Annotated in this window: 95 protein-coding genes and 10 pseudogenes (2 of these 105 cut by a window edge); 65 read left to right on the top strand and 40 right to left on the bottom strand. The window is 72.1% G+C overall.

Translation table 11 applies throughout. The features are described 5' to 3' along the window. The 3 genes from IPK37_06145 to IPK37_06135 all read right to left on the bottom strand — a co-directional run. A protein-coding gene (locus IPK37_06145; GenBank protein QQS01957.1) for a glutathione-dependent formaldehyde dehydrogenase crosses the window boundary here: on the bottom strand, positions 1-708 show its 5' portion. It extends 489 nt beyond the left edge of the window; the window shows 708 of its 1,197 coding nt (coding positions 1-708); it begins with the start codon at positions 706-708; its stop codon lies beyond the left edge, outside the window. 105 nt (positions 709-813) lie between these two features. Further along, positions 814-2,550: a KUP/HAK/KT family potassium transporter gene (locus IPK37_06140; GenBank protein QQS01956.1), complete on the bottom strand. Its 1,737-nt coding sequence runs from the start codon at positions 2,548-2,550 to the stop codon at positions 814-816. Between the two features lie 69 nt (positions 2,551-2,619). Further along, complete coding sequence (locus IPK37_06135; GenBank protein ID QQS01955.1) at positions 2,620-4,287, bottom strand: AMP-binding protein; 1,668 nt, start codon at positions 4,285-4,287, stop codon at positions 2,620-2,622. A gap of 96 nt (positions 4,288-4,383) precedes the next feature. On the opposite strand from IPK37_06135, the gene IPK37_06130 reads away from it, so the two are divergent. Further along, positions 4,384-5,019 carry an SGNH/GDSL hydrolase family protein gene (locus IPK37_06130; GenBank protein ID QQS01954.1) on the top strand — a complete coding sequence of 212 codons (636 nt, stop codon included), beginning with the start codon at positions 4,384-4,386 and terminating at the stop codon, positions 5,017-5,019. Positions 5,020-5,254: 235 nt separating this feature from the next. Next, positions 5,255-6,214, top strand: coding sequence for a TerC family protein (locus IPK37_06125; GenBank protein QQS02708.1), 960 nt, complete (start codon positions 5,255-5,257; stop codon positions 6,212-6,214). On the opposite strand, the gene aroQ is transcribed toward IPK37_06125, so the two are convergent. Both aroQ and IPK37_06115 read right to left on the bottom strand, forming a co-directional pair. Continuing rightward, positions 6,186-6,641 (bottom strand): type II 3-dehydroquinate dehydratase, encoded by a 456-nt coding sequence (gene aroQ, locus IPK37_06120; GenBank protein ID QQS01953.1) that lies wholly within the window; start codon positions 6,639-6,641, stop codon positions 6,186-6,188. The genes IPK37_06125 and aroQ overlap by 29 nt on opposite strands. After that, a complete protein-coding gene (locus tag IPK37_06115) occupies positions 6,638-7,459 on the bottom strand; it encodes an IclR family transcriptional regulator (GenBank protein QQS01952.1) in 822 nt (273 codons plus the stop codon). Before IPK37_06115 ends, aroQ begins: the two co-directional genes overlap by 4 nt. Positions 7,460-7,688: 229 nt before the next feature. On the opposite strand from IPK37_06115, the gene IPK37_06110 reads away from it, so the two are divergent. The 4 genes and pseudogenes from IPK37_06110 to gudD all read left to right on the top strand — a co-directional run bounded on the left by IPK37_06110 (position 7,689) and on the right by gudD (position 12,284). After that, the gene (locus tag IPK37_06110) at positions 7,689-8,591 is read left to right on the top strand and encodes a dihydrodipicolinate synthase family protein (protein ID QQS01951.1); all 903 of its coding nucleotides are present in this window, start codon (positions 7,689-7,691) and stop codon (positions 8,589-8,591) included. 102 nt (positions 8,592-8,693) lie between these two features. Beyond that, positions 8,694-10,011 (top strand): annotated as a pseudogene (locus IPK37_06105) (gluconate permease). A 45-nt stretch (positions 10,012-10,056) separates the two neighbouring features. After that, positions 10,057-10,944 (top strand): 2-hydroxy-3-oxopropionate reductase, encoded by an 888-nt coding sequence (gene garR, locus IPK37_06100; protein QQS01950.1) that lies wholly within the window; start codon positions 10,057-10,059, stop codon positions 10,942-10,944. Beyond that, complete coding sequence (gudD, locus tag IPK37_06095; protein QQS01949.1) at positions 10,941-12,284, top strand: glucarate dehydratase; 1,344 nt, start codon at positions 10,941-10,943, stop codon at positions 12,282-12,284. The genes garR and gudD overlap by 4 nt, the downstream gene beginning before the upstream one ends. Here the strand turns inward: gudD and IPK37_06090 are convergent. From IPK37_06090 to IPK37_06075, 4 genes are all read right to left on the bottom strand, one after another. After that, positions 12,281-12,691, bottom strand: a complete 411-nt coding sequence (locus IPK37_06090) for a type II toxin-antitoxin system VapC family toxin (protein ID QQS01948.1) — start codon at positions 12,689-12,691, stop codon at positions 12,281-12,283. The genes gudD and IPK37_06090 overlap by 4 nt on opposite strands. After that, entirely contained in the window at positions 12,684-12,905 is a 222-nt protein-coding gene (locus IPK37_06085) for an AbrB/MazE/SpoVT family DNA-binding domain-containing protein (protein QQS01947.1), read from the bottom strand. Before IPK37_06085 ends, IPK37_06090 begins: the two co-directional genes overlap by 8 nt. Before the next feature lie 38 nt (positions 12,906-12,943). Beyond that, positions 12,944-13,675, bottom strand: a complete 732-nt coding sequence (locus IPK37_06080; GenBank protein ID QQS01946.1) for a FadR family transcriptional regulator — start codon at positions 13,673-13,675, stop codon at positions 12,944-12,946. A gap of 95 nt (positions 13,676-13,770) precedes the next feature. Further along, positions 13,771-14,892, bottom strand: coding sequence for a mandelate racemase/muconate lactonizing enzyme family protein (locus IPK37_06075; protein ID QQS01945.1), 1,122 nt, complete (start codon positions 14,890-14,892; stop codon positions 13,771-13,773). Positions 14,893-15,036: 144 nt separating this feature from the next. Here IPK37_06075 and IPK37_06070 point away from each other — a divergent pair, with 144 nt between their 5' ends. The 8 genes and pseudogenes from IPK37_06070 to IPK37_06035 all read left to right on the top strand — a co-directional run bounded on the left by IPK37_06070 (position 15,037) and on the right by IPK37_06035 (position 23,449). Continuing rightward, a complete protein-coding gene (locus IPK37_06070; protein QQS01944.1) occupies positions 15,037-15,951 on the top strand; it encodes a LysR family transcriptional regulator in 915 nt (304 codons plus the stop codon). 107 nt (positions 15,952-16,058) lie between these two features. Further along, a pseudogene (locus IPK37_06065) lies at positions 16,059-16,879 on the top strand (tartrate dehydrogenase). A 29-nt stretch (positions 16,880-16,908) separates the two neighbouring features. Then, a pseudogene (locus tag IPK37_06060) lies at positions 16,909-18,289 on the top strand (cation:dicarboxylase symporter family transporter). Between the two features lie 137 nt (positions 18,290-18,426). Continuing rightward, the gene (gene speD / locus IPK37_06055; GenBank protein QQS01943.1) at positions 18,427-18,801 is read left to right on the top strand and encodes an adenosylmethionine decarboxylase; all 375 of its coding nucleotides are present in this window, start codon (positions 18,427-18,429) and stop codon (positions 18,799-18,801) included. A 10-nt stretch (positions 18,802-18,811) separates the two neighbouring features. Next, positions 18,812-19,681, top strand: coding sequence for a hypothetical protein (locus tag IPK37_06050; GenBank protein QQS01942.1), 870 nt, complete (start codon positions 18,812-18,814; stop codon positions 19,679-19,681). Continuing rightward, positions 19,678-20,763, top strand: a complete 1,086-nt coding sequence (locus tag IPK37_06045; protein ID QQS01941.1) for a type III PLP-dependent enzyme — start codon at positions 19,678-19,680, stop codon at positions 20,761-20,763. The genes IPK37_06050 and IPK37_06045 overlap by 4 nt, the downstream gene beginning before the upstream one ends. Before the next feature lie 152 nt (positions 20,764-20,915). Next, on the top strand, positions 20,916-22,523 hold the full coding sequence (locus IPK37_06040; GenBank protein ID QQS01940.1) for a Na+/H+ antiporter: 1,608 nt from the start codon (positions 20,916-20,918) through the stop codon (positions 22,521-22,523). A gap of 98 nt (positions 22,524-22,621) precedes the next feature. Next, complete coding sequence (locus tag IPK37_06035) at positions 22,622-23,449, top strand: aldo/keto reductase (GenBank protein ID QQS01939.1); 828 nt, start codon at positions 22,622-22,624, stop codon at positions 23,447-23,449. Positions 23,450-24,192: 743 nt separating this feature from the next. Here IPK37_06035 and IPK37_06030 read toward each other — a convergent pair. After that, a pseudogene (locus tag IPK37_06030) lies at positions 24,193-24,723 on the bottom strand (NYN domain-containing protein). Between the two features lie 163 nt (positions 24,724-24,886). Here IPK37_06030 and IPK37_06025 point away from each other — a divergent pair. Both IPK37_06025 and IPK37_06020 read left to right on the top strand, forming a co-directional pair. After that, entirely contained in the window at positions 24,887-25,285 is a 399-nt protein-coding gene (locus tag IPK37_06025; GenBank protein QQS01938.1) for a hypothetical protein, read from the top strand. 138 nt (positions 25,286-25,423) lie between these two features. Beyond that, positions 25,424-25,828 (top strand): hypothetical protein, encoded by a 405-nt coding sequence (locus tag IPK37_06020; GenBank protein QQS01937.1) that lies wholly within the window; start codon positions 25,424-25,426, stop codon positions 25,826-25,828. Between the two features lie 115 nt (positions 25,829-25,943). On the opposite strand, the gene IPK37_06015 is transcribed toward IPK37_06020, so the two are convergent. Both IPK37_06015 and IPK37_06010 read right to left on the bottom strand, forming a co-directional pair. Beyond that, positions 25,944-27,170, bottom strand: a complete 1,227-nt coding sequence (locus IPK37_06015) for an MFS transporter (GenBank protein QQS01936.1) — start codon at positions 27,168-27,170, stop codon at positions 25,944-25,946. After that, positions 27,167-28,363, bottom strand: coding sequence for an AI-2E family transporter (locus tag IPK37_06010; protein ID QQS01935.1), 1,197 nt, complete (start codon positions 28,361-28,363; stop codon positions 27,167-27,169). Before IPK37_06010 ends, IPK37_06015 begins: the two co-directional genes overlap by 4 nt. Positions 28,364-28,537: 174 nt before the next feature. Between IPK37_06010 and IPK37_06005 the strand changes: the two genes are divergently transcribed. Then, positions 28,538-29,245: an alpha/beta fold hydrolase gene (locus IPK37_06005; protein ID QQS01934.1), complete on the top strand. Its 708-nt coding sequence runs from the start codon at positions 28,538-28,540 to the stop codon at positions 29,243-29,245. A gap of 7 nt (positions 29,246-29,252) precedes the next feature. Here IPK37_06005 and IPK37_06000 read toward each other — a convergent pair whose 3' ends face one another. Beyond that, on the bottom strand, positions 29,253-30,932 hold the full coding sequence (locus tag IPK37_06000) for an alpha/beta-hydrolase family protein (protein ID QQS02707.1): 1,680 nt from the start codon (positions 30,930-30,932) through the stop codon (positions 29,253-29,255). A 152-nt stretch (positions 30,933-31,084) separates the two neighbouring features. Here IPK37_06000 and IPK37_05995 point away from each other — a divergent pair, with 152 nt between their 5' ends. The 5 genes and pseudogenes from IPK37_05995 (at position 31,085) to IPK37_05975 (ending at position 40,706) form a co-directional block, all read left to right on the top strand. Next, entirely contained in the window at positions 31,085-32,749 is a 1,665-nt protein-coding gene (locus tag IPK37_05995; protein QQS02706.1) for an ATP-dependent DNA ligase, read from the top strand. 1,443 nt (positions 32,750-34,192) lie between these two features. Then, positions 34,193-35,110 (top strand): annotated as a pseudogene (locus tag IPK37_05990) (Pr6Pr family membrane protein). Between the two features lie 152 nt (positions 35,111-35,262). After that, positions 35,263-35,907, top strand: coding sequence for a TetR family transcriptional regulator (locus tag IPK37_05985; GenBank protein ID QQS02705.1), 645 nt, complete (start codon positions 35,263-35,265; stop codon positions 35,905-35,907). A 125-nt stretch (positions 35,908-36,032) separates the two neighbouring features. Beyond that, complete coding sequence (locus IPK37_05980) at positions 36,033-39,533, top strand: MMPL family transporter (GenBank protein QQS01933.1); 3,501 nt, start codon at positions 36,033-36,035, stop codon at positions 39,531-39,533. 531 nt (positions 39,534-40,064) lie between these two features. Beyond that, positions 40,065-40,706 carry a hypothetical protein gene (locus IPK37_05975; GenBank protein ID QQS01932.1) on the top strand — a complete coding sequence of 214 codons (642 nt, stop codon included), beginning with the start codon at positions 40,065-40,067 and terminating at the stop codon, positions 40,704-40,706. A gap of 211 nt (positions 40,707-40,917) precedes the next feature. On the opposite strand, the gene IPK37_05970 is transcribed toward IPK37_05975, so the two are convergent. The 3 genes from IPK37_05970 to IPK37_05960 form a co-directional block, all read right to left on the bottom strand. Continuing rightward, positions 40,918-41,859 (bottom strand): phosphoglycerate dehydrogenase, encoded by a 942-nt coding sequence (locus IPK37_05970; GenBank protein ID QQS01931.1) that lies wholly within the window; start codon positions 41,857-41,859, stop codon positions 40,918-40,920. After that, on the bottom strand, positions 41,856-42,629 hold the full coding sequence (locus IPK37_05965) for a TRIC cation channel family protein (protein ID QQS02704.1): 774 nt from the start codon (positions 42,627-42,629) through the stop codon (positions 41,856-41,858). The genes IPK37_05970 and IPK37_05965 overlap by 4 nt, the downstream gene beginning before the upstream one ends. A gap of 128 nt (positions 42,630-42,757) precedes the next feature. After that, a complete protein-coding gene (locus tag IPK37_05960) occupies positions 42,758-42,937 on the bottom strand; it encodes an aldo/keto reductase (GenBank protein QQS02703.1) in 180 nt (59 codons plus the stop codon). Positions 42,938-43,318: 381 nt separating this feature from the next. Here IPK37_05960 and IPK37_05955 point away from each other — a divergent pair, with 381 nt between their 5' ends. Then, complete coding sequence (locus IPK37_05955) at positions 43,319-43,597, top strand: hypothetical protein (GenBank protein QQS01930.1); 279 nt, start codon at positions 43,319-43,321, stop codon at positions 43,595-43,597. Here the strand turns inward: IPK37_05955 and IPK37_05950 are convergent. Next, positions 43,579-44,262 carry a methyltransferase domain-containing protein gene (locus IPK37_05950; protein QQS01929.1) on the bottom strand — a complete coding sequence of 228 codons (684 nt, stop codon included), beginning with the start codon at positions 44,260-44,262 and terminating at the stop codon, positions 43,579-43,581. The genes IPK37_05955 and IPK37_05950 overlap by 19 nt on opposite strands. Before the next feature lie 292 nt (positions 44,263-44,554). Between IPK37_05950 and IPK37_05945 the strand changes: the two genes are divergently transcribed. Then, on the top strand, positions 44,555-45,520 hold the full coding sequence (locus IPK37_05945; protein QQS01928.1) for a pirin family protein: 966 nt from the start codon (positions 44,555-44,557) through the stop codon (positions 45,518-45,520). 54 nt (positions 45,521-45,574) lie between these two features. Here IPK37_05945 and IPK37_05940 read toward each other — a convergent pair whose 3' ends face one another. After that, on the bottom strand, positions 45,575-46,687 hold the full coding sequence (locus IPK37_05940; protein QQS01927.1) for an adenosine deaminase: 1,113 nt from the start codon (positions 46,685-46,687) through the stop codon (positions 45,575-45,577). A gap of 189 nt (positions 46,688-46,876) precedes the next feature. On the opposite strand from IPK37_05940, the gene IPK37_05935 reads away from it, so the two are divergent. The 3 genes from IPK37_05935 (at position 46,877) to IPK37_05925 (ending at position 51,072) form a co-directional block, all read left to right on the top strand. Then, the gene (locus IPK37_05935; protein QQS02702.1) at positions 46,877-48,307 is read left to right on the top strand and encodes a sodium:solute symporter family protein; all 1,431 of its coding nucleotides are present in this window, start codon (positions 46,877-46,879) and stop codon (positions 48,305-48,307) included. Between the two features lie 141 nt (positions 48,308-48,448). Beyond that, positions 48,449-48,940, top strand: a complete 492-nt coding sequence (locus tag IPK37_05930; protein QQS01926.1) for a winged helix-turn-helix transcriptional regulator — start codon at positions 48,449-48,451, stop codon at positions 48,938-48,940. Beyond that, positions 48,937-51,072, top strand: coding sequence for an MFS transporter (locus IPK37_05925; GenBank protein ID QQS01925.1), 2,136 nt, complete (start codon positions 48,937-48,939; stop codon positions 51,070-51,072). Before IPK37_05930 ends, IPK37_05925 begins: the two co-directional genes overlap by 4 nt. Positions 51,073-51,121: 49 nt before the next feature. Here the strand turns inward: IPK37_05925 and IPK37_05920 are convergent, their stop codons facing one another. After that, on the bottom strand, positions 51,122-51,700 hold the full coding sequence (locus tag IPK37_05920) for a dihydrofolate reductase family protein (GenBank protein ID QQS01924.1): 579 nt from the start codon (positions 51,698-51,700) through the stop codon (positions 51,122-51,124). A gap of 105 nt (positions 51,701-51,805) precedes the next feature. On the opposite strand from IPK37_05920, the gene IPK37_05915 reads away from it, so the two are divergent. Further along, complete coding sequence (locus IPK37_05915) at positions 51,806-52,369, top strand: TetR family transcriptional regulator (protein QQS01923.1); 564 nt, start codon at positions 51,806-51,808, stop codon at positions 52,367-52,369. A 142-nt stretch (positions 52,370-52,511) separates the two neighbouring features. Beyond that, positions 52,512-53,768, top strand: a complete 1,257-nt coding sequence (locus IPK37_05910; GenBank protein QQS02701.1) for an ATP-binding protein — start codon at positions 52,512-52,514, stop codon at positions 53,766-53,768. 21 nt (positions 53,769-53,789) lie between these two features. Here the strand turns inward: IPK37_05910 and IPK37_05905 are convergent, their stop codons facing one another. Further along, positions 53,790-55,142 (bottom strand): MFS transporter, encoded by a 1,353-nt coding sequence (locus tag IPK37_05905; GenBank protein QQS01922.1) that lies wholly within the window; start codon positions 55,140-55,142, stop codon positions 53,790-53,792. Positions 55,143-55,204: 62 nt separating this feature from the next. Between IPK37_05905 and IPK37_05900 the strand changes: the two genes are divergently transcribed. The 3 genes from IPK37_05900 (at position 55,205) to IPK37_05890 (ending at position 58,388) form a co-directional block, all read left to right on the top strand. Continuing rightward, on the top strand, positions 55,205-56,743 hold the full coding sequence (locus tag IPK37_05900) for a pyridoxal-5'-phosphate-dependent protein subunit beta (protein ID QQS01921.1): 1,539 nt from the start codon (positions 55,205-55,207) through the stop codon (positions 56,741-56,743). A 258-nt stretch (positions 56,744-57,001) separates the two neighbouring features. Beyond that, positions 57,002-57,526 (top strand): sigma-70 family RNA polymerase sigma factor, encoded by a 525-nt coding sequence (locus tag IPK37_05895; GenBank protein ID QQS01920.1) that lies wholly within the window; start codon positions 57,002-57,004, stop codon positions 57,524-57,526. Continuing rightward, positions 57,516-58,388, top strand: a complete 873-nt coding sequence (locus IPK37_05890; protein QQS01919.1) for a hypothetical protein — start codon at positions 57,516-57,518, stop codon at positions 58,386-58,388. The genes IPK37_05895 and IPK37_05890 overlap by 11 nt, the downstream gene beginning before the upstream one ends. A gap of 142 nt (positions 58,389-58,530) precedes the next feature. On the opposite strand, the gene IPK37_05885 is transcribed toward IPK37_05890, so the two are convergent. Next, a complete protein-coding gene (locus IPK37_05885; GenBank protein QQS01918.1) occupies positions 58,531-58,797 on the bottom strand; it encodes a type II toxin-antitoxin system RelE/ParE family toxin in 267 nt (88 codons plus the stop codon). After that, a complete protein-coding gene (locus tag IPK37_05880; GenBank protein QQS01917.1) occupies positions 58,797-59,024 on the bottom strand; it encodes a ribbon-helix-helix protein, CopG family in 228 nt (75 codons plus the stop codon). The genes IPK37_05885 and IPK37_05880 overlap by 1 nt, the downstream gene beginning before the upstream one ends. Before the next feature lie 141 nt (positions 59,025-59,165). Here IPK37_05880 and IPK37_05875 point away from each other — a divergent pair, with 141 nt between their 5' ends. From IPK37_05875 to IPK37_05835, 9 genes are all read left to right on the top strand, one after another. Continuing rightward, on the top strand, positions 59,166-60,254 hold the full coding sequence (locus IPK37_05875; protein QQS01916.1) for an S-(hydroxymethyl)mycothiol dehydrogenase: 1,089 nt from the start codon (positions 59,166-59,168) through the stop codon (positions 60,252-60,254). A 56-nt stretch (positions 60,255-60,310) separates the two neighbouring features. Further along, the gene (locus tag IPK37_05870) at positions 60,311-60,907 is read left to right on the top strand and encodes an MBL fold metallo-hydrolase (protein QQS02700.1); all 597 of its coding nucleotides are present in this window, start codon (positions 60,311-60,313) and stop codon (positions 60,905-60,907) included. Between the two features lie 195 nt (positions 60,908-61,102). Further along, positions 61,103-62,647 (top strand): glycoside hydrolase family 140 protein, encoded by a 1,545-nt coding sequence (locus tag IPK37_05865; GenBank protein ID QQS01915.1) that lies wholly within the window; start codon positions 61,103-61,105, stop codon positions 62,645-62,647. A gap of 150 nt (positions 62,648-62,797) precedes the next feature. Beyond that, positions 62,798-63,274 (top strand): Rrf2 family transcriptional regulator, encoded by a 477-nt coding sequence (locus IPK37_05860; GenBank protein ID QQS01914.1) that lies wholly within the window; start codon positions 62,798-62,800, stop codon positions 63,272-63,274. Between the two features lie 11 nt (positions 63,275-63,285). Continuing rightward, complete coding sequence (ric, locus tag IPK37_05855) at positions 63,286-63,981, top strand: iron-sulfur cluster repair di-iron protein (GenBank protein ID QQS01913.1); 696 nt, start codon at positions 63,286-63,288, stop codon at positions 63,979-63,981. 231 nt (positions 63,982-64,212) lie between these two features. Further along, on the top strand, positions 64,213-64,941 hold the full coding sequence (locus IPK37_05850; GenBank protein QQS02699.1) for an amino acid ABC transporter ATP-binding protein: 729 nt from the start codon (positions 64,213-64,215) through the stop codon (positions 64,939-64,941). A 116-nt stretch (positions 64,942-65,057) separates the two neighbouring features. Next, complete coding sequence (locus tag IPK37_05845; protein ID QQS01912.1) at positions 65,058-65,906, top strand: glutamate ABC transporter substrate-binding protein; 849 nt, start codon at positions 65,058-65,060, stop codon at positions 65,904-65,906. 95 nt (positions 65,907-66,001) lie between these two features. Then, positions 66,002-66,664: an amino acid ABC transporter permease gene (locus tag IPK37_05840; GenBank protein ID QQS01911.1), complete on the top strand. Its 663-nt coding sequence runs from the start codon at positions 66,002-66,004 to the stop codon at positions 66,662-66,664. Next, positions 66,661-67,629 carry an amino acid ABC transporter permease gene (locus IPK37_05835; GenBank protein ID QQS01910.1) on the top strand — a complete coding sequence of 323 codons (969 nt, stop codon included), beginning with the start codon at positions 66,661-66,663 and terminating at the stop codon, positions 67,627-67,629. Before IPK37_05840 ends, IPK37_05835 begins: the two co-directional genes overlap by 4 nt. A gap of 99 nt (positions 67,630-67,728) precedes the next feature. On the opposite strand, the gene IPK37_05830 is transcribed toward IPK37_05835, so the two are convergent. Further along, positions 67,729-68,457 carry a superoxide dismutase family protein gene (locus tag IPK37_05830; protein QQS01909.1) on the bottom strand — a complete coding sequence of 243 codons (729 nt, stop codon included), beginning with the start codon at positions 68,455-68,457 and terminating at the stop codon, positions 67,729-67,731. 386 nt (positions 68,458-68,843) lie between these two features. Between IPK37_05830 and IPK37_05825 the strand changes: the two genes are divergently transcribed. The 4 genes from IPK37_05825 (at position 68,844) to IPK37_05810 (ending at position 73,167) form a co-directional block, all read left to right on the top strand. Beyond that, positions 68,844-71,216, top strand: a complete 2,373-nt coding sequence (locus IPK37_05825; protein QQS02698.1) for a nitric-oxide reductase large subunit — start codon at positions 68,844-68,846, stop codon at positions 71,214-71,216. 250 nt (positions 71,217-71,466) lie between these two features. After that, complete coding sequence (locus tag IPK37_05820) at positions 71,467-71,700, top strand: CopG family transcriptional regulator (GenBank protein ID QQS01908.1); 234 nt, start codon at positions 71,467-71,469, stop codon at positions 71,698-71,700. 9 nt (positions 71,701-71,709) lie between these two features. Then, the gene (locus tag IPK37_05815) at positions 71,710-72,147 is read left to right on the top strand and encodes a PIN domain-containing protein (GenBank protein QQS01907.1); all 438 of its coding nucleotides are present in this window, start codon (positions 71,710-71,712) and stop codon (positions 72,145-72,147) included. 57 nt (positions 72,148-72,204) lie between these two features. After that, entirely contained in the window at positions 72,205-73,167 is a 963-nt protein-coding gene (locus tag IPK37_05810) for a hypothetical protein (GenBank protein ID QQS01906.1), read from the top strand. A 295-nt stretch (positions 73,168-73,462) separates the two neighbouring features. Here the strand turns inward: IPK37_05810 and IPK37_05805 are convergent, their stop codons facing one another. Together IPK37_05805 and IPK37_05800 are read right to left on the bottom strand one after the other, a co-directional pair. Beyond that, on the bottom strand, positions 73,463-76,741 hold the full coding sequence (locus IPK37_05805; GenBank protein ID QQS01905.1) for an alpha-mannosidase: 3,279 nt from the start codon (positions 76,739-76,741) through the stop codon (positions 73,463-73,465). A gap of 84 nt (positions 76,742-76,825) precedes the next feature. Further along, positions 76,826-77,494 carry a TetR/AcrR family transcriptional regulator gene (locus IPK37_05800; protein ID QQS01904.1) on the bottom strand — a complete coding sequence of 223 codons (669 nt, stop codon included), beginning with the start codon at positions 77,492-77,494 and terminating at the stop codon, positions 76,826-76,828. A gap of 228 nt (positions 77,495-77,722) precedes the next feature. Here IPK37_05800 and IPK37_05795 point away from each other — a divergent pair, with 228 nt between their 5' ends. After that, on the top strand, positions 77,723-79,492 hold the full coding sequence (locus tag IPK37_05795) for an oleate hydratase (GenBank protein QQS01903.1): 1,770 nt from the start codon (positions 77,723-77,725) through the stop codon (positions 79,490-79,492). Between the two features lie 55 nt (positions 79,493-79,547). Here the strand turns inward: IPK37_05795 and IPK37_05790 are convergent, their stop codons facing one another. Further along, entirely contained in the window at positions 79,548-79,979 is a 432-nt protein-coding gene (locus IPK37_05790) for a VOC family protein (protein QQS01902.1), read from the bottom strand. Between the two features lie 123 nt (positions 79,980-80,102). Then, positions 80,103-80,432 (bottom strand): antitoxin, encoded by a 330-nt coding sequence (locus tag IPK37_05785; GenBank protein ID QQS02697.1) that lies wholly within the window; start codon positions 80,430-80,432, stop codon positions 80,103-80,105. Positions 80,433-80,779: 347 nt separating this feature from the next. On the opposite strand from IPK37_05785, the gene IPK37_05780 reads away from it, so the two are divergent. Next, the gene (locus tag IPK37_05780; protein QQS01901.1) at positions 80,780-81,169 is read left to right on the top strand and encodes a WHG domain-containing protein; all 390 of its coding nucleotides are present in this window, start codon (positions 80,780-80,782) and stop codon (positions 81,167-81,169) included. A gap of 87 nt (positions 81,170-81,256) precedes the next feature. Here IPK37_05780 and IPK37_05775 read toward each other — a convergent pair whose 3' ends face one another. Beyond that, on the bottom strand, positions 81,257-81,859 hold the full coding sequence (locus tag IPK37_05775; protein QQS01900.1) for a hypothetical protein: 603 nt from the start codon (positions 81,857-81,859) through the stop codon (positions 81,257-81,259). 144 nt (positions 81,860-82,003) lie between these two features. Here IPK37_05775 and metB point away from each other — a divergent pair, with 144 nt between their 5' ends. Both metB and IPK37_05765 read left to right on the top strand, forming a co-directional pair. Further along, a complete protein-coding gene (gene metB, locus IPK37_05770; protein ID QQS02696.1) occupies positions 82,004-83,143 on the top strand; it encodes a cystathionine gamma-synthase in 1,140 nt (379 codons plus the stop codon). A 91-nt stretch (positions 83,144-83,234) separates the two neighbouring features. Beyond that, positions 83,235-83,972, top strand: a complete 738-nt coding sequence (locus IPK37_05765) for a sulfite exporter TauE/SafE family protein (protein QQS01899.1) — start codon at positions 83,235-83,237, stop codon at positions 83,970-83,972. A gap of 95 nt (positions 83,973-84,067) precedes the next feature. Here the strand turns inward: IPK37_05765 and IPK37_05760 are convergent, their stop codons facing one another. Genes IPK37_05760 through IPK37_05750 form a run of 3 tightly spaced genes read right to left on the bottom strand, consistent with a single transcriptional unit; the run spans position 84,068 to position 88,432 of the window. Next, positions 84,068-86,626 (bottom strand): AMP-binding protein, encoded by a 2,559-nt coding sequence (locus IPK37_05760; GenBank protein ID QQS01898.1) that lies wholly within the window; start codon positions 86,624-86,626, stop codon positions 84,068-84,070. Further along, the gene (locus IPK37_05755; protein QQS01897.1) at positions 86,523-87,317 is read right to left on the bottom strand and encodes an AMP-binding protein; all 795 of its coding nucleotides are present in this window, start codon (positions 87,315-87,317) and stop codon (positions 86,523-86,525) included. Before IPK37_05755 ends, IPK37_05760 begins: the two co-directional genes overlap by 104 nt. Then, positions 87,254-88,432: an AMP-binding protein gene (locus IPK37_05750; GenBank protein QQS01896.1), complete on the bottom strand. Its 1,179-nt coding sequence runs from the start codon at positions 88,430-88,432 to the stop codon at positions 87,254-87,256. The genes IPK37_05755 and IPK37_05750 overlap by 64 nt, the downstream gene beginning before the upstream one ends. Positions 88,433-88,730: 298 nt before the next feature. Here IPK37_05750 and IPK37_05745 point away from each other — a divergent pair, with 298 nt between their 5' ends. The 6 genes and pseudogenes from IPK37_05745 to IPK37_05720 all read left to right on the top strand — a co-directional run bounded on the left by IPK37_05745 (position 88,731) and on the right by IPK37_05720 (position 94,401). Beyond that, positions 88,731-89,534, top strand: a complete 804-nt coding sequence (locus tag IPK37_05745) for a DUF4118 domain-containing protein (GenBank protein ID QQS01895.1) — start codon at positions 88,731-88,733, stop codon at positions 89,532-89,534. A gap of 96 nt (positions 89,535-89,630) precedes the next feature. Continuing rightward, complete coding sequence (gene kdpF / locus IPK37_05740) at positions 89,631-89,717, top strand: K(+)-transporting ATPase subunit F (GenBank protein QQS02695.1); 87 nt, start codon at positions 89,631-89,633, stop codon at positions 89,715-89,717. Continuing rightward, positions 89,717-91,366 (top strand): potassium-transporting ATPase subunit KdpA, encoded by a 1,650-nt coding sequence (gene kdpA / locus IPK37_05735; protein ID QQS01894.1) that lies wholly within the window; start codon positions 89,717-89,719, stop codon positions 91,364-91,366. Before kdpF ends, kdpA begins: the two co-directional genes overlap by 1 nt. Continuing rightward, the gene (gene kdpB, locus IPK37_05730) at positions 91,363-93,513 is read left to right on the top strand and encodes a potassium-transporting ATPase subunit KdpB (GenBank protein QQS01893.1); all 2,151 of its coding nucleotides are present in this window, start codon (positions 91,363-91,365) and stop codon (positions 93,511-93,513) included. The genes kdpA and kdpB overlap by 4 nt, the downstream gene beginning before the upstream one ends. 5 nt (positions 93,514-93,518) lie before the next feature. Then, entirely contained in the window at positions 93,519-94,127 is a 609-nt protein-coding gene (gene kdpC, locus IPK37_05725) for a potassium-transporting ATPase subunit KdpC (GenBank protein QQS01892.1), read from the top strand. 10 nt (positions 94,128-94,137) lie between these two features. Then, positions 94,138-94,401 (top strand): annotated as a pseudogene (locus IPK37_05720) (histidine kinase). Positions 94,402-94,407: 6 nt separating this feature from the next. On the opposite strand, the gene IPK37_05715 reads toward IPK37_05720, so the two are convergent. Further along, positions 94,408-95,481, bottom strand: coding sequence for an IS110 family transposase (locus IPK37_05715; protein QQS02694.1), 1,074 nt, complete (start codon positions 95,479-95,481; stop codon positions 94,408-94,410). 95 nt (positions 95,482-95,576) lie between these two features. On the opposite strand from IPK37_05715, the pseudogene IPK37_05710 reads away from it, so the two are divergent. Both IPK37_05710 and IPK37_05705 read left to right on the top strand, forming a co-directional pair. Continuing rightward, positions 95,577-98,169 (top strand): annotated as a pseudogene (locus IPK37_05710) (sensor histidine kinase KdpD). Next, positions 98,166-98,848, top strand: a pseudogene (locus tag IPK37_05705) (response regulator transcription factor). Before IPK37_05710 ends, IPK37_05705 begins: the two co-directional pseudogenes overlap by 4 nt. Before the next feature lie 31 nt (positions 98,849-98,879). Here IPK37_05705 and IPK37_05700 read toward each other — a convergent pair. Then, positions 98,880-99,281: a GNAT family N-acetyltransferase gene (locus IPK37_05700; GenBank protein QQS02693.1), complete on the bottom strand. Its 402-nt coding sequence runs from the start codon at positions 99,279-99,281 to the stop codon at positions 98,880-98,882. Between the two features lie 346 nt (positions 99,282-99,627). Between IPK37_05700 and IPK37_05695 the strand changes: the two genes are divergently transcribed. Together IPK37_05695 and IPK37_05690 are read left to right on the top strand one after the other, a co-directional pair. Further along, positions 99,628-101,448, top strand: coding sequence for an HNH endonuclease (locus IPK37_05695; protein ID QQS01891.1), 1,821 nt, complete (start codon positions 99,628-99,630; stop codon positions 101,446-101,448). 307 nt (positions 101,449-101,755) lie between these two features. After that, positions 101,756-102,253 carry a MaoC family dehydratase gene (locus tag IPK37_05690; GenBank protein ID QQS01890.1) on the top strand — a complete coding sequence of 166 codons (498 nt, stop codon included), beginning with the start codon at positions 101,756-101,758 and terminating at the stop codon, positions 102,251-102,253. Between the two features lie 30 nt (positions 102,254-102,283). Here IPK37_05690 and IPK37_05685 read toward each other — a convergent pair whose 3' ends face one another. Together IPK37_05685 and IPK37_05680 are read right to left on the bottom strand one after the other, a co-directional pair. Continuing rightward, positions 102,284-102,487 carry a hypothetical protein gene (locus IPK37_05685; protein QQS01889.1) on the bottom strand — a complete coding sequence of 68 codons (204 nt, stop codon included), beginning with the start codon at positions 102,485-102,487 and terminating at the stop codon, positions 102,284-102,286. A 10-nt stretch (positions 102,488-102,497) separates the two neighbouring features. Then, the gene (locus IPK37_05680) at positions 102,498-103,739 is read right to left on the bottom strand and encodes an aminotransferase class I/II-fold pyridoxal phosphate-dependent enzyme (protein QQS01888.1); all 1,242 of its coding nucleotides are present in this window, start codon (positions 103,737-103,739) and stop codon (positions 102,498-102,500) included. Positions 103,740-103,781: 42 nt separating this feature from the next. On the opposite strand from IPK37_05680, the pseudogene IPK37_05675 reads away from it, so the two are divergent. From IPK37_05675 to ligD, 4 genes and pseudogenes are all read left to right on the top strand, one after another. Further along, a pseudogene (locus IPK37_05675) lies at positions 103,782-105,003 on the top strand (MFS transporter). Positions 105,004-105,182: 179 nt separating this feature from the next. Further along, a complete protein-coding gene (locus IPK37_05670) occupies positions 105,183-105,950 on the top strand; it encodes a hypothetical protein (protein ID QQS01887.1) in 768 nt (255 codons plus the stop codon). 91 nt (positions 105,951-106,041) lie between these two features. Beyond that, positions 106,042-106,881: an alpha/beta fold hydrolase gene (locus IPK37_05665; protein ID QQS01886.1), complete on the top strand. Its 840-nt coding sequence runs from the start codon at positions 106,042-106,044 to the stop codon at positions 106,879-106,881. Then, positions 106,878-107,858: a non-homologous end-joining DNA ligase gene (gene ligD / locus IPK37_05660; GenBank protein ID QQS01885.1), complete on the top strand. Its 981-nt coding sequence runs from the start codon at positions 106,878-106,880 to the stop codon at positions 107,856-107,858. Before IPK37_05665 ends, ligD begins: the two co-directional genes overlap by 4 nt. A gap of 349 nt (positions 107,859-108,207) precedes the next feature. Here the strand turns inward: ligD and IPK37_05655 are convergent. The 5 genes and pseudogenes from IPK37_05655 to IPK37_05635 form a co-directional block, all read right to left on the bottom strand. Beyond that, positions 108,208-109,258 (bottom strand): annotated as a pseudogene (locus IPK37_05655) (AEC family transporter). A 49-nt stretch (positions 109,259-109,307) separates the two neighbouring features. Continuing rightward, positions 109,308-111,287 (bottom strand): AarF/ABC1/UbiB kinase family protein, encoded by a 1,980-nt coding sequence (locus IPK37_05650; protein QQS02692.1) that lies wholly within the window; start codon positions 111,285-111,287, stop codon positions 109,308-109,310. 174 nt (positions 111,288-111,461) lie between these two features. After that, on the bottom strand, positions 111,462-111,674 hold the full coding sequence (locus IPK37_05645) for a hypothetical protein (GenBank protein ID QQS01884.1): 213 nt from the start codon (positions 111,672-111,674) through the stop codon (positions 111,462-111,464). A gap of 165 nt (positions 111,675-111,839) precedes the next feature. Then, a complete protein-coding gene (locus IPK37_05640; GenBank protein QQS01883.1) occupies positions 111,840-112,727 on the bottom strand; it encodes a DMT family transporter in 888 nt (295 codons plus the stop codon). Continuing rightward, positions 112,724-114,199 carry an MBL fold metallo-hydrolase gene (locus tag IPK37_05635; protein QQS01882.1) on the bottom strand — a complete coding sequence of 492 codons (1,476 nt, stop codon included), beginning with the start codon at positions 114,197-114,199 and terminating at the stop codon, positions 112,724-112,726. Before IPK37_05635 ends, IPK37_05640 begins: the two co-directional genes overlap by 4 nt. Before the next feature lie 196 nt (positions 114,200-114,395). On the opposite strand from IPK37_05635, the gene IPK37_05630 reads away from it, so the two are divergent. Together IPK37_05630 and IPK37_05625 are read left to right on the top strand one after the other, a co-directional pair. Further along, positions 114,396-115,226 carry an AraC family transcriptional regulator gene (locus IPK37_05630; GenBank protein QQS01881.1) on the top strand — a complete coding sequence of 277 codons (831 nt, stop codon included), beginning with the start codon at positions 114,396-114,398 and terminating at the stop codon, positions 115,224-115,226. Between the two features lie 68 nt (positions 115,227-115,294). Further along, positions 115,295-115,343, top strand: the 5' portion of a protein-coding gene (locus tag IPK37_05625; GenBank protein ID QQS01880.1) for a glyoxalase. It continues 365 nt past the right edge of the window; only the first 49 of its 414 coding nucleotides appear in the window; it begins with the start codon at positions 115,295-115,297; its stop codon lies beyond the right edge, outside the window.

Below are 115,343 nucleotides of genomic sequence, written 5' to 3'. Positions count from 1 at the left end.
CGCGGCGTCATCGACCGTGCGCAGGTCGACGGTCTCGACGCCGTGCGCCGACGCCGTGGCCAGCCGGTCGTCGACCAGGTCGACGCCGATGACGCGGGCGGCACCGAGGTGCCGGGCGCAGCGGGTGGCCAGCTGGCCGACCGGCCCGAGCCCGAACACCGCGACCGTGTCGCCCTCGTGGACGTCGGCGTACTTCACGCCCTGCCAGGCGGTCGGGAGGATGTCGGACAGGTAAAGGTAACGCTCGTCCGCCCCCTCGTGCGGCAGCTTGACCGGCCCGTACTGCGCCTGCGGCACCCGCACGTATTCGGCCTGGCCGCCCGGCACCGACCCGTACATCCGGGTGTAGCCGAACAGCGCCGCGCCCTTCTCCTGCGCGCGGACCTGGGTCGTCTCGCACTGGCTCTGCAGACCGCGGTCGCACATCCAGCAGTGCCCGCAGGAGATGTTGAACGGCACCACGACCCGGTCGCCGACAGCCAGGTCCCCGGTCTGGCCGCCGACCTCCTCGACGATGCCCATGAACTCGTGCCCCAGGATGTCGCCCTTGTCCAGGTACGGCCCAAGGACGTGATAAAGGTGCAGGTCAGAGCCGCAGATCGCGGTCGAGGTGACGCGCACGATCGCGTCGGTGGGCTCCTGGATCACCGGGTCGGGTACGTCGAGAACCGCGACCTTGTCGGTGCCTTGCCACGTCAATGCCTTCATCGGGAAACGCCTTTCGCGCGGGGGATGTGGGCCTCCTACCCGCCCCGCGCCGCTTTATGTCCAGTTTGCGCAATTCCCAACGCAGCAAACCGTCACAGCACCGCGCTAGATGAGCACCCGCGATCCGAGCACCACGGTGCGGGCCTCCGGGAGCCGGAAGTACGCCGTGGGGTCCGCCGCGTTGTGGGTGAGGCCCAGGAAGATCGCCTTGCGCCACCCGGCCATCCGGGAGTCGCCCCCGCGGTGCACGCTGATCCGGGACACGAAATAGAAGGCGTTCTCGGCGTCGATGTCGAGCCCACCCCGCTGCGCCGCGGCCAACGCGGCCGGGATGTCCTCGTCGTCGGAGAAGCCGAAGTGGACCGTGAGGTGGGTGATGTGGCCCTCGTGGTGGTCCATGGTCACCTGGTGCTCGAGCGGCACGTGCGGCACGTCCTCCGGGACGGTCGCGACGATGAAGATCCGCTCGTGCAGGATGTGGTTGACCAGCGCGTTCTCACGTAGCGCCAGGGGGGCGGTCTCGGTCGTGGGGTGCAGGAAGACCGCCGTACCCTCGACGTTCGTCAGGTGCTGTCGCTCGGCCCACTCGACGAACTCCGGCATCGGGCCCTCCAGCGCGAGCCGCTTGCGGGTGACGATGATCCGGCCCGCCTGCCAGGTGAACATGATCGTGCCGACGGCCGCGGCGATGACCAGCGGCAGCCAGCCGCCATGGAACAGCTTGGCCAGGTTCGCCAGGAAGTAGGTGCCCTCCAGCCAGGCCAGCGGGAGCGCCACGAGCAGCAGCTTCGTCCGGCTCCAGCCCCAGGCCGCGTCGGCGTACACGAGGAAGAGCACGGTGGTGAGGATGAACGTGCCGGTCACCGCGAGTCCGTATGCCGTAGCCAGCTTCTCCGAGGCGGGGAAGGCGAGCAGCAGCACCATGACCCCGACGTACAGGATCCAGTTGATCCCCGGCACGTAGATCTGGCCCTCGGTGCGCTCCGAGGTGTGCTTCACGGTCAGCCGCGGGAGATAGCCCAGCCGCTCGGCCTGGCGCGACACCGAGAACGCCCCCGAGATCACCGACTGCGAGGCGATGACCGTCGCCAGCGTGGCGAGGGCGACCAGTGGCAGCCGGAACCACTCGGGAGCAAGCAGGAAGAACGAGTTCTTGGCGGCGTCGGGGTGGTCGAGGATCAGGGCGCCCTGGCCCATGTAGTTGGCGAGCAGGGCCGGCATGACTAGGAAGAACCAGGCGCGCCGGATGGGCATGGCGCCGAAGTGCCCCATGTCGGCGTACAAGGCCTCGGCGCCGGTGATCGAGAGGACCACGGCACCCATGGCGATGAACGCGACGATGGGGTCGGCGACGACGAAGGCGATGGCGTACGTCGGGGAGACCGCCTTGAGGATCGCCGGGTCGTGGCCGACGTTGACGACACCGAGTACGGCGAGCGTGGTGAACCACACGACCATGACCGGGCCGAACAGGATGCCGACCCGCGAGGTGCCGTACCGCTGGCCGAGGAAGAGCACCGTGATGACCAGCATGGCCAGGGGCACCTCGTAGTGCGCCAGCCCCGGCGCGGGCACCGACAGGCCCTCGACGGCGGAGAGCACCGATACGGCCGGGGTGATGACGCTGTCGCCGTAGAACAGGCAGGCGCCGAGCACCCCGAGGATCATCACGAGTTTGAAGCGTCGTCCGCCGGGGCGTGAGTGCCGCCGGGCCAGCGCGGCCAGGGCGAGAATCCCGCCCTCGCCCGGACGCCGACGCCGGCAGTGGCGTTCGTCTCGTGCCGCCTGCCGCCTGCCGGCTGGAGCACGACGCGACGACCCGTGGGGTGACCCTCCCGCCATCCGTTCCGCACCGACTCCGGACCCGCGCCTAAACGATGACGGCGCGGGTCCAGGGGCGGCGGTGTTCTGCTACCTGTTGAGCGCCGGGACGCAGCCGCGCAGGGCGGCCCGGTCCAGCGAGCCGTCCGCGAGCCGGGGCAGGGCCTCGACGAAGGTCACCGAGCGCAGGAACTTGTACTTCGCCACCCGCGCCGTGACGTGCTTGATCATCTCGATCGGCGTGGCCGTGGCGCCGGGGGCGAGCTGGATCACGGCGTACGGCGCTTCGTCCCCCGACCCGTCCCGCAGGTCCACCCCGAAGACGCCCGCGTCGACGACGGCCGGGTGGGTGCGTAGCACCGCCTCCAGCTCGGCGGGCGGCACCTGGAAGCCCTTGGCCTTGATGAGCTCCTTGCACCGGCCCACGGTCCAGGTGACCCCGTCGGCGGTGATCTCGACGAGGTCGCCGGTGCGCAGCCAGCCGTCCGCGTCGATGATCTGCGCCGTCGCCTCGGGGTCGTCGAGATAGCCCCGCATCACGTTCGGCCCGCGGACCAGCATCTCGCCGGGCCCGCTGCGCCCCTGCGCGGGCACGTCGATGTCGACCCGGGTGATCGGGTCGACGACGCGCATCTCCACGTTGGGGATCGGCATGCCGATGGCCGACGGCGGGATGTCGGGGCGGCTGAACGGGGTCACGTGGGTGCACGGCGACAGCTCGGTCATGCCGTAGCCCTGCGCCACCATGCACCCCAGCCGCTGCGCCACCGCGTTGCCGACCTCGTCGGTCAGCGGGGCCGCGCCGGAGATCACGAACTGCAGGCTGGAGGTGTCGAAGCTCTCGATCCCCGGCGCCCCGGCCAGCAGCTTCGCCACCAGCGGCACGATCGTCACCATCGTGGCGCGGTAGGTCGCGATCGCCCGCAGCATGGCCTCCAGGTCGAACTGCGGCATCGTCACCAGCGCGAACCGGTTCGCCAGCGCGCAGTTCATCGTCACGGTGAGCGCGTAGACGTGGCTGAACGGCAGGAACGTCAGGAAGACGTGGTCGACCGGGTTCTGGGTCAGGATCGGCGTGAGCTGCGCGAGGTTGGCGACGAGGTTGCGGTGCGTCAGCGCGACGGGCTTCATGAGGCCGCCGATGCCCGAGGACAGCGGGATGCAGGCGACGTGGGTGGCCGGGTCGATCTGCAGCTGCGGCGGGGCGTCGGGGCAGTCCAGGAGCACGCCGTACGACGTGTGCCCGGCCGCCACGGCCGCGTCGTGGGCGGCGCTGACCTCGGCGGGGTGCCCGACCGTGGCGGCCTCGCTGCCGCCGCCGACGACGATCACGCGATCAGGTGACCAGCCGAGCTGGGCCGCGGCGCCGGCCACCGCCGGCAGCGTCAGGGGGTGGGCGATCGCGTACTTGGCCCGCGCGGCCGTCAGCTGGTGGGCGATCTCGCCGACCGTGTATTGCACGTTCATCGGCGACGCCGCCGCGCCGGACCGCAGGGTCCCGTGGAAGGCGGTCACATAGTCGACGGACGTCGGCAGGCCGAGCGCGACCGAGTCGCCGGGGCCCACGCCGTGCGCAGCAAGCCAGCCGGCGACAGCGTCGACCTGGGCGCGCAGCATGCCGTACGTCGGGCCGGCCCCGGTCGCGGCATCGCGGACCGCCACCCGGTCGAGGTCAGCGGCGTCGAGCCCGCCGAAGATGACGTCGTACAGGCTCGCGTCCGGGATCTCGACGTCAGGCAGGGGGCCGCGGATCGGCATGGCGCGTCCTTCGCTGTGGGGGGTGGCCGCGTCTGCGGGCCGTGTCGAACCTACTCCGATGCGGCCTCGACCCGGCGCGATCGGTACGGTGCGGCCATGACTCCCGCCGAAGAGCTTGGCCAGTTCCTGCTCCAGGGCAGCGTGCGGTGGCTGCTCGCCGGGGACTCGATCACCTCCGGATGGGGGCTGCGCGACCCGGGGCAGGGCTACGCGGGGCTCTTCGCCGCCCACCTCGCGCACGAGGCCGGCCCGGTGCGCGCCGGCGACGCGGTGGACAACAGCGGGGTCGCCGGCGCCACGGTGGGGGAGACGCTCTGGGAGTTCGACGAGCGGCTCCTGACGTACGACGCCCAGATCGTCTCGGTGTTCCTCGGCATGAACGACGCGGGCTGGGGGGCCTCGGGGCTGGAACGCTTCGCCGACGGGATGGCCGAGCTGGTCGACCAGGTCCAGGCGCTGGGGTCTCGGGTGGTGCTGCACACGCCGTACCTCGTCGGCGCCGGCGACGACGGCAGCCACGACGCGCTCCCGGCATATTGCGACGTCATCCGCGAGCTCGCCGCCCGCGAGCGGCTGCCGCTCGTGGACCACGCCGCGCACTGGGCGACGCTGGACCGGACCGCGATCGCCGGCTGGTACCTCGACCCCTGGCACCTGCGCGAACGCGGCCACGCCGAGCTGGCCCGGACGATGATCGACACGCTGTTGCCGGGGGAGCCCGGACCGAACTGATATCACCGATGAGGGGATCCGCCGAGCCCGCGCCCCCGAATTTGCCACCAAATGCTTAGGGCGGCTAACCTTTGACCCGAGGGGAGTACTTCTCAAGCCTCATCCGGTCACTACGGCGCCCCCAGCGGCGCTCCGGGTGAGCGCCGCAGCCCGAGGCGTTAGCCGGACGGGACCGCGCGCGAAGGAGACCTCAGGCACCTGACCTGAGGAGACCCCCATGACCATCGCCACCCCCATGCTGTGGCTACTCACCATCGCCGGCGTGCTGGCGCTCTTCGCTCTCGACTTCGTCATCACGCGCAAGCCGCACGACGTCTCGATGCGGGAGGCGGTGGGCTGGTCGGCGTTCTACGTGGCCCTGCCGCTGGCCTTCGGCGCGTGGATCTGGCGCAGCTACGGCTCGGAGACCGGCCTGGAGTTCTACGCCGGATACCTGGTGGAGAAGTCGCTGTCGGTCGACAACCTCTTCATCTTCATGCTGCTGCTCGGGGCGTTCGCGGTGCCGCGGGCGCTGCAGCAGCGGGTGCTGCTCATCGGCGTGGCCGGCGCCCTGATCCTGCGGGCCATCTTCATCGTGCTGGGCGCCCAGCTCATCGCGCACTTCTCCTGGGCGTTCCTGCTGTTCGGGGCCATCCTGCTGGTCACGGCGGTGAAGGTGCTCCGGGACGCGATGGGCCCGGCCGATCACCAGGTCGACGTCTCCGCGCTACGCAGCGTCCGGCTGCTGCGCCGGTTCTATCCGGTGACCGAGGACTACCACGGGCCGCGGCTGTCCATCGCCCGCGGCGGGCGTCGCGCCCTCACCCCGATGGCCCTGGTCATCATCGCCATCCTGGGCACCGACGTGGTCTTCGCGATCGACTCGATCCCCGCGGTCTACGGCATCACCGGCGACCCCTACCTGGTCTTCGTCACCAACGCGTTCGCGCTGCTCGGCCTGCGAGCCCTGTACTTCGTCCTGGAGGGGGCGCTGAAGCACCTCGCGCACCTGGGCTACGGGCTTGCGGCGATCCTGGCCTTCATCGGGGTCAAGCTGGTCCTGCACTGGGCGGGCGGGGTCTGGGACGGGCTGCCGCACATCCCGACGCTCGCGTCGCTGGGGGTGATCGTCGCGATCCTCGCGGTGACGGTGGCGACCAGCCTGTACGACGGGCGCCGCGAGGCGGTCATGCCAGAAGCGTCTCGGGTCCCGTGAGGGCGGCGATCCGCTCGACGGCGAACGCATAGCCCTGGATCCCGCAGCCGACGATGACGCCGGCGGCGATGGCGGACAGATAGGAGTGCTGGCGGAACTCCTCCCGGGCGTGCACGTTGCTGATGTGCACCTCGATCAGCGGTCCCTCGATCGTGGCGAGCGCGTCCCGCAGCCCGATGGATGTGTGCGTGAGCGCGCCGGCATTGACGACGAAACCTGCTGCGTCCGAACGCATCTCGTGCACCGCGTCGATGAGCACGCCCTCATGGTTGCTCTGCACGCAGCGCACGTCCAGGCCGTGGGCCGCGGCAGTACGCCGGACGAGGTCCTCGACGTCCGCAAGCGTGTCGGAGCCGTAGATCAGCGGCTGGCGCTGCCCGAGCAGGTTGAGGTTGGGCCCGTTGAGCACGGCGACGTACGGGGTCATCTCCACTCCTCGCGCTGATTGCGGATCACGTCCATTGTCGGGTCCAGCGGCGGGGCGATGAGCGGGGCGCTCTGCTCGATGCGCAGCCGCGCCGCGCTCATCGCCGCCAGCACGGTCCGCTCCAGCTCGGGGGTGAGCCGCGACAGGGGCACCGAGCAGGAGATCGCGTCCCGCACCGGCTCGGTGTAGTGCAGCGCCATGCCGTAGCACTGCAGGCCGATCGTGTTCTCCTCGTGGTCCACCGCGTAACCCCGCCCCCGCGCCCCGGCGAGGTCGTCGGCGAGGTCGTCGTGGTTGGTGATGGTGTGCGGGGTCACGGCGCCGAGCCGCGGCGGCAGGACGAGGTCGGCGCGCTCGGCGAGGATCGCCTTGCCCAGGCCGGTGGCCCACGCGGGCATCCGGCGGCCGACGCGGTTGAGCACCCGCACCTCCTGGTGGGACTCCTGCGTCGCGAGGTAGACGACCTGGTCGCCGTCGATGCGGCCCAGGTGGATCGTCTCGTTGAGGGTGGCGGACAGGTCCGCCAGCACCGGACGAACGAGGCGCACGTGCGGGTCGGCGTCGATGTAGGACGTGCCCGCGATCAGGGCCCGGATGCCGAGGCTGTAGAGATTGCCGGCCTCGTCCGATTGCACCCAACCGCAGCCGATGAGCGTCTTGAGCAGGGCGTACGTGCTGCTGCGCGGCGCCCCCACCGCGTCGGCGACCTCCTTGAGCCGCGCCGGGGCGGCCTGCCGCAACGCGAGGTACTCCAGCAGCGCGATCGTCCGGCTCGCGGACTTCACGTCGCGGACGCCCCCGATCTCGGTCTCGGACATGGGGTCTCCTTCGTGGGCCGGGGCGCTGAGCGGGAGGTCAGCGGCACCTTCCGGCGCTGATCGCCCGTCGCCAGCCTAGCGCTCCATCCTGACACTGCGTCCTCCCTAAAGAAACTACGCCACAGCTCTAGACAGCGTTCACATACGTAGACATACTGGTGCGCACATGGACAACAGGTCGGCCAGTCAGCCGACTGGCCGCGTCAACGATGACCGCCCGGAGACCCTCATGACCGACCCCAGCGCCCCCTTCCAGGCCCGCGGCGCCATCCCCGCACTCGTCACCCCCCTGACGGAGGACGGCGAGCTCATGGAGCAGGGCCTGCGCGACGTGCTCGACTACACGATCGCCGGCGGCGTCCACGGCGTCTTCGTCCTCGGCAGCTCCGGGGAGATCTTCGGACTGACCGACGCCCAGAAGCGGCGCGTGGTCGAGATCACCGTCGAGCACGTGGCGGGTCGAGTCCCCGTCTACTGCGGCGCCTCGGAGATCACCACCCGCGACTGCGTCAAGACCGTGCGCATGGTGGCGGAGGTCGGCGGCGTCGCCGCGCTCAGCGTGCTCACGCCGTACTTCCTCGTGCCCACCCAGTCCGAGCTGATCACCCACTTCACGACCATCGCCGGCGAGACCGACCTGCCCGTCCTGCTCTACAACAACCCGGGCAAGACCCTCGTCCCGATCACGCTGCCCGCGGCCGTCCGGCTGGCCGATTTGCCCAACATCGTGGGCATCAAGGACTCCTCGGGGAACCTGTCCGTCACGGCCGACTACCTCCGCGAGACCCCGGACGACTTCTCAGTGCTGGTGGGCAAGGACACCCTCATCTACGCCGGGCTGGCGATGGGCGCGCACGGGGCGATCGCCTCCACCGCGAACGTCGCCCCGGCGCTGGTCGCGGGGATCTACGACGCGTACGTCGCGGGCGAACTGCCCCGCGCGCTTGAGCTGCAGCACCGCCTCACCCCGTTCCGCTATCTCGTCGACCGGGCCACCTTCCCGGTCGTCCTCAAGGAGGGCCTGCGCGCGGCCGGTGTGGACGCGGGCTACTGCCTCGCCCCCGCCCGCGAGATCTCCGACGAGCTGCGCGCCGACCTGGCCCGCGTCGTCGCCGACATCACGTCGCTCTGACCCTTCGTTCCGCCGGCATCGGCCGCCCCGCCGGCCCCGACCGGCCCGCCCGCATCGACACCCACCCGTAGCGCCAACCACCCGAGAAACAGGTATTCCGCCATGTCACTCGTCGTCGTCGCCGTCGCCGTCGCCGTGTTGCTCTTCCTCATGACGAAGCTGAAACTGAACGGCTTCATCGCCCTGCTGCTCGTCTCCCTCGGGGTCGGGCTCGTCATGGGCATTCCCGTCGCCAAGATCCCCGGCATCATCGAGACCGGCCTCGGGGGTCAGCTCAAGTCCACCGCCCTGGTCATCGGCCTGGGCGCCATGATCGGCCGAGTCCTGGGGGACTGCGGCGCCGCCCAGCGGATCGCGATGCGCATCGTGCAGGCGTTCGGGCCCAAGGGCGTCCAGTGGGCCATGATCGTCACCGCGATCCTCGTCGGCATCACGATGTTCTACGAGGTCGCCTTCGTCATCGTCGTCCCGATCGCGTTCACGCTCGTCCGCGCCACGAAGTCCAACCTGCTCTGGGTCGGCCTGCCGATGTCGATCACGATGTCGACGATGCACAGCTTCCTGCCGCCGCACCCCGGCCCGACCGCGGTGGCCGGCACCTACCACGCCTCCGTCGGCCTGACGCTCGCCTACGGGCTCATCATCGCCATCCCGATCGGTGCGTTCATCGCGATGGTCTGGCCCCGCCTGCCGTTCATCCGCCGCATGAACCCGGCCATCCCGGAGGGCCTGGTCAGCGAGAAGCTCTTCGACGAGGACGAGATGCCCGGCTTCGGTCTCCCTGGCCGTCGCGCTCGTGCCGGTCATCCTCATCGCGGGCGCGGCGATCATCGAGCTCGCGCTGCCTAAGGGTCCGTTCGTGGACTGGGTGACGTTCATCGGCAGCCCCACCGTGGCGCTGCTGCTCGGGCTGCTCGTGGCGATGTATGTCTTCGGGCCGCGGATCGGGCGTTCGTTGACCGACGTGGCCGCCTCGTGCGCCGGCGCGGCCAAGTCGATGGCCATGATCCTGCTGGTCATCGGCGCGGGTGGCGCGTTCAAGGAGATCCTCACCGCCGCCGGGATCGCCAAGCAGATCGCGGACACCACCAGCGGCTGGAACGTCTCGCCGATCATCCTCGCCTGGATCATCGCGGTGATCCTGCGGATCGCGCTCGGCTCGGCGACCGTCGCGGTCGTCACGGCCGCTGGCGTCGCCGCCCCGATGGTCGCGTCGTCCGGGGTCTCCCCGGAGGTCATGGTGCTCGCCACCGCCTGTGGCTCGATCGCCTTCAGCCACGTCAACGACCCGGGCTTCTGGATGTTCAAGGAGTACTTCAACCTCTCGGTGATGGACGCCATCAAGTCCCGCACCAGCTACACCACCACGCTGGCCGTCCTCGGCCTCGGCGGCTGCCTCCTGCTCAACACCTTCGTCTGAGCGGTCGCACGCGCCCGCCCCACCCGACGTACGAAAGGAAATCCCGTGAAGATCGGATTCATCGGCCTGGGCATCATGGGCAAGCCCATGGCAGCCAACCTGGCCAAGGCCGGCCACGAGCTGCTCACCCTGGACCGCAACGCGGACGCCGCCGCCGAGATCGGCGCGCAGACCCGCGCCACCGCCGCTGCCATCGCCGCCGAGGCGGACGTGGTGATCGCCATGGTGCCGGACTCTCCGCAGGTCAAGGACGTCGCCCTCGGCGAGGGTGGCCTGCTGGAGGGCGCCCGCGAGGGCCTGGTGTTCATCGACATGAGCTCCATCAACCCGATGGCCAGCCGCGAGATCGAGCAAGCACTCGCCGCCAAGGGGGTGCGGATGCTCGACGCGCCGGTCAGCGGCGGCGAGCCGAAGGCCATCGAGGGCACCCTGGCCGTGATGGTCGGCGGCGAGCGCGAGCTGTACGACGCGATGAAGCCGGTCCTGGAGCCGATGGCGAGCTCGGTGACATACGTCGGGCCGATCGGCGCCGGCAACATCGCCAAGGTCGCCAACCAGGTCGTCGTCGCGCTCAACATCGCCGCCGTCGCCGAGGCCTTCACGCTGGCGGCCAAGGCCGGCGTGGACCCGGCCATGGTGTTCGAGGCGATCCGCGGCGGCCTGGCCGGGTCGACCGTGCTCGACGCCAAGGGCCCGATGATGCTGGCCGGCGACGTCAAGCCCGGCTTCCGCATCGAGCTGCACATGAAGGACCTCAAGAACGCCCTCGAGACGGCGCACGAGGTTGCCGTACCCCTCCCGCTCACCGCCGCCGTGCGGGAGATGATGACCGCCCTCGCGGTCGATGATCTGGCCGCCGCGGACCACTCCGCGCTGGTGCGGTACTACGAGAAGCTGTCCGGCACCACCGTCGCAGGAGGAGAGTCCCGATGAGCGCACCCACCGTCGCCACGCTGGAGGTCTACCCGGTCGCCGGGCGCGACTGCATGGAGCTCAACCTGTCCGGCGCCCACGGTCCCTACTTCACCCGCAACATCGTGGTCCTCACCGACTCCACCGGCGCGGTCGGCGTCGGCGAGGTGCCGGGCGGCGAGAAGATCACGCAGACCATCCGCGACGCCGCGGCGATCGTCGTCGGGGCCAACATCGCGGACTACCGCAACATCCTGCGCCGCGTGGGCGCGGCGTTCGCCGACCGCGACTCCGGCGGCCGCGGCCTGCAGACCTTCGACCTGCGCACTACGGTGCACGCGGTCACCGCGATCGAGGCGGCGCTGCTGGACCTGTTCGGCAAGTACGTCGACCTGCCGGTCGCCGCTTTGCTCGGGGACGGCAAGCAGCGCGACTCGGTGCGGGCGCTCGGCTACCTGTTCTACGTCGGCGATCCGGACAAGACCGACCTGGAGTACGTGCGGGAGCCGGACTCCGACGTCGACTGGTACCGGCTGCGTCACGAGGAGGCGCTCACCCCCGAGGCGATCGTGGCGCTGGCGGAGGCGACGTATGAGCGGTACGGCTTCGAGGACTTCAAGCTCAAGGGCGGCGTGCTGGCCGGCGCGGAGGAGATGGAGGCCATCGTCGCGCTGAAGAACCGCTTCCCCGACGCGCGAATCACCCTGGACCCCAACGGGGCCTGGTCGCTGCGCGAGGCGATCGAGCTGTGCCGGGACAAGGTGGGCGTGCTCGCCTACGCCGAGGACCCGTGCGGCCCCGAGGGCGGCTTCTCCGGCCGCGAGGTGCTCGCCGAGTTCCGGCGCGCGACCGGCCTGCCCACCGCGACGAACATGGTGGCCACCGACTGGCGGCAGATGACGCACTCCCTGGCGCTGCAGTCGGTCTCGATCCCGCTGGCCGACCCGCACTTCTGGACCATGCAGGGCTCGGTCCGCGTCGCCCAGCTGTGCCACGAGATGGGCCAGACCTGGGGTTGCCACTCCAACAACCACTTCGACATCTCGCTGGCGATGGTCGCGCACTGCGGCGCGGCGGCGCCGGGCGAGTACAACGCCCTCGACACCCACTGGATCTGGCAGGAGGGGCTGGAGCAGCTCACCGTCGCCCCGCCGCAGATCGTCGGCGGCGAGATCGCGGTGACCGACGCCCCCGGCCTCGGCATCGAGATCGACATGGATCGGGTGCACGCCGCGCACGAGCTCTACCAGTCGAAGGTCGCCGGGTCCGGCGCGCGCGACGACGCGGTCGGGATGCAGTTCCTCGTGCCGGGCTGGACCTTCGACCCCAAGCGGCCCTGCCTGACCTGCCCCCCGGCTTAGGAGGGCGCGACCAACCGCAGGCGGGGGAAGGCGGTGCGATACCGGCGGGCGTCGCGAGTGAGCAGCGCATAGCCTCGAACGGCGGCGTGGGCACCGATGAAGAAGTCGGGGAGCGTCGCCGTTCGGGTGCCTCCTCGTCGGCGGTAAGCGGCGTGCGCCTTGGCCGCCAGGAACGCCGCCTCCCACGGCAGGCTCTCCCGAGCGAAGACCTCCGCGGGCAGGACCTGCTCGAGTTCCTCGACGCGGGAGAACCGCACGGACACCTCCGCGTAGACCACCTGATTGATGGCCACCGGTCCGCGATCGACGGCGTCGCTGAGTGCCGACCCCGACCAGGCCGCCCACCGCTCGTCGTCCGTCAACACATCCAGCAGGACGTTGGCGTCCACGAGCGTGGTCTCAGGCATCGCGGGTGAGCGCCATGATCTCGTCCGTGCTCATGGCGACGTCGCCCCGGCCGCGCATCGCGGCCACGACCGTCCTGCCGCGGGTTGAGCCGACCTTGCGCAGCATCGCGCCGCCATCGTGCACCTCGAAGCTCACGGTGGAGCCCGGACCGATGCCGAGCTCGTCGCGGACCTGTTTGGGGATGGTGACCTGCCCCTTCTCACCTACCAGCATGGTAGGAATCCTACCTGCACGATTCCTACCTGGCGAGGTCACGCTCGGCGCAGGCGGGCTCGGGACGCGGCGAGGTGCAGGCGCATCGCGGCCGCGGCGGTCGCGGGATCCTGGGCCTCGATCGCGCGCAGCACCGTAGCGTGCTCGCCGAGGACGACGGCGAAGTGCGGGGCGTCGGTGATGTCCGAGCCGTCGTCGAGGTGGGCCCGGTGCAGCAGGATCATGGCCGGGCCGAGGGCGGTGAGCAGCGCCACGACGTACCGGTTGCCGCTCGCCTGCGCGATCGCGAGATGGAAGGCGAAGTCCGCCTCGACGGTGCCGCCGGGGGACTGGGCGGTGCGCGCCAAGGCGTCGTACGCGCGGGTGAGCGCGGCGAGCTGATGGGCCGTACGTCGGGTGGCGGCCAGCGCCGCCGCCTCGGACTCGACGCCGATCCGCAACTCGATGAGGTCCACGACGTCGGCGTGGGTGCGCGGCACCGGGAACGGGGCGGCTCCGGTCGCCGTGGCGGTCGGCACGTCGAGGACGAACGAACCCCGGCCCTGCTGGGAGTCGACCAGCCCGGCGGCGCGCAGCCGGGCGATGGCCTCGCGGACCACGGTGCGCGACACGCCGTAGGTCTCGGTGAGCGCGGCCTCGGTCGGCAGCTGGTCGCCGGGGCGCAGCCGGCCGTCGAGGATCTGCGCCTTGAGCTGCTCGACGAGGGCGTGCGTGAGGCCCCGCGGGTCGTCGCGGTCGAGGGGCGATGCGGCCGCCGGTAGCGAGCTCATTGCCTCATTCTCGACCACGCGGGACCCGCGGGGCCTCCCCCGGATCGCGCGCAGGGCTGGCTCCTCAGGGGTGCGCGCGGCGCCGTATCCGGGGGTCAGGGGGTGCCGAACGTCACGCTCTCGCGCGTCCACGCCCGGCACTGGTCCGTGAGGGTGATGCCGAGGCCCGGCCGGTCGGGGATGAACATCCGACCCTCGCGAACCTCCAACTCCTCGTTGAACAGCGGCGCCAGCCAGTCGAAGTGCTCCACCCAGGGCTCGCGCGGGTAGGTCGCGGCGAGGTGCACGTGGATCTCCATGGCGAAGTGCGGGGCCAGCTGCAGGCCCGCCTGGTCGGCCAGCGTGGCGAGCCGCAGGAACTGGGTGATCCCGCCGACCCGGGGCGCGTCCGGCTGAATGATGTCGCAGGCCCGGCCCTCGATGAGGCGGACGTGTTCGGCGACGCTGGCCAGCATCTCGCCGGTGGCGATCGGGGTGTCCAGCGCGTCGGCCAGCTGGCGATGCCCCTCCACGTCGTACGCGTCCAGCGGCTCCTCGATCCAGACCAGGTCGAACTCCTCCAGCCGCCGGCCCATCCGCATCGCGGTCGGCCGGTCCCACTGCTGGTTGGCGTCGACCATGAACGGCCGGTCGCCGACGATCTCGCGGACCGCACGGACGCGCTCCATGTCCACGCGGGAATCCGGGTGGCCGACCTTGATCTTGATGCCGCCGCCGCCGGCCTCCAGGAAGGCGGCCGCGTTCTCCTTGAGCTGCTGCAGCGGGGTGTTGAGGAAGCCGCCGGAGGTGTTATAGGTGCGCACCGAATCCCGGTGCGCACCAATCAGCTTCGCGAGCGGAAGGCCCGCGCGCTTGGCCTTGAGATCCCACAGGCAGACGTCGATCGCGGCGAGCGCCTGGGTCGCCACGCCGCTGCGGCCGACCGAGGCGCCGGCCCACAGGAGGCGGTCGTAGAGCCGCGGGATGTCGCTGGGGTCCTCCCCGACGAGGAGCTCGGCGACCTCCTTGGCGTGCGCGTACTGGGCCGGGCCGCCGGCCCGCTTGCTGTAGGAGAATCCGACGCCCTGCAGACCGTCGGTCGTGGCGATTTCGGCGAAGAGGAAGACGACCTCGGTCATCGGCTTCTGCCGGCCGGTGAAGACCTTGGCGTCGCTGATCTCGGTCTTCAGGGGGAGCACGACCGAGGAGAGGGTCACGGAGGAGATGGAGTCCGGCATGGGGGCCGCCTTTGGCTAGTCATCGGACAACCCGATGACTTGTATGATAACTAGCGGTGGTCGTCATGACAAGTCCCTTTGTGTCACCGTGGAGAGTCCGCCCGTACGCCGAGCGCGGCGGGCCGCATCGCGGAGGGAGCAAGCATGGACCTGCGCCAGCTGCAGTATTTCCTCGCGATCGTCGACCATGGCGGATACCACCGGGCTGCCGAGGCCCTGCTCGTCTCGCAGCCGTCGCTGTCGCAGTCGATCGCCAACCTCGAGCGCGAACTCGGCGTACCGCTCTTTCACCGCGTCGGCCGCGGCGTCGTCCTGTCCTCGGCGGGGCAGGATCCGGTCGGCCGCGCGCGCACCCTCGTCCGCGATCTGGAGGCGGCCCGCGCGACGGTCCTGGCGCGCCGCGGCCTGCAGGCGGGCCGCGTCGACGTCGTGTCCATGCCCTCGCCGGGCATCGAGCCGCTGACCGGCCTGGTCTCGGCCTTCCTCTCGCGACACCCGGACATGGCGGTGAACGTGCGCGCCGCGTTCAGGCCGGAGGAGACGCTGGCGGCCGTCCGCACCGGGGAGGCCGAGATCGGGCTCGTCGGGTCCCGCGAGGCGGTGCGGGCGGCGGATCTCGTCGTCGTACCCATGGGCCGGCAGCCGCTGGTGCTCATCGTCTCCCCGGCGCACGACGGGTTCGGGACGGAGCGGACCGTACGCCGGGAGGGCCTCGCCGGCCAGCCGTTCGTGGTCTCGCAGCAGGGCTCCCTGATGCGTTGGCTCATCGACGACGTCATCGCCGGCGGGACCGACGCCCGGATCGTCGCGGAGGTGGGCCACCGCACCTCGATCCTGCCCCTGGTGCTCGCCGGTGTGGGGCACGCCGTGCTGCCGTCGGCGTGGACCGAGCTGGCGCGGGCCTCCGGCCTGCGGGTGCTGGGGATCGAACCGCGGGTGCCGTTGCACGTGGCCGTCGTGGCCCGACCGGCGCACCTCACCCCGGGGGCGGCGGCGTTCCTCGACCTGGCCCGGGCCACGCCGCGTCGGCGCCGGGAAGCGGGTGTTGAGCAGGATTGATCGTCTGAGCCGATCGGTCCTATCGAAATTGTGTCTTGGACCTATCAATGGGGGCGCCGCTCTACTGGTGGCCAACGGAACCGCCACCTCAGCACCCGAACGGAGCGCCCCATGAACACCTTCCGCATCGCCGCCATCCCCGCCGACGGCGTCGGCCTAGAGGTCGCCGAGGCCACCTCGACTGGGTCTGCATCCGTGAGAACAGCGAAGGGGAGTACGCAGGGATCGGTGGCCGCAACCTCTCCGGCCGCGGCCCCGGGAACGAGGTTGCCATTCAGTCCTCGCTGTTCACCGAGAAGGGCTGCGAGCGGATCATGCGCTACGCCTTCGACCTGGCCCGCACCCGCGCCGTGCAAAGGTCTCCAGCGTGACGAAGTCCAACGCCCAGCAGTACGGCATGGTGCTCTGGGACGAGGTCTTCGCCCGCGTTGCCGCCGACTACCCGGACGTCGCCACCGAAAAGGTCCTCGTCGACGCGATGAGCGCCAAGTTCGTCCTGCACCCCGAGGACCTCTCGGTCGTCGTCGCGTCCAACCTCAACGCCGACATCCTCTCCGACCTCGGCTCGGCGCTCGCCGGCTCCCTCGGCCTCGCGGCCAGCGCCAACATCAACCCCGAGCGTCGCTTCCCCAGCATGTTCGAGCCGGTCCACGGCTCCGCCCCCGACATCGCGGGCCGGGGTGTCTGCAACCCGGTGGGCGCCATCAGTTCCGCTGCCCTGATGCTGGACCACCTCGGTCGCACCGCAGAGGCGGCCGCCATCGAGCAAGCCGTGGCGATCGTCACCGGCCGCGGCGTCAAGACCGCTGACATCGGGGGGACCGCTCGCACGCTGGAGGTGGCTCGGGCCATCGCCGACCAGGCCGCCGAACTGTTGCCGCCGGCAGCCGAAATCCTGACGCCCACAGCCGAACTCGCGACCGTCTGAGACGCCGCCGACTCACAAGGGAGTGAGCCATGAAGATCATCGGGCAGGACGCCGCCGCGGCGAGCGTCGCTAAGAAGCCCTGGCATAGTCAGCTCTATTTCTGGGTCATCGTCGCGATCGTCGTCGGGATTGTCCTGGGCGCGACGAACCCCTCGCTGGCCCAGTCGATGGAGCCGATCGGCACGACCTTCGTCGCGGCGATGCGGATGCTCATCGGGCCCATCATCCTCCTCACGATCGTGGGCGGCATCGCCAGCGTCGCGGACCTGCGCAAGGTGGGGATGACCGGGCTGAAGGCCCTCTTGTACTTCCAGGGCGGCACCATATTGGCCCTCGCGATCGGCATGCTCCGAGGGGGCTGCCAGGCTCATCGCCTCGGGTCAGGACCAGCAGTGGTGGTCGTTCCTGACCCACATCGTCCCGGACAGCTTCACCGCCCCGTTCGTGACGACCGACATCCTCCAGATCATCTTCATGGCGGTGCTGTTCGCCATCGCGCTCAACCTGACCGGGCCGGTGGGTCGGCCGGTGCTCGACGGCATCGAGCGGCTGACCGCCGTCTTCTTCAAGATGCTCGGGATTCTGATGAAGGCCGCGCCGGTGGGTGCGTTCGGCGCGATGGCGTATGCGGTCGGCAAGTACGGCGTCAGCACCCTCAGCAGCCTCGGGTCGCTGGTGGCCCTGTTCTACGTGACGTCCGCGCTGTTCGTCGTCGTCGTGCTGGGCGGCGTCATGGCCCTGCTGCGGCTCAACATCTTCGCGCTGCTGCGCTACCTGAAGGAGGAGTACCTCCTGATCTTCGCGACGTCGACCGCGGAGCCTGCGTTGCCGGGTCTGATCCGCAAGATGGAGAACGCGGGGGTCAAGGAGGAGACCGTAGGGCTGGTGGTGCCCACCGGCTACAGCTTCAACCTCGACGGGGCGGCGATTTACCTCTCCCTGGCCGCGATCTACATCGCCCAGGCGACGAACACCCCCCTGACGATCGGCCAGCAGCTGGTCATGCTCGCCGTCATGCTGCTCACCTCCAAGGGCGCGGCGGGCGTCGCGGGCGGCGGTTTCATCGCCCTCACCGCCACGCTGTCGACCGTCGGGCACATCCCCGCCGCCGGGATCATGCTGATCTTCGGCATCGACAAGTTCATGTCCGAATGCGGGGCGCTCGTGAACTTCACCGGCAACGCCGTCGCCGCCCTCGTCATCGCCTGGTGGGATGGCACCCTCGACCGCGCCCGGACCCGCGAGGTCCTCGCGGGACGCGCCTCGGTCCGCTCCGAGGCGGCAGCAGACTCGGCCCTCGCGGCGGCGCCGGCCGCTCGGTCCGTCGGCGCGTCGAGTGCGCCGTCAAGTCTTTCCGCGGGAGAGCTACCGACCTCAAGTGAACGTGAGGTTATTCCCGCCCTCGCGTGAATGCGCAGGTGGTGCGGCAGAGGGCGGGTACGTCGTGACGACGTACCCGCCCTTTTCCCGACCCGCCGGCAGCCCTCGCGACCCCGCCACCAGCGAACTTGATCGGCGGACCGGTCACGTGCTGGTAATCTGTCGCGGTGCACGAATCCCCCGCCGGCGGCCTCGGCGTCCAGGTGGCCGCCGATCTCTATGGTTGCGATCCAACGGTCCTCAACGACGTCCCCGCGCTCGAGCGCTTGCTGCAGGCCGCAGCGGACGCGTCGAATGCCACCGTGGTGGACAAGCTGACGCACACGTTCACCCCGGTGGGGGCCACCATCGCGTTGGTCCTGGCCGAGTCGCACCTGATTCTGCACACCTGGCCGGAGCGCGACTTCGTCGCGCTGGACGCGTTCACCTGCAGCGACGCCATGAAGCCGGAGGCTGCGGTTGAGGTCGTCCGCGCCGGGCTCGGCGCCCAGCGGGTGGAGTCGAGTGTCGTCGCGCGCGGTGTCGCGTTCGCCAGGACCTGAGGCTCACTCGATGGCGTGGTTCACGGAGGCGCAACTGCCCGGCGGGCGCGGTGGGATCCGGATCGGGATCGAGGTGAGCGAGCAGCTCGTCGACGAGCCAACCGAGTTCGGGCACATCGAGATCTACGACTCGCCGTTCTTCGGCCGGTTTCTCGCGCTTGACGGGATCGTGCAGGTCAGCGAGTCGGACGAGTTCATTTATCACGAGATGATGGTCACCCTGCCGGGGTTGCTGCACGGCTCCCCCGAGCGGTTCCTCATCCTCGGCGGCGGCGACGGCGGCGCCCTCAAGCACGCTTTACGTTTCCCCTCCTGCGTGGCGGCGACGCAGGTCGAGATCAACGATCGGGTGCGCGAGCTGTGCGCGCTCCACCTGCCCGGCGTCTCCGACGGCGCCTTCGACGACCCGCGGGCGAACCTCGTGTGCGGCGACGCGTTCGAGGCGGTGCGGGACGGCGCCACGGCGTACGACGTCATCACGCTCGACCTCACCGACCCCGACCCCGACGGACCGGCCGCGCGGCTCTATCAGGCCGAATATCTGGCCGCCGTGCGGGACCGGCTCACCGACCGGGGCATCGCGGCGATCCACTGCGGGTCCCTGCTGTTCCAGCCGGACGAGGTGGCGGCCATGAGCGAGCTCATGGCGCAGGTGTTTCCGCACAGTGGGCTGCGGACCGCGGTTGTCCCGACGTACCAGCTGTCCGCGTTCGGATTCCTCTACGGCAGCCGGGCTCCGCTGCCACGCTTGTCCGACGCCGAGTACGCCGCGCGGGCGGCGCAACTCGGCGCCGTGCCCCGATTCCTCAACGCCGGCATGGTCGAGGCCACGGCCGTGCTCCCGACGTACCAGCAGCCGCTCGTCCGGGGCCCCGTGTGACCGCCCCCCGGCTGGTCCTGCGGCCCGCGGCCGCGGCGGAACAGGTCGGGCGCATTCGGGCGGGGCTGCCCGGCTTCGACATCCTCTACGCGGTGAAGTCGCTGGCACACCCCGCGATCCTCACGGCGTTGGCGCCGGTGGCGACGGGTTTCGAGGTGGCCTCGCTCCGGGAGGTCCGCGACGTCTTGGGGCTCGGGATCGCGCCCGAGCGGCTCCTGTTCGGAAACCCGGTGAAGCCCGCGGAGGACATCGCGCGGGTCCACGAGCTGGGCGTGCGGCGGTTCGTCTTCCAGTCGGCGGGCGAGGTGGACAAGCTCGCGCGACACGCCCCCGGTGCGGACGTTCTCGTCCGATTCGCGCCCGCCGCGGCCGTCGGGCCTGCGGACACAGCGCAGTTCGCGCGCAAGTTCGGCTGCGACGCGGAGCAGGTGGTGCCGCTCCTGCGGCGCGCGGCGGAGGCGGGTCTGGGCGCGCGTGGCATCTGCTTCCATGTGGGGACCCAGGTGCCCACGCCTGACCCGTGGTGCGCGGGCCTGGTGGACGCGGGCCGGCTGGTGGCGCAGGCGCGGGCCGCCGGACTGCCCGTCGACCTCGTCGACATCGGGGGCGGCTTCCCGGTCGACGAGCAGACCCACCCCGGGGCGTGCGCCGAGGTGTTTGCGGGCATCGCAGACGCGGCGCGGCGGCACCTCCCGCCCGACGTACGGCTGTCTGCGCAGCCCGGCCGATTCGTCGCCTCCCCGGCCGGGGACCTGTACACGTCGGTGATCTCCCGCGAGGAGCGCGGCGGGTCGTCGTGGTTGTTCCTGGACTGCGGCGTCTTCCACGGCCTGCTCGAGGTGCTCGAGTTCGCCAAACTCCCCTTCCGGGCCGAGTTGACGCGGTCGAGCACCGCGCAGGCGGTGGAGTTCGTGCTCGCCGGGCCGTCCTGCGACGGTTTCGACGTCGTGCCGGGCACGGTGCGGCTGCCCGGCGACGCCGCCGAGGGCGACGTCATCGTGTTGCGGCAGGCCGGCGCGTACGTCGACGGCTACGCCAGCCGGTTCAACGGCATCGACCCGCCGCAGATCGTGCTCGACTGACGCGACCCACCGAGCGCGAGCCGACCAGCAGACGCGACCCTCCGCTCCATCCCGACCTGTCCGACTGCCGCCCTCTTATGCCCACTGGCGCCCTCCATCAAGGCGGGCGCCAGTCGACATAACAGGGCGGCAGTGCGTGGCAGGCTGAGAGGGTGCTCGGGCTTGAACTGATCGTTGCCGTCGGCATCGCGGTCCTGCTGGCCAGCCTGGCGGCACGCCGCCTCGGCATACCGTCCCCATTGCCTCTGGTCGCCACCGGCCTGCTCCTCACGCTGATACCGCCGTTCCGAGGGCTCGGGCTGCCGCCTGAGGCGGTGCTGCTACTGTTCCTTCCGCCGCTGCTCTACTGGGAGTCGCTGACGACCTCGGCGCGGGAGATCCGCCGGTTCCTGCGCGGGATCATCCTTAACGGCACGCTGCTGGTCATCTTCACGGCGGCCGTCGTTGCGCTCGTGGCGCACGCCCTGGGCCTGGCCTGGGGCACGGCGTGGATCATCGGGGCCGCGGTGGCCCCCACGGACGCCACCGTCCTGACGTCGATGGCCGGCCGATTGTCCCGCGGCCAGCAGACGACCCTGCGCGCCGAGAGCCTCATCAACGACGGCACCGCGCTCGTGGTGTACGCCCTCGCCCTCGACCTCGCCCAGCGGGATGCGGTCCCCCAGGCCGGCCACGTGGCCGCCCTCTTCGCCGTCTCGCTGGGCGGCGGGGTGCTGGTCGGGGGATTGGCCGGCGTTCTGGCACGCTGGGTCCGCCGACGTGTGGTCGACCCGTTGCACAACACGGTGGCGGCCGTGCTGACCCCGTTCACGGCCTATCTCCTCGCCGAGGGCATCCACGCCTCGGGCGTGGTGGCCGTGGTGACCTGCGGCCTCTACATGTCCCAGGTCGCGCCGCGCATCATCTCCGCGCAGGCCCGCCAGCAGCAGACTCCGGTGTGGACCGTGGCCAGCTTCCTACTCAACGGCACACTCTTCGTGCTCATCGGCCTGCAGCTGCCCGGCGCTGTGCACGGGCTGACCTCGGTCGCGCTGGGGCGGGCGCTGCTGGTCACCGCCGCGGTCTATGTCACCACCGTCGTGGCGCGGCTGGTCTTTCAGCACGTCCCCATCTTCACGATTCGCGTGCTTGACCGCCGCCCGTACCAGCGGACGCTCCGCACCACCCCAGGCTCCCGGATGGTCAGCACCGCGGCCGGCTTCCGCGGCGCCGTCTCCCTCGCGGTCGCGCTGTCCGTGCCCGAAACCCTCGCCGGCGGAGGCGACTTCCCGGCCCGCGACATGATCGTCTTCGTCACCGCCGGGGTCGTGGTCGCCTCGCTCGTGCTGCAAGGGCTGGCCCTGCCGCGAATCATCCGCTGGGCCAACCTGCCGGAGGATCACTCCGTCGCCGACGAGGTGCGGCTCGCGCAGCGCACCGCGGTGCAGGAGGCCTTCGCGGCGCTGCCGCGCATCGCCGGGGAGCTCGGTATCGACGCCGACATCACGGCGCACGTGCGCAGCGAGTACGAAGACCGCCTCTACGCCCTGCCGGGCGATGCCCACACCGACGGGGACGGGGATCGCGGCGCGGCTGAGGCACGGGGGCGGGACCGGCAACGACAGTACGCCGAGCTACGGCTGGCCCTGATCGCCCACAAGCGGGCCACCGTCGTGCGGATGCGGGACGCGCGGACCATCGATGACACGGCGCTTCGGCAGGTGCAGACTCACCTCGACGACGAGGAGGTGCGCTGGTCGGGCAGGACGTCGACGGAGTGAGGTCGCCCGCCGGCTGGACCGCCGCGGCTCATAGACTCTCCGGACGGCCCGCTACCCGCCGTACGCGCCACCGCCGCCCACGAAAGGGAATCGCCGCCATGACCACCCCCGCCCCCACCACCGCGCTCGCCGGTGGTAGCCAGATGCCGCAGCTCGGCCTCGGGACCTGGCCGCTGGTCGGCGAGGACTGCGCGGCCGCGGTCGCCTCGGCGATCGAGGTCGGCTACCGCCTGATTGACACGGCCGAGAACTACGAGAACGAGGACGGCGTGGGCGAGGGGATCAGCCGCAGCGGTGTGGCGCGGGCTGACCTGTTCGTCACCAGCAAGTTCAACAAGAAGTGGCACAGCGTCGACGGCGTCCGGCAGGCCTGCGAGGCCTCGCTGGAGCGGCTCGGTCTGGACTATCTCGACCTGTTCCTCATCCACTGGCCGAACCCGAAGCAGGGGACGTACGTCGAGGCCTTCGAGGGGCTCCTCGCCGTTCAGGAGGCGGGACTCGTCCGTGCCGTGGGGACGTCGAACTTCAAGGCGCATCACCTGGCCGACCTGTTCGCGCGCGGGTTCACCCCGGAGGTCAACCAGATTCAGTTCGACCCGCACACCCTGCGGGCCGACCTCGTGGCCCTGCACCGCGAGCATGGGATCGTCACGGAGGCGTGGCGGCCGTTCGGCGAGGGCGGGAGTTGCACCGCAGAGGCGGCGGTCCAGGAGCTGGCGGCGAAGTACGGCAAGACCCCGCAGCAGATCGTCCTCCGCTGGATCGTCCAGCAGGGGCACGCCGCCTGCCCGAAGTCGGCGGACCCGACCCGGCAGGCCGCGAACCTCGACGTGTTCGACTTCGCCCTGACGGCCGACGAGATGGCCACCATCGCCGACGACCGGCCCGACCCCAAGAAGCTCGACGCCGACCGCTTCGGGCACTGAGCTGGCCGTACGGCGTACGGCGTACGGCGTGCGGCAGGGCCGGTTCAGGCCATCCGGACGCGGGCGATATGGAACCAGAACCGGTCCCGAACCGCGTGCCGGTGCGCGTCATCCAAGTCCTCCCCGGCGCCGCGGCCCGCGAGGTCCACGAGCAGCGCCCGGTCCAGCTCGGCCGGAATGGCGGGACCCCGCTCGCGCAGCTCGATGAGCGCCTGGGGGGTTGCGCTGCTGCACCAGGCCGCGACCACCCGCTTCGCGACGTCGTCGAAGAGTTCCGGCGTCAGCTCGAGGGGGGCGGGGCCGGCGGGCTCGCTGGGTCGGTCGGCGACGGCCGGGGTGCCCGGCAGCACGAGTTCGGTGGGTTTGCGGCGGGCCAGCAGCGCGGGGCTCGGCGGGCGGGCGGGCTCGAGGGGGCTGGCGGCGGGCCCGGGTGTGGTGTCTGACGGCGCGGGGTGGCCCTTGTCCAGGTGGCCTGCCGCGACGGCGGCTGAGCCGATCCCCGCCGCGACCTGACCCCTGGTGCGCTTACGGGCGCGCGGGGCGGCGCCGGGAACCTGTTCCGCCGCCGAGCCGACACCCTCGGTGCCGCCGGCTGCGTCGGCGGACGACCCCGCAGTCGACGGGATCGCGGAGGGGTCGGTCGCCGCGCCGGCCTCCGCCTCGGCCGCCGGGCCCGCCGCCTCGGCGTCGCCCGCCAGCGAGCTGAGCAGGCCCTCCGGAATCGCCATCGATTTCACGGTGCGGTCGATGGCCGCGGGGTCGATGAGCAGCACCCGATCGGCGGCGCGGATGAGGTGTTTCGACACCGCCAGGGGCCGCTCGTCCTGACCGGCGACGGCCAGCAGCACCACCTGCACACCGCGCCCCTGGGCCTCCTCGACCGCCTCGGTGAGGTCGTCGTCGCCGGAGACGAGGTAGGCCACGTCCGCGACCCGATGCTGCGCCTGGATGGCCAGGTCCAGCCCGATCCGGACGTCGACGCCCTTTTGTTCGCCCGAGTAGGAGAGGCGGCCGAGGCGCAGCTTGACCCGGGGGAGGGCGCCGATCTCATCCTGGGTCGCGTCGGGCATGCCGCCCGGGCGCGAGCCCGCGTCGTACCAGTTGACGCGGAGCAACGGCATACCGCTGTCGGCCTCGATCTGGGCGATGAGGGCGGCGATGAGCTCGGCGTACTCGGTCTGGACGCCGCGGCGCAGGGAACTGCCGGTGACCCGCGTCGCGGCCGCCGCGAGCAGGTAGCCGACGTCGACGTACGCCGCGCAACAGGACCTCATGCCTCCACCATGGCATCCCGCGACCGTGCCGTGCAGGGCCCGTCCGGGAGACCTGGAGCGGTGTTGCGGCTGTTGGGCATTCGCTCAGGTTGCGCGGCGCCGAACCGATGGGGAGGCGCAATCGGGCTGCTGGGCGGCCCGGGGACGCCGATCGGAGCGAGTCATGAGCAAGGGTGCCGGGCCCCACCCTGAGGGTGCGGGGGCCATCGACGTCGAGGCGATGTGCCTCGCCGCGATGGACATGCTGGACGCGCACCTGCCGATGATCGCGGCCACGTTGGCCACCACCGAACGGCTCGTGCAGAGCGCCTCGTCCGCCGCCGCGGCGACCGAAGAGCTGCGCGACCACGTCTTCGGTCTCGTCGAGGCCGGTCGCGACGTGGCACACCGGCTGGGGCGGGGCGCGGACATGGCCCTGCATTTGCTCGCCGAGGGCCCCGGCAACGTTCCCGGCGGCCGGGCGGGCGACCTGCGCCGTGAGCTCCTGGATCGGGTCGCGGAGCTGGGCGGCCTGAGCGCCAAGCTGCGAATCGCGCAGATGCAGCTGGCGCGGATCGCCTAGAGGCACTTTTCGCCTGCGGCGGAACGGTATTCGCAGATTGTGCCGCGCTGGGCCGGGCACCGGAACCGCTCAACCCCCTAGCCGCCGTGTCGATGGGGGAGCCGAACCCTTCCAGGTCGCGACCGGCGACCGTACGACGTGACACCCGGAGTCTCGATAAACCAGGCACCGAAACCCGCTCAGCCGCCGACGCTCGATGCCCAGGTGTTCTGCGCCACCACGATCGACATCGTCCGGGCCCACGTCCCCACGATCGTCGGCAATCTCGCCGCGACGGACAGCCTGATCGCCCAGGCCCCGGGGGATGCCCGCGAGCGGCTCCGCCCGCACGTCGCCGGGCTGGTCGCCACAGGCTCGGCGCTGGCCCGTCGGCTGCTGCGCGCGGTCGACCTGGCGCTGTACACCCTGGCGGGAAGCGCCGAGGAGGTCGACCTGCCCACCGCCGACGACCTGCGGGAACAGCTGTTGGGCCTGGCCGACGACCTCGCGGGGCTGCTGGTCCGCCTGAGCTGCGTGGAGGCCCAGCTCGACCGGGTGGACTGACCCCGACTCAGCGGCTCACTGCAACAACGGCACCGTCGCTGCAACACCACCCTCACTGCCACACCACACCCGCACTGCCGCGCTACCACGGGCGGGCTCGGGTGGACATCACCGATTACCGTGGTTGCGGGAATCGGGGGCCGGACGGGTCGCGTGGTGATGGCGTCCGCGCCACGAACGCGGCCACGAGGACGCCCGCTGCGACCAGCCCGGTCAGCCACGCGACGAGCGCCGGCCAACCCAGCGCGTGAAACACGTGCCCCGACGCGTACCCCAGTAGGGACGAGCCGAGGTAGTAACAGGACAGGTACATCCCACTCGCCTCGCCGCGGTCCCGCGTGGCGGTCGCGCCGACCCAGCCGGAGGCGACCGCGTGGGCGGCGAAGAAGCCGGTCGTGAACAGGGCCGTCGCCCCGAGGAGGACCGGCAGGGCGGGTACGGCGACCAGCGGCAGCGCCAGCGCGGCCAGGCCCGCCCCGCCGAGAAGCACCCGCCCTCGGCCGACGTGAGCGGCCAACCGCCCGGCGTACGCCGAGGCGAACGTGCCGCACAGGTACAGCAGGAACACCGACCCCGCCGCCGCCTCCCCGAGGCCGAACGTGTGGATGAGCCGGTAGCCGAGGTAGTTGTAGAGGGACACGAAGGCCCCCATCAGCAGGAACGGCAGCACGAACAGGCCGGCCAGCCGGGGATTGCGCCAGTGCCGCAGCACCGCCGTCGTCTCGGTGGCGATGGTCAGCCGCTTGGGCACGAACCGACGCTGGCGGGGCAGCACGAGGGCCGTCAGGGTCGCGCTGGCCACCGCGAACGCCATCGCCGCCCCGACGGCCCAGCGCCAGCTCGAGAACTCCAGCACGCCGGCCGGGATGAGCCGCCCGAGCAGACCCCCGACCGTGGTCCCCGCGACGTACTGCCCCATCGCCGGCGCCAGATCGCGGGGGTCCACCTCCTCCGCGAGCCACGCCATCGCCGTGGCGGGCACGCCCGCGAGCAGCAGCCCCTGCAGCCCGCGCCCCGCCACGAGCCAGGTCAGGGAGGGCGCCAGCGGGAGGAGCAAGCCCAAGACGCCGGCCGCCAGCGCCGAACCGACGATCACCCGGGTGCGCCCGAACCGTTCCGACAGCACGGACGCCGGCAGGATCGTCACCGCGAGCAGGCCCGTCGCGGCGCTCACCGTCAGGGCGGCCTCGGCGGGCGTGGCGTGCAGGTCGGCGCCCAGCGCGGGCATCACGGCCTGCGTGCAGTACATCGCGTCGAACGTCGCCAGCCCCGCGGCGACCAGGCCCACCACGGCCCGCCGGTAGTCCAGCTCGCCCTTGCGCAGCCCGGGCGAGGCCGTCATGGCTTCGCGTCGGCCGCGCCCTCGTAGGTCAGCGGGTCCGCGGCGATCAGCGCGTTGGCCCACCGCGCGTTCGGGTCGGCGTCGATGAGGACCGCCTTGAAGAAGAGCGTCGCCGGCACGGCCAGCAGCGCCCCGAGCACCCCGAGCACCCAGGCCCAGAACAGCAGCGACACGAACGTGAGCGTCGCGGTGATGCCGACGGCCTGACCGGTGAACCGCGGCATGATCAGCGACTGGACCACGAAGTTCAGGCCTAGGTAGACGGCCACGACGATGAGCGCCGGGCCCGGTCCCAGCGCCAGCAGGGCCAGCAGCGCGGGCGGCACCAGACCGATGAAGAAGCCCACGTTCGGGATGTAGTTGCACAGGAACGCGAGGACGCCCCACACGAGCGCCAGCGGCACCCCGATGATCATGAGCGCGATGACATCGAGCACCGCCGAGATGAGGCCGAAGACCGAGGAGACGATCCAGTACCGGCGAACCCCCTGGGAGAACGAGCGCAGCCCGCCGATGATTCGCGGGTGGTAGCGCTGGGCCAGGTCGAGGCGATAGTCGATCGAGACCGAGTCCATCGTCAGGAAGAACACGACGCCGACCATGACGGTCAGCAGCGCCGCCCCCGTCGAAAGGTTGGCGAACACCGGCGTGATGACCCCGAGCGCGCTCGACGGGCTGATCTGTTGGATCTGCTTGAGCAGCGAGTCCGGCGTGACGCCGATCTTGGCGAGCTGATCCGTGATGGAGGTGAGCAGGCCCTGGAACTGCGTGTTGTACTCCGGCAACGTCGTGACCAGCTGCGTGATGGCCCATCCGATGGCCGTGAAGAACGCCGCGAGCACGGTCAGGACCAGCAGCCCCGTCGCGATCGCGGCGACGCTGCGGTTGACCCCACGCCGGGCGAGGGTGCTGTGCAACGGGTGCGCCGTGACCATCAGGTTGAGCGCGAGGAACACCGGCGCGACCACGCTGCCGAGGCCCTGCAGGAACATCACGCAGTAGGCCAGGCCCGCGCCGCCGACGCCGATCGCGAAGAGGCGCGGCAGGGTGGAGCGGGGTACGTCGGGAGCGTCGGCACCGTCCGGGGGTTCGGCGCCAACGATCCGCTCGTCGGTCGGGACGGGGCGATGCTCCGTCGACACTGCCGGGTCGGGGGCCGAAGCCTCCGCGTCGGTGGACCGTTCTGCCGTCATGGCTTGCCGCCTCGCCTGTCGCCTCGAAGTTCGGCGGGGCCGGTCCGCGGCCCCGCGTCGAACGGGCCCTGCGCTGGACCGGTTGACTCCGACCTCGATTGTGCCGCACCGGCGGCGGGCGATCCTCCCGCGCTGCGCGCGTCGCCCGCCGGGTGGCCCTGGAAGAGTGGGCGGGTGAGTGCCGCGACGCCGTACGCCGACCGGGGCCGGCCGCCCGCCGTCCTGCTGCACGGGACGAACGACACGTCGGCGACGCTGCGCCCCCTCGTCGACGCGCTGCGCCGCGACGGCCGGGACGCGACGACGCTCGACTACGGCTGGCACCGGCACGGCCTGCGTGGCCGGTTCGGTCAGGGCGGCCTGGCGCCGCTGGCGGAGTCCACCCGCGAGGTGGTCGCGGCGGCGGCCGCGATCCTGGCCCGGCCGCACACGCCGTACGTCGATCTCGTCGGCCACTCCCAGGGCGGGCTGCACGCGTTGGCCTGCGCCGCCGCGCTGCCGGACCGGGTGGCGCACGTCGTCCTGCTCGGCTCGCCGTTATGGGGCGTCACCCCGCTGGGTCGGTCCAGCCGCGTCGCGCACTCGGCGGGCCTGCGGCACGCGCTCGACTGGGCGCTGGGGCCGTCAGCGCGCGGAATGGTCGCCGGCAGCGGCCGGCTGCCGGACCTGACCGCCCTGCCGAGCGGGCCCCGCTACCTCCTGGTGGCCTCGCGCGACGACCGGCTCGTGCGGCCCGCCTACCTCGCCGGCGACATCGACCCCCGGCTGCGGGTCGTGTGGGTCCAGGACCTGGAGCCCGGGCGGAAGGTGAGCCACCCGATGCTGGTGTCCGACCCCGTCGTGACCGACCTCGTGCGCGCGGAACTCGACACCTGGCCGTAGGCCTGGGTCAGGTGCGGCCCACCGCGTCGGCGATGCGGTCCAGCTGCTCCGGCGTACGGTCCGCGATCCCGAGCACCGCCGCCCAGGCGGGCACCATCTCCCCGCCGTAGTACCGGTGTCCGTAGCCGCCCGGCACATTGTTCGACACCAGCATGTCGGCCGTGACCTGCCAGAACGTCACCTGGGTGGTCCAGCTCATCTGCGCCATCGGGGTGTCCCGGCGGGTCTCGTTGAGCCACGTCGGGGTGCTCCACATCAGCGAGGGGGACCACCAGGCCACGGGGTCGGAGGCGTGCTGCAGGTAGACGACCCGGGGGAAGTCCCAGGGGCCCAGGGTCCGGCCGTACTCGTCGGCGCTCAGCTGCGCGGCCCGGCCGGCGAACCGCACGTGCTTGCCGTCGTCCACGACCGGCACCACGGTGGTGGACCCCGGGTAGCGGCCGGCGGTCAGGGCGGCCCGATTGGGGGCGAACGCCGGCGTCCCGGACCAGAGCGCGCCGTCGACCTGCGCGAGCATCTGATCCAGGGAGGTGAAGGCGGCGTCCCCGCCGTACGCCCCCAGCGATTCCCCGGTCACGTAGAGCTTGGGGCGGGCCTGCGCGGGCAGCGCCGTGAGCCGGGCCCGGACCGCGTCGAGCAGCTCCCGCGCCGCCCGTCGCGGGTCGTCGGAGGCGGTGAGCAGGCCGAACGCGGAGGGCAGGTCGGAGTAGGCCATCGAGGCGAACGCGGTGTCGCCGTCGAGGAGGTACTCCAGCGAGCTCGCCCCCCACGTGTTGAGGTAGCCGGTGCTGGTGGCCGTCCCGAGCACGATCGCGCGTCGCTGCCAGGCGCCGGTCCGGTCGAGCTCGGCGAGGACGCCGTCGCGGGTCCGCTCGAGGGTGTCCTGCTGGCCCACGAAGACCCGGATCGGTTCCTTCGCCCGGCGGCCGGTGACCCCGGTGATCCGGGCCGCGTCCGGTCCGCTGGAGACGAAGATCGCGCCGTCCTGGCCGAGGCTCGCCCAGGGGTACGGCGACCCGGGGCCGCCGCTGCGCAGCGGTGAGGTGGGCGCGCTCTGCCCCTGCGGGGCCGTCCGATTGACCCGGTTCGCCTGGCCCTCCACCCCGGCCAGCACCAGCGGACGGGCCACCAGCGTGAGGCCCGCCCCGACGGTGGCGAGGGTCAGGAGGCTGGCGACCACCCGGGCGGCGGTCTCCCGGACCACCCGCGAGCGCACCCGCGCGAGGAACCAGTCGAGGAGGTCGGCCACGAGGCGCCACAACGAGATGGCCGCCACGAAGGTCACGGTGGCGACGAGGAGGCTGCCGATGGGGTACTCCCAGCCGGGTGGGTCCTGCCCGACGTACGTCGTGACGAACTGCTGCCAGCGGATCGTGAGGAACGGGAACGCCGCGGCCAGGAGGAGCACCAGGCCGAGGCCGAGCTCCTGCAGGCGGCGGGCGCGGTGCTTGTTGATGCTGACCTGCAGGCCGAGCCAGCGCTCGACGGCGTGCAGGAGGGCGCCGAGCACGGTGCCGGTCGCGTAGCCGAGCACGGCGCAGATCGCCGCGATGAACCCCTGCAGCCACCACGGCCGGGGCAGCAGCGAGGGGGTGTTGGCGGCCACGAACCAGAGCCCGGCCAGGGCGAGTCCGAGCCGCGACAGGCCGCCCAGGCGCCGTCGCCAGGAGGTCAGCCGCCCGAGCACCAGGGCGCGCCCGTGGGCGGCCACCCCCAGTCCGATTCCCTCGTCTCCCATTGCGATCCATTTAACCGCGTCGGCGGGCCGGGGCGGGCGCCGGATCCTTCCCGCGCCGGGTGTCGGAGGTGGGTCCTACTGTGTGCGGCATGCCTGCCCCGCTGTTGCTCGCCGATCTCGTCGCCACGTCCGCGGCCGTCGCCGCGACGCCCGCCCGCACGGCCAAGCGCGACCTGATCGCCGGGCTGCTGCGGCGCACGCCGGCCGACGAGGTGGGGATCGTCGCGGCGTACCTCTCGGGCACCCTCCCGCAGGGCCGCATCGGCCTCGGCTGGCGCAGCCTGCCGAGGGTCGCCCCGAGCGCGCAGGCCGACCTCGGGGTCGCCGAGGTCGACGCGACGTTCAGTCGGCTCGCGGCGACTTCGGGGCCCGGCTCGGCGGCGCGGCGCACGGCGCTGGCGACCGCTCTGTACGGCCAGGCCACGGCCGACGAGCAGGGCTATCTCGGGGCGTTGCTCACCGGCAATCTGCGGCAGGGCTCGCTGGAGGGGCCGCTGCTGGCGGCGATGGCGGTGGCGTACGACGTGCCGGAGCCGGTGCTGCGGCGGGGCCTGATGTACGCGGGCCGGCCCGGTCCCCTCGCCGAGGCGGCCGCCACGGGGGGAGCCGCGGCCGTTACCGCGCTGCGACTGGAGGTGGGCCGCGCCGTGCGGCCGATGCTGGCCGGTTCGGCGAAGTCGGTGGCTGCGGCGTACGCCGTCGCGGCGGGCGGACCGGACGCGTCCCTCGCCGACCGGTTCGTCCAGGCCAAGCTCGACGGCGTCCGGATCCAGGTGCACGTTCGGCCCGACGACGTGCGCGTCTTCACCCGAAGCCTCGACGACATCACGGACCGCCTCCCGGAGACGGTGGCCCTGGCCCGCTCACTGCCCGTGGCCACCGCGGTGTTCGACGGCGAGGTCATCGCGCTCGATGCGGCGGGCCGGCCGCACCCGTTCCAGGTCACCGGGGCGCGCACGGCGTCCACCCTGCCGGCCGCCGGCTCGGCGGTTTCGGCGCGGGCGGCCCGGTCGGGAGCGTCGGCTCGATCGGCCCCGTCGGGCGTGTCGGAGCTGCCGGACGCGCCCGTCCACTCGGCCGACGCGGCGCCGGTGGCCTCGCTGCCGGAGACCACGCCGCTCACGGCGTACCTCTTCGACGTCCTCCACCTCGACGGCCGCGACCTCGTCGACGAGCCGTTGGCCGTCCGGGACGCCCTGTTGCGCGAGGTCGTCCCGGCGGCGGCGCTGGTCGCGCAGGTCCGCGCGGGGGACGCGGCGGTCGCGGAGGCCTTCCTCGGCGACGTCCTCGCGGCGGGGCACGAGGGGGTGGTGATCAAGGACGCGGCTGCGCCGTACGCGGCGGGTCGACGCGGCTCGGGGTGGGTCAAGGTGAAGCCCGTGCGCACCCTGGACCTGGTGGTCCTCGCGGTGGAGCAGGGCAGCGGCCGGCGGCAGGGCTGGCTGTCCAACATCCACCTCGGCGCCCGGGACCCCGCCACGGGCGACTTCGTCATGGTCGGCAAGACCTTCAAGGGGATGACCGACGCGATGCTGCGCTGGCAGACGGAGCGGTTCCGCGAGCTGGCGGTGGATCCCGACGACACGGACGGGTACGTCGTGCGGGTGCGGCCCGAGCAGGTGGTCGAGATCGCGCTCGACGGCGTCCAGACGTCGCGCCGGTACCCGGGTGGGGTCGCGCTCCGGTTCGCGCGCGTCGTGCGTTATCGAGACGACAAGACCCCGGAGGAGGTCGACAGCATTCACACCGTGCAGGCCCTCGCTTGAAAATCCGACCCTTCGTTCGGTTGGACGGTCGTCCAGGCGCCTGACTACCGTCGAGCGAGCGGGTCCGCCGACGTTGGGGGTCGGCGCGTCTTGCCCCTCGCGAGGCCGCAAGTCGCGGCATCGCTGGATGTCGTGATCGCGGGCGAAGCGACGGGTGGGCGAAGGGGGCCGAGACGGTGCGTGACGAGGTCGTCCCGGCGGGGCACGAACACGAGGTGCGGATCGGGGAGTTCTTCTTCTCGGTGACCGACGCCGGCGGCGTCATCGAGCTGGCCAACGCCACGTTCGTCCGGCTCAGCCACTATCCGCACGGGGAGCTGATCGGCGCGCCCCACAACATCATTCGGCATCCCGACATGCCCGCGGGGGCCTTCAAGCTGGTCTGGGATCAGCTGCGGGCGGGCAAACCGGCCTGCGCCTACGTCGCGAACCTCGCCGCGGACGGCGGCACCTATCACGTCTTCGCGACCCTCCTGCCCGTCGGCGACAGGCTGCTCTCGGTGCGGATGCGACCGTTGGTACCGTCGCTCCGCGAGGCCTCCGAGCGGCTGTACGCGCAGATCCGGCCCGTCGAGCTGGCCGCGCGGGCGGACGGCGCGAGCCGGGACGAGGCCGCCGAGCTGGGGCTGGGCCTGTTGCTGCGGGGGCTCGAAACGCTGGGCATGGCGGATGCAGACGACCTGGCGTTGGTCACGCTGCCCGCGGAGCTGGCGGCGTACGAACGCGTCGCCGGCGGCCTGCCGCGCCGGCAGGGCGCCGTCGGGCCGATGGCCGATCTGCTCGCCGCGATGCATGACGTGCAGGCGCGGACCGCGGGGCTCGTGGCCCAGCTGGACGAGTACTCGGGGCTGATCGCGGCGCTGGAGTCGTCGTACGCCGACGCCGCCCCGGTGGCCGCGCGGCTCCTCGCGGTGGCAGATGCCACGGCGGAGGGCTCGCGGCTCGAGGCGGTCGTGGACGCGGCGCGGGCGGCGGCGGTGCAGATGTGGGAGGCGGCGCGGGCCGCCGGGTGCGAGCGCGACGTGCCGGGCCCGGCCGTCCTCGATGTGGGCGCGCGGATCTGCGGCCACGCCCAGGCCGCCGACGACGGGCTGCGTGGGCTCGGCGTGGACCTGGCCGCTCTCGCGGACGAGGTCCGCTGGCTGCGCATGCGGATCGCGCTGCTGCGCCGGCACAACCTGATGGTGGGCACCTTCGCGGTGGAGCTCCTGGACGGGGAGCCCGGCGGGAAGGTCGGCGCCGCGGGTGACGCCCTCGCCTCGATGGAGTTGCTCTGCCGTGCGCTCACCGAGGGCGCCCAGGAGCTGTCCGCGGCCCACGGCCGGGTGCGCGCGGCGACCCGGGAGATCCCGGGGACCGTGCAGGAGGCCGTACGGCTGGGCGACCGCATCCTGCGCCTGGCGCGGCGGTGGCGGGCGGAGGTCGTGGCGTACGGCGTCGCGGATGCGGCCGCGCCCCAGCTCACCGCCCTCGACGAGCACACCGCGGAGGGCTTCGACGAGCTGCGCCGGTTCCACGCGGTGGCCGCGCGCTGTCGGCTCCTGGACGACGCGTTCGACCCGCTTGGGCTGCGGGAGGCGATCGGGGCGATGGCCGCGGCGCTCACGGCGTACGGTTCCGAGGTCGCGGCGTGATCCCGGGGGGCGCGGCGTGACGCTTCTCGGCGAGCGGTGGGCCCGCCGGGTGCACGCGGGCGTCGCCGTGCTCGCCTGGGTCGGATTGGCGCTGGTCGTGCTGCTGTCGGCGACGGGCTCGTACGCCGACGGCGGTGCCATCCCGAAGCCCGGGCACGTGTACGGGATCAACCCGTCCGGCGGCGCGGGCGCGCTGTCCCGAGTGGCCGACACGCTGAGCTAGTTCACGGAATGGTCGAACGCGGTGGTCGGGGTGGCCTTCACGCTCCTGGCCCGGGGGGCGGGTCCGCAGCGGCGTTGGCGGCGGGTGATCCTGCTGGATGCGCTGCTGATGATCACCGTGACCGCGATCGTCTACGCGCTGCTGCCGGCGCCGGCCGAGCAGCTCACCGGCTGGTCACGGCTGACCAACCCGTGGCAGCACATCGCCGTACCCGCGGCGCTGCTCGCCTGGCTGGTGGCCGGGCCGCGGCACTGGTTCCGCCTGAAGGACGTCCCTGCCGCGCTGCTACTGCCGCTGGCCTGGGTGGCGTACATGCTGGTGCGCGGCGCCGTGGTCGGCGCGTATCCCTATGGGTTCGTCGACGTCGTCACCCACGGGTACGGTGAGGTGACGCTCACGATCGCGGCGATCATGGCGTTCGCGCTCGTGGTGGCCGGCGTCTTCGCGGTCGTGGACGGCCTCCTGGGACGCCGCGCTGGCCGCCCGACTCCGTCACCATGGTGATGCGTTCGCAACCATGGTGATGCGTTCGCAACCATGGTGATGCGTTCGCAACCATGGTGATGGCCCCCGCAACCATGGTGACGGAGGGTGGCGTGAGCCGTGGTGGTGGCAAGCTGCACTGAGAGTAACTTTGCGCTGAGTGCAGATTTCCGATTACTCTGGGGTACGTGAGCACCACTGCACGGCTCGGACGCCGAGCGGCCAACAAGGTCCGCACCCGCGAGGCGGTGGTCGAGGCCGCCGTACGGTTGCTCCAGAGGGATGGTCTGGAGTCGCTCACCGCCGAGAAGGTCGCGGACGAGGCCGGCATCTCCCGGCGTACGTTCTTCAACTACTTCCCCAGCGTCGAGGCCGTCTACGCCTTCCAAGCGCAGCAGGTCTTCGACCACCTCCGGGGCGCCCTCGCGGCCCGGCCCGTGGACGAACCGCTCATCGACGGCGCCAAGGCCGTCGTCGCCGAGGTCTTCGACGCCGACTCGCTGGCGGACGCCGTACGGACCTGGCGGGTCGTCGACAGCTGTCCGGCGGCCAACCGCTACGCGCTGGAGGCGACCTCCGACGCGCTGGTCGAGCTCGCGGGCGAATGGGTCAAGGACCGCCTGCCCTCCGACACCCCGCAGCTGCGCCGGCTGCGCGTCGCCGTGCTGACGGCCGCGTGCATCGGCGCGTTCGACGTCGCGCGGCGCGACTGGCTGGACCGGCACGCCGGCCCCGTCGACGCCCGCGCGCGCGACGACTTCGTCCACACGGTCGGTACGGCGTTCGAGGTGCTACGCCCGGCCGTCGAATACCCCTAAGCGCTCGACCTCGCGGACGTCCCACGACACCCCTACCCCCGACGACCCCTACTCCGACACCCCTACCCCAGCGAGGGGCCCGCACCCGGGCCCGTCGTGAAGTCCCTACCCGAAGGGTTTGAGCCGTGGCCACCTATCTCTACCGGCTGGGCCGGTTCGCCGCGCGCCGCGCGTGGGCCGTCGTGCTCGCCTGGATCCTGCTCCTGGGCCTGGTCGCCGGTGCCGCCCTGAGCTTCGGCAAGCCGTTCACGTCGAAGATGACGATCCCGGGCACCGAGTTCCAGACGGTCCTGGACGACCTCACCCAGGCGGTCCCGAAGGCCGCGGGCGGGATCGGGACGGTGGTCTTCAAGACCAAGGACGGTACGCCGTTCAGCGACGCCCAGAAGAAGGCGGTGGCCGTCGTCGCCACGGACTGGGAGAGCATCCCCGACGTCGAGAGCGCTCTTGACCCGTTCGCCACCCAGCAGCAGATGGACCAGGCCCGCAAGCAGGTCGCCGACGGCAAGGCCCAGCTGGGCACCGGCACGCGGCAGATCGCGGACAACGAGAAGAAGATCGCCGATGGCAAGGCGCAGCTGGCCGCCGGGCAGAAGGAGCTCGACGCGAACGCGGCCAAGCTCGCCGACGGCGAGAAGCAGCTCGCCGCGGGCGAGGCCCAGTGGCTGGCGGGCAAGCAGCAGTACGACGCCGGGGCCGCCAAGCTCGCCGACGGTCGCCGCCAGCTCGCGGCGGGGGAGGCCAAGCTCGCGTCGGGGCAGCAGCAGTACGACGCCAGCGTCGCCCAGCTCGCCGCCGGGCAGACGCAGATCACCCAGGGGTACGCACAGGTCGATCAGGGGCTGGCCGCCGCCGGACTGACGCGGGCCACGCTCCCGGGCGCCGTCGCCGCGCTGCAGCAGCAGGTCCCGGCGCTGCAGGGGGCGTACGACGAGGCCCTCACGGCGTACGGTCCGGACGCCCCCGAGACCATCGAGGCGCGCACGGCGCTGCAGACCGCGCAGGCGAACCTCACCCAGCTGCAGACCGCGCAGACCACCCTGGCCACCCTCGCGCAGAAGCAGGCCCAGGTCACGGCGGGCCAGCAGCAGCTCCCCGCCGCGAAGGCCCAGCTCGACGCCGCCCGCGCGCAGGTCAGCGCCGCCCGCACGCAGGTGGCGAGCGGCCAACGCGACCTGGCCGCGGCCAAGGCCAAGGTCGACGCCGGCCGGGCGCAGCTCGACGCCAGCGCCGCTCAGCTGGCCGACGGCAAGGCCAAGCTCGCCGCGGGGCGTACCAAGCTCGCCCAGGCCCAGGCCGAACTCGCCGCCGGCGAGAAGCAGCTCGCCGACGCGAAGGCCAAGCTGCCCGGCAGCCAGCAGGATCTGACCCGTGCCGAGCGGCGGCTCGCCCTGATGGAGGGGCTGCGCTCGGTGACGACGCGGGGTGACGTGGCCGTCTCGCAGGTCATCTTCAAGGAGGGCAGCTACTCCGTGCCGAAGGCCGCGAAGGAGGCGATCCCCGTCAAGGGGGCGGCGCTGGCCGACGCGGGCGTGGTGGTGGAGTACTCCAAGGAGGTCGTGCAGGAGCTGAAGTTCATCGGGCCCGGCGAGATCATCGGCGTCGTCGTGGCCGGGATCGTCCTGGTCGGGATGCTCGGCTCGCTCCTCGCCGCCGGGCTGCCGCTGCTGACCGCGTTGATCGGGGTGGCGGTCGGGCTGCTGGGCGCGGTCGCGATGACCCACTTCATCGAGATGACCGACGTGACCCCCGCCCTCGCGCTCATGCTCGGGCTGGCCGTCGGCATCGACTACTCGCTGTTCCTGGTGAACCGGCATCGCGAGCAGCTCGCCCGCGGAGTGCCTCTGGTGGAGTCGATCGGCCGCGCCACCGGTACGGCCGGCAGTGCCGTCGTGTTCGCCGGGCTCACCGTGATCGTCGCGCTGTCCGCGCTGCAGATCACCGGCATCCCGTTCCTGGGGATCATGGGCTTCGTCGCGGCGGCGACCGTGGCAGTCGCGGTGCTGATCGCCGTGACGCTGACCCCGGCGCTGCTCGGCCTCCTGCGGGAGCGGGTCCTCTCGCCGAAGGCTCGGACGGCGCTGGCGGCGAAGCTGGCGGCCGAGGAGGCCGAGGCCGACTCCGAGGACGCGCGGGCTGCCGAGGCCACCCGGGCCCGCGGCGGCGCGGGAGGCGGCAGCGGCGCCGGTAGCGGTGCCGGTGGGAGCGGCGGCACCAGCCTGCACGGCGGGGCCCACCACGAGGGGCGCGGGCACGGCTGGGGCGGCCTGGTCACCCGGCACCACTGGGTCACGATGGCCCTGGCCACGGTGCTGCTGGCGATCATGGCCATTCCGGCGGCGTCGCTGCGGCTGGGACTGCCGGACGGGTCGTACGAGCCGCACGACTCCACGGCGTACCGCACCTACGCCGCCATCGACCAGCACTTCGGCCCCGGCCGCAACGGCCCCATCCTGGCCGTGGCCAAGGTCGACGAGGCCAAGGCGGCCGGCCTCGACGAGGGCAAGCAGACCGACCTGGACCTGGCGTTGGGCGAGCAGTTCAAGGCCGTGCCCGGCGTCGCGTACGTCGTACCGGTCGGGCACAGCGACGACCGCCGGACGACGGTCTTCCAGGTGGCCCCCACGACCGGCCCCTCCGACGAGGCGACCACCGCGCTCGTGCGGGACCTGCGCGAGCGGGTGCCCGCGATCAAGGACGCCACCGGCGTGGCCTCGATCGGCTACTCCGGTCAGACCGTCGCCAATATCGACATCTCCGCGGCGCTGCGGGACGCGCTCCCGGCGTACCTGCTTGTCGTCGTGGGCATCTCGCTCGTCCTGTTGCTGTTGGTCTTCCGCTCGGTCGTCGTGCCGCTGCTGGCCACCGGCGGGTTCCTGCTCTCGGTGGCGGCGGCGTTCGGCGCGGTCGTGGCCGTGTACCAATGGGGATGGGCGGGCGCGCTGTTCGGGGTGGAGCAGACCGGGCTCGTGCTGAGCTTCCTGCCGACGCTGGTGATCGGGATCCTGTTCGGGCTGGCGATGGACTACCAGATGTTTCTGGTGTCCGGGATGCGGGAGGCCTGGGCCCACGGGCACACGGCCAAGACCGCCGTCCGGTCCGGCTTCAGCCACGGCGCGCGGGTGGTCACCGCGGCGGCGCTGATCATGACCGCGGTGTTCGGCTCCTTCGCGCGCGCCGAGCTGACGATGGTGCGGCCGATCGGGTTCGCGCTCGCCGTGGGCGTGCTGATCGACGCGTTCGTGGTGCGCATGACGGCGATGCCCGCGATCATGCACATCCTGGGGGAGCGGGCCTGGTACCTTCCCGCCTGGCTCGATCGGATCCTGCCCGACCTCGACGTGGAGGGGACCAAGCTGGAGCAGGCCCGGGCCGCCGAGTCGGGCGCGGTAGACGCCGCGGGCTCCGACGGTACGTCGGGTGTTGGGTCGGCATCGGACGGTACGTCGGGTGGGGCGTCGTCCTCGGATGCTACGTCGGCTAATGCAACGGCATCGGACCGTACGTCGGCTGGTGGCGCGGGCCCCGCTGGTACGTCGGCTGGTGGGGGTCCCGCCGCGCTCGACGTACCGGGCGATCATCCCTGGCCGGACACACGCCCGCAGCCGGCGGCGCCGACGACGTAAGGGAGCGGACAAGCTCACGGGCGGTGCCACGACAGGGCCGTCGGCCGCAGGTGCCGGCCTCGGGGTGCCGGCCTCGGGCGCCCGCCTCGTGATACCGGCCTCGCGGTGCCGAGCTTGCCTCGTGTACCGGCTTCGGGGTACCGGCCTCGATCCGAGCGGCGTCCCGGCCCCGCCTTCGACTGGCGCCCGCTAACCCCGACTGCCGCCCTCTTTCCCGCACTGGCGCCCTCTTACCCCAACTGGCGCCCCGCTTGAGGCCGGGCGGCAGTAGGGGAAAGAGGGCGCCAGTGGGGTGTCGGGGCCTTGGTGGTTGCTGCGCGACGGTCCACTCGGGGGTAACCGGGCGAGCGTGCCGGTTCGGGGCCTTGCAGCGCTCCGGTCGGAGCGTGGTGGGTGCCCCTGGGACGTCGGGACACCGATCGGAGTGCTGAGGTGCCCACGAATAGCGAGGCGCGCGTGGTGGGACGGGGCGCCGGCGTCCTGGCGGTTTCCGTCCGTGACTGAGGACGGGACGCACGACATCCTGGAGGCATGGCCATGGCCACCGACTGGACCCCGCCCCCACAGGGCGTCAACGAGTTTCGCGAGTCGACCGCGGAAGAGGTGGCGGCGCTCCAAACCCGCATGTGGGCCGCTCAATGGGGGGTATCGGAGGACGAGGCCCGAGCTCGGCAGCGGGCGCAGGACGACTTCACGTCGCTGGTGGACGAGATCCGCGTCCGCCACTCGGCGTACTTCTGTGCCGCACGCTGGGATTCCGCGGCGCGCCTGGGTCATATCGTCATGACCGACGCCGTGCCCAGGTCACTGCGCGAGGAGCTGATTGGCCGGGCTGGCCCCCATGGCCTGGACTTCTCCGGCTGGTTCACCGAGGAGGAGCTCCGGCGGGAGACCACATTTCTCGTGGCGGAGGTCAAGGCGGACCATCACGCCCCGCCGTTCTCCGCCGGGCCGCTCACGGACGGGCGAACCCTGGAAGTGCGCTCAGGCACGAACTGTTCGGCGGCGGCGGACCGGTACGCGCAGGCCGCCGCGCATCGACTGCCCGGTGGCCGGGTCCCCGTGGTCCGGCAATCCCGCGAGTCCCAGGGAGATATCCGGCTCGGGGCCCACGTCTCGCCGGGCCGGGAGACCGGTCGCAGCCCAGGTTATCCACAACCCGACCGTTCGTGACCTGCCCGCTTGGTGCCATGGCACCCTTTGGGCAGGTCACGAACGGTCACTTCGTCTTATGCACTTGGTCTTATGTCACGCAGCCTCATGTCGCTTGGTCTGAGTCACCTGGTCTGATGCCACCTGGGCTTAGCCCACCTGGCCTGATGTCACCGGGCCTGCTGGCACCTGGCCTGATGTCGCCCAGCCTGAGGGGCCGCCAGCGGTCCGGCTAGTGGGAGACCACGTTGCGTAGGGGGTCGCCGGCCAGCAGCCGCCGTACGTTGTCCTCGATCAGCGCCGCCGACCCCACCGGCCTTCCGCCGGCGGCGTGCGGCGTGATCAGCACGTTCGGCGCATCCCACAACGGGCTGTCCGCCGGTAGCGGCTCGACGCCCGTCACGTCGAGTCCCGCCCCCGCCAGCCGGCCCGACTCCAGCGCCCCGACCAGCGCGACCTCGTCCACCGTCGAACCGCGCCCCACGTTCACCACGAGCGCGTGCGCCGGCAACAGCGCCAGCCGCCCCGCGGACAGCGCCCCCTCCGTCTCGGGGGCGCTGGGCAGCACCATGACCAGCAGATCCGCGCCAGCCAGCGCGTCGTCCAGCGCGTCCTCGGCCACGACCGGGTACCCGCCCCGCGCGCCCGCGCTCCGCGCCACCCCGGTGACCTCGGCGCCCAGCGCCGCAAGCAGTCCGGCCAGCGTCACGCCGATGCTCCCGAACCCCCAGATCACCACCCGGGCGCCCAGCAGCGTCGTGATGCGGCCCTCCGGGTGCAGCGGCCGCGGCCCGCCGAGGGCCCGGGACCATTCGTGCCGTGCCTGCGCCGCGGCGGCCTGCGGCAGCTCGCGTACCAGGGCCAGGATCAGTGCCAGGGCGTGCTCGCTCACGGGCTGGTCGTGCAGCCCCACCCCGCCCGTGACCAGCACGTCCAGGGCGAACCCCGCGCGCACCACGAGGTCCGGCCCGGCCGACAACGTCTGCACCCAGCGCAACCGGGTCAGCCGCTTGGCCGCGTGCGCCAGCATGTCGGCGCCGTTGCCCCAGTCCACGAGGATCTCGGCGTCGAGGTGCTCGTCGGGGATGGGCCGGTTGTTGCGGTACCGCACCAGCTCCACCTCCTCGGGCAGCCGGGGCTCGTCCTCGATCAGCGACGACAGCAGCAGCTTCACGGTGTCTCCTTCTCCGCCGGCCCGGTAGGGCTCGACCGTACGTCGTGGGTCGGCGCACCGCGAGAGCGGCCGGGTGCCTGCGAGGTGACGCGGCGCCGCGGCACGGCGTACCGCAGCGCGTTCGACGCGACCGACGGCGGCAGCCGCCACTGGACTGCCCCCGGCAGAGTCCACTTCCGCCACCGCGCCACCACGCCGAGCAGCCCGCACGTGCCGATCGACAGAGCCATGCCGAGCACCGGCTGCCCCAGGTGCGCGCAGACCAGCATCTCGGCGCTGCCGACCAGGGCCACCGTGGCGTACAACGGATTCCCGCCGAACACCGCCGGCACCCGCGCCACCAGCACGTCCCGGACGATGCCGCCGCCGACCGCCGTGAGCACGCCGATGAGCAGGCAGGGCAACCAGCCGAGGCCGACGGCGTACGACTTCAGCGTCCCCGTCGCCGCCCAGCAACCCAGGGCCAGGACGTCGGCGATCGCGAGCAGGCGCCCGGACCACCGGCCGCCCACGTCCAGCAGGTAGGCGGCGGTGGAGGCGGCGACGGCGGCGGGCAGGTACGCCGGGTGGGTGAGCGCGACCGGAAAACCCATGTCGAGCAGCAGGTCCCGCAGGACGCCGCCGCCCAGGCCGGAGCAGATGCCGAGGATGACGAACCCGACGATGTCGAAGCGCCGGGCGCGGGCGACCGCGCCGCCGAGCAGGGCGTTGGCGATGACGCCGGTCAGGTCGACGGCGTCGAAGAGCGCGCTGGGGTCGTACGTGGTCACGTCACACGGTGGCACGCGCCGATCGTATGCCGGGGGTGGCGGAACGCCCCGAACCCCACCGAGGACCGTAACCGGCGCCCCACCAGCTCAGAGCCGCGCCCCACCGGGTAAACCCCGCCTCGGGCAGTTCAGAAGCCCTCGGGCCGGCGCGGCGTGTAGGCCGCCTCCAGCCGCCGTACCTCCTCGTCGGTCAGCTGCACCGCGCACGCGGCCACGGCGTCGGTGAGGTGACCCAGCTTGGTCGCCCCGACGATCGGCGAGGTGACGGCGACCTGGCGGCGTACCCAGGCCATCGCCACCTGCGCCATGGGCACCCCGCGCTCGCCGGCGACCTCGGCCAGCCGTGACCATGGTTGCGTCGTAGTTGACGTAACCCATCACCGTGGTTGCGGGGTTGGTCACCGTGGTTGCGTCGTAGTTGACGTAATCCATCACCATGGTTGCGGATGTCGTCCACCGGCGGGCGAGCCTGGTATTGGCTCACCCTGCGTACCTCCTCCCCCCAGCGGGGGAGGAGCCACGCCGCCCGGCCGCTTCGGCGAACCCGCCCGCCGAGGGGGCCGACTCCGTCGTACGGGCGATCCGCAGGCCACGGGTCCGCCCGTAGCGTCGAGTCAACGACAACGAACACCGAAGCCGCACCCCCGGGTCGGACCACTTCGGCTCGGCCAACTCAGAAGGAGCCCGCCATGTCGCACGCCCGCCGCAGCCGCGCCCCCCGCCCCGCCAAGACGCCGCTCCAGAAGGCCGCCGACACCCGCCGCGTGGGCCTGATCTTCCTGCTCAGCGTGGCCCCGATGGCGGTCGCGAGCCTGATCGCCGCCCTCGCGAGCGGCCAGCCCGCCGCGGCGATCACCACGGCCCCGTCGATGCTCGCGCTCCTCGTGATCGGCGTCGCCCTGTATGTCACCGGTCGGCGCGACCTGGCGCGTCTGTCGGCCGCGGATCCTCAGGACACCGTGGCCTGACCGGCGACGATAGGCCACTCCGGCAGGAGCCGGTGGCTCCAGGGCGCCTCGACCGGCACTCGGTCGATGCGCGCGAAGCCGGCCGCGGCCAGGGCCTCCAGCGTGTCCCGGTCGTAGTGGCAGCCCGCGGCGTGGCGGACGGCCATCGGGGTGAGGGCGTGCTGGAGCAAGCGGCGCGGTCCTGCGCTCCGGGTGTGCTCGACGAAGGCGAAGACGCCGTCGGGCCGCAGCACTCGGCGTATCTCCCGCAGCGTCGCCGCCACGTCCGCCACCGAGCAGAGCACCATCGTGGCGACCACCGCGTCCACCGAGGCGTCCGCGTGCGGCAGCGCCTCGCCGCGCCCCTCCGCCACGCGCAGCCGCTGGCCCGGCGCCGGCGACGTCATGGCCACCCGGTGGCTGAGCAGGGCGCGCATGCTGCCCAGCGGCTCCACGAGGTCCACCGCGGTCAGGCGCGGGTTCCGCGCGTACCACGGCACATTCGCCCCCGTCCCGGCCCCGATCTCCAACACGTGCCCGCTCAGCTGCGCGATCAGCGACCGCCGCAGGTCGCCGAGGAAGGACCGCTCGGCGCCCGCATAGGAGTCGTCGTACCGCGCCGCGAAGCGCCGGCTCCGGTCGTCGTCGAGGATCGGCGGGTACGTCGTGGGTGGCCGAGTGGGCATGTCAGAAGCCTGGCGCGGTACGTCGTACGAGGGGCATCCGGGACCACCCTGGCCGCCCCCTGGACCACCCTGACGTCCGCCTGGGGTGCGCAGTGTCGGCCCCTGGATCGTGCGGGGAGACCGCGCCGCCGCCGCTCGGAGCCGCCTCGGGAATAGTTCAAGAATCAATTGAGTTGATGCCACCGTACGACGCCGCGGGCCGGCAACCCCCGAGGCCCCCGCGGCGTCGTACGAACACGCTCGTGCCGGCCCCGTCGGAGCGAAACCGTCGTCGACCCGTGAGGTGAGCGCCATGCCAGCCGTGACCGTCCCCGACCTGACCGTCCTGCCCCGCCTGAGCGCGCCCGGCCCCGACGCCCGCCCGCGCCCAGTCCGGTCCGTCACGACCGCCCCGAGCGGGCTGGAGGGCGAGGGCTTCCCGGTCCGCCGCGCGTTCGCGGGCGTCGACCTCGCGGACCTCGACCCGTTCATCCACATGGACCAGATGGGCGAGGTCGAGTACGCCCCCGGCGAGCCCAAGGGCACCCCCTGGCATCCGCACCGCGGGTTCGAGACGGTCACCTACATCATCGACGGCACCTTCGTGCACCGGGACTCGCACGGCGGCGGCGGGGTGATCACCGACGGCGACACCCAGTGGATGACCGCCGGATCGGGGCTGCTGCACATCGAGACGCCGCCCGAATCGCTGGTGACCAGCGGCGGGCTGTTCCACGGGGTCCAGCTGTGGGTGAACCTCCCGGCGGCGCTGAAGATGAGCCCGCCGCGCTACCAGGACATCCGCGGCGGCCAGGTCGCGCTGGTCAGCTCGTCCGACGGCGCCGCGCTGGTGCGCGTCATCGCGGGGGAGCTGGGCGGGTACGCCGGGCCGGGCGTCACGCACACCCCCATCGCGCTGGCCCACGCCTCGCTGCCGGCGGGGACCCGACTCGACCTGCCCTGGCGCCCCACGTTCAACGCGCTGGTCTACGTGCTCGCGGGGCGCGGGACGGTGGGCGCCGACGACCGCCCGGTCCGCACCGGCCAGCTGGCCGTCCTCGGCGCCGGCGACACCATCGTCGCGCGGGCCGACGCCACCCAGGAGAGCCGCAGCCCCGAGCTGGAGCTGCTGATCCTCGGCGGCGCGCCGATCCGCGAGCCGGTCGCGGCGTACGGCCCGTTCGTCATGAACACCCGCGCCGAGCTGGCGCGTGCCTTCGAGGACTTCCAGGCCGGCAAGCTGGGATCGATCCCCGCGGAGGATGCGCCGGGGAGGTAGCGGCGTGTCGCGCGGCGCCGCTGGGCTGATCAGGCCGCGCTCGCGGCCCGGGACTTAGGCCGCGCTGGCGGCCCGGGCGGCGGCGTACGCCGGTCGGATCACCTCGGCGATCAGCCGCTCCTGGGCCGGCGCGTTCCAGAACGCGGCGCGGGCCGCGTCGACGGTGAACCGCTCCAGGTCGCCGAGCCCGTAGCCGAACGCCGCGCTGAGGTGCGCCATCTCCTCGGTCAGGGTGGTCCGGCTCTGTAGCCGGTTGTCGCAGTTGACGGTGACGACGAAGCCCAGGGCGGCCAGCCGGCCGAAGGGGTGCGTCGCGATCGAGTCGCACACCCCGGTCTGGACGTTGGAGGTGGGACAGACCTCCAGCGGAATCCGGTGGTCGCGCACGTAGGTCGCCAGGTCGCCCAGCCGCGACGCCGTACGCCGTTGCCCCCCGTCGTCCCAGGACAGCTCGGCGAGGTCCTCGACGAGCCGTACGCCGTGGCCTAGCCGCTCGGCCCGGCAGTCCAGCAGGGCCTGTCGGATCGATTCCGGGCCGTCGGCCTCGCCGGCGTGCGCGGTGGTGCGGCCGCCGCCCGAGCGGACCAGGTCGAAGGCCGCCGCGTGGCTCACCGCCGGGAAGCCGGCCTCGGCGCCCGCGAGGTCGAACCCGGCGACGCCCGCGTCGGCGTACCGCAGCACCAGCTCGGCGATCCGCGTCGTCGGCGCGGTGTGCCGCATGCCGCACAGGATCTGGCGGACGACCACCGGGGTGCCCCCCGACGCCGCCTCGCGCATGCCGGCGGTCAGCCCGTCCGCCACGGCCTCGACGGCCTGCGCCATGCTCATCCCGCCGGCCACGTGCTGCTCGGGGGCCCAGCGGGCCTCGCCGTACACGACGCCGTCCGCGGCGAGATCCAGGACGTACTCGCGGGCCACGCGGGCCAGCGCCTCCGGCCGCTGCAGGACCGCGACCGTGTGGGCGAACGTCTCCAGGTAGCGGGGCAGCGATCCCGAGCTGGCCGCGGCGAAGAACCACTCGCCCAGCGCCGCGGGGTCGTTCGTGGGCAGCGCCCAGCCGACCTGGTCGGCGAGGTCCACGATCGTGGCCGGCCGCAACGCCCCGTCGAGGTGGTCGTGCAGCGACACCTTGGGCAGGGCGCGCAGGTCGGCGCTGGTGAGAGCCACAGCAGTCCTCCGGGTCAGGGGCGCCGTCCGCCGGCGCCGTGGGGCTGCCTTCCCATCGACCGCTGCGACCGTTGGGGCAACCCTTCTCGCGCGTCGTGATGCGGTCGGGCGGCCGGCTCGCCAGGATGGGCCGGGTCCCGTGGACCCCTTCGTCTGAGGAGCGACGTCGTGAACGTCATCGTCGTGATCATGGCCGTGTACCTGGCCGCCATGGTCGGCATCGGTCTCTATGCGCGCAGCAGGATCTCCAACACGGAGGACTATCACCTGGCCGGGCGCCGGCTCGGGGTGCTCATGACGGCCGGGACCCTGGCGGCCACCGAGATCGGCGGGGGCAGCTCGGTCGGGGTGGCCTCGAAGGCGTACGGCAGTTGGGGGCTGTCCGCGGGCTGGTACGTCGTGTGCGCAGGCATCGGCATCCTGCTGGTCTCGTTCGTGGCCCCGGCCCTGCGGCGCTCGATGGCGACAACCGTGCCCGAGGTGATCGGACGCCGGTACGGCGTGCCGAGCCAGGTCATCACCGCGGTCCTGGGAGCCGTCGCCCTCGTCGCGCTCGCGGCCGTGCAGATCACCGCCACGGCCACCATCGTCTCGACGCTGGGCGGGGTGGAGATGCGCACCGCGATCATCGTGTCCGGGCTGGCGGTGGTGTTCTACACGTGGCTCGGCGGGATGTGGTCGGTCACGCTGACCGACTTCGTCCAGTTCTTCCTCATCGTCTTCGGGTTCGCGATCGCGGCTCCCTTCGCCATCAGCGCGGCCGGCGGGTGGGGCTCGGTCGTCGACCGGTTGCCACCCGGCCAGCTGGGCTTCACCAAGATCGGCTGGCCCACGATCATCAGCCTCATCGTCCTGTACTTCATGACGTTCTCGACCGGCCAGGAGGCCGTGCAGCGGTACTACTCGGCCAAGACGCCGCGGGTCGCGGTGCTGGGGTCGCTGCTGTGCGGCCTGCTTATGGCGGCGTACGCGTTCATTCCGGCCCTGCTCGGCCTGGTCGCCCGCGCGCAGTTCCCGGGCATCCCGGAGAACAACGCGCTGGCGACCGTCGCCGTGGAGCTGCTCAACCCCGTGCTGGCGGGGCTGCTGCTGAGCGCGGTCATCTCCGCGACCCTGTCGAGCGCCTCCGGGGACCTCCTCGGGGCCGCGACCATCTACGTCAAGGACCTGCACCCTCGGATCGCCAAGTCCACGCTGTCCGACACCGCCGAGTTGACCCTGTCCCGCGTACTGGTCCTGCTGGTCGGGGCCATCGCCATCGTGATCGCGCTGGCCAGCGGCCAGATCATCCCGCTGCTGGTGTTCGCGTTCACGGTGCGCTCGGCGGGGCCGTTCGCCGCGTTCATCTTCGGCCTGATGTGGCGCCGGACCAGCCGCCTGGCCGGCCTCGTGTCGATCATCGTGGGCACCGTCGTCGGCATCTGGTGGAAGCTCGCCGATCCTGCGGTGCCCGTGATCAAGAGCATCGATCCCATCATCCCGGCGTCCCTGCTGGGGGTCGCAGTCTTCCTAGCCCTGCACCTGGTCGACCGGAGTCGCGGCCGGCTCGTCGGCGACTCCAGCGGACCGTACGCCGAGGGGGCCGCCCGCTCGGCCGCGACGGACGTCGCCGCTCCCTGAACCCTGCGGTCGAGATGCATCTGTTGGCGTCGCCCAGCCGGGATCCAAATTATGTGTATGCACCAAGCATCTGTACGCTGAGGGGGTCTGGACGCCATCCGTCCCGGCCGCGTTCCGTCGCATGACCGAGGGGGAGACGTCTTGAGCGCCAACCACGTCGACTCCTCGACCGATCGCCAGGCCGCCGCGCGGGATCTGCAGGTGCAGCTCATCGGCTTCAAGCGCACGCTGCACCTGATCCGCACGGGCAGCGGCCTGCATCGACGGACCACCGCGGCCGGCGTACCGGTCCTCGGCGTCCTGCGCCGCTGCGGCCCGTTGCGGACGACGGCGATCGCCGCGGAGTTCGGCCTGGATCCGTCCACGGTCAGCCGCCAGGTCGACGCGCTCGTCCAGTCGGGGCACGTTGAGAAGGTGCCCGACCCGGCCGATGGGCGGGCCGCGCTCGTCCAGCTCACCGAGCAGGGGCAGGCCGAGCTGGCCGCGCATGTCGAGGACATCACCGCCGCGCTCGGCGGCGTGCTCGACCGCTGGTCGATGGACGACCTGCGCACCCTGACGGCCCTGCTCGGCCGCCTCAACGACGACGTCTACGACTGTTTCGCCCCACAGACCAGCCAGGAGAACCCGTGACCGCGGTCGAAGAGCGGCCCTCCGCCCCCGCGCGGGCCACCGCGCACGCGGTGGACCATGACGTCCACGATTACCCCGACCACGCCACCGTGGTGCAGATCCTCATCGCCCTCATGGCGGGGATGTTCCTCGCCGCGCTCGACCAGACGATCGTGTCCACGTCGATCCGCACCATCGCCGACGACCTCGGCGGGCTGGACCGGCAGGCGTGGGCGACCACGGCGTACCTGATCACCTCCACGATCGCGACGCCGCTCTACGGCAAGCTCTCCGACATCTACGGTCGGCGCCGCTTCTTCCTGTTCGCCATCGCGATCTTCGTCGTCGGGTCGGCCGCGTGCTCGGCGGCCACATCGATGTACATGCTCGCCGCCTTCCGGGCCGTCCAGGGCATCGGCGCCGGCGGCCTGTTCTCGCTGGCCCTGGCGATCATCGGCGACATCGTGCCGCCGCGGGACCGCGCCCGCTACCAGGGCTTCTTCCTGGCGGTCTTCGGTACGTCGAGCGTCCTGGGCCCGGTCGTGGGCGGCTGGCTCGCCGACGCGTCGAGCCTGTTCGGCGTCACCGGCTGGCGGTGGGTGTTCCTCATCAACGTGCCCATCGGGATCGCCGCGTTCATCGGGGTGTGGATCAAGCTGCACACCCCGCACACCCGGGTCGACCACCGCGTCGACTGGTGGGGCGCCATCGCGCTCGTCATCTGCCTCGTGCCGCTGCTCGTCGTCGCGGAGCAGGGCCGCGAGTGGGGCTGGGGGTCGGGGATGTCGTTGGCCTGCTACGGCATCGGCGTCGTCGGGTTCGTGCTGCTCCTGCTGGCCGAGCGGCGGGCCGGCTTCGAGGCGCTGATCCCGATGCGCCTGTTCAGCAACCCCGCCGCGGGCGTGCCGCTGCTGGTCGGCGTCTTCGTCGGCTTCGGCATGTTCGGCGGGATGATGACCGTGCCGCTGTGGCTGCAGATCGTGCACGGCTACACCGCGATTCAGTCGGGTCTGGCGATGCTCCCGCTGACCGCCGGCATCATGCTGGCCTCCATCGTGTCGGGCCAGCTCATCTCGCGAACGGGCCGGTACAAGGTGTTCCCGATCGTCGGTACCGCGCTGATGACCTTCGGGGCGTTCCTCCTGTCGCGGATCGATGTGGACGTCAACATGTGGTACGTCGGGGTCGCCATGGCGGTCTTCGGGCTCGGCCTCGGCAACTGCATGCAGCCGCTGACCCTGGCCGTGCAGAACGCCGTCGACCGGCGCGACATGGGCGTGGCCACCTCCGCGGCGACGTTCTTCCGGCAGATGGGCGGCACCCTCGGCACGGCGATCTTCCTGTCGATCCTGTTCTCCACCGTGCAGGACAAGATCGCCGACGCGTTCAAGGCGGCCGCCGGCACGGCCGGCTTCCAGACGGCGCTGCATGATCCCGCCGTCGTGGCCAACCCCGCCAACGCCCCGATCCTGGCGATGCTCAAGGGCGGCGGGTCCGGCGGCGGCAGCTCGTCGATGATGTCGGACACGTCCTTCCTGGCGCACATCGACCCGCGGCTGGCCCTGCCGTTCCGGGAGGGCTTCTCCGACTCGATCACGCTGGTGCTGATGTGCGCGGTCGCCGTCCTGTCGGTGACCGTCGTGTTGACGATGTTCATCCCGGAGCGAGCCCTCGCCGGGCGGGCCGCCGTCGCCGAGGCGCAGGGCGAGGCCGCCGAGGCCGTGGTCTCGGGCGCGATGGCGGCGCCGCAGCGCAGTACGGCGACCCCCGCCGGGTCGCGGTCCGCGCCAGGCGCCGGGCGGGCCTACGCGCCCGTGGCCGGGGCGCGGCCGAGTGAGGCAGTGGGTCTGGCTGAGGCCCAAGGGGTCGGGTCCCGGGCGGCCGAGGCAGCGGGTCTGGGTCGCGGCCTAGCGGCCGGGGCGGTCACTCCGGTGCTCGCGGATCCCGCCGGCGTCGTGGCCACCCCGGATGAGGCGATCCAGGCGCGGATGCTGGTCGACTACCCGTTCCCGCTGCGGCCAGGGCTCCTGGCCCGGCTGGTGCTCCCGGAGGATCTGACGTCCTCCGAGGCTGACCGGCTCACGGCCTACATCCGCACGCTGGCCGTGGCCCACGACTGGCAGGACGTGCCGCCGCGCCACTACCTGGGCTGAGGCTCTTGGCGCCGAGGGGGGCGTCGGTGGCGCGAGCGCTGCCGACCCGCTAATCCCGGCTCCGAGGCAGGCGGAGCAGGGCGACGCCGCAGTCGAACGTCCGCGCCGAGTCGAGCCGGAACCGGCGCACCGCCGCAGCGCCGGCCTGCCGAAACAGCGGGATGCCGCCACCTAGCAGGATCGGGTTGACCTTGAGGACGAGTTCGTCGATCTCGTCGACGAGCGCCGCGGCCAGCGTGCCTCCGCCGGCCAGCCAGATCCCACCGCCGGGCTCGCCCCGAAGGCCCCGGACCAACCCGACCGGGTCCGCAGTGAAGCCCACGTCCGGCGCGTCGGGGGTCTCGGTCCGCCGCGTCGCCACGTACTGGCGAAGGTGCGGGTAGGGGCTCGTGATGCCCAGGTCGAGCGCCGGGGCGTAGGTGTTCCAGCCCATCAGGACGGTGTCGTACCGCGTGCCTGACGGGGCAACCCCCAGCGCCTGGTGGGCGTGAACGGGCAACGTGTCCGCGTACTCGGAGCAGATGTGCTCCGCCAGATCTCCCTCGAACGAGAACGCGTCGTAGCCCCCGTCGGGGTCGGCGATGAAACCGTCGAGCGAGGTCGCCACGTAGTAGGTCAGGGTGCGCATCCGGTCCTCCCGTTCTGTAACCACGACGAAAGTCGTGGTTGCCTAGGATCGAGCGTACGACGGCTGTCGTGGTTGCCGCTACCCTCGGGGGATGGAGCTCAGCCCATGGTGAGGAACCCGGAACGGCGTACGGCGTTGGCGGACGCCGGCATTCGGGTGCTGGCCCGAGACGGTGCCCGCGGCCTCACGCACCGCGCGCTGGATGACGAGGCGGGAGTGCCGCGGGGGACGGCCTCCAACTACTTCCGCAGCCGGGCCGACATCGTCGCGGCGCTCATGGCCCGGCTGACCGAGCGCCTCACCCCGGACCCTGCCGTGGCGCGGGAGCTGGCTGCGAGACCGCCCAGTCGGGAGCTGTTTGCAGATTACCTGCGGGACATCGTCAGGCGCCTGACCGCAGACCGCGACGCCGCGGTGTGCCTCTTCGAACTGCGGCTCGAGGGCATCCGCCGGCCCGAGATCGCCGAGGTGGTGGCGCGCTGGCAGCGCGAGGCGTTCGCGGCGGACGTGGCTTTCAATGCGGCGGCGGGCCTGCCCGGCGGCCGCCGGGTGATCGTGCTGTTCCACTACGCGCTCGATGGCCTGCTGCTGGACCGGCTGACGACGCCGCTGGAGCCCGATCTCGATCCGGGCGCGGCGATGGACGCCCTGGTCGATGGCCTGCTGTAAGACCGCCGCCGGCAGAGATGGCTCCAGCTGTGGTCCGCCACTCACCCGCGTAGGCGTCGGGAAACGGTAGCGTAGTGGTCCGGGAAACGGTAGTGTAGCCGTCCTGCAAATGGTAGCGTAGGTGACCGGTGGAGGCAGTGTGGTGGAGCCGGCCTACAGGTCACGGACGGTCGACGTTGAACTCGACGAGCTCCTGCCGCACGCTTCAGCCATCGCGATCGACGGGGCGAAGGGCGTAGGTAAGACGGAAACGGCTCGTCGGCGCGCGAGGACGACGTGGTACCTCGACGACCCCGCCCAGCGCCAGATCGCCGCCGCGGACTTCACGCTGTCCGCCGTCCCGTCCGGCACGTTGCTCCTCGATGAGTGGCAGAAGCTGCCTCAGGTGTGGGATTCGGTGCGGCGTCGAGTACATGCCGGTGCGCCCCCGGGCCGCTATCTCCTCACGGGATCGGCCGCACCCGTTGACCCCGCCGGGACGCACAGCGGCGCCGGTCGGCTCCTGTCTGTGCGCATGCGGCCGATGGCGCTGCACGAGCGCGGCAGCACGACTCCCGCAGTGTCCTTGGCGGCTTTGCTTGCTGGGCGCTCGGAGCTCCCGATCGCCGCCACCGACCACGCCCTGCGTGACTACGCCCAGGCCATCACGTCGAGCGGGTTCCCCGCCGTCACGCAGGCCGCGCCCCGGCTGCAGCGCGCGATGCTCGACACCTATCTCATGCGCGTCATCGACCGGGATCTCCCAGGAGAGGGGGTCGAGGTACGCCGGCCAGAGACGCTCCGTCGATGGCTGGCCGCCTACGCAGCCGCCTCGACCACGACCACGTCGTACTCGAAGCTGCTCGACGCCACGACGGGCGGAGATGGACGTCAGCCGGCGAAGACCACGACCATCACCTACCGCGACCACCTCACGCGCCTGTGGCTCTTGGATCCGGTGCCCGGCTGGATCCCCGCAAACAATCCGATCAAGCGCCTGCAGCAGGCGCCCAAGCACCAGTTGGCCGATCCGGCGCTGGCCGCCCGGTTGCTCGACTTGGGGCCGGCGTCGCTGATCGCGCCCGCCGGTGCCGCGATGCTGGGGCCGCTGTTCGAGTCGCTGGTGACGCTCGGCGTTCGGGTTGCGGCGCAGGCGGCTGAGGGCCGGGTGTTCCACCTGCGGACGAACGGGGGGGAGCGCGAGATCGACCTGATCGTCCAGGGAGTCGAGGGTCAGGTGCTCGGCATCGAGGTCAAACTGGCGTCGGCCGTGACGGACTCGGACGTGCGCCACCTGAGGTGGTTGCGGGACCAGCTTCCCCAGACGGTGGTCGACCTCGTCGTCGTGACCACGGGGTCGCAGGCCTACCGCCGACGAGACGGCATCGCGGTCGTGCCGCTCGCGCTGCTGGGCCCGTAGCGGCTCAGCGGGATCAGCGGATTAGCGGGCGGGCTCCTCGACCTGGGGCGTGTACCGCCAGAATGCCGGCACCCGCCACGCCGCGATCGCGACGCCCACGATCACCAGCAGCCCCCCACCGATGGTCACCGGCGCCGCGCCGAGCCGGTCTGCCGCGCCCCCGTGGACGACGTCCGCGACCCGCGGACCCCCCGCCACGACCACGGTGAACACGCCCTGCAGCCGGCCGCGCACCTCGTCGGCCGCCGCCCCTTGCAGCATCGACTGGCGGAATGCGGCGGAGAACATGTCGGCCGCGCCGGCGGCGGCGAGGAAGGCGACGGCGGGTCCCAGCCACGGAACGGCGGCACCGCCCGCGACGGCCACGCACGCTCCGAACGCCGCGACGCCCAGCCCCCAGACGCAGATCAGCAGCACGACCGCCCGGCCCTGCCGCCGCACCCGCGACACCCAACCGGACAGCGTCCCGCCGATGACGGCGCCCAGGGGAATCGCCGCGAACAGCACCGCGAACGCCGTACCGCCCTCCGCCGGCCCCCCGAACGCGACCTGCGCGATCTCCGGGAACAGCGCCCGGGGCATCCCGAACACCATCGCGATGATGTCGACGATGAACGACATGAGCAGGATGGGCTGGTCGCGCAGGTAGGCCAGGCCGTCGATGACGGACCGTACGCCGGGAGCCCGCGCGGCGCCCGCCGCCTCCGCCCCCGCGTCCCGGGCCCGCGTCAACGGCGGCAGCAACCAGACCGCGCGCAGGGTGGCGAGCAGCGACAACGCGTCCAGCAGGTACAGCCACGAGTACCCCAGCACCGGGATCAGGGCCCCACCGACCAGCGGCCCCGCGATGCCGCTGGCCATCATCACCGTGAAGTTCAGCGAGTTGGCCGCCGGCAGCAGCTCCGTCGGCAGGATCAGCGGCAGGATCGCGCTCCGGGTGGGCTGGTTGACCGCGAAGAACGCCTGCTGGACCGAGAACAGCCCCAGCAGCACCCACACGTTGTTGAGCCCGGCCGCGGCCTGCGCCCAGAAGCCTCCCGCCGTCGCGATGAGGCCGACCGTGGTGAGGAGCAGGAGGGTACGCCGGTCCATATGGTCGACGAGCGCCCCGCCGTACAGTCCGAAGATCACCAGGGGGACGAGGCCGAACAGGCCGGTCAGGCCGACGTACCCCGACGAGCCCGTGATCGCGTAGATCTGGGCCGGGACCGCGACGACGGTCAGTTGCGCGCCGATGACGGTGATGATGTTCGCGGTCCACAGGCGCCGGAAGTGCGCGGTCCGGAGGGGACGGGTGTCGGCGAAGACGCTGCGCAGATCCACGCGCTGGAAACCTCCGGAGACTTTGGCCCAAGTATGGTGACAAGAGAGCATACTTTGGGAAAAGATGGATCCACACGCCGTACCCGGCGGCCCCGCAGGCAGGAGTGAGAACGATGACGTCCACGCTAACGTCGCAGACCAGCCAGCAGCAGGCGCTCGAGGACCAGTTCGGGCTGGCCGACCGCGTCGTCAACCCCGAGGTGCTGGCCAACAGCGTCCAGCGGTTCCGCGAGCGGGGCATCACGCTGCCGACGTTCGAGGAGCTCAGCAACCCGCCCAAGTACATCGCCAAGGACAAGGCCGGCGACGCCGACCCGCAGGGCCCGGACAACCGGAACCTGTGGCGGGTGCACTGGTACAACGACAAGGACGGCAATCAGGTCGACGTCCCCGAGCACGTGGTGCTCACCAAGGAGCTCACCGGGATCGACTCCCCGGTCCTCGTCCTGTTCGGCAACCGCTTCCCGATGATCACGGCGCACAAGGTGCTGGCGGCGTACGCATGCCTCGCCCCGCGTCTCGTCACGGGTCAGTTCGACCCGACCGCGCACCGCGCGATCTGGCCGAGCACCGGCAACTACGCCCGCGGCGGCGTCGCGATCTCCAAGCTGATGGCCTCGCGCGGCGTGGCGATCCTGCCGCAGGGCATGAGCCAGGAGCGCTTCGACTGGCTCGACAAGTGGTGCGAGAACCCCGCCGAGGACGTCATCAAGACCGTCGGCACGGAGAGCAACGTCAAGGAGATCTACGACGAGTGCAACCGGCTGGCCCAGGACCCGAAGAACTTCATCTTCAACCAGTTCGCCGAGTTCGGTAACCACATCACGCACTACTTCGTGACCGGCCGCGCCATGGCGCACGTCTTCGAGGACTACAAGAAGCAGTCCGGCCGCGACGACCTGCGGCTCGCGCTGATGACCTCGGCCACGGGGTCGGCGGGCACGATCGCGAGCGGGGAGTACCTCAAGGACACCTACGGCACCAAGGTCGCCGCGGTCGAGGCGCTGGAGTGCCCGACGCTGCTGATGAACGGGTACGGCGAGCACAACATCCAGGGCATCGGCGACAAGCACCTGCCGATCATCCACAACATCAAGAAGCACGACCTGGTCTGCGCGATCAGCGACAGCTCCACCGACATGCTCGAGGTGATGTTCAACGAGCCGGCCGGCGTGGACTACCTGCGGGCCAAGGGCGTGCCGGAGTCGATCCTGGAGTCCCTGCCCGACTTCGGCGTCTCCTCGATCTGCAACGTGCTCGCGGCGATCTCCTGCGCCAAGGTGCTGGGCCTCGGCGCGGACGACGTGATCGTCACGGTCGCGACCGACGGTGGCCAGATGTACCCCTCCGAGCGCGTCAAGATCAAGGAGCGGGACTTCGGCGGCGAGTTCACCGCGCAGCAGGCCGCCGAGGTCTGGGGCCGGCACCTCGCCAACGTCCCGACGGACGCCACGCTGGAGATGACCGAGTTCGACAAGGACCGCATCTTCAACCTGGGCTACTACACCTGGGTCGAGCAGCAGGGCACCCCGTTCGAGCTGTTCGAGGCCCGCCGCAACCAGGAGTTCTGGACGGACCTGCACAAGTACCTGCCCATTTGGGACGCCATGATCCGCGACTTCAACGCGCAAGTCGCCGCTGAGCAGGGCTGAGACCGCCGAAGCGGCCAGCCCCCGGAGCCCCCGGTGCCCCGTTCCGCGACGGGCACCGGGGGCTTCCCGTCGTGATGACCCCGCCCGTCCCCGCCTGGCGGTGTGGCGGGGCTCACACGACGTACCGCTGAGGTCGGCCAACCAGCACGGCCCCGCCTGACTTGTCCTGGTGTCGCCGCGCTCAGCGGGCGGGCGGGAGTCACCGAGGGGAGGCGGTACGTCGTGGGCCGGGATCCGCAGGCTCCTCCAGCGACCGGCATGGTCAGCGCCGCCGCCATCTCCCCCGTGGAGGAGATCTATCGCGCGCAATACCAGCGGCTCGTCCGGTACGCCTACCTGCTGACCGGCCAGCTGGCGGAGGCCGAGGACGCCGTACAGGACGCGTTCGTGGTCCTGCAGCGCCGCCCCGCCATCGCTGCGGACCCCGACCAGGCGCGCGCGTACCTCCACGTCGTCCTCCTGAACCGCACGCGGGGGGCGCATCGGCGGGTTCGCCGCGAGGCGTCCCTCCACGGTCGACTGCGCCTGCTGGCGTCCGAGGCGGCGCCTGCGGCGGATGCCGTGATCGGCACCCACGACGACCTGGTGGCGGCGGTCAACGCCCTTCCGCGACGGCAGCGGGAGGTTGTCGCGCTGCGGTACTGGGCCGGTCTGTCCGAGCGCGAGATCGCCGTCGCACTGGGCGTCACGCCGGGCACCGTGAAGTCCGCCTCCGCCCGCGCCCTGCGCTCGCTGTCCCGCAAAGTCTCCATCGACGCCGGGGGTGTTTCCCATGACCGCTGACCTGGAACGCGCGCTGCGGGCGGCGTACGACGACACAGCCGGGCTGCCCATCGCCCCGCCGGGACCGCTGCCGGCACTGCCGCGACGTTCGCCGTGGGCCGCGCCCGTGGCCACGGCTGCCGCCGTCGCAGTGCTGGTGGGCGGGGTGTACGTCGCCAGTCACGGCGCCCATCCGGACGGCACCCCGGTGCCGGCTGCCCCGACGACTACGCCGACGGGGACCGCCCCAACGACCTCGCCCTCGTCGGTGTCGCAGGGAGCGACGGCGTCGCTGCGACACACGGTGCCCCCGGGGGGCGAGAAGATCGACCTGGTCGGGCCCTTGGTCGTGCGGGAAGGGACCGGTGCGATCACCGTGGACCTGGGCTCCCGGCCGGCGGGCGCCAACGCCGTCGCCTACGACGTGTCGTGTCTATCGGCGGGCAGCTTCTCTGAGCCGTTCGGCACCATGTCGTGTGATGGCCCAGGACACGTTTGGGCCGAGCCCGTGCCGCTCAACGCTCGGGATGTTTCAGCTGGCCAGCACGTCTTCGCCTACACGGGGACCGGTCGATATCGAGTGCGCATCGGGTGGGCGGCGCGCACCATCGTGCCCCTGGCGACAAATGCCCGCGGGCAGACCTACGGCAGTATGGCTTTCCACCTCGAGCCGGACTTGGTCTCGGTATCGATGGAGAACGGGGGTACCGGGTACGTGCTGCGCACCGACCTGGAGGGGGACGGGCCCCCACGCACGCCGATGACCACGAGTGCGGTGCCCCGCAAGATCCCGGTGTACGAGTCCGACGGCGTCACCGTGATCGGTGAATTCACGATCGGCGGCGGTCAGGCCTCCTCAGGCGGTGAGGCGCCGGCCGGCTAGGGAAGCGCGCTGGTGTTGTCGGGTGCGGCCGAGCCCACATGACTGGGGCGTTATGCGTTCCCCGGAGCGCATAACGCCCCAGTCAGGGCGCCCTCGACCGATGGTGCTGCCGTGTCGCACCGAGGCTCGCAGCCCCAGCCGCTTAGTCGTCGTACACGACGGACCGATGGCCGAGATCAAGGGCGACGATGACCACCTGCTCGCGACGAATATCGAGGATGACCCGGTAGTTACCCACCCGAAGTCGCCATAGTCCGGCTAGCGGGTCAGACAGTGCCTTGCACGCGCCCGCCGGATCGTCCAGGGTGGCCACGCGCTCTACGGCGTCAAACACCCGCCGCGCGACGGGCTTGTCGAGCTTCCGCAGGGCCTTCGCGGCCCTAGGCGAGTATTGGACCTGCCAGGCCATCAGAAGAGTTCGGCGGCGAGTTCGGCGCTGGAGACGGTCCCGATCTCACCCCGGCGGATGGCTTCCGCCTCGCCACGCAGTTGATACGCGTACTCCAAATCATCCAGGTACTCAGCTAGCGCTTCCCGAACGTAGTACGCCGCAGGGCGCCCCGTGGTGGCGCTCAGGGCGTCGAGGCGCTCCTTGGTCGCGGCGTCCAGCCGGACGCTGACCACGGATGTAGACATGTTTACAGGTTAGTCCCCAGACGAAGCCGTGACCAGACGGGGGAAGACCGGGCCAAGCCCCGTACGACGTACCCCGTCTTGCTGGCGCCGGGGGTCGGCGCTTGACTGGAGGCTGACCCGCCCGCCCCCAAGGAGCCCAGCATGCCCAGCACCGTCAAGGGAGTGATCGCCCGCAGCAAGGGCGCGCCCGTCGAGCTCGTCGACGTGATCGTCCCCGACCCCGGCCCCGGCGAGGCGGTCGTCCGCGTCCAGGCGTGCGGGGTCTGCCACACCGACCTGCACTACCGCGAGGGCGGCATCAACGACGAGTTCCCGTTCCTCCTCGGCCACGAGGCGGCGGGGGTGGTCGAGGCGGTCGGCGAGGGCGTCACGGACGTTGCCCCGGGCGACTACGTCATCCTCAACTGGCGGGCCGTGTGCGGGCAGTGCCGGGCGTGCAAGCGGGGCGAGCCCTGGTACTGCTTCGCCACCCACAACGCCACCCAGAAGATGACGCTCACCGACGGCACCGAGCTGACCCCGGCGCTCGGCATCGGCGCGTTCATCGAGAAGACCCTGGTCGCGGCCGGCCAGTGCACCAAGGTCGACCCCGACGCGGCCCCGGCCGCGGCCGGGCTCCTGGGCTGCGGCGTGATGGCGGGGCTCGGCGCCGCCATGAATACCGGCAACGTCCGGCGCGGGCAGTCCGTGGCCGTCATCGGCTGCGGCGGCGTGGGCTGCGCGGCGATCGCGGGCGCCAAGCTCGCGGGGGCCACCACGATCATCGCCGTCGACCTGGACGACACGAAGCTGGACTGGGCCCGCGGCATGGGCGCCACCGACACCGTCAACAGCACGGCCGCCGACCCCGTCGCGACGATCCAGGAGCTGACCGACGGGCACGGCGCGGACGTCGTGATCGACGCAGTCGGCCGCCCGGAGACCTGGAAGCAGGCGTTCTACGCCCGCGACCTCGCCGGCACCGTGGTGCTCGTGGGCGTACCCACTCCGGACATGAAGGTCCCCGACATCCCGCTCATCGACGTCTTCGGGCGTGGCGGGGCGCTGAAGTCCAGCTGGTACGGCGACTGCCTGCCCGACCGCGACTTCCCCATGCTCATCGACCTCTACCGGCAGGGCCGCCTCGACCTCGACGCCTTCGTCACCGAGACGATCGGGCTCGGCGACGTCGAGGGCGCCTTCGACAAGATGCATCGCGGCGAGGTGCTGCGTTCGGTGGTGACGCTGTGAACGCCGGTACGTCGGGCGCCGCTGGTACGTCGGGCGCCGCGCGACCCGAGACCCCGATCGCGCACGGCATCACGTCCGGCACGTTCACCCTGGACGGCGAGACCTTCGACGTCGACAACAACGTGTGGGTGATCGGCGACGAGAAGGAGTGCATCGTCCTCGACGCGCCCCATTCGGTCGAGGAGATCCTCGCCGTCGTCGGCGACCGCGAGCTGCGGGCAATCGTCTGCACCCACGCGCACGACGACCACGTCCGGGTCGCTCCGGAACTGCGGGAGCGCACCGGCGCCCCGATCTGGCTGCATCCCGCCGAGAAGCCGCTGTGGGAGCTGACCCACCCGGGCCTGACCTGGGATGAAGACCTCGACGACGGCCGGGTGATCAAGGTCGGCGGCGTCGCGCTGCGGGCGCTGCACACCCCGGGTCACGCGCCCGGCGCGCTGTGCTTCTACGCGCCGGACCTCGACGTCCTGTTCTCCGGCGACACCCTCTTCCAGGGCGGCCCGGGCGCCACCGGCCGGTCCTTCAGCTCCAAGCCGCAGATCCTGGAGTCGATCCGGCACCGGCTCCTCGTCCTGCCCGAGCACACCATCGTGCACACCGGCCACGGCGACTCCACGACGATCGGCGCGGAGCGGGAGAACATCGGCTGATCTGGCCGATCGGGGCGAACCCGGGCTCCATGGGGCGGGCCAGCTGACGCACTGGCGTCGTCGGCTGGCCACCAGCGGCGGGGCCATGGCACGATGGGCGCGACCGGCAACTCTCCCGTAACGGGAGGTTTGCTCCCCTCGCTTGTCCAGACCGAACCACCAGCGGTTCCGCCGCGGAAAGGGGTCGGCCGCCGCATGCCTCGCGCCCCCCGCACGACGTACGCGTTCCTCGTTCCTCGTCGTCGACGACCCGCGGTGGCGCTGGCGGCGCTCGCGGCCCTTCTCGTCCCTGCGGCCGGCTGCGCCAGCCCGGGTGACCAACAGCCGAGCACCGGCGCCTCCCCGGGCGGGCCGGCCGCGTCCGGCCCCGGCGGCCCCGGCGGCCCCGCGGACGCCGGGGGCCCGCCCGGGCCGTTGACCGTTTCCGGGCGCAATCTGCTGAGCTCGGATGGCCGCCCGTTCGTGTGGGTCGGCGATACCGCCTGGAACATCACCGGGCTCGACCGGGCGGGGATCGACACCTACCTGGATCGCCGGAGCGCTCAGGGGTTCACGGTGATTCAGGCGGTCGCCGCCTTTCGGGAGCCGGCGCAGGCCGAGGATGCCTACGGGAACGAGCCGTTCGACGGTGATGCGGCGCGACCGCGGACGACCCCCGGCAGCGATCCGGCCGACCCCGAGCAGTACGACTACTGGGACCACGTCGACCACCTGGTGGCGGGTGCCCATCGGCGGGGGCTGACGGTGGCCCTGTTCCCCGTGTGGTCGTTCCACCTGGCCGACAAGACGTTGACCGCAGCCAACGCGCACGCCTACGGGGAGTTTCTCGGGAAGCGGTACGGCGGCGACGGCGTCACCTACGTCCTCGGCGGCGACGACCCCAATCCGCGGCCTCACATCTGGCCGGAGCTGCGGGCCGGGCTGACTGCTGGGGTGGCCGCACCGATCCCCTCGACCGAGGCGTCGGGCGAGCGTCGGGCAGGGGTCCGGACCTCGACCAACCCGGCTCTGGTGACCTACCACCCCGCCGGCTACAAGAAGCCAAGCTACGGCTACCAGGACACCGACTACGCCATGGTCCAGAGCGGTCACTGCGTCAAGAACGGCTGGCAGCAGCTCCTCTCGGAGGCCTATCGCGAGGTGTCCAAGCCGATCATCGACAGCGAACCCCTGTACGAGGGGCACCCCCGGTGTTGGAAGCTCGAGGAGGGCTACGCGACGACGGAGGAGGTCCGCAGGCAGCTGTACTGGTCGCTGTTCAGCGGGGGATTCGGGGTGACCTACGGGCATCATTCCGTGTGGCAGACGCACGGCGCCGACGGCGCCCGCGTCTATGCGCACCCGCGAAACTCCTGGCAGGAGGCGCTGGGTGACCCCATGGCCGAGCAGGTTCGGCACCTCGCGGGCTTCCTGCGGCTCCGGCCGATCGACGATCGGGTGCCGGACGACGGGCTGGTCCGCGCCGACCTGGGCGAGCAGTGGTCGCGCAAGGCCGGGCTGCGGGACGGCCAGGGCCGGTGGGCCATGGTCTACCTGCCCACCGGCGGCACCGTGCAGATCGAGACCGGCAAGCTGGCCGGCGAGCGGGTGCGGGTCAGCTGGTACGACCCCCGGACCGGGGCGCTGACCGCCCGGGGAGAGCGGGCCACCGCGGACGCGGCGGAGCTCACCCCTCCGGAGCGGCAGGTGGACGCCCCCGGCGACAGCCAGGACTGGATCCTGATCCTCGATCGGCTCTGACGGCAGCGCGGACGCGCGCCGCGGTACGGCGAGGCGCAGTACGGCGCCGCGCGGTACGGCGAGGCGCGGCGGCGGACGGGGCGGATGGGTGGATGGCGCAACTGGCAGTTGAGTCTTCCCAGCTTCGCGGTAATCCATTAGTCTACCACTATGCGACTTGAGGTTACCCGGCGGGCCGGCCTCGCCGTGCGTGCCGTCGCGGCCCTCGCGCCGGCGGGGCGGCCGGTCAAGGCCGTCGACCTCGCCGCCGCCCTGGCCACCACCGCGGGCTTCGTTCCCCAGGTGATCGGGCCACTGGTCAAGGCCGGATGGGTCCGCTCGATCCCCGGACCGACCGGCGGCTATGCGCTCACCGACGCGGCCTCGGCGGCCAGCGTCCTCGACGTGGTCGAGGCCGTCGACGGACCGACCGAGAACGGCCGGTGCGTCGTCGAGGGCCACCCCTGCGGCAGCGCGGGCGCGCCCTGCGCCCTGCATGCGGCGTGGGCCACGTCCCGCGCGGCCCTCTTGACTGACCTGGCGCGCACGCCCGCCGTACCCGAACCGTCCGCGGCCTCCCACCCGGCCGCAGACTCCCAGCCGTCCGCGGCCTCCGACCCGGCCGCAGCGCCCCGTCCGCCCCAGTGAAAGGACCGATCATGCCCGTCGACCTCGCCGACCGCCTGGGTGACCTCGTCACCGCCGACCCCCGCCGCAGCCGGGTGCTGCAGGAGCTGGGGCTGGACTACTGCTGCAACGGCCACCGCACGCTCGCCCAGGCCTGTGCCACGGCCGAGCTGGACGCCGCGGACGTGGCAGCGCGCCTCGACATTCCTGACGCGGCGCCGGCGGCGTGGCAGGAGTACGACGTGGCCGAGCTGGCCCAGCACATCCTCGACGTCCACCACGCCTACCTGTGGGACGAGATGCCGAGCCTGGGTGACGTCGTCGAGCTCGTCATCCGGGTGCACGGGCCGAATCACCCCGAGCTGGCCGAGGTGGGCTCGGACTACTTCGCGCTGATCACGGACCTGACCAGCCACCTGACCAAGGAGGAGCAGATCCTGTTCCCGGCCATCATTGCGTTGGGTACGCCGGGCGCCGCGCCCGCCTTCCCGGGCAGCCTGCGCGGCCCGATCACGCAGATGCTGCGCGAACACGACGTGGCCGGCGAGTTGCTGCGTCGGATCCGGGCCACCACCGACGATTTCGCCGTACCGGCCGACGCCTGCGCGTCGTACACGGCGATGCTGAACCGGCTGGAGCGCATGGAGACCGACCTGCACGAGCACATCCACAAGGAGAACAACGTGCTCTTCCCGCGGGTGCTCGACCTGGAGTCCGGCGCGGCCTGAGTCGGACGGTCGTCCCACAAACCCGACCGCCGGGCGCACGACCGCCGCCGTACGGCCGATCGTTGCGTAACCGACGCCGCCTCATTGCCGCGCACCTGGTCACAGGCTCGGGGGCCACCGTGTACCCTCACGACAACCAGAACGGCCGCCATCGGCGCCGCCCACGCGACCCGCGCGGGCCTGGGTGAGCACGCGTCGCGAGGAGGCACGATGGTCGACGGTTCGACCCCGCTGCTGGAGATCAGCCACGTCGAGAAGCACTTCGGGGACCTGCACGTGCTCAGGGATATCAACCTCTCCGTGGCCAAGGGCGAGGTCATCGTCGTCATCGGGCCGTCCGGTTCCGGCAAGTCCACGCTGTGCCGCACGATCAACCGGCTGGAGACGTTCGAGTCCGGGTCCATCAGCATCGACGGCAAGCCGCTGCCCGAGGAGGGCAAGGACCTGGCCCGGCTGCGCGCCGAGGTCGGCATGGTGTTCCAGAGCTTCAACCTCTTCGCGCACAAGACCATCCTGGAAAACGTCACGCTGGGCCCGATCAAGGTCCGCAAGATGAGCAAGTCCGACGCCGAGGACAAGGCCATGCGCCTGCTCGAGCGGGTGGGCGTCGCGCCGCAGGCCCAGAAGCTTCCGGCCCAGCTCTCCGGCGGTCAGCAGCAGCGCGTCGCCATCGCGCGGGCGCTCGCCATGGACCCCAAGATCATGCTCTTCGACGAGCCCACCTCCGCGCTGGACCCCGAGATGATCAACGAGGTCCTCGACGTCATGACCACGCTGGCCAAGTCGGGCATGACGATGGTCGTCGTCACCCACGAGATGGGGTTCGCCCGTCGGGCGGCCGACCGGGTCGTGTTCATGGCCGATGGGCAGATCGTCGAGCAGAACACTCCCGAGCAGTTCTTCACCAACCCGCAGAGCGCCCGCGCCAAGGACTTCTTGGCCAAGATCCTCACGCACTGATCGTCGCGGGGGCGTGGACACCTCGCTCTCGCGCCCTACTCGACGTACCGCGGCCGCCGCTGCCGCCCCACCAACACCCGTCAACCCAACACCCGTCACCACCTGGAGGACCGCACATGACCGCACGACGGATCGGCGCCGCAATCGCCGCCACCGCCGCCCTCACCCTCGGCCTCGCCGCCTGTGGCGGGGGCTCGAACAACGCCGGCGCGTCGTCGTCCGGTGGTTCCGGCGGCAAGAAGATGAAGGTCGGCATCAAGTTCGACCAGCCCGGCCTGGGTCTCAAGCAGGGCGACAAGTACACGGGCATGGACGTCGACGTGGCGCGCTACGTCGCGAAGAAGCTCGGCGCCGAGGAGAAGGACATCACCTGGGTGCAGGCCCCCAGCGCGCAGCGCGAGACGCTGCTCGAGACCGGGCAGGTCGACATGGTCGTCGGCACGTACTCGATCACCGACGCCCGCAAGCAGAAGGTCGCCTTCGCCGGGCCGTACTTCATCGCCGGCCAGGACCTGCTGATCCGCGCCGACGACTCCTCGATCACCGGGCCGGACAGCCTCAAGGGCAAGAAGCTGTGCTCGGTGAAGGGCTCGACGTCAGCGCAGCAGATCTCCGCGAAGGTGCCGGGCGTGAACCTGGCGGAGTTCGGGACGTACTCCGAGTGCGTCGCCAGTCTCGTGACCAAGGCCGTCGACGCCCTGACGACCGACGACACGATCCTCGCGGGGTACGCCGCGCAGGACCAGTACAAGGGCAAGCTCAAGGTCGTCGGCGCCCCGTTCACCAAGGAGCGCTACGGCGTCGGCCTGAAGAAGGGCGACAAGGACACCTGCACCAAGGCCACTGACGCGATCAAGTCGATGATCAGCGACGGCGCCTGGAAGAAGGCCGTCGACGACAACCTGGGCGCCGCGAACTACAAGCCCGGCGAGGGCAACCCGCCTACCCCGGACGCCTGCGCCTGATCTGAGCCGGTGCGCATGGGGCCCGTACGTCGAGCGCGGCGGGCCCCACGCACGCACCGACGTACCGCCCGCACCCACCCCACGGAAGGCTGAGCATGGGGGACATCTTCGCCACCTATGACATCTGGGGCGCCATCTGGGTGACCATCCAGCTGTCGATCCTCTCCGCCATCGGTTCGCTGCTGGTCGGCACGGTCGTCGCCGTCCTGCGGATCTCGCCGGCGGCGGTGCTGCGGGGGATCGGTACGTCGTACGTCAACATCTTCCTCAACTCCCCGCTGACGCTGCTCATGGTGCTGAGCGTGCTGGGGTTGAGCTTCATCCTCGGGCTGCAGCTCAGCGAGGACTTTGCGCAGAACGCCTACTGGTGGGCCGTGGTGATGCTCTCGCTCTATCACGCCGCGTTCGTCTGTGAGGCCCTGCGCAGCGGCATCAACACCGTGCCGACCGGGCAGGCCGAGGCCGCCCGCGCAATCGGGCTGACGTTCGGGCAGTCCTTGCGCGAGGTCATCCTGCCGCAGGCCTTCCGCGGGGCCATCGCACCGCTGGGCTCGACGTTCATCGCCCTCATCAAGAACACGACGGTCGCCGCGGTCATCGGCGTCAACGACTCGGCGGGTCTGCTCTCCAAGATCACCGAGAACGAGGGCGCGAGCCTGATGACGTTCCTGCTGTTCGCGATCGTCTTCGTCATCCTCACGCTGCCCCTCGGCGTCGTCTCGACCAACCTGTCCCAGCGAATGGCGGTGAAGCGATGAGCGCGCAGGCCGTCCTCTTCGACGCGCCGGGCCCGCGGGCCCGCCGGCGCAACCTCATCCTCACGATCGTCGGCGTGCTGCTGAGCCTGCTCGTGCTGTACGTCGTGGGCGCGCGGATGTCCGCGGCGGGCCAGCTCGAACCGTCGCTGTGGACGCCGTTCCTGAGTTCCGAGGCGTGGGTGTCCTACCTCGTTCCGGGGCTCATCGGCACCCTCAAGGCGACGGTGCTCTCCGTGCTCCTCGCCGGCGCGTTCGGGCTGATCTTCGGCCTGGGCCGGCTCTCGCACGTGCGCGCGCTCCGCTGGGTGTGCGGTGTCGTCGTGGAGTTCTTCCGCGCCGTGCCGGTCCTGCTGATGATGGTGTTCAGCTACTTCGGGTTCTTCGCGCGGGCGGACTGGATGCCCAGCGAGTACGCGCCCCTGGCCGGCGTGGTCACCGGGCTCACGCTCTACAACGGGGCCGTCATCGCCGAGCTGGTCCGCTCCGGCGTGGACGCGCTGCCCCGCGGCCAGGCCGAGGCCGGCCTGTCGATCGGCCTGACCCCGCAGCAGACCCTGCACTCCATCCAGCTGCCGCAGGCGCTGACCGCGATGCTGCCCGCGTTGGTCGCGCAGCTGGTCGTGGTCCTCAAGGACTCCTGCCTGGGCATCGCGATCACGTACACGGACCTGCTGAACTGGAGCAAGACGCTGGGGTCGGCCTACGCGAACACGGTGCCGGCCTATCTCGTCGCCGCGGCGCTGTTCATCGTGCTCGACTACGCGCTGATGCTCTTCGCCCGCTGGCTGGAGCGCCGGCTCAAGCGCCGCGGCACCCCGGGTGTGCTGGGCGCCGACCCGCTCGTCGTGCAGGGGCTGGCCGAGCCCGGCGCGCCCGCGGCGGACGGCGTCCACCACGCCGAGTCGGGCGTGGAGCACGCCGTGCACCGCGCGCAGGAGAGCCGGGCCCACCGCCACGACGGCTAGCGTCCACACCAAACGGCTAACGTCCACCACCAAACGTGCCGCCAGCCTCTCGTGAGGCTGGCGGCACGTTCGTGGGAGAACCCGGGAAGGGCCGCCTTCTCAGTGGCCCGTTGCCGAGCCCGACCCGGCGCCCGAGGCGCCCGCGGCGTCCTTCTTCAGGACCGCGCACCCGATGCGCGCGCCGGCGTCGCCGGCCTTCTTCGTCTCGGCGTCCGCGCCACCCGCGGCGTACCGGGTCGGGATGTTGCCGTAGTTGTCCGGCCCGGCGTGCACGATCAGGCTCACGCCGGCCTCCTGGCCGAGCTGCGCCTCGGTGAGCCGGTCCGTGGCCGCGGTGAGCGAGCCGGATCCGTCCTTGAGGACGAAGAGCACGGGCAGGTCGCCGGCGTGCTCGGGGTGCGCGGCTCCGCCGCCGGCGAGGTGGCCTCCGGCGGAAAGGAAGTCGCCGGTGGTGCCGGGGTTGGCCGGGTCGGCCGACTTCGGCTCGCACTTGCCGACCGCGTGCAGGTGCAGGCCGTGGAAGCCGGCCGGCATCCCGGTGGCGCTCACCTGCACGGTCAGGCCGTGCTCGCCCTTGGACACCGCCACCTTGCCGAGCTTCTTGCCCGCCGGGTCGACGATGTCACCGGAGGCCAGCGCCGCGCCGCCACTCGACGTACCGCCTGCGGCCGCCCCGTGGCCGCCGGCGGCCTCGCCCGAGGACTCCCACGGCGCCTTTCCGTCGTTGATCGCGGTCGTGGTCTCCCGCCCGGCGCAGCCCGCCGTGAGCAGCGCGGCGATGGACAGGACGGACAGGGCCGGCAGAACGGTACGGCTCCTCGAGCGCATGATTCCTCCTCGTCGTTGGGGACCACCTTGAACGACGCTATTGCACAGCAGCATTCGGGCCACGCTATGGCTGGTCGACCGGCTGGGGCGGTGCGCTGGGCGGCCTTCTCGGGGAGGCACTCGACCGTTCGTCGTCCGGGACTTTTCGTGCCATGGCACCAACGCGGCTGGTCGGGACCGGTCGCACCGGGTCGCTGCGCGCCGGGACTCCCGTGGTGGCCTGCGGAATTCGCGCCCTCAGAGTATTGCCACGCGTCGCGCAGTCTGGCATTTTTACACCTGACGTGTATTAATGTCCGTTCACAGGAGATCCGATGGCATCGCCCCCCGAAGCCGACCGCGGCACCCAGACCAGACGCCCCAGCGAGGACGTCGCCCGCGGTCGCATGTCTCGCATCGACCGCCGCTGGTGGGTCGCCCTGGCGGTCGTGGTTCTCGGCTCGTTCGCCGTCCTGGGCTTCATGGGCATCAAGATCAACCAGGACAAGCCCCCCATCCCCGCCACCGTCGTCGACAACTCCGGCAAGACCGTGATGACCGGCGACGACATCATCAACGGCCAGCAGATCTGGCAGTCCCTCGGCGGCCAGGAGATCGGCTCGGTCTGGGGCCACGGCGCCTACGTCGCGCCGGACTGGACCGCCGACTGGCTGCACCGCGAGTCCACGCACCTCCTCGACACCTGGGCCAAGGCCGGCGGGGGCACGACGTACGAGGCAGCCACCACCGAGCAGAAGGGCGCGCTGGAGGCGCGCCTCAAGCAGGCGATGCGAACGAACACGTACGACGAGGGCGCGAACCGCGTCACCCTCTCGGCCGATCGCGTGGCCGCGTACGAGGCCAACGCCCGCTACTACGCCGACATGTTCGCCCAGGGCCACGAGAAGTACGCGATCCCGAAGGGCACCCTGACCGACGCCGCCGCGGCGAAGAAGATGGCCGACTTCTTCTGGTGGACCAGCTGGGCCGCCTCGACGAACGCCCCCGGCAGCGAGGTCACCTACACCCAGAACTGGCCGCACGAGCCGCTGATCGACAACGTCCCGCCGGCCGACAACGTCGTCTGGAGCCTGGTCTCGATCGTGCTGCTGCTCGCCGGGGTCTCCGGAATGGTCTTCTACCACCGCGTCAATGACGCCCGCGAGGAGCACACCCCGGACGACGTACCGCACAACGATCCCCTGCTCGGCTACCGTTCGACGCCGTCCCAGAAGGCCACCCTCAAGTACTTCTACGTCGTCGGTCTGCTCTTCGTGCTGCAGATCGCGATGGGCATCATCGGCGCGCACTACGGCGTCGAGGGCGGCGCGCTGTACGGCATCCCGATCGACCAGATCCTGCCGTACGCCGTCGTGCGCACCTGGCACACCCAGCTCGGCATCTTCTGGATCGCGACCGCCTGGCTGGCGACCGGCCTCTACGTGGCGCCGGCGGTCGGCGGCAAGGAGCCCGCGCTGCAGCGGCTCGGTGTGAACGTGCTGTTCGGCGCTCTGCTGGTCGTGGTGCTCGGGTCGATGGCCGGCGAGTGGCTCTCGATCATGGGCAAGATGGGCCACGGCAACGCCACGAATTTCTGGTTCGGCACACAGGGTTATGAGTACGTCGACCTGGGCCGCGCCTTCCAGATCGGCCTGATCATCGGGCTGTTCCTGTGGTTCGCGCTCATGTGGCGCGGCATGGCCCCGGCGCTGCGTCGTTCGGCCCGCGCCGAGAAGATCCTCGCCAGCGCCGACGCCCCGCTCGCGGCCGGCACCAACCGGCAGCTCATCGCGATGCTGCTGCTGTCCTGCCTGGCCATCGCCGGCTTCTACGGCGCGGCCTTCGGGATCGGGCACAGCACGCACCTGTCCATCGCCGAGTACTGGCGCTGGTGGGTTGTGCACCTGTGGGTGGAGGGCTTCTTCGAGGTCTTCGCCACGGTGGTCATCGCGTTCCTGTTCAGCCGGTTGGGCCTGATCAAGTCCGCGACGGCGACGACGGCGGTGCTGGCCTCGACGGTGATCTTCCTGTTCGGCGGCATCATCGGCACGGCGCACCACCTGTACTTCACGGGGTCCCCGTCGGTGGTGCTCGCGCTCGGCGCGACGTTCTCGGCGCTAGAGGTCGTGCCGCTGGCCCTGATGGGCTTCGAGGCGATCCGGCACCTGCAGCTGCTCAAGGTGCGCGAGTGGGTGGCCGGCTACAAGTGGGCGATCTACTTCTTCGTCTCGGTGGCGTTCTGGAACATGCTGGGCGCCGGCGTCTTCGGCTTCCTGATCAACCCGCCGATCTCGCTGTACTACGTGCAGGGCCTCAACCTCACCCCGCTGCACGGGCACACAGCGCTGTTCGGGGTCTACGGGATGCTCGGCATCGGCCTGATGTTGTTCTGCGTGCGTTCGCTGACCCCCGGCCGCGAGTGGAACGACAAGCCCATCGCCTTCGGGTTCTGGTGCCTCAACGGCGGGCTGCTGATGATGGCGCTGCTCAGCCTGTTGCCGCTGGGTCTGGCGCAGGCACACGCGAGCGTGCAGGAGGGTCTCTGGTACGCCCGCTCCGCCGAGTTCCTCTACAACCCGACGCTGACGGTGATCCGGTGGCTGCGGGTCCCGGGCGACACGTTGTTCGGGATCGGCGCCCTGGCCATCGGGGTGTTCATGGTGGGGCTCCTCACCGGCCACTCGGTCAAGGACCACGGCCCGGTCTTCCGGCCCGGGTCGCTGGAGGCCCAGCCGGGCGCCAACAGCGACAGCGACGAGCTGGCGGGCAGCTCCCGCTGACGTCTCGCCGCTAGGGGAAGTCCCCGGTACGCCGGGTGTGGTGGGTCCTCCACCGCACCCGGCGTACGTGCGTGTGCCGGCGTACGTGTTTCCGGCGTACCGGCGTACTGGCGTTCCCGGCGACCGCAACCGTTCACGACCTGCCCCTTTGGTGCCATGGCACCCTTTGCGCAGGTCACGGATGGTCACTCGGGCTGAATGAGCGCATCATGATGCGGCGGCGCGAGCATCAGGATGCTAGCCTGGACGCATGAGGACCACGGTCACCTTGGCGCCGGACGTTGCCGCCGAGGTGGAGCGGCTGCGGCGGGAGACCGGCGCCGGAGTGAGCGAGGTGCTCAACACGCTGGCCCGCCGGGCCATGAGCACGGCGAATGAGCCTGCCGCGCAGCGGACGCCGTACCGACAGCCCACCGCCCCCCTCGGCGCCCGCCTCGACGTGACCAACATCGGCGATGTCCTCGACCTGCTCGACAAGCATTAAGCCGTCGACGTGATCGTCGATGCGAACCTCCTGCTGTACGCCGTCGACGAGACCAGCCCGCACCACGAGGTGGCCCGGAACTGGTGGGAGGACGCGCTGAACGGTGAGCTCCGCGTGGGGCTCCCCTGGCAGACCGTGGGCGCCTTCCTGCGGATTGCCACGCACCCGCGCGTGATGTCCGCGCCGCTGAGCGGGCCCGGGGCCGCGGAGATCGTGCGGGGCTGGCTGGAGGTGCCGAACGTGTGGGTTCCGCCTGCCGGCGTGGGGACCGCACGGATCCTCGTGGGCCTCTTGGGCGCTCACGGGGTGACGGCCAATCTCGTCCCGGACGCCCAGCTGGCGGCGCTGGCCATCGAGCACGGCGTGGCCGTGGCCAGCGCCGACGCCGACTTCGCGCGCTGGCCCCAGGTGCGCTGGATCAACCCCGTGGCGGCACCCGGCCGCTAAGCCGTCCAGTGCGTTCGATTCGGCCCGCGCCGCCGCGGCGGGGAGGACAATCGGCCCGTGACCGGACACGACGCGCCCCCCTCGACGTACGCCGTCGCCGACTGCGGCGGCACCCACACCCGACTCGAGATCTGGCGAGGCCAGGATCAGGTCGCCGTCGACAAGCTGGCCAGCGCGAACACGGCGAGCACCTCGCCGGACGAGGCCAAGGCCGTGTACGGCGACGTGGTCGCGCGCGTGGCCGCGCATGGGGTCGCCGAGACGTACGTGGCGACGGCCGCGTTCGACGACTCCAACGCGGCGGAGCTGGAGGCGGTCTTCGGGGAGTTGGTGCGGGAGCACGGCTACCCGGGGCGGATCCACTTGTTCAACGACGTGGCCCCGCTGTTGTTCACGGGGGAGCGGGGCACGGAGACGGTGGCCTCGATCATCGGGACGGGCAGCGCGTTCTGGGCCCGGGACCACGAGGACCGGCTGGCCCGCATCGGCGGGGTCGAGTGGCTCGGCAGCGACGAGGGAGCCGCGGCTGACCTGGGCAAGCGGGCTCTGGTGGCAATGGTGCGTGCGGCGGACGGCCGGGCGGGCGCGACGACAATCACGGCGCGCGCCGGGTACGACGACGCGGGCGCGCTGACGCTAGCTCGTGAGTTGGGGGAGACCGCTCACCCGAAGCGGGGGCTGGCCACGTTGGCCAAGGCCGTCACCGCGGCGTGGGTCGAGGACGGGGACGAGACGGCGGCCGCCATCGTCACCGCGGCCGTGGCGGACGTGGAGGCCGCACTCACGACGGCGGCGCGGCACCTGGCCACCCCCGCGGCGGCGACATGGGTGTTCTGCGGCGGGCTGATCAGCGGCAGCCTGGACTATCAGCGGCTGATCCTGGGGGCGGTGGCCCGGGCGTCCGGCGGGGCGTCGGACGTGCGCGTGGTCGAGAACGCGCTGGAGTCCCTGCGGTCGTTCGCGGCCCACGGCTGGGCCGACCGGCTGACTGAGCGCTACCGCCGGACGGTGTCGGCCTGACCGCGCGCTGCCCCCGGACGGTGTCGGTCTGAGCGAGCGGTGCCGCCGGACGAGTGTCGGTCTGAGCGAGCGGTGCCGCCGGACGAGTGTCGGCCTGAGCGAGCGGTGCCGCCGGACGAGTGTCGGCCTGACCGAGGTCCCCGTTACCAAAGGCGCCGCCGTGTGGTCATTTTTCGTCACCATGGTGGTGGAATATGTCAGCCGGGGGACGGGAGTGGTCATCGGCGGCGAGCACCGTCACTGCGGACGATCAATACGCCGCCGACTGCCGCCATCACGCGGGTATTGATGGTCGTCAGGAACCGGCACGGCGAAGGCGCAGCGTCGCGATCTGGAACGGGCGCAGCGCCACGTCCCACCGGTCTTCGCGCACCGCCGCGTACGACTCGGCCGACAGCTGCCGCACCACCGGGGCGAGCGGCCCCTCCAGCGGCTCCTCCAGCAGGTCGCAGGCCAGCACGTCGGCGAGCGGGTACGGCGCAGAGATCCGGGCGCGGGCCCGGCCGCCGTACGCCTCGTAGAGCCGCACGATCACGTCCCCCGACCGGTCGTCGGCGAGCTTGACCGCCTCGACCACCGCGCCCTGCTCCGAGTAGACCCCCGCCACCGCGGGCGGCGGCTGGCCGGCCCCGGCTGCGGTCGCCGGGACGACACGGAGCGGCAGGTTGAGCGCGTACCCCTCCCGGATCGTCGCGGCCACGTCCCCGGGGCTGATCGCGTACGTCAACTCGTGACGCCCCGCGTCCGCGGAGGGATCGGGCCCGTTCGGCGAGCGCAGCAGGGTCAGCCGGACCGTCGTGATCCGGCTCCCGTCCGTCGCGACGGAGCGGGTCACGTCGTGACCGTATGTCGAGTCCGTAAGCAGACCCACCCCGAAGTCGGCCGCCCCGGCGCCCTCGTCGACGTGGATCCAGCGGTGCGCGCAGGCCTCGAACCGGGCCCAGTCCCAGGACGTGTTCTCGTGGGTGGGGCGTTGGACGTGCCCGTACTGGATCTCGGACCGCTCGGTCTCGGCGTGTACGGCGAGCGGGAACGCTGCCTTGAGCAAGCGCTCCCGCTCGCGCCAATCGATTACGGTGACCACATCGAGGCGCGGCGAGCCGGCCCGGAGCACGTAGGTCTGGGTGATGGTGGAGGCGCGATACCGCCGGACGACCTCGACCCGCGCCTCCAGGGGATGCTCGGCGACGACCTGCATGGAAGCGAGCGACTCGGGCCCGGCCAGATCCTCGACGGTGTTGCGGTAGTGCCGCTCGATGTCCCAGGCGTCCCAGTCGTTCGGCACGTCGGGGTGGACCTGGAGGAGGTTGGCCACATGGCCCGCCGGGACCAGCTCCCGCGGCGCCAGGCCGGCGAGATTCGCCGACCCCGCGGGCTCGCGCAGGTCCTGCAGCGAGGTCACCAGCCCGTCGGTCAGCGTGACCCGCACCGACCCGTTGACCAGGACGATCGCGGAGTCGTCGCCCGCGCCGCCTCGTTCCACGGTCACCGAGTGCACCCGCGGGGCTTCGCGCAGCGTGCCGGCCGACGAGGCCGGGGCCACCGCGAAGGCCGGCCCGTCGGGCCCGGCGACCACCTCGGCGCGCAGGAACGGCGCCGCGTTGAGGACGCGGTGCCCCGCGGGGCCGCCGCTAGCATCGGCTCCAGCCGCACCCTCCGCCGTGTCGCCAGCCCAGCCGCTCGCACCGCTTGCGCCAGGCAGCGCCGCCGCGGCACGCGCGATCAGCCCTTCCAGCTCCGCGACCACCGCGGCGTACGTCGCCTCCGCCTCCCGGTGCACCCACGTGATCGAGCTACCCGGCAGGATGTCGTGGAACTGCAGCGTCAGCACGGTCTTCCAGAGCCGGTCCAGGTCGTCGTACGGGTACGCGAACCCCGCACCCAGCACCGCCGCCGACGTCGACCACAGCTCGGCCTCGCGCAGCAGGTGCTCGCAGCGCCGGTTGAACGCCTTGCTGCGCGCCTGGGTGGTGAGCGTCCCCCGGTGCAGCTCCAGGTATAGCTCGCCGGCCCAGACGGGCGCCGCCTCGCCGTACTCCGCGACCGCCGCGGCGAAGAACTGATCCGGCGGCTCGATCGTCACGCGGGGCAGCCCCTCCAGGTCGGCCATCCGCCGGTGCCGCTCGAGCATCTCCCGGGTGGGGCCGCCACCGCCGTCGCCGTACCCGAACGGGTAGAGCGACCGCGACGCCCCGCCCTTGTCGCGGAACTGCCGCGACGCGCGCTGGACGTCCTCGACGTTCATCGAGCCGTTGTAGGTGTCCGCCGGCGGGAAGTGGGTGAAGATCCGCGTCCCGTCGATCCCCTCCCACCAGAACGTGTGGTGCGGAAAGGCATTCGTCTGGTTCCAGCTGAGCTTCTGGGTGAGGAACCAGTCGTTGCCGGCCAGCCGCGCCACCTGCGGATAGGCGGCGGTGTAGCCGAAGCTGTCCGGCAGCCAGACCCCGCGCGTCGTCACCCCGAACTCGCGCCGGAAGAATCGCTTGCCGTGCACGAGCTGCCGGGCCAGCGCCTCCGAGCCCGGCAGGTTGCCGTCCGCCTCGACCCACGCGCCCCCGGTCGGCACCCAGCGCCCCCTCCCGACGGCGCCCTTGACCTCGGCGTACGTCGTGGGCTGCGCCTCCTTGAGCCAGGCGTACTGCTGGGCCTGCGGCGCCGCGAACAGATAGCCGGGGTAGTCCCGCATCAGGTCCAGGGCGCTAGCAAAAGTACGCGCCACCTTGCGGCGCGTCTCCCGCAGCGGCCAGAGCCAGGCGGTGTCGATGTGCGCGTTGCCAATCGCGCTGATGTGGTGGACGGTCTCGTGCGCCCCGGCCGCGAGCAACGGCGCCAGCACCGAACGCGCCGCAGCCGCCGTCCCCGGCACATCGCGATAGTCCAGCGCGTCCAGCGCCCGTTCGATCCCCAGCGTCACGGTCGCCCGGCGTGGGTCCTCGAACGCGAGCGAGTGCATCAGATCCCCGAGCACCTGCAGGTCGAGGGCCAGCCCGGCGACCTCCTCGCGGAGCACGGCCAACTCCGCGCCGCGGAACGCGAACAGCGGCTCGGACCGCCTGGTCAGCACGTCGGACTGCGGCGTGTTCATCCGGTTGTCGCCCATGATGTCGGGGTTCGCGCCCAGCTCGACGTACCACTCCAGCCGCTCCCCGCCCCGCGCGATCCCGCGCCCGGCCCCGGAACCCTCCCGCCGGATCGGCAGGTACCGGCTCTCCGGGTGCAGCCCCTTCACCGGCGTCCCGTCGGGCAGGTAGGCCAACCCCTCGCAGGTGAACCCCGGTCCGCCGCCGAACCCGGGGTCGATGACCGCCTCGACGCGCCGGCCGGCCCAGTCGGCGGGGACCTCGCCGGTCACGTGCAGCCACAGCGTGTCCCAGGCTCGGCCCCACCAGTCGCCGGGGTGCAGGGGCTCGTACGGCGTACCCGCCGCGGTCGCCACCTCGAACGACACCGGCTCGCCCGGCGTCCGCCACGCGGTGACGGTCAGCGGGGCCCGGTCGCCGTAGATGGCGGGCCGGATCCGCTCGTCCATCGCGCGGCCGAGGCGGTTCTCGATCTGGCGATGCCGGTCGTGCATGGGGGCCTCCGAGGGTTACGCCGTGGGCTGCTGCCCTCACGCTAACGGCCGGCGACCGGCGGCTCGACCGCGCCGCACGGGGACTCAGCCGGGCAGGAGGCGGTCGAGCAGGGTGCGGATGGTCACGCGCAGGGTGCGGGGCAGGTCCTCCGTGGGCGCCCGGCCGACGCCGACCCGCACGAGATCCATGTACATGGTGGCGTAGACGACGTACGCCGCGAACGCCACGTCCTGCTCCGCCGCGTCCGGCCTCGCGAGCTGCAGGATCGTGTGGATCGCCGCCTCGAGCCCCTCGACGGTGCCGAGGTGGCCGGCGCGGTCCCCGGGTGCGAACAGGAGTTCGCGCTGGTAGGCGACAACGAGCTCGGGCCGGGACATCCCGGTCTCGGCCAGCGGCACGAGCAGGGCCATGATCGCCTCGACCGGATCAGCGCCGGCCCGGGCCATCGCGACGCCGCGGTCGCAGCCCGCGCGCAGCCGCTCCGACTGGACGGTGAGCAGGAGGTCCGCCTTGGTGCGGGCGTAGCGGAACAGGGTGCCGTTGGAGACGTCGGCCCGCTCCGCGATCTCCTGGGTGGTCACCGCGTCGTAGCCCTTCTCCCGGAACAGCTCGTCGGCGGCCGCGAGGATCGCCTCGTGCTTGAGCCGCTTGTTGCGCTCGCGCCGGCCCTCGGGCTGGGCCGCCGTGGCCACGTCGGCCGCCGCGGTCCCGGTGGCCACGGAGGCTTGGGTGCGGGCGGGTAGGGTGGTCATGAGGCACCTTCACGGGTCGGGCCGGGGGCTAGGAGTCGGGGGCGAACGGCGCACAAGACGGCGCCAACTGACGCCGTAGGTCGCGGAGCGCGCTCCAAACGAACATCGTACGACGCACGGCGTGCCTGCGCGAGCAGGTGTGATGCTGCCAACACGAATAGGAGCACACTCCAAAAAGGAGTAGACTCCGAACTGTAGTCGCGATTCGCACAAGAGTAAGGAGCACCCGTGTACTACAGCAGCGGCAACTACGAGGCGTTTCTCCGCCCGCGGAAGCCGGAAGGGGCCGACACGACGTCCGCTTACCTCGTCGGCGCGGGGCTGGCGTCCCTCGCGGCCGCCGCCTTCCTGGTCCGTGACGCGCAGGTGCCGGGGGACCGCATCACGATCCTGGAGGCCAGCTCGATCGCCGGCGGCGCCTGCGACGGCGCCGAGGACCCGAACCGGGACGGCTTCCTCATGCGCGGTGGGCGCGAGATGGAGAACCACTTTGAATGCCTCTGGGACCTGTTCCGCTCGGTCCCCTCGCTCCGCACCGAGGGCGCGAGCGTCCTCGATGAGTTCGCCTGGCTCAACAAGGACGACCCCAACTACTCGCTGATGCGCGCGACCAAGGATCGCGGCATGGACGGTGAGACGAACGGCGAGTTCACCCTGTCGGCCAAGGCCCAGAAGGATCTGGCGAAGCTGTTCCTCACCCGTGATGAGGACCTCTACGACCGCACCATCGACCAGGTGCTCGGCAAGGACTTCCTGGCGTCGAACTTCTGGCTCTACTGGCGCACGATGTTCGCCTTCGAGGAGTGGCACAGCGCGCTGGAGATGAAGCTCTACCTGCAGCGCTTCGTGCACCACATCGGCGGCCTGCCGGACTTCTCGGCGCTGAAGTTCACGAAGTACAACCAGTACGAGTCGCTCATCCAGCCGCTGCAGACCTGGCTGACCGAGCAGGGCGTGCGGTTCCAGTACGACACCCGGGTCACCAACGTGCTGATCGACAAGGTGGCCGAGCCCGGCAACCCGGGCGCCCTGCGCAAGGTGGCCCGGCGGATCGAGTGGCTGCAGGACGGCCAGCCGGGCGGCGTCGACCTGACCGAGCGGGACCTCGTGTTCATCACCAACGGCTCGTGCGTGGAGAACTCGCGCTGGGGCCGGCACCACGAGGCGCCCGTGTGGGACTACGAGGTCAAGCCGGACGGCGTCTGGGGGCTCTGGCAGAACATCGCCCGTCAGGACCCGAGCTTCGGCCGCCCTGAGAAGTTCGTCGGCCACGGCGACCGTACGGCGTGGGAGTCCGCGACGATCACGACCCTCGACGACCGGATCCCGCGGTACGTCGAGAAGATCTGCCAGCGCGACCCGTTCTCGGGCCGCGTCGTGACCGGCGGCATCGTGTCGGTGCGTGACTCGGCGTGGCTCCAGTCGTGGACCATCAACCGGCAACCGCACTTCACCACCCAGCCGGCCGACAAGCTGACGATCTGGTTCTACGGCCTGTTCATCGACCGCCCGGGCGACTACGTCAAGAAGTCCATGAAGGACTGCACGGGCGAGGAGATCACCGCCGAGTTCCTCTACCACCTGGGCGTACCGGTGGAGGAGATCCCCGAGCTGGCGGCCACCGGCGCCATCACGCGGCCCTGCGCGATGCCGTTCATCACCTCGTTCTTCATGCCGCGCCGCGCCGGCGACCGCCCGAACGTCGTGCCTGACGGCGCCGTGAACTTCGCCTTCATCGGCCAGTTCGCCGAGACGAAGCGGGACACGATCTTCACGACCGAGTACTCGGTCCGGACCGGCATGGAGTCGGTCTACACGCTCATGAACGTCGACCGCGGCGTCCCCGAGGTGTGGGGCAGCGTGTATGACGTACGGGACCTGCTCGGCGCCGCCGCGAAGATGCGCGACGGCAAGAAGATGCGGGTGCCCGGCCTGGTCATGAAGCGGCTCGACAAGACCGTCGTCGGCGACCTGCTCCGCAGCACCGGGGTGGTCTGACCGCCGGGGGAGGGGGGTGACCGGCGGCCTGAATGGCCGCCGGTCCCGCCCCGACCTATGGAGCCGGTCGCGGAGGTACGACCAAGGCGGTGAGCGGACCTGCCCCGGCGTTCGCCATCTCCCAGCGGTAGCCGTCCGGGTCGGCGGCGTATCCGGAGTATCCGCCCCACGATCGCCGCGTGCCGCGCTCGATGAGGGTCCCGCCGGCCGCCGCGACGTCCTCGAGCACGGCATCGACTGCAGCATCGCTGTCGACGTTGTGGGCCAGGGTGATCGGGGCGATCCCCTGGCCGAGCGTGCTGGCGCCCACCTCCGCGGCGAAGGCGGCGTGTTCCCACAGGCTCAGCAGGAGATGACTGCCTACGCGGAGCATGAGGACGTCATCGACGTCGAGGAACGGATCCCAGCCCAGACCGTCGACGTAGAAGCGGCGCGAGGCCCCCAGGTCCTGCACCGCGAGCGTGATGAGGCTGAGCCGCTGCTCCATGGCCCCAGTATTCCCGGCTGACCATGCCCGTGGAACGCTCCCGACTGGACGCGGCAAGGGCCGCCCGCACATGGCGGGCGGCCCTTGCTGAGGTGGACGACAGGCGCTGCCGTCCGGGTGACGTCAGTTCTGCGGCGGGGTGTAGGCCGGGATCGGGTTCGGGTAGGCGGTGTCGCCGACCGGAGCGGCAGCGTCGGCGGCCGGCACGTCGTCCTGCACGCTGGTGTCCTGCCAGCCGGCCGCGGGGCCGGTGGGCTCGGCGTCTTCGCGGGGCTTGCCCGGGCGCGGCGGCACGTGGGCGGCCTTCTGCTTGGCGACGAACTCGACGCCCTTGCCCGCGGCGTCCTTCGCCTGCTCGATCTGCTTGCTGAACTTGCCGTCGGTCTTGCTGTCGACGAACTTGCCAGCCTTGTCGATCGCGTCGCCGATCTTGTGGCGGTTGGCGTCGGTCATCTCGCCCGCCTGCTTGACGGCCTTGCCGACGGCGTGCTCCGCCTCCTTGACCACCTGCTTGGCCACCTTGGTGATGTCCTCGATGATCGCCATGTCCTGGTCCTCTTTCGTCTGGGAGCTTGCAGCTCCGGCCGCTGGCGGCCCTGGGTCACTCGGTCGAGCGTCCACTACCCACCCGAACGCCCATCATCCTCCGATGATTCCTGACAGGTCGGTCGGTTTGGGATGCCACGTGCGTCACACTCCGGCGTCAGCCGCCTCCCCGACGCGCCCGTGCAGCGACGCTGGACGCCACGGCCGAGGATGCGGCTCCGAGGGAGCGGTTCGAGGCGTTGGCCGGAGAACTCGTGGCCTGGGCCCGGGTCCACCCGCATGACTTCGCGCTGATGTATGGAACGCCGGTTCCGGGGTACTCCGCGCCCCCGGAGACCGTGGGCGCTGCGGCGCTGGTGGCGGCGCCGTTTTTCCGGGTGCTTGCCGAGGCGCCCGCAGACCTGCCGGCCGCCGATTCGCCGGTGGAGATCCTCTCGCCAGGCCTGCGTGCGCAGGCCGCCGCCTTCTCGACGGGGGTGGAGCCTGCCCCGTCTCCCGCGCGTGTGGTGGCGCTGTTCGCCGCGTTTGCACAGCTCGTCGGCCTGATCACCCTCGAACTGGGCGGCCACTTGGTCGGCTCGTTCGACCCCGCGGATGAGTTCGCCGCGCACGTGATCCGATCACTCGGACAAGCGCTCGACTGAGGCGTCCCGCCGGGCGTTCGAGTCTGGGCCCCGTCCGGGCGGGATGTTACGGAGGCTTGGCTGGTGGGCCCGCCGCGCCGCTAGATGTCAATAAAACCGAAGCCGAGCGTCATCGGTGACACTGACGGCACAGCAACGTGCTGGGTGAAAGGAGATCGAGGTGGCGACATCGACATCGGCCGCGCGGAAGACCGCGGCTTCGAAGACGGCGGCGAAGCCGGCCGGGGCCGCCGCCTCGGTGGCGAAGACGGCCAAGAAGGCAGCCGCCACGAAGGCGGCGACCGCGAAGAGCGCCGCGAAGACGGCTACGAAGGCGGCGGCCGCGAAGTCGGCCACCGCCACCAACGCGACCGCGGCGAAGTCGGCCGCCAAGAAGACGACGGCCACCAAGACGACCGCGGTGAAGCCGGCCGCCACGAAGGCGACGATCGCGAAGAAGGCGACGGCCACGAAGGCCAGCTCGGCGAAGCCCGCCGCGAAGACGGCTACGAAGGCGGCGGCCACGAAGTCGGCCACCGCCACCAAGGCGACCGGGGCGAAGCCGGCCGCGAAGAAGGCAACCGCCACGAAGACGACCACAGCGAAGAAGGCAGTCGCCAAGGCGACCTCCGCGAAGCCGGCCGCGAAGCCCGTCGCGAAGAAGTCGGCCGCCAAGAGGTAGCGTCGCGAGGCCTCCGACCCAGGCGGCACCGCCTGACTGGACGCGGCGAAAGGCGCTCGGGAGTTCTGACTAGGATAAGCAGGCGTTATTTCACCGCCGATGTCCCAGGACTCTCCTGCAGCACCGAAAGGCCTACCGTGACCGAGCGCCACCCGCAGACTGCAGCCGTTCGCATGGGGCTGGAGACCGACCTGACGCACGGATCGGTGGTTCCGCCGATCTACCTCTCCAGCAACTACACGTTCGCGGCCTTCGGCGAGCCCCGTCGCTACGACTACACGCGCAGCGGCAATCCCACCCGCGACGTTCTCGGCGAGGCGCTCGCCGAGCTCGAGGGCGGCGCCGGGTCGGTCGTCACCGCGACCGGCATGGCCGCGATCACCACGGTCGTGGTCGCCCTCCTTCGTCCCGGTCAGCGCATCGTGGTGCCGCACGACCTGTACGGCGGGTCCTGGCGCCTGTTCGATTCGCTGTCGGAGAAGGGGCACTTCGAGGTGTCCTACGTCGACCTCACCGACCCCGCGTCCGCGGCCCGCGAGATCGCCCCCGACGCACCCGGCGGCGCACCCGCGGTGGTCCTCATCGAGACGCCCAGCAACCCGCTGCTGCGGATCACCGACATCGCCGCGGTCACCGCGCTCGCCAAGGCCGTCGGCGCGGTCGTCGTCGCCGACAACACGTTCTGTTCGCCCCTGGGGCAGCGGCCCCTGACGCACGGGGTGGATGTCGTCGTGCATTCGACGACCAAGTACCTCAACGGCCATAGCGACGTCGTGGGCGGGGCGGTCGTCGCCGCGGACGCGGAGATGGTCGAGCAGCTCGGCTGGTGGGCCAACGTCATCGGCGTGACCGGCAGCCCCTTCGACTCCTACCTGACCCTGCGCGGGCTGCGTTCCCTGCACGCCCGGATGCGCGCCCACGAGGAGAACGCCGCCGCCGTCGCCGAGGCCCTCGCGGCCCATCCCGCCGTACGGGCCGTGCACTATCCCGGGCTCACGAGCCACCCGGGCCACGAGCTCGCGGCGCGGCAGCAGGACGGCTTCGGCGGCATGGTGAGCTTCGAGCTGGCGGACGAGGAGGCGGTACGTCGGTTCGTGACGGGACTCGGCTGCTTCTCGTTGGCCGAGTCGCTCGGCGGGGTCGAGTCCCTGGTGGCGCACCCCGCGACCATGACGCATGCCTCGATGACGCCGGAGGCGCAGGCGGCGGCAGGCATCACCGGGGGCCTGCTGCGCCTCTCGGTGGGCATCGAGGCCACCCGGGACCTCGTCGCCGACGTACAGGCGGGGTTGGAGCGAGCGGCGACCGCCTGACGCGCGCTCACGGCACGGCGTTCGCCTGACGCGCGACCGCCTGACGGCGATCCGGGGCGCGTGGACGACCTGGCCCGGCAAGATCGATGCCGTGCCACTGTCCTGGTCGGTCTTGCTCGCCGCCACCGCCGCGCTGGTCGGGGCCGCGCTGCAGCGCTCGACCGGCATGGGCTTCGCGCTGGTCACGTCGCCGTTCATGATGCTGGCGCTGGGTCCCGTCGACGGCATCGTCGTCACCAACGTCGGCAGCGTGGTGACGGCGGCGACGTCGGCGTACCAGCTTCGCTCCGACTTCGACGCCCCGCGCGCCCGATGGTTGATCCCGGCGGGGCTGCTCGGCTGCGTGCCGGGCGCGGCGGTCGTCCGGCTCCTGCCGCCGCAGTGGGTCGCGGTCGTGGTGAGCTCGATCGTGCTGATCGCCCTGCTGGTGACGCTGGCCACGCCCACCGGGCGGGTGCGGGACCGCACCGCGGTGCGGATCGGGACGGGGCTCGTCTCGGGGTTCATGAACACGGCGGCGGGCGTCGGTGGGCCGGCCATCGCGGTGTACACCCGCAGCGTCGGCTGGGCGCGCGCCCCCTTCGCCGCCACCGCCACGGTGATCTTCGCGGTCCAGGGCGTCACGGCAATCCTGCTGAAGCAGCGCTGGCCGGCCCTGGGGCAGCCCGGCTGGGCAGTGCTCGCGGCGGCCGTCGCCGTGGGGCTCCTGGTCGGAGGTGCCCTGCACGGCCGGATCGACGACCGGCTCGCGATGCGCGCGGTGATGGCTTTGGCCCTGGCCGGCACGATCGTCGCGTTCGTGCGGGCGGTCGCCGCGATCGCGGCCTGAGCGTCTCGCCCACGGCGCGGGTGCCACGCCGGCGGGCCTGAGTGCAGAGCTGGTGGCCCGAGCGCCGCGCTGGCGGCCCGAGCGCCCCGTGCAGATCAGGCCGGTTCGCCGAGGAACTCCTGAATGTGCCGGGCGACCTCGTCGACCCAGGGGGACCGCAGCATCGTGATGTGGTCGCCGGTCACGTCGACGCGCCGCCAGGGGCCGGTCAGGTACGCCGCCCACGCGGCCCGCAACGAGCGCTCCGGGCTGTCCGCGACGACGACCAGGGTCTTGCCTGACCACGGCCGCCCGCGGTGCCGCGGCGCGATGAGGTTCGACAGGTGGAACAGGCGCCACGCCATGCTGCCCTGCCGGCTCGTCGCCGCCAGGAACACCGTGCCCGCCACGAACCGGGCCTGTTGGCGCAGGTTCCAGTGCTCGAGCTCCGGCAGATACGCCGGGTCCGGCGGGAACGAGTCCAGGATGACGAGGTGGCTGACCTCCTCGCCGGCCGCTTGGAGCTGGTGGGCCATCTCGACGGCCACCACCCCGCCGAAGGAGTGTCCGCCCAGTGCGTACGGCCCGTGCGGCTGGATCCGGCGCAACTGGCGCACCCTGCGGCGAGCCATGCTCGGCACGCTCCATTCGGGCAGGCCACGGGCCTCGACGAGGGGGGACTGCAGCGCGTAGGAGGGCTGGTCGGCGCCGAGGCGCCGGGCGAGTGCCAGGAAACCCACGCCCAGGCCGCCCGCGCCCGTGACGAGGAACAGCGGGGTGCGGTCACCGGCCTCCTGCAGGGGCAGCGACCAGCGCCGCGGCTGCTTGGGGGTTGCCTCGCGAATGCGCTGCGCGAACTCGCCCAGGGTGGGAGCCTCGACCAGCAGCCGGGTCTCCGCGCGGGCCGCGGGGACGCCGCAGTGGTCGACCAGGCGGGTCATCACTTCCTCGGCGGCCAGGGAGTCCCCGCCGAGGGCGAAGAAGTCCGAGTTGCGCCGCAGCCGGGTCGGGTCGAGACAGAGGACCATGCCCCAGTGCTCGGCGACCAGGCATTCCCAGCCTGTTTCGAGGTGGAGGGCCGCGGCGTCCTCGGGCTCCGTCGGCGCGGGCAGCGCGGCGCGGTCGACCTTGCCGCGGTCGTTGCGCGGCAGTGCGTCGAGGGCGACGATCACCTCCGGCACCATGTGCCCGGGCAGCCGGCCGCGCAGCGCGCTGCGCACGGCGGCCTCGTCGACGACACCGCTCTCGGCGACGACGTACGCGATCAGCCGGGTTCCGTGATCGGACGGCCGCTGCCCGCTGGTGGTCACGGCTTCGCGGATGCCGGGGATCTCGAAGAGCACGGCGTCGACCTCGCCGGGGTCGACGAGGTAGCCGCGGATCTTCACCGAGTGGTCGGCGCGCCCGACGATCATGACGTCGCCGTTCGGCAGCATCCGACCGAGGTCGCTGGTCAGGTAGGTCGGCATCCCCTCGGCGGTCCGGCCGAACGCCTCGGCCGTCTCCGTCGGCATGCCCCAGTAGCCCGTCGCCACCTCGGGCGCGGTCACCTGCAGCCGCCCCACCTCGCCCTGGGGGACCACCTGTCCCACCGCGTCGACGGGTTCCAGCACGGTCCGCCCGACCCCCCGACCGGCCGGCAGCTGACCCGACAGGGTGCCCTCGTCCACGACGTACTCGCTGATCAGGCCCGTCTCGGAGGAGCCATAGCGATTCCGTACGACGCAGCCCGGCGGCAGGATCGCCAGGGCGGGGCGAACGTCGCCCTCGTGGGAGGGCTCGCCGGCGACGGTGAGCCGGCGCAGCGAGCGGAGGTTGGCGGGGTCGGGCCCGGCAGCACAGAAGGCCCGCAGGATGGCGGGGGAGGCGATCATGATCGTGCACTGGCGGTGGGCGATGAAGCGGCCCAGTGTCGAGATGCCGCTGCTGCGGGTGTCGTAGAGGTGCAACGTCACCCCGACCAGCAGGCCGTGCACTGTGGTCGTGAGCCCCGCGTGGAACGCGATGGGCAGGGTGTGGGCGATGACGTCGTCGGTGTCGTAGCAGCCGCTGGCCACGGAGGAGTTCCACGCGTCCCGGACGAGAAGCCGGTGATTGTTCGCCACGGGCTTCGGGGCGCCGGTGGACCCGGAGGTGAACGCCACGACCGCGACCGAGGCGGGGTGGGGTGGGCGTTCCCACAGCAGTTCCGGGTCGCAGTCCTTGCCACCGGGGTGGACGACGCGGCTGCTCAGCTCGTAGGCGAGGGCGCTCAGCTCCGGTGCGGCGAGCACGATGCGGGCGCCGATGCGCGCCAGCAGCTGCTGCGAGCGCGGCGCCGGGGTCCGCGGATCGAGCACGAGCACCGGATGGCCCGAGGCGATGACGGCGACGAGGGCGGCCACGGCGTCGACCTCGTGGCCGAAGAGGATCGCCACCGGCTCGGCGGCGCCGAACTCGTCCGCCCCGCGCGGCACCGCCGGCGGGTTGAGACCGGCGACGGCTTGTCTAAGGTTGCTCAGAATCGTGGCGGCCCGGACCGTGAGCTGGCGGTAGGTCAGCGACTGCGCGGCATCCGTCACCGCGACCTTGTCAGGCTGACATCGGGCCACCTCGCGCAGGCGCGGGAGCACGCCGGAGTCGACGTCGTCCTCGCTGATGGCGATGGTCAACCGGCTCGAGTCGATGGCCGTCATGAAACCCCCCGTGCGTCGTTCCTGGCGCCGGGGTTGGACCCCCCAACACAGCGGCTCCACAGGATTGTAGGACAGTTGTCCAGCTTTCCGCTCGGTCGGTTCCCGCAGTGGGCCCGCTGGCCGCGCCGGCATCCCCGGCGACCTCCTCGGTTGAGCATCCGTCCCGCGCCAGGGCCGCCCGGTCGATCTTGCCCCGGTCGTTGCGCGGCAGCGCCCCGAGCAGGCGGATCCGCTCCGGGACCATATGGGCCGGAAGCCGGTTCGCCAGCGCCGTGCGGATGCCGATCCCGGTCAGTCCCGCCGCGGGATCGACGGCAACGTAGGCGACCAGGCCGGCCTCACCCTCCGCGGCGGAGCGGGCTTCGCTCACCGTGGCCGCCTCCCGCACCCCGGCCAGCGTGTGCAGGACCGCGTCGACCTCGCCCGGATCGACGAGATAGCCGCGAATCTTGACGGCGTGGTCGGCCCTCCCGACAACCATGAGGTCGCCGCGGGGGAGCCGCCGGCCCAGGTCGCTGGTGAGGAACGTGGCCAGGCCATCCGGGCCGGCGCCGAACGCGGCGGCGCTCTCCCGCGGCAGGCCCCAGTAGCCGAGGGCCACCGAGGGGGCGCGGACGCGGACCCGCCCTACGTCGCCCTCCGGGACGGGGTTTCCGTCGCGATCGACGAGCTCCACCACCGTCCAGCCCACGCCCCGGCCGGCAGCATCGGGCCGGCGGCAGCGGTGGCCGGGTCCACGACGTACTCGGTGATCAGGCCCGTCTCCGAGGCGCCGTACCGGTTGCGGATCACGCACGAGGGCGGCAGCAGCCGCTGGACTCGAACGACGTCCGCGGCGGGCGCGGGCTCGCCGGCGATGGTGAGTCGCCGCAGGGTGCGCAGGAGCGCGGGCTCGGGAGCCCCGGCGCAGAGCGTGCGCAGCACTGCGGGCGCCGAGATCAGCACGGTGCAGCCGCGGTCCCGGATGAACTGCGGCAGCTCCGCGACCCCGCGGGTGCGGGTGTCGTACAGGTGCATGGTCGCCCCGACGAGGAGGCCGTGCACGGTCGTGGTCAGGCCGGCGTGGAACGCGAGCGGCAGGGTGTGCGCGAGCACGTCCTCGTCGTCATAGCAGCCGGTGGCGATCGAGGAGTTCCAGGCGTCGCGGACCAGGAGCCGGTGATCGTTGGCGACGGGTTTCGGTGCTCCGGTCGACCCCGACGTGAACGCGACGACGGCCACGCCGCACGGGTCGGGCGGGCTCTCCCACAGCGCCGCCGCCCGCGCTGGGTCCGCTCCGCGGGTCGGACCGTACGTCGTCGCAGCCGAGGTCCCGTACGTCGTTGCGGCCGGGGTCCCGGACGGGACGACGAGATCGGCGCGCACGCTCGCCGCGAGCCACGCGAGATCGGGCGAGCACACGATGAGCCGCACCCCGAGCCGGTCGGCGAGCTGGCCCAGCCGATCCGGCGGTGTGGTCGGGTCGAGCACCAGCAGGGGGTGACCGGAAGCGAGAACCGCGACCATGGCGGCCACCGCGGCGATCTCGTGGCCGAAGAGGACGGCGATCGGCTCCCGTGCGGCGAACTCCTCGGGGCAGCGCCGCGCCGGCGGCGGGTCCAGGCGGGCGAGGGCTGCCTGCAGATCCGTGAGGAGGTCGGCGGCGGAAGCGACCAGCTCGGCGTAGGTCGCGCTCGCCCATGCGTCGGCCACGGCGATCTTGTCGGGTTGCTGACGGACCACGTCGCGCAGACGCGGGATGATCCCCCCGGCCACGTCCACTTCCCGCAGCGGGCGGCAGCGCGCTTTCGGCGCCAGCTTTCTCATCCGCGTCGCGGCCCCCTTTGTCACCGACGCTCCACGCCATTCCCCCAGCCCGACGGGGCAGTTTAGGCCGGCCCGTCCGGCGCCCGCCACAGGACCCTCACCTGCACCGTCGCCCCAGTCGGCCCCAGATTTCCGGTCCCCCGCCGGATTTCCTTGGGCGAGAACGGGGGCCGACATCAGCCATGCTGGACGGGCGTCCAGATCTCCAGTGTCGGATGGCCGTTAAGAAGGCGTCAAGAACCGCTAGGTCGCCGTCAGCTCTCCGCGGCCCCGGGGTCGGCCGGGGTGCCATGGGCACATGGAGACCGCTGCACCCCGTACGCCCGCCGCCGAGGCGCCGCGACCGACCGAGCCCGTGTCTCGCGCCTCAGGTGGCGACCTCCTTGCCGCCCTCCGGCGGCCCGGCCCGCGCCGGCTCGCCGCACTCGTCGTACCGGCCCTGCTGGGCCTCGCCCTCTCGCCCGGACGGGACAGCATCGACACCGCGGTCGTCGTGCTGATCTTTGCCCTCCTGGTCGTGTCGGTCGCCGCGTTGGGGGACCGGGTCGCCGGGCTGCTGGCGTCGGTGTCGTCCGCCGCGTGGATGGACTTCTTCCTCATCCCGCCGCACTTCACCTTCCGCATCGCCCGCGGCGAGGACATCGTGCTCGCCATCCTCTTCGGGCTCGTGGGCCTGGCCGTGACCGAGCTGGCGCTGCGCGGCCGGCGGCAGGCGGCCGAGGTGGCGCGGCGCGGCGGGTACGTCGACGGCGTCCTGCAGGTCCTGCGCATCGCCCCCGAACAGGGCTCCGGCCAGGACCGCCGCCAGGCCATCTGCCGGGAGATCACCCGCGTGCTCGGTGTGGACAGCTGCCGCTACTCCGCCGGGGCACCGGCCGGGGGGTGGCCGATCCTGCACGACACGGGCGAGCTCACCCAGGACGGCCGGCGCGTGGACGTGGCGGGCGCGGGACTGCCGACCAACTCCGTCATCGCCATCCCGGTGCGGCACGCCGGGACCGTCGTGGGCCACTTCCGGCTCATCGCCGCGACCCGCATCGTGCACCCCACCGTCGACCAACTCAAGGTCGCCGTGCTCCTGGCGGAGCAGGCCGGCCTGTAAGCCACCGGCCCCCGTTCACCAGCGGGCATCAGCGGGGCTCTCCCGCTGCGCCCGGCCTGCCTATCACGCAGACGTTCGGAGGGAACTCGCCTCGCCATGCTCGAACAGTGGATCGCAGCCTTCGTGGCCATGACCCTCGTGGCCTACCTGGTCTACGCCCTGGTCAACCCGGAGAAGTTCTGATGTCGGACGTGTCGGCGGCGATCGGCGCGCTGCTCCTGGTGGCCGCCGTTCTCGCCGCGACCCATGCGCCGCTGGGCGCCTACCTTGCCCGCACCTTCGAGGACGGCCGGCACCTGCGCATCGAGCGCGCCCTCTACCGGCTCTGCCGGGTGAACCCGGACGGCGAGCAGAACTGGGCGTCCTACGCCGGCGCCGTCCTGGCCTTCTCCACCGCATGCGTCCTCGGGCTGTGGGGGCTGCTCCTCGTCCAGACTCACCTGCCCCTCGCAGCCGGTCGCGAGGGCATGAACGTCGACACCGCCCTCAACACGGCCGTCTCCTTCGTGACCAACACCAACTGGCAGAGCTACGGCGGCGAGACCGGTGCCACCCACCTGTCCCAGATGGCGGGGCTCACCGTGCAGAACTTCGTCAGCGCGGCCGTCGGCCTCGCCGTCGCCGTCGCGCTGACCCGGGGCATCGCCCGCTCCGGTACGGACCGGCTCGGCAACTTCTGGGTCGACCTCGTGCGGGGGGTCGTGCGCGTGCTGCTGCCGCTCGCCGCCCTCGGCGCCCTCCTGCTGGTCTGGGGCGGGGTGATCCAGAACCTCGCCGGGCCGACGACCATCACGACGCTGACCGGCGGCGAGCAGGTCATCCAGGGTGGCCCGGTGGCCTCCCAGGAGGTCATCAAGCTGCTCGGCACCAACGGCGGCGGCTTCTTCAACGCCAACTCGGCCCACCCGTTCGAGAACCCCAACCCCGTGACCAACATCGTCGAGATCCTGCTCGTGCTGGTCATCCCGTTCGCGCTCCCGCGCATGTACGGCCTGATGGTCGGCGACCGCCGCCAGGGGTACGCCGTCCTCGGCCTGATGGCCACCCTGTTCACCGGCATGTGGGCCGCGGCGCTGGCGGCCGAGACGCAGCTGGCCGGGACGATGCAGGGCGCGCTGGAGGGCAAGGAGCTGCGCTTCGGGGTCCCTGGGACGGTGCTCTTCGCGACGGCGACGACCGGTACGTCGACCGGGGCGGTCAACGGAATGCACGACTCGTTCAGCCCACTGGGCGGCGGCGTCGTCCTGACCAACATGCTGCTCGGGGAGATCAGCCCCGGCGGGGTCGGCACCGGCCTCTATAGCGCGCTGGTCATTGCGATCATCACCGTGTTCGTCGCGGGGCTGATGGTGGGCCGTACGCCGGAGCTGCTGGGCAAGACCATCGGCCAGCGGGAGATCACCTGCGCGGCGCTGTTCATCCTCGTCATGCCCGCCTTGGTCTTGCTCGGCACGGGCGTCGCCATCGCGCTGCCCGGAGCCCGGGAGGCGCTGGCCAACGCCGGGCCGCATGGACTGACCGAGATGATGTACGCCTACGCCTCCGCCTCCAACAACAACGGTTCGGCCTTCGCCGGGCTGGCCGCCGACGCGCCCTGGTTCAACCTCACGCTCGCGGCGTGCATGTGGCTCGGCCGGTTCGTGCCCATCACGTTGGCCCTGGCGCTGGCCGGCTCACTGGCCGCGCAACCCAAGCGGCCCAGCACCGAGGGCACGGTGCCCACCCACACCCCGCTGTTCACCGCGCTGCTCGTCGGCATCGCCGTGATCGTCGCGGGCCTGACGTTCTTCCCGGCCCTCGCGCTGGGCCCGATCGCGGAGGCCACCCTGTGACGACCTCGCTGCTCACCCACGACGAGCCGCAGCCCACCCTCAAGCGCCGCGGCGAGCGGCTGCACCCCGCGCCGACGCAGGCGTCGCTACGGCACCTTGCGCTCGCCCAGCTGCCCGAGGCGCTGCGCAAGCTGGACCCGCGCCACGTCGTCAAGGCCCCGGTGGTGTTCGTGGTCTGGGTCGGTTCGATCCTGACCACCGCGCTGGCGGTCGCGCGCCCCAGCGTCTTCGCCATCGGCGTGACCCTCTGGCTGTGGGCCACCGTGCTCTTCGCGAACCTCGCCGAGGCGATCGCGGAGGGCCGCGGCAAGGCCCAGGCCGCGACCCTGCGGGCCACCAAGACCGAGACCGTCGCCCGGCGGCTGCGTGCCGACGGCAACGAGGAGCAGGTGCCTGGGGCGCAGCTGACCATCGGCGACCTGGTGATCGTCACGGCCGGCGAGGTGATCCCCGGCGACGGGGACGTCGTCGAGGGCGTCGCCACGGTCGACGAGTCCGCCATCACCGGTGAGTCCGCCCCGGTCATCCGCGAGTCGGGCGGGGACCGGTGCGCGGTTACCGGCGGCACAACGGTGCTCTCGGACCGCATCGTGGTGCAGATCACCAGCAAACCCGGCGAGACCTTCATCGACCGGATGATCGCCCTGGTCGAGGGTGCCGCCCGGCAGAAGACCCCGAACGAGATCGCCCTGTCGATCCTGCTGCTCACGCTGACGATCATCTTCCTGCTCGCGGTCGCGGCGATCGCGCCCATGGCGACCTACAGCGGGGCGCCTCAACCGGTCCTCACCCTCGTCGCGCTGCTGGTCTGCCTCATCCCCACGACGATCGGGGCGCTGCTGTCAGCCATCGGCATCGCCGGCATGGACCGGCTCGTGCAGCGCAACGTGCTCGCCAAGTCCGGCCGGGCGGTCGAGGCGGCCGGCGACGTGTCGACCCTGCTGCTCGACAAGACCGGCACGATCACGTTCGGCAATCGGCGCGCCAGCGAGATCATCCCGGTCGGCGGGGCCACGCAGGCGGAGGCGAACCGGGCGGCGTACCTGTCCTCCCTCGCCGACGAGACCCCCGAGGGCCGCTCGATCGTCGAACTCGTCGCGGGGGAGTTCGGGACGCCGGCGGCGGGCGACGTACGGCGTGGTCCGTCGACGCCACCGTACGACGCGCCCTCCGGGGCGACGTTCGTGGAGTTCACCGCCCAGACCCGCATGTCGGGGCTCGACCTGCCCGACGGCGGGGCGATCCGGAAGGGGGCCGGCACGGCCGTCGCGGCGTGGGTGCGCGCAATGGGGGGCAGCGCCCCGAGCGGGCTCGACGAGGTGGTCGAGTCGATCTCGGCGGCGGGCGGTACGCCGTTGGTGGTCGCCGAACACGCGGGGGGTCGCAGTGCCGACGACGGTACGACGCGCGTGCTCGGCGTCATCCACCTCAAGGACGTGGTCAAGCCCGGGATGCGCGAGCGCTTCGAGGAACTGCGCCGGATGGGCATCCGCACCGTGATGATCACCGGCGACAACCAGCTGACCGCGCAGGCCATCGCCGCCGAGGCCGGGGTCGACGACTTCCTGGCCGAGGCCACCCCCGAGGACAAGATGGCGCTGATCAAGAAGGAGCAGTCCGGGGGCCGGCTCGTCGCGATGACCGGGGACGGCACCAACGACGCGCCCGCGCTCGCGCAGGCCGACGTGGGCCTCGCCATGAACACCGGCACCTCCGCGGCCAAAGAGGCCGGCAACATGGTCGACCTCGACTCCGATCCCACGAAGCTCATCGAGATCGTCGGCATCGGCAAACAGCTGCTCATCACCCGCGGGGCGCTGACGACGTTCTCGATCGCGAACGACGTGGCCAAGTACTTCGCGATCATTCCGGCGATGTTCCTGACGGTCTTCCCGGGCCTGGGGGCGCTGAACATCATGCGGCTGCACAGCCCCGAGTCCGCGATGCTCTCGGCCGTCATCTTCAACGCGCTGATCATCGTGGCCCTGATCCCGCTCTCGCTGCGGGGCGTCTCCTATCGGCCGATGTCCGCCGCCGCGCTCCTGCGACGCAACCTCCTGGTGTTCGGAATCGGCGGCGTGATCGCCCCGTTCGTCGGGATCAAACTCATCGACCTGGTCGTGTCCCTGCTCCCCGGATTGGCGTGATGACGATGACCTCAGGTGTGGGTGTCCGATCGGTCGGCCGGGGGTTCGGCCGCCAGCTCGGCGCCGCCGTACGCGTATTCCTCCTGCTCACCGTCCTGCTCGGGCTGGTCTGGCCGCTGGCCTTCACCGGGCTCGCGCAGGTCGTGGCTCGTCCGACCGCGAGCGGCTCCCTCGTCGAGCGGAACGGCCGCGTCGTCGGCAGCTCGCTGATCGGGCAGCAGTTCACCGGCCCGGAGTGGTTCCAGCCGCGTCCGTCGCCCTCGGACTACGCCGGGGACACCTCCGGCGGGAGCAACCTGTCGCCGGTGGGCGAGCCGCAGCGCGCGGCGGTCCGCGACCGGGCCGACGCGCTGCGGGCGGCCAACCCCGAGGCCCCCGCCGAGATTCCGGGCGACGCCCTGACCGCCAGCGGTTCGGGCCTCGACCCGGACATCTCGGTCGACTACGCCAACTGGCAGGTCGCGCGCGTGGCCCGGGCCACGGGGGTGCCGGCGGACGACGTACGGCGGCTCGTGGCCGACCACACGACGGGGCGCACCCTCGGCTTCCTCGGCCAGCCGCGCGTCAACGTGCTCGAGCTCAACCTCGCCCTGCGGGCGGCCCATGGTGGGTGACAATCCTCGGGTGAGGCGCGGGACGTTGCGGATCTACCTCGGCGCCGCGCCGGGCGTCGGCAAGACCGTGGCGATGCTCGGCGAGGGTCGCCGGCGGGCCGAGCGCGGCCAGGACGTGGTGGTCGGGTTCGTGGAGACGCACGGGCGGGCCTACACCGCGAAGGCCCTGGAGGGCCTCGAGATGGTGCCGCGGCGCGCCCTGACCCACCGCGGCGCGGAGTTCACCGAGCTGGACACGGACGCCATCCTGGCCCGGAACCCGCAGAATCTCCTATGTTTGTCAAGCAGCCGCCTGGTCGAGCTGGGCGGTGGCGTTAAGGCGGCGGTAGATCTCGCGGGCGAGGTAGCGCTTGAGGCTTCGGCGGATCTCTCGGAGGGTGCGTCCTTCGGCGCTTCGGCGTTCGACGTAGGCGCGGGTGCGGGGGTCCATGCGCATGCGGGTGACGACGGCCATGTGCAGCGCGCGGTTCAGGCGCCGGTCGCCGCCGCGGTTGATGCGGTGGCGGACCGTGTTGCCGGAGGAGGCCGGGATCGGGTTCACGCCGGCGAGGCTGGCGAAGGCGGACTCTGATCGGATGCGTCCCAGGTGGGACCACGCGGTGAGGGCGACGGCTGCGGTGATGGGGCCGATGCCAGGCTGTTCGAGCAGGACGCTGGCGGGGCTCTGGTGAAGGAGGTCGCTGATCCGCTTGGTGATGTCCTTGAGCTCGTCATCGAGCGCGGCGACGCGCTTAGCCAGCCGGGCGGCTTCCCAGCGGGCAGTGGAGACTGCCAGGGGCTCCTCTCGCGTGCGCCAGCCGGCGACCGTGGTGATCTGGGCGCCGGTCAGCGGGCGTCGGGCGTCGATCCCGAGGTCGGCCACGCGTAAGAGCGCGGTCAGAGCGTTGATCGTGGCGGTGCGCTCGGTGCTCATGTGGTCTCGGGCGGCGAGCAGGACGCGGACAGCCGCCCGGACCCCGTCGTCGGCCCGCGGGTGGCGCAGCGCTGTGACCTGCAACGGGAGGGCTGCTGCGGCGATGCGGCGGGCGTCCAGCGGGTCGGATTTGCCGATGCCGCGGTCGGCGCGCGCGTTCATCCGTGGCGCTTCGACGACCTCGTAGCCGGCGTCGGCCACGACGCGGGCCAGCCGCGCCCCGTAAGTGCCGGTGCCCTCGATGACCCACAGGACCGCCACGTCGCCGCCGGTGCGGCGCGCGACAAACGCGACAGCCCGTGCAAGCCCGGCCGTCGTGGCCGGGAACTGGCCCTCGTCGAGCAGCTCGCCCTGCGGGCAGACCAGGATCGAGAGGGCGTGGTTGCGGGCGTGGGTGTCCACGCCGATGACGAACGGATGTGAATGCGCGACGATGGCCATGGCGATCGTTGTTCCTTCCTCGAGACGGGGCGTGGTCACGGTCGCCGAGCGGCCGGTACCGGTCCGGGAAGAAGTCACATCGGGGCAAATCTGTGATGAGCCACGGCTCGCGGGCCGGGCAATCTCCTGATGAGGTCACCGAGGTGGGCCGGACGGTGCCGGCCGCGCCGATCCGAGCGGACAATTCAACGGGAAGACACCGCCCGAGGCGGGCCAATTGCTTCGAGAGTCACGCCCGGGCCGGAACGACCAGCTCCATCCTGACCAGCCAGTCCCAGACCAGCCAGGTCCCACACTCACAGATCGCTTTGGTGGACGAGCTCGCCTACACGAACGTGCCGGGGTCGGCGCGGGGCCGCCGGTACGAGGACATCGCCGTGCTCCTCGACGCGGGCATCGACGTCATCTCGACGGTCAACATCCAGCACCTGGAGTCCCTCAACGACGCGGTCCATGCGATCACCGGGGTCCGCCAGCGCGAGACCGTGCCCGACGGGGTGGTCCGCGGGGCCGACCAGATCGAGCTGGTCGACATGTCGCCGGAGTCGCTGCGCCGCCGGATGGCGCACGGCAACATCTACAAGGCCGACAAGGTCGACGCCGCGCTGGCCAGTTATTTCCGGCCCGGCAACCTGTCGGCGCTGCGCGAGCTGGCCCTGCTGTGGCTGGCGGACCGGGTGGACGAGACGCTGGAGCGCTACCGCGCCGACCAGGGCATCCTCGACACCTGGCCCACCCGTGAGCGCGTGGTGGTCGCGCTCACCGGCGGCCCGGAGGGGGAGACCGTGCTGCGCCGCGGCGCTCGGATCGCGTCGCGGGGGGCGGGCGGGGAGCTGATCGCCGTGTACGTCAGCCGCAGCGACGGGCTGGCGGGGGTGGACGGTACGGCGATCGCGGCGCAGCGCACGCTGACCCGGGAACTGGGCGGGGAGTTCCACGCCATCTCCGGCGACGACATCGCCGAGGCCATTCTGGCTTTCGCGCGCCGCGTCAATGCCAGCCAGATCGTGGTGGGTGCCAGCACCCGGAGCCGGTGGGCGCGGTTGTGGTCGCGCGGGGTGGGGGCCTCCGTCGTGGCGGGGTCTGGCGACATCGACGTCCACCTGGTGACGCACGCGCACACGACGGTGCCCCCGACGAGCCGCTCGCGGTGGAGCCTGGGCCGACGGCGGCTCGTGGCGGGCTGGGTCGGTGCGGTCCTAGGGCCGATCGCGCTGACCGGGCTGCTGCACCTGCTCGGCGAGGCCGTGGACCTGCCCCTGGACGTGCTGCTGTATCTGGGGGTATCGGTCGGGGTGGCGCTCGTCGGCGGACTGCTCCCGGCGCTGGTCAGCGCGGTGTTGGGGACCCTGCTCCTCAACTTCTTCTTCACGCCGCCGACGCACACCTTCACCGTCTCCGACCGGCAGAACGTGCTGGCGCTGAGCGTCTACCTGATGATCGCGGCCGCCGTGGCCGCCGTGGTGCACCTGTCCGCACGACGTACGGAGGAGGCCCGCGCGGCACAACGCGAGTCCGCCAGCCTCACCCAGATCACCCACGCGATGCTGTCGTCCACCGAGCCCCTGCCCCTGCTGCTCCGCGAGTGTCTCGACATGCTGGCGATGACCTCCGGGGGGATCGTGCGGCGGCCGCGCACGGGCGGAGCGGTCACGATCCTCGCCGCGGTCGGCGGGTTCACCCTCTCCGACGTGGAGCACGCCCAGGTCCGCGAGCCGATCGACGACGAGACCGTGCTGCTGCTGTGCGGCCACGACCTGCGGGCGGAGGACCAGTCGCTGGTCACGGCGTACGCCGCGAACGCCGCCGCCGTCCTCACCCGGCAGCGGCTGCGGGCCGAGGCGGCCGCCGCGACGTCGCTGGCCGCCGACAACAAGGCCCGGCAGGCGCTGCTCTCGGCGGTCTCGCACGACCTGCGCACCCCGCTGGCCGCGGTCAAGGCCGCCGTCTCCAGCCTGCGCTCGGAGGAGGTGCAGTTCAGCGACGAGGACCAGGCCGACCTGCTCGAGGCCATCGAGGAGAGCACCGACCGGCTCGACGCGCTGGTGGGCAACCTGCTCGACCTGTCGCGGCTGGAGACCGGGGCCATGCGGCCGCACTGCATCGTCGTGGACGGGGCCGAGGTGGCGAGCTCGACGATGGCGGCGGTGTCCGACCCCGGCCGCCTGGAGCTGTGGAGCCAGGGGGAGTGCCTGGCGTACGCGGACCCGGGCCTGCTCGACCGCGTGCTGGCGAACCTGCTGGAGAACGGGCTGCGGCACGCCCCGGCGCGATCGAAGGTCGTGGTCAACGTGGCCCGGGTGGGGGCCCGCACGCAGATCCGGGTGATCGACAGCGGCCCCGGCGTACCGCGCGCCGAGCACGAGAAGATCTTCCAACCGTTCCAGCGGCAGGGCGACGTGCCCGCCGGCGACGGCGTCGGGTTGGGGCTGGCCGTCGCGCGGGGGGCTGGCGGAGAGCATGGGAGCGAGCGTGACCGCGGACGACACCCCGGGTGGGGGGCTCACGATGACCATCGACCTGCCGCCGGGGCCGCCGGCCGGCCTTGTGGATTCCGGCGTCGGCGGCCGCGACGCCGTGGCGCGCGACGCGGTGGCGCACGGCGCGGTGGCGCACGGCGCGGTGGTGCGCGACGCGGCGGCGCGCGGCGCGGTGGCTGGCGAGGTCGAGTGGAGGGCCGCGCCGTGACCCGCATCCTCGTCGTCGACGACGAACCGGCAATCACGCGGACGCTGCGGATCAACCTGCGGGCGCGGGGGTACGACTCAGTGGTCGTCGGTGATGGCCGCAGCGCGATGGCGGCCATCGAGGAGGAGATGCCGGACCTTGTCGTCCTCGACCTTGGGCTGCCCGACCGGGACGGCGTCGAGGTGCTGGCGTGGCTGCGGCAGCGCAGCGCCGTACCGGTCATCGTGCTGTCCGCCCGGCACGAGTCCGACGACAAGGTCGAGGCCCTTGACCGCGGCGCGGACGACTTCGTGACCAAGCCGTTCGCCATGGACGAGCTGATGGCGCGGATCCGGTCCGCGTTGCGGCGGGCGCACACCGACGTGGCGGACGGCCAGCCCCCTTCTCGTGCGCGGACTTCCGGCTGGACTTCGCGGAGCGGCGGGCGGAGGCGGCGGACGGTACGCCGATCCGGCTGACCCCCACCGAGTGGCGGATTCTGGCCGTGCTGGCGCGCGAGCCGGGGCATCTGGTCACGCATGCCGAGCTCTTGGGTGAGGTGTGGGGCCCGACGTACCGACGCGAGTCCAACTACCTGCGCGTCTTCGCCAACCAGCTGCGCCGCAAGATCGAGCCGTCGCCGAGCGCGCCAACGCACCTGCTCACCGAGCCGGGGCAGGGCTATCGGCTGGTGCCCTGATCCCGGCGCGGCCGCGTCCGATCGGCGGGAGTCAGGGCAGGTCCCGCCACATGATGTGCAGGCCGACGCGGCCGTCGCGGGGATGCCGAAAGGCGCCCGGGGCGGTCCCGAGGACACGGAATCCTTCGCATCGGTAGAGCGCCACGGCTGTGTGGTTGGTCTCGACGACGGCGTTGAACTGAATCGCGGCGGAGCCTTCGCCGGCGGCCCAGGCGATCAGGTCCCGGACCAGCGCTCGACCCAGGCCCGAGCCGCGGGCCCGCGCGGCGACCATGAGCGAGCCCGAGGCGACGTGGTCCCCCTGGTGAGGCCGGTTGGCGTACATATTCGCTGTACCGAGGACCTCGCCCGAACGCTCGGCGACGACGACACGCCCCGGCGGCGCGGTCATCCAGGATCGCCGGGTCTCCTCTTCGTCGGGCCGAGCCGCCATCGCGAACGTCTCCTCCGCCGCGGCCACCTCGCGGATGATCCCCCAGATCGCGGACCAGTCCGAGGCGGCGGCGGGACGTACGACGAGTGGGCTGGGCACCTGACCATCCTTCGGCGGTTCGCGTCCGGTCGGCAACGGGATTTTCGGTGCGGTACTGGTGCACCGGCTTGTGGTTAGTGCCTGTGTGGGGAAGTTGTGCGTGGCGCTTAATACGGACTTAATTAATTAAATAAAGCCGCCTGTTCCGAAGCATCCAAACGGGTTAAGATCGTACGTAGTAACGATAGTCGCTGGGAGGAAGGGTCGCATGGATGTCCGGGGTGGGCGCGATGGGTGCTTCAGCCTTATGGTGCCCGACCCGGCGCTGGTGGCGTTGCTGGACGACGACGGGTTGCTCGACGCGATGGCGGCGTACGAGCGGGCGACGGCCGCATTGGCCGGGATGTCGGCCCGAGCAGCGGGCTTCCTGGCCAGTCGGCGTCGTGAGCAGGCGATGGCGTGCCTCGGCCCGGACGCATCCCGCACGGCACGCGACCGAGAGTTGGCCGAGGCTGAGTCCGCCGTGGCGGACGAAGTGCGGTTGGCGACGGGACTTGGCGTCGCCGATGCCTACGGTCGCCTCCGCCTCGGCTTGGCCAGCCCGACGCGCGCGGGTCGGGTGTTGACCGCCCTGACGGAGGGCGCCTGCACCTGGGCGATGGCGCGGACTTGGCAGCAGGACACTCGCGAGTGCGCGGCGGAGGTCGCAGCGGAGATTGCGGCGGCCGTGTTGGCGCCCACGCGGGATGGCTCGGTGCTGTCCTACGGAACCTTCCGGCGCCGGCTGGCCCGGCAGTTGGCCCTGCGGGTCCCGACCAGGAAGCTGCGGGATGACGACCTGAGTCGACGTGATGCGTTCGCCACGTTGACCCCCCACGGCACGGGAGAGCTCACCGCATCGGGCTCGGCGGAGCGGGTGACCGCGGCGATCGAGCGGGTCGAGGAGATCGCCAGGGCCGTCCGCCGGATGGGTGATCCGCGCACGCTGGCCCAGCTGCGCAGCGACGTGATGCTGGACCTCGTCATCTTCGGGGACATCCCCGCCCTCGGCACACCCATCCCCGCAGGTGAGGTGACCGTGCTGGGTGCCCCCGCTGGGCAGCCGTCGACGCGATATACGCCATCCACGGCGCCGTCGCAGTCCTCATCGTCCTCGGTGCCATCACGGTCCTCGGCGCCACCGCAGTCCTCACCGCAGTCCTCACCGCAGTCCTCACCGCAGTCCTCACCGCAGTCCTCACAGCGGTCGACTGGCGGTCGCGCCGGGCGTGAGGACGGTGCTCACGCGACCGTATCGACTGAGCGGGTGCGTGACGACACCGCAGACGACCCCGCGCCCTTGCCGGTGCCCGTCTCGGGGGCGGTGCCGATCCCAGGGGAGGTGCGAGTGCCGGACTGGGTCGCTTTCCTGCCGGGCGGGCTGCCGCCGGCTGTCGTGCGGGTGGTGGTCTCGGCGGCCTCGCTGCTAGGAGCGGACGAGGAACCGGGCCGCTTGGAGAACGGCGAGTACGTGCCTGCCGAGGTGGTGCGGGACCTGGCCTACGGCGCGGGCTCGGTCTGGCGTCGCTTGGTGACCGATCCGGTCACCGGAGAAGCGATCGAGCTCTCCACCGCGAGCTATGGCCCACCCCCGCGGCTGCGCGAGGCGGTCCAGGTCCGAGACGGGACCTGCCGGGCCCCGGACAGTCACGTCCCGGCTCGTCGCTGCGACCTCGACCACGACGTGGATCACGCCTCCGGCGGCGCCACGCATGCGGCAAACCTGTCAGCGAAGTCCCGCCGCCCACACGGACACAAGACCCGCGGCCAGTGGACCACCCGCCAGAGCGCTGACGGGACGATCGTCTGGACAACCGGCACGGGCCGGCAATACACGACGTATCCCATGCAGTACGACCCGCAGGCCCCCGGCCGTCCCCCCGGCCGTCCCTCAAGCGACCACCGGAACCGCAGCGATGCGGCCATCGTCGCGTCCGGTGAGGCGCCCCCGGTCGAGCACTCCGAGACAGGGCGCACTGCCGCCACCCGCCCCGCAGGTCGACCCCGCGCCCACCCCACGGCCGCCACCGGTCGCACCGTCGATGAGCGCGCGGCGGCACCATCAGACCCAGGACCCCCGCCGTTCTGACGATCCCGGCTGTCCGCGGCGCTCAGCTCGTGGCGGCGGTCCCTGAGCCCGCCCCGGCGATCATCCACCATTCCGGACGGCGACGTGATCGGCCGATTCGCCGCGGCGCTGTCGTCCGGCGCTGGGCGAATCGGCCATCATGGCAGCAGGGTCCGGCGGGATTGGCGGGCTCGGTAGACCGCTCCGGGATCTCGGCGGGATCGGCAGGATCGCGGAGCGGCGGTCGCCGACGCCGCCCACGCTCTGGATCCGCCACCCAGGCCATGGACGTCGGAACCCGGCGGCGCGGCGCAGAAGGAGGTTGCCCATGACACGGCTGCTCGATCAGGCAGAGTTCGACGCAACGATCGCCGACCGGCGGTTCGAGGACTACGTGCCCGGCGGAGTCTACGAATACGGCGAGATCACCCTCGACGAGGCGGACATCATCGACTTCGGCCGGCGGTGGGACCCCCAGACGTTTCACGTGGATCCACAGGCCGCCGCGGCGGGGCCCTTCCAGGGGCTGATCGCCAGCGGCTGGCAGACCTGCGCGGCCATGATGCGGCTCTTCGCCGAGCACTACCTGTCGCACACCGCCAGCCTCGGCGCCCCCGGCGTCGACGAACTCCGCTGGCTGCGCCCCGTCCGCCCCGGCGACAAACTCCGCCTGCGCGTCACCGTGCTGGACGCGCGCAGCAGCCGGACCCAGGACGACCGCGGCCTCGTGCGCACCCTCGCCGAACTGCGCGACCCCTCGGGGGAGCCCGTGTTCCGGTGCGTCGTGATGAACCTCGTCGGGCGGCGGACCCCGGTCACGGTCTGAGCGGCGGCCTGTCGCCGTTCCGCCGAGCCCTCAGCCCTTGTCGGGGTCGTACGCCGGGTCGACGTACGGTTGCGGCTCCTTGGCGAGCTCTGCCTGCTCGCCCGCCGCGTCGCTGCTCGGCGGGGTCGCGGACGCGTCCTGGGGGACGTCGGCGGCGGGCCGGCCGGAGTTGTCGGGGTCGTAATCGGGCGCCGTGTAGGGGACCGGCTCGCCCTTGCTCTCGTGCGTACCCATGCGCGGGAGGTTAGCGGCCCGCGACGTACGCCGCGAGCCGGGTCATCGCCTCGCCCACCTCGGCGGTGGACCCGGCGAAGCTGAGCCGCACGAACTGGCCGCCGGATCGCGTGTCGAAGTCGGCGCCGGGGGTCAGCGCCACGCCGGTGTCGGCGAGCACCTGGAAGCACCACGCCATCGAGTCGCCGGTGAGGTGGCTGACGTCGGCGTACAGGTAGAACGCCCCGTCCGGCGGCGCCATCGACGTGACCCTGATCTCCGGGGCCCGGCGTAGGAGCAGGTCACGGTTCTGTGCGTACCGGCGCACGTGCCCCTCCAGCTCGGCGCTCGCCTCTGGCGCCAGGGCCCCGAGCGCCGCCACCTGGCTGATCGCGGGCGGGCAGATGTTGAGGTTGCCGACGAGCAGTTCCAGGGGGCGCACCAGCTCGGGGGGCACCACGAGCCAGCCGACGCGCCAGCCGGTCATCGAGAAGTACTTGCTGAAGCTGCCGACGAGGACGGCGCTGCGCGAGGTCTCCCACGCGCTGGCGGCGCGCGTCCCGTAGGTCACGCCGTGGTAGATCTCGTCGCTGATCAGCAGCGTGCCGTGCTCCTCGCACCAGTGCGCGATCGCGGCCAGCTCGGCGGCGGCGATGACCGTGCCGGTCGGGTTCGCGGGGGAGGCGATGATGAGGCCGGCGGGCGGCGCGCCGGCGGCGGCCAGGTGCTCCTCGAGCAGCGCGACGGTCGGCTGGTAACGCGTCTCCGCCCGGCAATCGATCTCGACGACGCGGCAGCCGAGGGCGTGCAGGGTGTTCCGGTACGCCGGGTAGCCCGGGCGGGCCATCAGCACGGTGTCGCCGGCCTCGAACGCTGCGAGGAACAGCGCCGTAAACCCGGCGGACGAGCCGGTGGTCACGACGATCTGGCCCGGGTCGACCGCGAGCCCGTACCACTGCGCGTAATGCCCCGCGATCCCCTCCCGCAGCGCCAGCATCCCGATGGCGTCGGTGTAGCCCAGGACCGCCCCCGACGCGATCGCCCGGTCCGCCGCGGCCAGCGCGGGGCCCGGCGCGGGCGTCGATGGTTGCCCGGCACACAGGGTGATCACGTCGCCGTGCGTGGCGGCCCGCCGGTTGGCGGCCTTGAGCACCTCCATGACGTGGAACGGCTCGACCTGCCCCCGCCGCGAAAGCCGAGGGAGCCGGGGGAGCTGCGGGATCCGGGGGAGCCGAGGGAGCTCAGCCGGGGAGGTGTCGCTGCCGGGTGCCATGGTCACATCATCGTCCCGGCTCGAGCGGGTACGGTCCCGTTCGTGACGGTTCCCGCTGGTACGCCGAGCGACCGCGCGGCCCAACCCCCCGAGCGCGGGGCGACGCGGCAGCCCGCTGAGGGCGCGGCGACGCGACCGCCCGCGGCGCTGTCGGCGGCGGCGTTCGTCTCCAGCCTCGACCGGTTCGCGGTCAGCCCGCTGCTCGTCGTGATCGCGGCGGACCTCGGCGTGACGCTGGCGCAGACGGTGGCGATCGCGAGCGGCTACTTCCTGGCGTACGGGCTGCTCCAGCCGGTCTGGGGCATCGTCTCGGACCGGTACGGGCGGGTCCGCCTGCTGCGCGGCGCCCTCCTCGGCGCCGCCGCGGCGGCCGTGGCCTCGGCCTTCGCGCCCACGCTCGGCGCGCTGGTCGCCGCGCGGCTGGTGACCGGCGGCCTGTTCGGCGCGTCGTCCCCACCTCCCTGACGTACGTCGGCGACACCGTCGCCCCCGCCCGCCGCCAGGCGGCCCTCACCGACCTGATGGCCGCGATCGCGGCCGGGACGGCCGTCGCCACGGCCGTCGCGGGCCTGCTCGCCCACGCGATCGGCTGGCGTGGGGTCTTCGCGCTGCCCGCGGCGGCCGCGCTGGCGTGCTGGTGGGGGCTGCGCTGCACCGTCGAGACCGCGCTGCCCGAGTCGGGTCGCCTGCTCGACCCCGTACGCCGGGCGCTGACCGACCCCTGGGCCCTGCTCGTCTACGCCCTGGTCTTCGTGGAGGGCGCCATCCTGCTCGGCCCGCTGACGCTGCTTGCGCCGGCGCTGCAGTCCCGCGGGGTCGAGGCGGGCGCGGCTGGGCTGGCCACCGCGGCGTACGGCGTGGGCGTCTGGGTCTTTGCCCGGCTCGTGCGGCGGCTGAGTGGCCACTGGCCGACGTGGCGCCTCATGGCGGTGGGCGGGGCGGCCATGGCGGTGGGCTACGCACTGGTCGCAGCGTGGGTGTCGGTGCCCACGGTCATCGCCACCGCCGTGCTGCTCGGGGTGGGCTGGGCGTTCCTGCACTCCTCGCTGCAGACCTGGGCCACCGGCGTCGTACCGTCCGCGCGCGGCACCGTGGTCGCGTTCTTCGCCGCGGCCCTGTTCGTCGGCAGCTCGCTGTCGACGTCGACGGCGGGGCCGTTCGCGGACCGCGGGCAGTGGGCGTCGTGTTCGGCGTGGCGTCGGCCGCGGCGGTGCCCTTGACGATCGCGGCAGTCGCGGGTCGGCGCCGCTATCCGCGCACATGACATAACATCATCGACCGTCCGGAACCATCGTCCGAGATCGCTCAGCCGATGGCACCGTCCGCCGAAAAGGAGCGTGGGTTAGCCCTGCCCGTCGGGCAGCCCGCGCGTGGGGTCGCCCCGCGCCACCTCGCGGACCGGACCCGAGGAGGGCCGCCCGCCTTTACGGATCGGAATCACCCATGGGCCTTCGCCGTCACCCCCGCGCCACCGCCTCCCTCGCCCTGCTCGCCGCCCTGGCCATCCCGGGCGCGCTCGCTCCCGCGGCCCAGGCCGACGAGGTCGACCCCGCCGCGCCGGGAGGCACCTCCGTCAGCACGACCGCCCCGACCGAATCCACGACCGGCCAGCCCGGTCAGACCGAAAGCACCGCCGATGGGGCGGCCGACAGCGCCGCCGGCGTGCGCGCGGGGTCGCCGCTGCGGACCGTCATCCCGCTGCCCCGCGTCACCGTGAGCCGGGTGTGCGGCGCCCGCGACGACATCCTGACCGTGGACCCTGCGTGGCTCGCCCGCTGGGGCGACAAGGTGGTCATCTTCCCGAACAGCCTGCTCTTCCAGGGCGGCACCGACGCGGAGCTGGCCAAGCCGTCCGGAATGATCAAGGCGGAGTTCCGCTCGACGTACCGCTGGGTCGGCTCGCACGGCACCGAATGGGCGTCCTGGCTGCTTTACCCGGGCACCGTGAAGCCCGTCGTCGACCGGAACGTGCCCTGCCCGGCCTCCGTCGAGGCCCCGCAGCTCACCCGCGCCGTCATGTGCGGCCCCCAGAACGACGAGGTGACGTTCGCGGACGACGCGTCGGCGGAGCACTGGCGCATCGCCGCGCGCCGCTGGAACGGCACCACGCAGACGGTGAGCCTGAAGGCGCGGCGGGGGTACGTCGGGCCGGGTGGCGCCACCGAGCTGGAGCAGGACTTCATCGACACGGGCGACTGCGCCGCGAGCTGACGCGACCGCGGCTCAGCTCGGCGCGCGGGGCCGGGGATCACCGACGGTCCCCGGCCTGGCGCCGTCGGGGTGGCCCTGCTTGGCTGGGCGCATGGAGACCTTCTCCCGCGACGACCTCACCTTCGACGTGGTGGATTCCGGGCCTGCCGACGGCCCGGCCGAGCCCATCGTCCTGCTGCACGGCTTCCCGCAGACCTCGCTGGCCTGGTCGGCCGTCACCGAGCGGCTGGTCGCGGCCGGCCGGCGGTGCCTGGCCCCGGACCTGCGCGGGTACTCGCCCGGGGCCCGGCCGCGCGAGCACACGGCGTACCGCGTGGACGTCATGCGCGGTGACGTCCTGGCCCTGCTCGACGCCGCGGGTGCCGAGCGCGGCCACATCGTCGGGCACGACTGGGGCGGCGGGCTGGCCTGGGAGGTCGCGACGGCGCACCCCGAGCGGGTGTCGCGCCTCACGGTCCTGTCCACGCCGCACCCCGCGGCGATGGGGTGGGCGATGCGGCACAGCCGGCAGGGGCTGAAGAGCTGGTACATGGCCGCGTTCCAGGTGCCCGTGCTGCCCGAGGCGCTGCTGCGGCCTGCGCTACGCGCCGTGGGGATGCGGGGGCTGGGGCTGGCGCCGGAGCACGAGCGGGCGTACGTCGCGACGCTGACCGAGCCGGGCGCACTGACGGGGGCGATCAACTGGTACCGGGCGCTGCGCACCGAGCGTCCCTCGGGGGTCGCCCGGGCGCGGGGGCCGGTCACCGTGCCCACGACGTACGTCTGGGGTCGTCGCGATGCCTATCTCGGGCGGGCGGCGGCGGAGAAGACGGAGGAGTACGTCGACGCGCCGTACCGCTTCATCGAACTCGACGCGGACCACTGGCTGCCGGAGAAGAACCCTGGCGACGTCGCCGACGCGATCCTCGAACCGCTCGGCGAAACCCCATGAGTGCCAAGGCGACTCCCGCGGTCGAGCTGGAGGTCGGCGAGCGGACCGTGCGGCTGAGCAATCCGGACCGGGTCTATTTCCCGGAGACCGGGGCGACGAAACGGGACCTGGCGGAGTACTACCTGGCCGTCGCCGACGGCATCGTCCGGGCGCTGCGCGAGCGGCCGTGCATGATGCACCGCTTCCCCGAGGGGCTCGCGGGGGAGAAGGTGCACCAGAAGGCGCTGCCCAAGGGGGCGCCCGACTGGATCGAGACGTGCCCGGTGTACTTCCCGCGGTTCAAGCGGACCGTCCGCGAGCTGTGCGTGACCGAGCCGGCGCACGTGCTGTGGGCCGTGCAGATGAGCACGGTGGAGTTCCACCCGTGGAACAGCCGCCGCGCCGACGTCGAGAAGCCCGACGAGTGGCGGATCGACCTGGACCCGATGCCGGACGCCGATTTCGCGAAGGTGCGTGAGGTGGCGGCGGTGGTGCACGAGGTGCTGGACGAGCTGGGGATCACGGGCTACCCGAAGACGACCGGGGGGCGGGGGCTGCACGTGTACGTGCGGATCCGCCCCGAGCACGATCACGGCGAGGTACGTCGGGCCGCGCTGGCGTTCGCCCGCGAGGTGGAGCGCCGGGCGCCGTCGCTGGTCACGACCACGTGGTGGCGCAAGGACCGCGACCCGGCGGCGGTGTTCGTGGACTACAACCAGAACGCGCGGGACCACACGATCGCGGCGGCGTACTCGGTGCGGGGGACCCCGACGGCCACCGTGTCGTGTCCCATCGAGTGGGCCGAGATCGACTCCGTCGAACCGGGGGAGTTGACGATCGCGACGGTGCCGGCCCGCTTCGCCCGGCTGGGCGATCTGCACGCGGGGATCGACGACGAGGCCTTCGATCTGGCCCCGCTCCTGGAGTGGGCGGACCGCGACGAGGCCGCCGGCGCCGAGCCCCCGCCCGAGCCCGACGCGTCGTCGGGTGAGGGCTAACCGACGGGGCTGGGGCACGGGTCCGCCCACGGGGCTGACGCGGGTGGGGTGGCGTCGGCGTGGTGGCGTGGGGTCAAGTCCGTGGGCGTGGTCTGACGAGGTGACCGTTCGTGACCTGCACAAAGGGTGCCATGGCACCAAACGCGCAGGTCGTGAGCGGTCGTGTTGTGGATAACTCGCGGGCTGGATGCTCGTTCGAGACTCGCCGAGGCTGGCGTGGGGTCAAGTCCGTGGGGGGTGGCATGACGGGGTGACCGTTCGTGACCTGCACAAAGGGTGCCATGGCACCAAACGCGCAGGTCGTGAGCGGTCGGGCTGGGGATAACTCGCGGGTAACTGGCCTTGCGGCTCAGAGGGTCAGCGCGAGGACCAGCCAGGCGGGGATGGTCGCGGCCGCCGCCACCGTCTGGGCCGCGATGATCGTGGCCATCAGCTCGGCATCCCCGCCGAGGCGGCGGGCGAGCACGTACGCGCTGGACGCCGTCGGCAGGCACTGGAACAGGACGGCGACGGTCGCGACGGGCCCGGTCAGTCCGACGAGGCGGGACAGCCCGAACGTCGTCGCCGGCAGCACCCCGAAGCGCACGGCCGAGGCGCCCACGACGTACCGCAGCGGCTCCCGCCACCCGACCGCCCCGCCTCCGGCCTGCGCCGCCCTGCGGGCCGGGCCGCGCAGCCCGGCGCCCACGCACAGCAGCCCGACCGGCAGGGCCGCTTGCCCGAGTTGCCGGGTGGCGGTCTCCAGCGTGCCGACCACGGCGGGCATCGGGCCGGCGTGCAGCAGCCCCGCCTGCGGCCCCGCCGCCAGGTGCAGCGCGACGCCCACCACACACGCCACGACCAGCGGGTTCGTGGCGACCGCCCGCACGACCCCGGGTCCGGCGTCCCCGTCGTCGCCCGACGATTCGCCCTTATCGGGCCCGCCCATGCCAAGCGCCGGGTCGGGGCTGCCCCAGCGGACCAGCACCGCCGTCGACGTCACGTTGACGAGCGGCACCAGGATCGCGTTGGCCAGCGCGGCCAGCGCCACGCCGCGCCCGCCGAACAGGGCCGAGGACAGCACCAGCCCGACGTAGTTGTTGAACCGCACCGCGCCCTGAAACACCGAGGTGAACCGCGCGCGCGCCGCCGGGTCGGTCCCGGGCGCCAGCACGCGCCGCAGCGCGACCGTCACGCCGGCGCCGCACAGCGAGGACCCGACCAGGACCGCGGCCATCCGCGCGATCGGCACGTCGCCGAAGTCCGCGGTGGCCAGCCCGTTGATGAACAGGCACGGCAGCAGCACCGTGTAGACCAGCCGCTCCAGGTCGCGCCAGAACGGCTCGGAGTAGCGCAGCACCCCGCCGCAGGCCCACCCCCAGCCCGATGAGCAACGCGGTCGCGGCGAGCGCCGCCACCAGCGTCGCGGCGTTCACCGCGCGCTCCGGACGTCGGCGCCACGAACCGACGTCATGAGTCCAGCCACGCGCGCCCGAACGCCAGCACGAGGACGCGCGCCGCGAGCACCACGGCGACCAGCAGGAAGATCGACCCCACCACGGGGTAGACCCCGATCCCGGGTGACAGCTCGGGCGAGGCGGGCGCCACCAGCAGCACCGCCGCCACGATCGAGGCCGCCGCCGCCATCAAGGTCATCGTGAGCTGGTGGGCCAGCCCGGCGACGAAGCGACGCTCATCGGCGTCGGCCAGCAGCCGGACCCGGACCGCGAGCTGCCCCGACTCCAGGGCCCCGGTGATCGCGTCGACGCGGCGGGGCAGCCGCTCCAGCATCGGCAGCAGGCGCAGGAGCTGGTCCTCCATCGCCGCCCGCACCTGCGTTGGTTGGCGCTCCTCGGCCGCGAGATCCGCCCCGGCGCGCCGCGCCGCGGTCACCAGGTCTGTGCCGGGGTCGAGCGTCACCAGCGTGCCCTCCAGTGCGCCCAGCGCCCGGAAGGTCGCGGCGACCCGCGGCGGGATCGCGAATCCGTGCCGCATGACGAGCCGGAACAGGTCGGGGAACAGGCCGGCGGCGCCGAGCGGCCCGAGACCGTGCCGGTACCGCGCGATCAGGCCGCCGAGCTCCCGTTCCAGCACGCGATCGTCCAGCGCCGCGGGCCGATCCAGCACCTGCAAGAGCGCGTCGGCGGCGGCCACCGAGTCGTCGCGGTCGACGGCGAGCAGGAGCCGGCCGATCCCCTCGCGGGCCGTGCGGTCCAGCCGCCCCACCGAGCCGAGGTCCAGCAGGGCGAGGCTGCCGTCGTCGCGCAGCATGACGTTGCCGCCGTGCAGGTCGGCGTGGAAGATCCCGGTCCGCACGATCTGCCGCAGCACGACCGCGAGCAGGCCCTCCGCAAGCGCGCGACGGCGCTCGGCCGGCAGCGCGGCGAGCCTCGCCTCGGCGCGGGAGAGCGGTACGCCGTCGACGCGCTCCATCACGAGCACGGTGCGGCCGGAGCACTCGGCGTACACCGTCGGGACGTGCACCACGTGCTGCCCCCACGGCAGGCTCCCGGCGACGGCGCGCGCGTTGGCGGCCTCCACGCGGTAGTCCAGCTCCTCGGCCAGGCTCGCGGCGAACCCGTCGATCACCGCGCCCAGGCACAGCGCCCGGGCCCAGCCGGTGCTGCGCTCCAGCCGCGTCCCCAGCCGGCGCAGGATGTCCAGGTCGGCCGAGACCTGGGCCGCGGCGCCGGGCCGCTGAATCTTGACCACGACCGGCGTACCGTCGAGCAGCCGCGCCCCGTGCACCTGCCCCACGGAGGCGGCGGCCAGGGGCTCCTCGTCGACGGCGCTGAAGACCTCGGCCAGAGGCCGGCCCAGCCCGGCCTCCAGGGCGGGGCGGAGCTGGGGCCACGGTACGGCGGGAACGTCGGCCTGCAGCGCCCCCAGCTCGCGGGCCATCTCGTCGCCGACCAGGTCCGGGCGGGTGGCCATCATCTGGCCGAACTTCACGAACGTCACCCCCGCCTCCGGCAGCGCCCGGGTCAGCCCGCGGGCGACCCGGGAGGGGTCGCCCGCCCGCGGCCGGGCACCGGCGCCCAGGAAGCCGCCGAGCCCGTGCCGGGCGGCGATGCCGACCACCTGGGTGTACCGCCGCGCCCGGCGCTGGCGCGCGGGCAGGTCCCTGATGAGGCCCACGGGATCGGGCAGGCTGCCCGTGGGGGCGAGGGCCTCCAGGACGACGAGCACGGCGAGCCCCACCGCGATCGCCCAGGCGAGCAGCAGCGTCGCGAGGAGCACGGTCACGGCGAGCGACGCCGACACGAGCTCACCGCGCTCGTCCATCACCCCGAGGCGCCGCGCGATCGGGCCGAGCACCCCGTTGCCGCCCGCGCTCAGGCAGGCGGCGACGAGCAGGGTGCGGGGCCAGCCGACCGGTACGCCGAGCAGCCGCCGGCTCACCAGGCCCAGCAGGAGGGCGTTCACGACGAACGCGGCCCCGACGAACAGCTCCGACACGCCCGTACCCCCGCAGCTTCGACGCGATGATCCGCATCGAGCCTAATCGCGGCGTTGCCGGTGGGGGGTCAGGCCCGGTCTCGGGGCATGAGGACGCCCAGCCGGGCCCTTCGGGGCCCCGGGCTGGGCGTCGCGTCGGTTCCGGCGGCGGGCCGCCGGCAAAGGTCAGGCGGCGAGCCGCCGTACGGCGTGCTCGCGCACCGTGCGCTCCTCGTCGTCGGCGAGGCGCAGGAGGGTGTCGATGTCGGTGTTGGCGTGCTGGGCCACGCGCAGGCGCACGGCGGGGCCGCCCGTCGCGGCCAGGTCGGCCAAGCGGGACGCCGAGGTCGCGGGGCCCAGCGGGATCGCCGGGGCCGCCATCAGGTCGGCAGTCGTCATGGGAAATGCTCCTGACACTGTTGGTTACCGAAGGGTTAAGTCTACCGTTCGGTCAATGGCGCCACTCTCCCCAGAATAGGGTCGCCTGACACCAGAGTCGGTAACAACGCGCCGTTTTCAAGGATTCCGAGACTCTCGTCACGTTTCGCTCACGGGCGAATCGCTTTAAACAGCGCGGCGATTCGCCTCTTCGTCGGCCGCCGAGAGCCGGCTGATCCCGAGCACCCCGAGGAGCAGGGCGGCCAGGCCCAGGCCCTCCAGGCCCAGGTCCAGCGGGCCGTGCCGCAGGTGCTCGCCGTACACCACCACCCCCAACGTCACCGCGAACAGGGGGTCGAGGGAGGCGACCACGGGCAGGCTCTGGGCGAGCGGCGCGGCGCCGTACGCCACCTGCTGCGCCAGCATCGCCGCGAGGGCGCAGCCCACCACGCACCACAACTGCCACGACGTCAGCAGGGCCTCCCACCCGCGCAAGTCGGCGATGCGGGTCGAGGACTTGATGAAGCCGGCCATCGCGACGTACATGATCGCGGTGACCACGGCGAGAGCCCGCGCGCGGCGGCCGCCATGGGTACGCCGGGCGTACCAGACGCACGCCAGCACGGCCGCACCCGCGACGCAGGACAGGATGATGCCCGGGACCTTGCGGCCGATCGCCTCCTCGCCCTGCGGGCCGAGCGACCCGGACGACGCGAGGAAGATCACCAGGCCGCCGATGAGCAGGAGCCCCAACGCCACCTCGGTCTTGCGGATCCGGGTCCGGTCGAGCAGATGGTTGAGGGCGAGGCCGATCACCAGCGACACGCACAGCACGGGCTGGACGACGGACAGGTCGCCGTACCGCAGTGCGAGCACCTGGAAGCCGATCGCCCCCACGTCGAAGACGAGCCCCGCCAGCCACCACGGGCTGGCGATCATCGAGGCGAGCAGCGTCGGGAGCCGGCGCGCGAACGCGAGGTCCGCGTGCGGGCGGCGGGTGCTCTGGTGCTTGGCGACCGTCGAGCAGGCCGCGGACGTGGCCGACGCCAGGGCCAGCAGCAGGACCTGGATCATGCGGGGTCGCCGGTCGGCCGGCCCGACCCGGCGGCCGGGTCGGGCTCAGCGGCTGCGGTGGCCACCAGCGCGACGCTCTCGCCGTGGCCCGGGACGCTCGCGGGCAGACCCAGCTCGTCGCGGATGCGGCGGGCGAACGCGTCGGCCGAGTGCTGCTCGCCGTGCGCGACGAAGACGGCGCGCGGCGCGGGCCGCAAGGCCCGCAGCCAGTCGAGCAGCTCCGAGGAATCCGCGTGCACGCTGAACTCGTCGTCCCGCACGATCTCCGCCCGCACCGGTACGAACCCGCCGTGCATCTTGAGCTGCTCAGCGCCGTCGGCCAGGGCCCGGCCTCGAGTGCCCACCGACTGATATCCGGTCAGGACGACGGTGTTCCGGTTGTCCGGGAGCATGCGCTCCAGGTGGTGTAGCACACGCCCGCCGGTGGCCATGCCGGAGGAGCTGATGACGATGCTCGGCATCCGCGGATCGTTCAGCGCCATCGACTCCTCCTTGGTCGCTGCCTCCCGCAACGAGCGCAGGTCCAGGAAGTGTTCCGGGTCCAGGTCGGCTCGCAGCTCGGTGCGGTGCCGGCCCTCCTTGTAGACCTTCAGCGCCGCGATCGCCATCGGCGAGTCGATGTAGATCGGCAGATCCGGGATGCGGCCGGCGTCGCGCATCTCGCCGAGCGCCGTGATGACGATCTCCGTGCGGTCCACGGCGAAGGCCGGGACCAGCACCGAACCCCCGCGCGCGGCCGTCCGCCGGATCGCGGCCGCGAACGCCTCGTGCGGCAGGCCGGCGGGGTCCGGGTGCTCGCGGTCGCCGTACGTCGACTCGATCACGACGTACGGCGCCCCCTGCGGCACCTGCCGCGCCCGCAGCACCGGGTGGTCGTCACGGCCGAGATCGCCGGAGAACAGCACGGCGGTCTCGGTTCCGGCGCGGGTCCCGTGCGAGAGCCGCACGCTCGCCGAGCCGAGGATGTGCCCGGCGCGGGTGAACCGGGCGTGCAGCCCGTCGCCCAGCTCGACGTCGGTGTCGTAGTCGACGACCCGGAACAGCGGCAGCGTGCGCTCGACGTCCCGCATCCCGTAGAGCGCCAGCGGCGGGTCGTGCTTGGAGTAGCCGCGCTCGGCGGCGTACTGGGCGTCCTTCTCCTGCAGGTACGCCGAGTCCCGCAGCACGATCTCCGCCAGCTGCCGCGTCGGGGCCGTGCAGTGGATCGAGCCCGCGAAGCCCTGGCGGACCAGCGCCGGCAGGTAGCCGGAGTGGTCCATGTGGGCGTGGGTGAGGACGACGTCGCTGAACGTCGCCGGATCGACCGGGAAGGGCTCCCAGTTCTTGCGCCGCCACTCCTTCTCGCCCTGGAACATCCCGGCGTCGACCAGGACGCGTCGCTCGCCGGCGCCGGCGCCGGTTCCGGCGGGGAGCGCCAGCAGGTACTTCGAGCCGGTCACCGTCCCCGCCGCGCCCAGAAACGTCAGGCTCATCGGCCCGGGCGGCCCGGGCGGCCCGGGCGGCTCGGGCGGCCCGGTCGGCGCGGTCGGCGCGGGCCGTTGGCCGCCCGGATCGGGCTGCGCGGGTTCGTACTCCGGCCTGCGGTGGTGGTGGGCGCCCATACGCCCCAGAATGGCGGACCCGCCGCCCCGTTGCCCGGCGGACACCGATCCCGCGACACTCGATGTCATGGGGGAGGAGCTGGCGAGTGGCGCGGTGGGCCGGCCGCACCGGGCGCTGTGGCCGTACGTGCGCGAGTACGTCGGCTACCGCCACGTCGGCGGCGTCCCCGCGATCCACCACGGCGTACCGTCGGCGTCCGCCACCGTCATCCTCGCCTTCGACCACCCGCTCGACGTGGCGTGGAAGGACGCGACGGGCAGCCGGGCGACGTACTGGACCATGGCCTCCGGGCTGCACACCCGCCCGGCGCTCATCCACACCGGCGGCGCGCAGCACGGGATCCAGCTGGCGCTGACCCCGCTCGGCGTACGGGCGCTTCTCGGCACCCCTGCTGCCGCACTGGCCGCCGCGATGGTGGGCCACGACGATCTGCCCTTCGGGGTCGATGCGGCCGTGCACGCGCGGCTCGCGGCGGCGACGGGCTGGTCGCGGCGGTTCGCCATCCTCGACGCGGCGTTGCTCGGGGCGCTGCGCGGGTACGGCGAGGCTCGCGTGCACACGGCGCCGTCGGCGGCGCGGGACGGTTGGCGTGCGCTGGCGGCCTCGGGTGGGTCGCTGGGCGTGGCGGAGCTGGCGGCGGCGACCGGATGGAGTGCGCGCCACCTGCACGCGATGTTCGTGACCGAGTTCGGGATCGGGCCGAAGCAGGCCGGTCAGCTGATGCGGTTCGACCGGGCGCGCGCGCTGGTGGGGCGCGGGGTGGCGCTGGCGGAGGCGGCGGCCGCGAGCGGTTACGCCGACCAGGCGCACCTCACCCGCGAATGGACCCGGTTCGCGGGCCAACCACCACGGCGAACCCTGGCTGAGCTGGCGGAGTTCGACGACAACCCGCGCTGACCGGTGCCAGGAGGCGCCGCGCCGATTTGTTCAAGAACCGGCGGGCGCGGTCGGGGGACGCTGGGGGCATGACGACGACAGTGTTTCCCACGGTGTCCTTCGCCGACCCCCGCGCGG

The sequence above is a fragment of the Austwickia sp. genome (assembly GCA_016699675.1).
In the GTDB taxonomy this organism is placed as follows: domain Bacteria; phylum Actinomycetota; class Actinomycetes; order Actinomycetales; family Dermatophilaceae; genus Austwickia.
The sequence above is the reverse complement of the archived record's forward strand: the minus strand, read 5'-3'. Positions and strand labels throughout refer to the sequence as shown.

Coding starts and splice junctions, on each gene's coding strand:
- IPK37_06140 (QQS01956.1), bottom strand. CDS start 2,550: ATGGCGGGAGGGTCACCCCACGGGTCGTCGCGTCGTGCTCCAGCCGGC.
- IPK37_06135 (QQS01955.1), bottom strand. CDS start 4,287: ATGCCGATCCGCGGCCCCCTGCCTGACGTCGAGATCCCGGACGCGAGC.
- IPK37_06130 (QQS01954.1), top strand. CDS start 4,384: ATGACTCCCGCCGAAGAGCTTGGCCAGTTCCTGCTCCAGGGCAGCGTG.
- IPK37_06125 (QQS02708.1), top strand. CDS start 5,255: ATGCTGTGGCTACTCACCATCGCCGGCGTGCTGGCGCTCTTCGCTCTC.
- aroQ (QQS01953.1), bottom strand. CDS start 6,641: ATGACCCCGTACGTCGCCGTGCTCAACGGGCCCAACCTCAACCTGCTC.
- IPK37_06115 (QQS01952.1), bottom strand. CDS start 7,459: ATGTCCGAGACCGAGATCGGGGGCGTCCGCGACGTGAAGTCCGCGAGC.
- IPK37_06110 (QQS01951.1), top strand. CDS start 7,689: ATGACCGACCCCAGCGCCCCCTTCCAGGCCCGCGGCGCCATCCCCGCA.
- gudD (QQS01949.1), top strand. CDS start 10,941: ATGAGCGCACCCACCGTCGCCACGCTGGAGGTCTACCCGGTCGCCGGG.
- IPK37_06090 (QQS01948.1), bottom strand. CDS start 12,691: ATGCCTGAGACCACGCTCGTGGACGCCAACGTCCTGCTGGATGTGTTG.
- IPK37_06085 (QQS01947.1), bottom strand. CDS start 12,905: ATGCTGGTAGGTGAGAAGGGGCAGGTCACCATCCCCAAACAGGTCCGC.
- IPK37_06080 (QQS01946.1), bottom strand. CDS start 13,675: ATGAGCTCGCTACCGGCGGCCGCATCGCCCCTCGACCGCGACGACCCG.
- IPK37_06075 (QQS01945.1), bottom strand. CDS start 14,892: ATGCCGGACTCCATCTCCTCCGTGACCCTCTCCTCGGTCGTGCTCCCC.
- IPK37_06070 (QQS01944.1), top strand. CDS start 15,037: ATGGACCTGCGCCAGCTGCAGTATTTCCTCGCGATCGTCGACCATGGC.
- IPK37_06050 (QQS01942.1), top strand. CDS start 18,812: ATGGCGTGGTTCACGGAGGCGCAACTGCCCGGCGGGCGCGGTGGGATC.
- IPK37_06035 (QQS01939.1), top strand. CDS start 22,622: ATGACCACCCCCGCCCCCACCACCGCGCTCGCCGGTGGTAGCCAGATG.
- IPK37_06025 (QQS01938.1), top strand. CDS start 24,887: ATGAGCAAGGGTGCCGGGCCCCACCCTGAGGGTGCGGGGGCCATCGAC.
- IPK37_06015 (QQS01936.1), bottom strand. CDS start 27,170: ATGACGGCCTCGCCCGGGCTGCGCAAGGGCGAGCTGGACTACCGGCGG.
- IPK37_06010 (QQS01935.1), bottom strand. CDS start 28,363: ATGACGGCAGAACGGTCCACCGACGCGGAGGCTTCGGCCCCCGACCCG.
- IPK37_05975 (QQS01932.1), top strand. CDS start 40,065: ATGGCCATGGCCACCGACTGGACCCCGCCCCCACAGGGCGTCAACGAG.
- IPK37_05960 (QQS02703.1), bottom strand. CDS start 42,937: ATGGCGCAGGTGGCGATGGCCTGGGTACGCCGCCAGGTCGCCGTCACC.
- IPK37_05955 (QQS01930.1), top strand. CDS start 43,319: ATGTCGCACGCCCGCCGCAGCCGCGCCCCCCGCCCCGCCAAGACGCCG.
- IPK37_05950 (QQS01929.1), bottom strand. CDS start 44,262: ATGCCCACTCGGCCACCCACGACGTACCCGCCGATCCTCGACGACGAC.
- IPK37_05945 (QQS01928.1), top strand. CDS start 44,555: ATGCCAGCCGTGACCGTCCCCGACCTGACCGTCCTGCCCCGCCTGAGC.
- IPK37_05935 (QQS02702.1), top strand. CDS start 46,877: ATGGCCGTGTACCTGGCCGCCATGGTCGGCATCGGTCTCTATGCGCGC.
- IPK37_05920 (QQS01924.1), bottom strand. CDS start 51,700: ATGCGCACCCTGACCTACTACGTGGCGACCTCGCTCGACGGTTTCATC.
- IPK37_05915 (QQS01923.1), top strand. CDS start 51,806: ATGGTGAGGAACCCGGAACGGCGTACGGCGTTGGCGGACGCCGGCATT.
- IPK37_05905 (QQS01922.1), bottom strand. CDS start 55,142: ATGCTCTCTTGTCACCATACTTGGGCCAAAGTCTCCGGAGGTTTCCAG.
- IPK37_05900 (QQS01921.1), top strand. CDS start 55,205: ATGACGTCCACGCTAACGTCGCAGACCAGCCAGCAGCAGGCGCTCGAG.
- IPK37_05895 (QQS01920.1), top strand. CDS start 57,002: ATGGTCAGCGCCGCCGCCATCTCCCCCGTGGAGGAGATCTATCGCGCG.
- IPK37_05890 (QQS01919.1), top strand. CDS start 57,516: ATGACCGCTGACCTGGAACGCGCGCTGCGGGCGGCGTACGACGACACA.
- IPK37_05885 (QQS01918.1), bottom strand. CDS start 58,797: ATGGCCTGGCAGGTCCAATACTCGCCTAGGGCCGCGAAGGCCCTGCGG.
- IPK37_05880 (QQS01917.1), bottom strand. CDS start 59,024: ATGTCTACATCCGTGGTCAGCGTCCGGCTGGACGCCGCGACCAAGGAG.
- IPK37_05875 (QQS01916.1), top strand. CDS start 59,166: ATGCCCAGCACCGTCAAGGGAGTGATCGCCCGCAGCAAGGGCGCGCCC.
- IPK37_05865 (QQS01915.1), top strand. CDS start 61,103: ATGCCTCGCGCCCCCCGCACGACGTACGCGTTCCTCGTTCCTCGTCGT.
- IPK37_05860 (QQS01914.1), top strand. CDS start 62,798: ATGCGACTTGAGGTTACCCGGCGGGCCGGCCTCGCCGTGCGTGCCGTC.
- ric (QQS01913.1), top strand. CDS start 63,286: ATGCCCGTCGACCTCGCCGACCGCCTGGGTGACCTCGTCACCGCCGAC.
- IPK37_05845 (QQS01912.1), top strand. CDS start 65,058: ATGACCGCACGACGGATCGGCGCCGCAATCGCCGCCACCGCCGCCCTC.
- IPK37_05840 (QQS01911.1), top strand. CDS start 66,002: ATGGGGGACATCTTCGCCACCTATGACATCTGGGGCGCCATCTGGGTG.
- IPK37_05835 (QQS01910.1), top strand. CDS start 66,661: ATGAGCGCGCAGGCCGTCCTCTTCGACGCGCCGGGCCCGCGGGCCCGC.
- IPK37_05830 (QQS01909.1), bottom strand. CDS start 68,457: ATGCGCTCGAGGAGCCGTACCGTTCTGCCGGCCCTGTCCGTCCTGTCC.
- IPK37_05825 (QQS02698.1), top strand. CDS start 68,844: ATGTCTCGCATCGACCGCCGCTGGTGGGTCGCCCTGGCGGTCGTGGTT.
- IPK37_05820 (QQS01908.1), top strand. CDS start 71,467: ATGAGGACCACGGTCACCTTGGCGCCGGACGTTGCCGCCGAGGTGGAG.
- IPK37_05805 (QQS01905.1), bottom strand. CDS start 76,741: ATGCACGACCGGCATCGCCAGATCGAGAACCGCCTCGGCCGCGCGATG.
- IPK37_05800 (QQS01904.1), bottom strand. CDS start 77,494: ATGACCACCCTACCCGCCCGCACCCAAGCCTCCGTGGCCACCGGGACC.
- IPK37_05790 (QQS01902.1), bottom strand. CDS start 79,979: ATGGAGCAGCGGCTCAGCCTCATCACGCTCGCGGTGCAGGACCTGGGG.
- IPK37_05785 (QQS02697.1), bottom strand. CDS start 80,432: ATGACCGACGCCAACCGCCACAAGATCGGCGACGCGATCGACAAGGCT.
- metB (QQS02696.1), top strand. CDS start 82,004: ATGGGGCTGGAGACCGACCTGACGCACGGATCGGTGGTTCCGCCGATC.
- IPK37_05760 (QQS01898.1), bottom strand. CDS start 86,626: ATGACGGCCATCGACTCGAGCCGGTTGACCATCGCCATCAGCGAGGAC.
- IPK37_05750 (QQS01896.1), bottom strand. CDS start 88,432: ATGAGAAAGCTGGCGCCGAAAGCGCGCTGCCGCCCGCTGCGGGAAGTG.
- IPK37_05745 (QQS01895.1), top strand. CDS start 88,731: ATGGAGACCGCTGCACCCCGTACGCCCGCCGCCGAGGCGCCGCGACCG.
- kdpF (QQS02695.1), top strand. CDS start 89,631: ATGCTCGAACAGTGGATCGCAGCCTTCGTGGCCATGACCCTCGTGGCC.
- kdpA (QQS01894.1), top strand. CDS start 89,717: ATGTCGGACGTGTCGGCGGCGATCGGCGCGCTGCTCCTGGTGGCCGCC.
- kdpC (QQS01892.1), top strand. CDS start 93,519: ATGACCTCAGGTGTGGGTGTCCGATCGGTCGGCCGGGGGTTCGGCCGC.
- IPK37_05715 (QQS02694.1), bottom strand. CDS start 95,481: ATGGCCATCGTCGCGCATTCACATCCGTTCGTCATCGGCGTGGACACC.
- IPK37_05700 (QQS02693.1), bottom strand. CDS start 99,281: ATGGCGGCTCGGCCCGACGAAGAGGAGACCCGGCGATCCTGGATGACC.
- IPK37_05695 (QQS01891.1), top strand. CDS start 99,628: ATGGTGCCCGACCCGGCGCTGGTGGCGTTGCTGGACGACGACGGGTTG.
- IPK37_05690 (QQS01890.1), top strand. CDS start 101,756: ATGACACGGCTGCTCGATCAGGCAGAGTTCGACGCAACGATCGCCGAC.
- IPK37_05685 (QQS01889.1), bottom strand. CDS start 102,487: ATGGGTACGCACGAGAGCAAGGGCGAGCCGGTCCCCTACACGGCGCCC.
- IPK37_05680 (QQS01888.1), bottom strand. CDS start 103,739: ATGGCACCCGGCAGCGACACCTCCCCGGCTGAGCTCCCTCGGCTCCCC.
- IPK37_05670 (QQS01887.1), top strand. CDS start 105,183: ATGGGCCTTCGCCGTCACCCCCGCGCCACCGCCTCCCTCGCCCTGCTC.
- IPK37_05665 (QQS01886.1), top strand. CDS start 106,042: ATGGAGACCTTCTCCCGCGACGACCTCACCTTCGACGTGGTGGATTCC.
- ligD (QQS01885.1), top strand. CDS start 106,878: ATGAGTGCCAAGGCGACTCCCGCGGTCGAGCTGGAGGTCGGCGAGCGG.
- IPK37_05645 (QQS01884.1), bottom strand. CDS start 111,674: ATGACGACTGCCGACCTGATGGCGGCCCCGGCGATCCCGCTGGGCCCC.
- IPK37_05640 (QQS01883.1), bottom strand. CDS start 112,727: ATGATCCAGGTCCTGCTGCTGGCCCTGGCGTCGGCCACGTCCGCGGCC.
- IPK37_05635 (QQS01882.1), bottom strand. CDS start 114,199: ATGAGCCTGACGTTTCTGGGCGCGGCGGGGACGGTGACCGGCTCGAAG.
- IPK37_05630 (QQS01881.1), top strand. CDS start 114,396: ATGGGGGAGGAGCTGGCGAGTGGCGCGGTGGGCCGGCCGCACCGGGCG.